Source organism: Escherichia sp. MOD1-EC7011 (genome assembly GCF_002965005.1).
Lineage (GTDB): Bacteria > Pseudomonadota > Gammaproteobacteria > Enterobacterales > Enterobacteriaceae > Escherichia > Escherichia ruysiae.
The window spans coordinates 1-85923 of record NZ_PTRD01000031.1 but is presented as its reverse complement, the minus strand read 5'-3'; the positions used below and the strand labels follow the sequence as shown (position 1 = coordinate 85923).

At 52.1% G+C, this 85923-nt stretch carries 77 protein-coding genes, 6 tRNA genes, 1 rRNA gene and 2 pseudogenes; 22 read left to right on the top strand and 64 right to left on the bottom strand.

The annotated features are described in order from the left end of the window. Positions 1-221 precede the first annotated feature (221 nt). The 4 genes from hemG to pepQ are packed head-to-tail and all read right to left on the bottom strand — an operon-like array spanning position 222 to position 4214. Positions 222-767 carry a menaquinone-dependent protoporphyrinogen IX dehydrogenase gene (gene hemG / locus A7098_RS16485; RefSeq protein ID WP_105281110.1) on the bottom strand — a complete coding sequence of 182 codons (546 nt, stop codon included), beginning with the start codon at positions 765-767 and terminating at the stop codon, positions 222-224. An 11-nt stretch (positions 768-778) separates the two neighbouring features. Continuing rightward, positions 779-2230 (bottom strand): Trk system potassium transporter TrkH, encoded by a 1452-nt coding sequence (gene trkH / locus A7098_RS16480; RefSeq protein ID WP_000545681.1) that lies wholly within the window; start codon positions 2228-2230, stop codon positions 779-781. A 38-nt stretch (positions 2231-2268) separates the two neighbouring features. Then, entirely contained in the window at positions 2269-2883 is a 615-nt protein-coding gene (locus A7098_RS16475) for an IMPACT family protein (protein WP_001353706.1), read from the bottom strand. Further along, entirely contained in the window at positions 2883-4214 is a 1332-nt protein-coding gene (gene pepQ / locus A7098_RS16470) for a Xaa-Pro dipeptidase (RefSeq protein WP_105281109.1), read from the bottom strand. The genes A7098_RS16475 and pepQ overlap by 1 nt, the downstream gene beginning before the upstream one ends. Positions 4215-4403: 189 nt before the next feature. Here pepQ and fadB point away from each other — a divergent pair, with 189 nt between their 5' ends. Both fadB and fadA read left to right on the top strand, forming a co-directional pair. Continuing rightward, entirely contained in the window at positions 4404-6593 is a 2190-nt protein-coding gene (gene fadB / locus A7098_RS16465; RefSeq protein ID WP_105281108.1) for a fatty acid oxidation complex subunit alpha FadB, read from the top strand. A gap of 9 nt (positions 6594-6602) precedes the next feature. Next, positions 6603-7766: an acetyl-CoA C-acyltransferase FadA gene (gene fadA, locus A7098_RS16460; RefSeq protein WP_000438749.1), complete on the top strand. Its 1164-nt coding sequence runs from the start codon at positions 6603-6605 to the stop codon at positions 7764-7766. A gap of 281 nt (positions 7767-8047) precedes the next feature. Here fadA and fre read toward each other — a convergent pair whose 3' ends face one another. Then, entirely contained in the window at positions 8048-8749 is a 702-nt protein-coding gene (gene fre, locus A7098_RS16455; protein WP_105281107.1) for an NAD(P)H-flavin reductase, read from the bottom strand. A 45-nt stretch (positions 8750-8794) separates the two neighbouring features. Beyond that, positions 8795-10288, bottom strand: a complete 1494-nt coding sequence (gene ubiD / locus A7098_RS16450) for a 4-hydroxy-3-polyprenylbenzoate decarboxylase (RefSeq protein ID WP_000339815.1) — start codon at positions 10286-10288, stop codon at positions 8795-8797. A 166-nt stretch (positions 10289-10454) separates the two neighbouring features. Between ubiD and rfaH the strand changes: the two genes are divergently transcribed. Next, entirely contained in the window at positions 10455-10943 is a 489-nt protein-coding gene (gene rfaH / locus A7098_RS16445; protein WP_001192393.1) for a transcription/translation regulatory transformer protein RfaH, read from the top strand. Here rfaH and tatD read toward each other — a convergent pair. The 9 genes from tatD to udp all read right to left on the bottom strand — a co-directional run bounded on the left by tatD (position 10940) and on the right by udp (position 18842). Further along, positions 10940-11722, bottom strand: a complete 783-nt coding sequence (gene tatD, locus A7098_RS16440; protein WP_105281106.1) for a 3'-5' ssDNA/RNA exonuclease TatD — start codon at positions 11720-11722, stop codon at positions 10940-10942. The two genes, rfaH and tatD, sit on opposite strands and share 4 nt — an antisense overlap. A 41-nt stretch (positions 11723-11763) precedes the next feature. Continuing rightward, positions 11764-12534, bottom strand: a complete 771-nt coding sequence (gene tatC / locus A7098_RS16435) for a Sec-independent protein translocase subunit TatC (RefSeq protein ID WP_000109945.1) — start codon at positions 12532-12534, stop codon at positions 11764-11766. A 2-nt stretch (positions 12535-12536) separates the two neighbouring features. Beyond that, positions 12537-13052, bottom strand: a complete 516-nt coding sequence (gene tatB, locus A7098_RS16430) for a Sec-independent protein translocase protein TatB (RefSeq protein WP_000459598.1) — start codon at positions 13050-13052, stop codon at positions 12537-12539. A gap of 3 nt (positions 13053-13055) precedes the next feature. After that, the gene (tatA, locus tag A7098_RS16425) at positions 13056-13325 is read right to left on the bottom strand and encodes a Sec-independent protein translocase subunit TatA (RefSeq protein ID WP_001295260.1); all 270 of its coding nucleotides are present in this window, start codon (positions 13323-13325) and stop codon (positions 13056-13058) included. A gap of 78 nt (positions 13326-13403) precedes the next feature. Then, entirely contained in the window at positions 13404-15044 is a 1641-nt protein-coding gene (ubiB, locus tag A7098_RS16420) for a ubiquinone biosynthesis regulatory protein kinase UbiB (RefSeq protein WP_105281105.1), read from the bottom strand. Beyond that, positions 15044-15649 carry a ubiquinone biosynthesis protein UbiJ gene (ubiJ, locus tag A7098_RS16415; protein WP_001116106.1) on the bottom strand — a complete coding sequence of 202 codons (606 nt, stop codon included), beginning with the start codon at positions 15647-15649 and terminating at the stop codon, positions 15044-15046. The genes ubiB and ubiJ overlap by 1 nt, the downstream gene beginning before the upstream one ends. A 13-nt stretch (positions 15650-15662) precedes the next feature. Then, positions 15663-16418 (bottom strand): bifunctional demethylmenaquinone methyltransferase/2-methoxy-6-polyprenyl-1,4-benzoquinol methylase UbiE, encoded by a 756-nt coding sequence (gene ubiE, locus A7098_RS16410; protein WP_000227958.1) that lies wholly within the window; start codon positions 16416-16418, stop codon positions 15663-15665. 94 nt (positions 16419-16512) lie between these two features. Further along, positions 16513-17940: a DNA recombination protein RmuC gene (gene rmuC / locus A7098_RS16405; protein WP_105281104.1), complete on the bottom strand. Its 1428-nt coding sequence runs from the start codon at positions 17938-17940 to the stop codon at positions 16513-16515. 140 nt (positions 17941-18080) lie between these two features. Beyond that, complete coding sequence (udp, locus tag A7098_RS16400) at positions 18081-18842, bottom strand: uridine phosphorylase (protein WP_000045177.1); 762 nt, start codon at positions 18840-18842, stop codon at positions 18081-18083. 261 nt (positions 18843-19103) lie between these two features. Between udp and A7098_RS16395 the strand changes: the two genes are divergently transcribed. Continuing rightward, positions 19104-19919 (top strand): dienelactone hydrolase family protein, encoded by an 816-nt coding sequence (locus tag A7098_RS16395; protein ID WP_105281103.1) that lies wholly within the window; start codon positions 19104-19106, stop codon positions 19917-19919. Between the two features lie 39 nt (positions 19920-19958). Here A7098_RS16395 and metE read toward each other — a convergent pair whose 3' ends face one another. Next, a complete protein-coding gene (gene metE / locus A7098_RS16390) occupies positions 19959-22220 on the bottom strand; it encodes a 5-methyltetrahydropteroyltriglutamate--homocysteine S-methyltransferase (RefSeq protein WP_032226925.1) in 2262 nt (753 codons plus the stop codon). Between the two features lie 117 nt (positions 22221-22337). Between metE and metR the strand changes: the two genes are divergently transcribed. Then, a complete protein-coding gene (metR, locus tag A7098_RS16385; RefSeq protein WP_000573620.1) occupies positions 22338-23291 on the top strand; it encodes an HTH-type transcriptional regulator MetR in 954 nt (317 codons plus the stop codon). Here the strand turns inward: metR and bioP are convergent. From bioP to pldB, 3 genes are all read right to left on the bottom strand, one after another. Beyond that, positions 23179-24078 (bottom strand): biotin transporter, encoded by a 900-nt coding sequence (gene bioP, locus A7098_RS16380; RefSeq protein ID WP_105281102.1) that lies wholly within the window; start codon positions 24076-24078, stop codon positions 23179-23181. The two genes, metR and bioP, sit on opposite strands and share 113 nt — an antisense overlap. 75 nt (positions 24079-24153) lie before the next feature. After that, a complete protein-coding gene (gene yigL, locus A7098_RS16375; protein ID WP_105281101.1) occupies positions 24154-24954 on the bottom strand; it encodes a sugar/pyridoxal phosphate phosphatase YigL in 801 nt (266 codons plus the stop codon). A gap of 7 nt (positions 24955-24961) precedes the next feature. Then, positions 24962-25981: a lysophospholipase L2 gene (gene pldB, locus A7098_RS16370; protein ID WP_105281100.1), complete on the bottom strand. Its 1020-nt coding sequence runs from the start codon at positions 25979-25981 to the stop codon at positions 24962-24964. A 110-nt stretch (positions 25982-26091) separates the two neighbouring features. On the opposite strand from pldB, the gene rhtB reads away from it, so the two are divergent. Continuing rightward, on the top strand, positions 26092-26712 hold the full coding sequence (gene rhtB, locus A7098_RS16365) for a homoserine/homoserine lactone efflux protein (RefSeq protein WP_000142514.1): 621 nt from the start codon (positions 26092-26094) through the stop codon (positions 26710-26712). A gap of 60 nt (positions 26713-26772) precedes the next feature. On the opposite strand, the gene rhtC is transcribed toward rhtB, so the two are convergent. The 3 genes from rhtC to pldA form a co-directional block, all read right to left on the bottom strand. Next, complete coding sequence (gene rhtC, locus A7098_RS16360) at positions 26773-27393, bottom strand: threonine export protein RhtC (RefSeq protein WP_000928829.1); 621 nt, start codon at positions 27391-27393, stop codon at positions 26773-26775. Positions 27394-27456: 63 nt separating this feature from the next. Then, positions 27457-29286 carry an ATP-dependent DNA helicase RecQ gene (recQ, locus tag A7098_RS16355; protein ID WP_105281112.1) on the bottom strand — a complete coding sequence of 610 codons (1830 nt, stop codon included), beginning with the start codon at positions 29284-29286 and terminating at the stop codon, positions 27457-27459. A gap of 132 nt (positions 29287-29418) precedes the next feature. Next, positions 29419-30288 carry a phospholipase A gene (pldA, locus tag A7098_RS16350; protein WP_001259600.1) on the bottom strand — a complete coding sequence of 290 codons (870 nt, stop codon included), beginning with the start codon at positions 30286-30288 and terminating at the stop codon, positions 29419-29421. Between the two features lie 162 nt (positions 30289-30450). Between pldA and yigI the strand changes: the two genes are divergently transcribed. Together yigI and rarD are read left to right on the top strand one after the other, a co-directional pair. Next, positions 30451-30918 carry an acyl-CoA thioesterase YigI gene (gene yigI / locus A7098_RS16345; protein ID WP_001277144.1) on the top strand — a complete coding sequence of 156 codons (468 nt, stop codon included), beginning with the start codon at positions 30451-30453 and terminating at the stop codon, positions 30916-30918. A gap of 198 nt (positions 30919-31116) precedes the next feature. Continuing rightward, positions 31117-32004 carry an EamA family transporter RarD gene (rarD, locus tag A7098_RS16340; RefSeq protein ID WP_105281099.1) on the top strand — a complete coding sequence of 296 codons (888 nt, stop codon included), beginning with the start codon at positions 31117-31119 and terminating at the stop codon, positions 32002-32004. Between the two features lie 49 nt (positions 32005-32053). Here rarD and A7098_RS24260 read toward each other — a convergent pair. From A7098_RS24260 to ysgD, 3 genes and pseudogenes are all read right to left on the bottom strand, one after another. Next, a pseudogene (locus tag A7098_RS24260) lies at positions 32054-32352 on the bottom strand (hypothetical protein). A gap of 616 nt (positions 32353-32968) precedes the next feature. Further along, a complete protein-coding gene (gene corA / locus A7098_RS16325) occupies positions 32969-33919 on the bottom strand; it encodes a magnesium/cobalt transporter CorA (RefSeq protein WP_000947145.1) in 951 nt (316 codons plus the stop codon). 151 nt (positions 33920-34070) lie between these two features. After that, on the bottom strand, positions 34071-34127 hold the full coding sequence (gene ysgD / locus A7098_RS24255) for a YsgD/CorL family protein (RefSeq protein ID WP_212723238.1): 57 nt from the start codon (positions 34125-34127) through the stop codon (positions 34071-34073). A 161-nt stretch (positions 34128-34288) separates the two neighbouring features. Here ysgD and A7098_RS16320 point away from each other — a divergent pair, with 161 nt between their 5' ends. Beyond that, complete coding sequence (locus tag A7098_RS16320) at positions 34289-35053, top strand: phosphodiester glycosidase family protein (protein WP_105281098.1); 765 nt, start codon at positions 34289-34291, stop codon at positions 35051-35053. Between the two features lie 136 nt (positions 35054-35189). On the opposite strand, the gene uvrD is transcribed toward A7098_RS16320, so the two are convergent. The 6 genes from uvrD to A7098_RS16290 form a co-directional block, all read right to left on the bottom strand. After that, positions 35190-37352: a DNA helicase II gene (gene uvrD, locus A7098_RS16315; protein WP_000383446.1), complete on the bottom strand. Its 2163-nt coding sequence runs from the start codon at positions 37350-37352 to the stop codon at positions 35190-35192. Positions 37353-37435: 83 nt separating this feature from the next. Beyond that, positions 37436-38152, bottom strand: coding sequence for a 5-amino-6-(5-phospho-D-ribitylamino)uracil phosphatase YigB (gene yigB, locus A7098_RS16310; protein ID WP_001213580.1), 717 nt, complete (start codon positions 38150-38152; stop codon positions 37436-37438). Continuing rightward, positions 38152-39048, bottom strand: coding sequence for a tyrosine recombinase XerC (xerC, locus tag A7098_RS16305; RefSeq protein ID WP_032226917.1), 897 nt, complete (start codon positions 39046-39048; stop codon positions 38152-38154). The genes yigB and xerC overlap by 1 nt, the downstream gene beginning before the upstream one ends. Next, positions 39045-39752, bottom strand: coding sequence for a DUF484 domain-containing protein (locus A7098_RS16300; protein ID WP_000812782.1), 708 nt, complete (start codon positions 39750-39752; stop codon positions 39045-39047). The genes xerC and A7098_RS16300 overlap by 4 nt, the downstream gene beginning before the upstream one ends. Then, the gene (gene dapF / locus A7098_RS16295; protein ID WP_001160645.1) at positions 39749-40573 is read right to left on the bottom strand and encodes a diaminopimelate epimerase; all 825 of its coding nucleotides are present in this window, start codon (positions 40571-40573) and stop codon (positions 39749-39751) included. Before dapF ends, A7098_RS16300 begins: the two co-directional genes overlap by 4 nt. A 36-nt stretch (positions 40574-40609) precedes the next feature. After that, a complete protein-coding gene (locus tag A7098_RS16290) occupies positions 40610-40813 on the bottom strand; it encodes a lipoprotein (protein ID WP_000799886.1) in 204 nt (67 codons plus the stop codon). Positions 40814-41010: 197 nt separating this feature from the next. On the opposite strand from A7098_RS16290, the pseudogene A7098_RS23975 reads away from it, so the two are divergent. Both A7098_RS23975 and cyaY read left to right on the top strand, forming a co-directional pair. Continuing rightward, a pseudogene (locus tag A7098_RS23975) lies at positions 41011-41187 on the top strand (DKNYY family protein); the annotation flags it as partial. 47 nt (positions 41188-41234) lie between these two features. Then, the gene (gene cyaY, locus A7098_RS16285; RefSeq protein ID WP_000999935.1) at positions 41235-41555 is read left to right on the top strand and encodes an iron donor protein CyaY; all 321 of its coding nucleotides are present in this window, start codon (positions 41235-41237) and stop codon (positions 41553-41555) included. A 39-nt stretch (positions 41556-41594) separates the two neighbouring features. Here the strand turns inward: cyaY and cyaA are convergent, their stop codons facing one another. Further along, entirely contained in the window at positions 41595-44141 is a 2547-nt protein-coding gene (gene cyaA, locus A7098_RS16280) for a class I adenylate cyclase (protein ID WP_000281706.1), read from the bottom strand. A gap of 385 nt (positions 44142-44526) precedes the next feature. Here cyaA and hemC point away from each other — a divergent pair, with 385 nt between their 5' ends. The 5 genes from hemC to aslA all read left to right on the top strand — a co-directional run bounded on the left by hemC (position 44527) and on the right by aslA (position 50934). After that, entirely contained in the window at positions 44527-45468 is a 942-nt protein-coding gene (hemC, locus tag A7098_RS16270; protein ID WP_105281097.1) for a hydroxymethylbilane synthase, read from the top strand. Beyond that, positions 45465-46205, top strand: a complete 741-nt coding sequence (gene hemD, locus A7098_RS16265) for a uroporphyrinogen-III synthase (RefSeq protein WP_105281096.1) — start codon at positions 45465-45467, stop codon at positions 46203-46205. Before hemC ends, hemD begins: the two co-directional genes overlap by 4 nt. A gap of 21 nt (positions 46206-46226) precedes the next feature. Then, positions 46227-47402: a uroporphyrinogen-III C-methyltransferase gene (hemX, locus tag A7098_RS16260; protein WP_105281095.1), complete on the top strand. Its 1176-nt coding sequence runs from the start codon at positions 46227-46229 to the stop codon at positions 47400-47402. Positions 47403-47404: 2 nt separating this feature from the next. Next, positions 47405-48601 carry a protoheme IX biogenesis protein HemY gene (gene hemY, locus A7098_RS16255; RefSeq protein ID WP_000921807.1) on the top strand — a complete coding sequence of 399 codons (1197 nt, stop codon included), beginning with the start codon at positions 47405-47407 and terminating at the stop codon, positions 48599-48601. A 677-nt stretch (positions 48602-49278) separates the two neighbouring features. Continuing rightward, positions 49279-50934, top strand: coding sequence for an arylsulfatase AslA (gene aslA, locus A7098_RS16250; protein ID WP_105281094.1), 1656 nt, complete (start codon positions 49279-49281; stop codon positions 50932-50934). A 101-nt stretch (positions 50935-51035) separates the two neighbouring features. On the opposite strand, the gene A7098_RS16245 is transcribed toward aslA, so the two are convergent. From A7098_RS16245 to trxA, 19 genes are all read right to left on the bottom strand, one after another. Then, on the bottom strand, positions 51036-52271 hold the full coding sequence (locus A7098_RS16245; RefSeq protein WP_000941566.1) for an anaerobic sulfatase maturase: 1236 nt from the start codon (positions 52269-52271) through the stop codon (positions 51036-51038). Between the two features lie 147 nt (positions 52272-52418). Continuing rightward, positions 52419-52495: transfer RNA gene (locus A7098_RS16240), tRNA-Pro, on the bottom strand. Between the two features lie 42 nt (positions 52496-52537). After that, positions 52538-52624 (bottom strand) — tRNA-Leu (locus tag A7098_RS16235). Between the two features lie 20 nt (positions 52625-52644). Beyond that, positions 52645-52720 (bottom strand) — tRNA-His (locus A7098_RS16230). A 58-nt stretch (positions 52721-52778) separates the two neighbouring features. Beyond that, positions 52779-52855 (bottom strand) — tRNA-Arg (locus A7098_RS16225). A gap of 102 nt (positions 52856-52957) precedes the next feature. Continuing rightward, complete coding sequence (locus A7098_RS16220; protein WP_000774731.1) at positions 52958-54343, bottom strand: amino acid permease; 1386 nt, start codon at positions 54341-54343, stop codon at positions 52958-52960. Between the two features lie 191 nt (positions 54344-54534). Further along, positions 54535-55275, bottom strand: coding sequence for a lipopolysaccharide N-acetylmannosaminouronosyltransferase (gene wecG / locus A7098_RS16210; RefSeq protein WP_001064054.1), 741 nt, complete (start codon positions 55273-55275; stop codon positions 54535-54537). Positions 55276-55277: 2 nt separating this feature from the next. After that, positions 55278-56630 (bottom strand): ECA oligosaccharide polymerase, encoded by a 1353-nt coding sequence (wzyE, locus tag A7098_RS16205; protein WP_085461500.1) that lies wholly within the window; start codon positions 56628-56630, stop codon positions 55278-55280. Then, positions 56627-57706 carry a TDP-N-acetylfucosamine:lipid II N-acetylfucosaminyltransferase gene (gene rffT / locus A7098_RS16200; protein ID WP_105281093.1) on the bottom strand — a complete coding sequence of 360 codons (1080 nt, stop codon included), beginning with the start codon at positions 57704-57706 and terminating at the stop codon, positions 56627-56629. Before rffT ends, wzyE begins: the two co-directional genes overlap by 4 nt. After that, positions 57703-58953: a lipid III flippase WzxE gene (gene wzxE / locus A7098_RS16195; protein WP_000050237.1), complete on the bottom strand. Its 1251-nt coding sequence runs from the start codon at positions 58951-58953 to the stop codon at positions 57703-57705. The genes rffT and wzxE overlap by 4 nt, the downstream gene beginning before the upstream one ends. Position 58954: 1 nt before the next feature. Continuing rightward, positions 58955-60085, bottom strand: coding sequence for a dTDP-4-amino-4,6-dideoxygalactose transaminase (gene rffA / locus A7098_RS16190; RefSeq protein ID WP_105281092.1), 1131 nt, complete (start codon positions 60083-60085; stop codon positions 58955-58957). 4 nt (positions 60086-60089) lie between these two features. Then, positions 60090-60764: a dTDP-4-amino-4,6-dideoxy-D-galactose acyltransferase gene (gene rffC, locus A7098_RS16185; RefSeq protein WP_105281091.1), complete on the bottom strand. Its 675-nt coding sequence runs from the start codon at positions 60762-60764 to the stop codon at positions 60090-60092. A 34-nt stretch (positions 60765-60798) separates the two neighbouring features. Beyond that, positions 60799-62061, bottom strand: coding sequence for a UDP-N-acetyl-D-mannosamine dehydrogenase (gene wecC / locus A7098_RS16180; protein WP_105281090.1), 1263 nt, complete (start codon positions 62059-62061; stop codon positions 60799-60801). Continuing rightward, the gene (wecB, locus tag A7098_RS16175) at positions 62058-63188 is read right to left on the bottom strand and encodes a non-hydrolyzing UDP-N-acetylglucosamine 2-epimerase (protein ID WP_105281089.1); all 1131 of its coding nucleotides are present in this window, start codon (positions 63186-63188) and stop codon (positions 62058-62060) included. The genes wecC and wecB overlap by 4 nt, the downstream gene beginning before the upstream one ends. 55 nt (positions 63189-63243) lie before the next feature. Further along, positions 63244-64290 (bottom strand): ECA polysaccharide chain length modulation protein, encoded by a 1047-nt coding sequence (gene wzzE, locus A7098_RS16170; protein ID WP_032226904.1) that lies wholly within the window; start codon positions 64288-64290, stop codon positions 63244-63246. Between the two features lie 11 nt (positions 64291-64301). Next, positions 64302-65405 carry a UDP-N-acetylglucosamine--undecaprenyl-phosphate N-acetylglucosaminephosphotransferase gene (gene wecA, locus A7098_RS16165; RefSeq protein WP_001050953.1) on the bottom strand — a complete coding sequence of 368 codons (1104 nt, stop codon included), beginning with the start codon at positions 65403-65405 and terminating at the stop codon, positions 64302-64304. Between the two features lie 239 nt (positions 65406-65644). Continuing rightward, positions 65645-66904, bottom strand: coding sequence for a transcription termination factor Rho (gene rho, locus A7098_RS16160; RefSeq protein WP_001517407.1), 1260 nt, complete (start codon positions 66902-66904; stop codon positions 65645-65647). A gap of 84 nt (positions 66905-66988) precedes the next feature. Then, positions 66989-67090, bottom strand: a complete 102-nt coding sequence (gene rhoL / locus A7098_RS16155) for a rho operon leader peptide RhoL (RefSeq protein WP_010345119.1) — start codon at positions 67088-67090, stop codon at positions 66989-66991. Positions 67091-67229: 139 nt separating this feature from the next. Beyond that, positions 67230-67559: a thioredoxin TrxA gene (gene trxA, locus A7098_RS16150; RefSeq protein WP_001280776.1), complete on the bottom strand. Its 330-nt coding sequence runs from the start codon at positions 67557-67559 to the stop codon at positions 67230-67232. Between the two features lie 130 nt (positions 67560-67689). On the opposite strand from trxA, the gene rhlB reads away from it, so the two are divergent. Beyond that, positions 67690-68955: an ATP-dependent RNA helicase RhlB gene (rhlB, locus tag A7098_RS16145; RefSeq protein ID WP_105281088.1), complete on the top strand. Its 1266-nt coding sequence runs from the start codon at positions 67690-67692 to the stop codon at positions 68953-68955. A gap of 135 nt (positions 68956-69090) precedes the next feature. Continuing rightward, a complete protein-coding gene (gene gppA, locus A7098_RS16135) occupies positions 69091-70575 on the top strand; it encodes a guanosine-5'-triphosphate,3'-diphosphate diphosphatase (protein ID WP_000535978.1) in 1485 nt (494 codons plus the stop codon). Between the two features lie 104 nt (positions 70576-70679). Here gppA and rep read toward each other — a convergent pair whose 3' ends face one another. Beyond that, positions 70680-72701 carry a DNA helicase Rep gene (rep, locus tag A7098_RS16130; RefSeq protein ID WP_105281087.1) on the bottom strand — a complete coding sequence of 674 codons (2022 nt, stop codon included), beginning with the start codon at positions 72699-72701 and terminating at the stop codon, positions 70680-70682. An 86-nt stretch (positions 72702-72787) separates the two neighbouring features. On the opposite strand from rep, the gene ppiC reads away from it, so the two are divergent. After that, positions 72788-73069 carry a peptidylprolyl isomerase PpiC gene (gene ppiC / locus A7098_RS16125; RefSeq protein ID WP_001140260.1) on the top strand — a complete coding sequence of 94 codons (282 nt, stop codon included), beginning with the start codon at positions 72788-72790 and terminating at the stop codon, positions 73067-73069. 74 nt (positions 73070-73143) lie between these two features. Here ppiC and ilvC read toward each other — a convergent pair whose 3' ends face one another. Then, positions 73144-74619 carry a ketol-acid reductoisomerase gene (ilvC, locus tag A7098_RS16120; RefSeq protein WP_000024944.1) on the bottom strand — a complete coding sequence of 492 codons (1476 nt, stop codon included), beginning with the start codon at positions 74617-74619 and terminating at the stop codon, positions 73144-73146. A 151-nt stretch (positions 74620-74770) separates the two neighbouring features. Between ilvC and ilvY the strand changes: the two genes are divergently transcribed. Further along, positions 74771-75661 carry an HTH-type transcriptional activator IlvY gene (gene ilvY, locus A7098_RS16115; protein ID WP_000365757.1) on the top strand — a complete coding sequence of 297 codons (891 nt, stop codon included), beginning with the start codon at positions 74771-74773 and terminating at the stop codon, positions 75659-75661. On the opposite strand, the gene ilvA is transcribed toward ilvY, so the two are convergent. The 7 genes from ilvA to ilvL form a co-directional block, all read right to left on the bottom strand. Then, positions 75658-77202, bottom strand: a complete 1545-nt coding sequence (gene ilvA / locus A7098_RS16110) for a threonine ammonia-lyase, biosynthetic (protein ID WP_105281086.1) — start codon at positions 77200-77202, stop codon at positions 75658-75660. The two genes, ilvY and ilvA, sit on opposite strands and share 4 nt — an antisense overlap. Before the next feature lie 2 nt (positions 77203-77204). Beyond that, positions 77205-79055 (bottom strand): dihydroxy-acid dehydratase, encoded by a 1851-nt coding sequence (gene ilvD, locus A7098_RS16105; RefSeq protein ID WP_032226901.1) that lies wholly within the window; start codon positions 79053-79055, stop codon positions 77205-77207. 64 nt (positions 79056-79119) lie between these two features. After that, the gene (gene ilvE, locus A7098_RS16100; protein WP_105281085.1) at positions 79120-80049 is read right to left on the bottom strand and encodes a branched-chain-amino-acid transaminase; all 930 of its coding nucleotides are present in this window, start codon (positions 80047-80049) and stop codon (positions 79120-79122) included. A 19-nt stretch (positions 80050-80068) separates the two neighbouring features. After that, positions 80069-80332, bottom strand: coding sequence for an acetolactate synthase 2 small subunit (gene ilvM / locus A7098_RS16095; RefSeq protein WP_000983255.1), 264 nt, complete (start codon positions 80330-80332; stop codon positions 80069-80071). Beyond that, entirely contained in the window at positions 80329-81975 is a 1647-nt protein-coding gene (gene ilvG, locus A7098_RS16090; RefSeq protein WP_105281084.1) for an acetolactate synthase 2 catalytic subunit, read from the bottom strand. Before ilvG ends, ilvM begins: the two co-directional genes overlap by 4 nt. 2 nt (positions 81976-81977) lie before the next feature. Continuing rightward, positions 81978-82028: a peptide IlvX gene (gene ilvX / locus A7098_RS16085; protein WP_101687388.1), complete on the bottom strand. Its 51-nt coding sequence runs from the start codon at positions 82026-82028 to the stop codon at positions 81978-81980. A gap of 86 nt (positions 82029-82114) precedes the next feature. After that, a complete protein-coding gene (gene ilvL / locus A7098_RS16080; protein ID WP_001311244.1) occupies positions 82115-82213 on the bottom strand; it encodes an ilv operon leader peptide in 99 nt (32 codons plus the stop codon). A 350-nt stretch (positions 82214-82563) separates the two neighbouring features. Between ilvL and A7098_RS16070 the strand changes: the two genes are divergently transcribed. Beyond that, positions 82564-84084 (top strand): YifB family Mg chelatase-like AAA ATPase, encoded by a 1521-nt coding sequence (locus A7098_RS16070; protein WP_000058999.1) that lies wholly within the window; start codon positions 82564-82566, stop codon positions 84082-84084. Between the two features lie 24 nt (positions 84085-84108). Here A7098_RS16070 and maoP read toward each other — a convergent pair whose 3' ends face one another. Further along, positions 84109-84447, bottom strand: a complete 339-nt coding sequence (gene maoP / locus A7098_RS16065) for a macrodomain Ori organization protein MaoP (RefSeq protein WP_000841001.1) — start codon at positions 84445-84447, stop codon at positions 84109-84111. A 118-nt stretch (positions 84448-84565) separates the two neighbouring features. Here maoP and hdfR point away from each other — a divergent pair, with 118 nt between their 5' ends. Further along, on the top strand, positions 84566-85405 hold the full coding sequence (hdfR, locus tag A7098_RS16060; protein WP_105281083.1) for an HTH-type transcriptional regulator HdfR: 840 nt from the start codon (positions 84566-84568) through the stop codon (positions 85403-85405). A gap of 94 nt (positions 85406-85499) precedes the next feature. Here the strand turns inward: hdfR and A7098_RS16055 are convergent. From A7098_RS16055 to rrf, 3 genes are all read right to left on the bottom strand, one after another. Beyond that, positions 85500-85575 (bottom strand) — tRNA-Trp (locus A7098_RS16055). Positions 85576-85583: 8 nt separating this feature from the next. Then, positions 85584-85660: transfer RNA gene (locus A7098_RS16050), tRNA-Asp, on the bottom strand. 54 nt (positions 85661-85714) lie between these two features. Continuing rightward, a 5S ribosomal RNA gene (rrf, locus tag A7098_RS16045) occupies positions 85715-85830 on the bottom strand. Positions 85831-85923 lie beyond the last annotated feature (93 nt).

The following is an 85923-nucleotide window of genomic DNA, read 5'->3' as shown; positions in this document are numbered from 1 at the left end:
CTTTTTCTCAGCGGCGCGGGGTGTGCATAATACGCTTTCCCGCTACAGAGTCAAGCATTTTTTTGCTTTTCTCTGTTGAGATCCTCAGGAGAATCCCGCTGACCCGGCGGCGTGTTTGCCGTTGTTCCGTGTCAGTGGTGGCGCATTATAGGGAGTTATTCTGAGCTGACAAGAGGAAATTTAAAATAATTTTCCGAATGCGCGTTTTTTATTCTTTATGCTTATTTCAGCATCGGTTTGTCGGTTAAATGGGCGATTTCTCGGGCGAAATTCGCCACTTGCTCCCAATCGGTGTAGACAACTTCTTTGCGCGTATCCGTTTCTCCGCCTGACATCTTCATAATCATCTTGATCATAAAGCGGTCATACCAACGATAACGAGGATAACGCAGCGCCCCGGCAATGACTGCACAGCGATCGGGACGCCATTGCGAGTTCATCAGAAACTTCCGCGCGTAGCTATTGGTCTGCACAGTACGCTTCTCCGGTTTGCGCGCCACCAGATTCACGGAGTAAAAGGCGCTCGGCATCGAGTTCAGCTGCGTCGCATGTTTTTTGACAAATTCCTGGAATGCAGAATGGTAGTGACCGTAGCGAATAGAAGCGCCAATAACCACGCGATCGTAGTTTTCCCACTGTGGATCTTCAATGCGGTGCACATTAGCGACATCCGCCTGGATCCCCAGTTCTTTCAATTCCGAAGCCAGGTAGGAGGCAATCTCGCGCGTTTGTCCGTCCCTTGTTGAGAAAAGAATTAATGTTTTCACGTATTACTCCATCATTCACGCCAGAAAGTCGGGGTAAAGAGCACCAGCAATGTAAAGACCTCCAGACGACCAAACAGCATGTTGGCAATCAGGATCCATTTAGCCACCGGGTTCATACTGGTAAAGTTATCAGCAACCACGCCAAGCCCTGGCCCCAGGTTATTCAATGTCGCAACAACCGAGGCAAAGGCAGAAAAGTCATCCACGCCCGTGGCGATAATCGCCAGCATACTGACAATAAACACCAATGCATAGGCGGAGAAAAATCCCCAAACGGCTTCGAGGATACGTTCCGGCAGTGCGCGATTCCCCAGCTTAATGCTGTAGACGGCGTTCGGATGCACCAGTCGTTTCAGCTCACGGTTCCCCTGCTTGAACAGCAGCAGGATGCGGATCACTTTCAGGCCACCGCCCGTTGACCCGGCGCAACCACCGATAAAAGCAGAGCATAACAGCAGTACTGGCAAGAAGAGCGGCCAACGGGCAATGCTGTCTGTCGTAAATCCGGCAGTCGTCGCCATCGACACCACCTGGAAAAATGCCTGGTTAATCGTCATCAGCGCCGAACTGTAGACATTATGAAACCACAGAACGAGTGTACAAATAACCACCAGCGTAAACTGTACGCCGATAAACATGCGAAATTCCGGATCGCGCCAATAAACCTTCAGACTGCGCCCACTTAACAGCGAAAAGTGCAGACCGTAGTTACAGCCGGAGATTAGCAGGAAGATAGCAATGATGGTGTTAATCGTCGGGCTGTCGAAATAACCGACGCTGGCATCATGTGTCGAGAAGCCGCCGATGGCGATAGTCGCAAAGCTATGGCCGATGGCATCAAAGGCATTCATTCCGGCAAACCACAGCGCCAGCGCACAGGCGACGGTCAGCAAGACATAAATCAGCCACAAGGTTTTCGCCGTTTCCGCAATACGCGGGCGCATTTTGTTATCTTTCAGCGGGCCGGGCATTTCCGCGCGATAGAGCTGCATCCCACCAACGCCGAGGATAGGCAGTATCGCTACCGCCAGCACGATGATCCCCATCCCGCCAAACCATTGCAGCATCTGGCGATAAAAAAGAATCGCATGAGGAAGTGAATCCAGCCCCACCAGCGTAGTGGCCCCGGTGGTGGTCAGGCCGGAGAAAGATTCAAAAAACGCATCGGTAATCGTAAGGTTCGGGCTTTCCGAGAAGATAAAAGGGAGCGCACCGACGCTACCCAGCACCGTCCAGAACAGCACCACAATCAGAAACCCTTCGCGGGATTTCAGTTCGCCCTTCTCTTTACGGTTCGGCCACCACAGCATAGAGCCAATGGCGAGGGCGACAAAAAAGGTCTGGGTAAAAGCGCGGCCTGCCCCATCCCGGTAGATGAGTGCTACCAGCCCAGGGATAATCATCGTCCCTGAAAATAAGATGACCAGTAGTCCAACGATTCGGGTAATGGCGCGAAAATGCATCTCTGCCGCTTCCTTAGTTCTGCAAAATGAAGTGGGGATTATTCTTCAATCGCTAACAATTGCAATGAACCACGGCTAAAATCCGCCAGCTTTGCGGAAAATTCAGCCACTTTCGCCGCCGGAAGCGCCACCCGCAGCAGAACGAATGCCTGATAATCACTGTTGATAATTTTGCCGCCACACTGCCCCAGCAACGCTTCAATGCCGGTTAACTGACTATATTCACATTGCAAAGTATATTCGGTTAATGGCGTCTTGCGTTGGGTCGTTAGCTGGCGCAGCGCCTGATTAACGCCGCCGCCATACGCTTTCACTAACCCACCAGTGCCCAGCAAGATGCCGCCGTAGTAGCGCACCACCACAGCGGTAATTTCCCCGACGCCGCTGCCCATTAGTTGGGCGAGCATTGGTTTACCTGCCGTTCCTGCCGGTTCTCCATCATCAGAGAAACCCAGTTGTTGAGAATCATCCGGTGCGCCAGCTACCCACGCCACGCAATGGTGGCGGGCATCGGGGTGCTCTGCCCTTACCGATTCAACAAACGCTTTCGCCGCCTCAACGCCATCGGTATGCGCCAACAGCGTAATGAAGCGGCTCTTTTTGATCTCTTCAACGACCGTGACCGGTGCCGCAGGAATTAACCAGCTTTCCATCACGCCAGTTTCAGATCCCGGGTCATGTTTTCCACGTTGTTTTCGTGGATCACCACGTTGTCTTCGATACGAATGCCGCCGAACGGTTTCAGTGCTTCAATTTTCTGCCAGTTGAAATGTTTGCTGAACTGCCCTTCACGCCACGGCGCCAGCAACGATTCGATGAAGTAGATACCCGGTTCGATGGTTAAAACCATGCCTGGCTGGAGAATACGGGTGCAGCGCAGGTACGGATATTTTGCCGGTGCCGCGAGGTGCGTACCGCTATCATCCTGCATAAAACCGGCTACGTCATGCACCTGCAGACCAAGCGGATGGCCAATACCGTGCGGCATAAACGGTCCGGTGAGATCGTTTTCGACCATCGCTTCTTCACTCATATCGGTGATGATTTGATGTTTACGCAGCAGTTTGGCGATGCGTTGATGGAACTGGATGTGGTAATCCACATAGCTGACGCCCGCTTTCATGGTAGCGATCAGCGCCAGTTGTTCATCATTTACGTCTTTCACCAGCTGTGCATAGTCGTTGTCGCTTTTTGCCGACCAGGTACGGGTCAGGTCAGCCGCATAGCCGTTATATTCTGCCCCGGCATCCAGCAGGAAGCTGCGCATCTCTTCCGGCGCCTGATGATCCAGTTTGGTGTAATGCAGCACCGCAGCATGTTCGTTAAGCGCCACAATGTTGCTGTAAGGCACGTCGGTATCACGATGACCAGTCGCAGTCAGATAGGCAATATTGATATCGAACTCGCTCATGCCAGAACGGAAGGCTTCTTCTGCCGCGCGATGACCGTTGACTGCCATTTTCTGCGCTTCACGCATACAGGCCAGTTCGTACTCGGTTTTGAAGGAGCGGTAGTAATGCAGGTAGTCGATCACCCCTTTCGGGTTGATGTTGCTGGCCTCAATACCCAGTTGCAGCGCACGTTCCGGCACAGAGCCGATATAACCGATATTGCCGCGCGCAGCAGGCAGCTGGCTACCAATGCCATCGGCTTTCGGCAGCGCGATCACTTCCACATCTTCAGTCCAGAAGGAGGTCGGCAGCGGTTCGACGTTGTGCCAGTAATCAACCGGCAGATAAAACCACAGTTTCGGCTTGTTCACGCCATCCACCAGCAGCCAGCAGTTTGGCACCTGAGTTACCGGCACCCACGCTTTGAATTGCGGGTTCACTTTAAACGGATAGGGATGATCGTCGAGAAAAACGTTGAATAGCTCGCCGGAGTGAATAAGTAATGCATCCAGCTTGAAACGCGCCAGCGCATCGCGAGTCCGTTCCTGTAAGGTAGCTATATGATTTTTATAGAGCGAGGCCAGTGATTCCATTTTTTACCCTTCTGTTTTTTTGACCTTAAGTCTCCGCATCTTAGCACAACGTTAATACAGAGCGTGATTTCTGCCGAGCGTGATCGAATCGGCATTTCTTTAATCTTTTGTTTGCATATTTTTAACACAAAATACACACTTCGTTTCATCTGGTACGACCAGATCACCTTGCGGATTCAGGAGACTGACATGCTTTACAAAGGCGACACCCTGTACCTTGACTGGCTGGAAGATGGCATTGCCGAACTGGTATTTGATGCCCCAGGCTCAGTTAATAAACTCGACACTGCGACCGTCGCCAGCCTTGGCGAGGCCATCGGTGTGCTGGAACAGCAATCAGATTTAAAAGGGCTGCTGCTGCGTTCGAACAAAGCAGCCTTTATCGTCGGTGCTGATATCACCGAATTTTTGTCCCTGTTCCTCGTTCCCGAAGAACAGTTAAGCCAGTGGCTGCACTTTGCCAATAGCGTGTTTAATCGCCTGGAAGATCTGCCGGTGCCGACCATTGCTGCCGTCAACGGCTATGCGCTGGGCGGTGGCTGCGAATGCGTGCTGGCGACCGATTATCGTCTGGCGACGCCGGATCTGCGTATCGGTCTGCCGGAAACCAAACTGGGCATCATGCCGGGCTTTGGCGGCTCCGTGCGTATGCCACGTATGCTGGGCGCTGACAGTGCGCTGGAAATCATTGCCGCCGGTAAAGATGTCGGCGCGGATCAGGCGCTGAAAATCGGTCTGGTGGATGGCGTAGTCAAAGCAGAAAAACTACTTGAAGGCGCAATGGCGATTTTACGCCAGGCCATTAACGGCGACCTCGACTGGAAAGCGAAACGTCAACCGAAGCTGGAACCGCTAAAACTGAGCAAGATTGAAGCCACCATGAGCTTCACCATCGCTAAAGGGATGGTCGCGCAAACAGCGGGGAAACATTATCCAGCCCCCATCACCGCAGTAAAAACTATTGAAGCGGCTGCCCGTTTTGGCCGTGAAGAAGCCTTAAACCTGGAAAACAAAAGTTTTGTCCCGCTGGCGCACACCAACGAAGCTCGCGCACTGGTCGGCATTTTCCTTAACGATCAATATGTAAAAGGCAAAGCGAAGAAACTCACCAAAGACGTTGAAACCCCGAAACAGGCCGCCGTGCTGGGCGCAGGCATTATGGGCGGCGGTATCGCTTACCAGTCCGCGTGGAAGGGCGTGCCGGTTGTCATGAAAGATATCAACGACAAGTCGTTAACCCTCGGCATGACCGAAGCCGCGAAACTGCTGAACAAGCAGCTTGAGCGCGGCAAGATCGATGGTCTGAAACTGGCTGGCGTGATCTCCACAATTCACCCAACGCTCGACTACGCCGGGTTTGACCGTGTGGATGTTGTGGTAGAAGCAGTTGTTGAAAACCCGAAAGTGAAAAAAGCCGTGCTGGCAGAAACCGAACAAAAAGTTCGCCCGGATACCGTGCTGGCTTCTAATACTTCAACCATTCCTATCAGCGAACTGGCCAATGCGCTGGAACGCCCGGAAAACTTCTGCGGGATGCACTTCTTTAACCCGGTGCACCGGATGCCGTTGGTGGAAATTATTCGCGGTGAGAAAAGCTCCGACGAAACCATCGCTAAAGTCGTCGCCTGGGCGAGCAAGATGGGCAAGACGCCGATTGTGGTGAACGACTGCCCCGGCTTCTTCGTTAACCGCGTACTGTTTCCCTACTTCGCCGGATTCAGCCAGTTGCTACGCGACGGCGCGGACTTCCGCAAAATCGACAAAGTGATGGAAAAACAGTTCGGCTGGCCAATGGGTCCGGCATACCTGCTGGATGTCGTGGGGGTTGATACCGCGCACCACGCTCAGGCCGTGATGGCAGCAGGCTTCCCGCAGCGGATGCAGAAAGATTATCGCGATGCCATCGACGCGCTGTTTGATGCCAACCGCTTTGGTCAGAAGAACGGCCTCGGTTTCTGGCGTTATAAAGAAGACAGCAAAGGTAAGCCGAAGAAAGAAGAAGACGCCGCCGTTGACGACCTGCTGGCAGAAGTCAGCCATCCGAAGCGCGATTTCAGCGAGGAAGAGATTATCGCCCGCATGATGATCCCGATGGTCAACGAAGTGGTGCGCTGTCTGGAAGAGGGCATTATCGCCACTCCGGCAGAAGCGGATATGGCGCTGGTCTACGGCCTGGGCTTCCCTCCGTTCCACGGCGGCGCGTTCCGCTGGCTGGACACCCTCGGCAGCGCGAAATACCTCGATATGGCACAGCAATATCAGCACCTCGGCCCGCTGTATGAAGTGCCGGAAGGTCTGCGTAATAAAGCACGTCATAACGAACCGTACTATCCCCCGGTTGAGCCAGCCCGTCCGGTTGGCGACCTGAAAACGGCTTAAGGAGTCACAATGGAACAGGTTGTCATTGTCGATGCAATTCGCACCCCGATGGGCCGTTCGAAGGGCGGTGCTTTTCGTAACGTGCGTGCGGAAGATCTCTCCGCTCATTTAATGCGTAGCCTGCTGGCGCGTAATCCGGCGCTGGAAGCGGCTGCTCTCGATGATATTTACTGGGGCTGTGTGCAGCAAACGCTGGAGCAGGGTTTTAATATCGCCCGTAACGCGGCGCTGTTGGCAGAAGTGCCGCACTCTGTCCCGGCGGTTACCGTCAATCGCTTGTGTGGTTCATCCATGCAGGCACTGCATGACGCAGCACGAATGATCATGACCGGCGATGCGCAGGCATGTCTGGTTGGCGGCGTGGAGCATATGGGCCATGTGCCGATGAGTCACGGCGTCGATTTTCACCCCGGCCTGAGCCGCAATGTCGCCAAAGCGGCGGGCATGATGGGCTTAACGGCAGAAATGCTGGCGCGTATGCACGGTATCAGCCGTGAAATGCAGGATGCCTTTGCCGCGCGATCACACGCTCGCGCCTGGGCCGCCACGCAGTCGGGGGCATTTAAAAATGAAATCATCCCGACCGGTGGTCACGATGCCGACGGCGTACTGAAACAGTTTAATTACGACGAAGTGATTCGCCCGGAAACAACCGTGGAAGCCCTCGCCACACTGCGTCCGGCGTTTGATCCAGTCAGCGGTACGGTAACGGCGGGTACATCTTCTGCGCTCTCCGATGGCGCAGCTGCCATGCTGGTAATGAGTGAAAGCCGCGCCCGTGAATTAGGTCTTAAGCCGCGCGCCCGTGTGCGTTCGATGGCAGTCGTCGGTTGTGATCCGTCGATTATGGGTTACGGCCCGGTTCCGGCCTCGAAGCTGGCGCTGAAAAAAGCGGGTCTTTCTGCCAGTGATATCGGCGTGTTTGAAATGAATGAAGCCTTTGCCGCGCAGATCCTGCCGTGTATTAAAGATCTGGGACTGATGGAACAGATTGACGAGAAGATCAACCTCAACGGCGGCGCGATCGCGCTGGGTCATCCGCTGGGTTGTTCCGGTGCGCGTATCAGTACCACGCTGCTGAATCTGATGGAACGCAAAGACGTCCAGTTTGGTCTGGCGACGATGTGTATCGGTCTGGGTCAGGGTATTGCGACGGTGTTTGAGCGGGTTTAAACACTTGCCGGATGCGGCGTGACGCCTTATCCGGTCTACCGTTCCAGCACCAATTGTAGGTCTGATAAGACGCGACAGCGTCGCATCAGGCACTGTTTGCCGGATGCGGCGTGAACGCCTTATCCGGCCTACGGTTCAGGACTATTTGTAGGCACGATAAGACGCGACAGCGTCGCATCAGGCATCGTGCACCAATTGTCGGATGCGACATAGATCTAAATGCCACTGATAAAGTTTTAGTTGCCGTTCTTCCCGCCTGTCAGGGGCGGGTTTTTTATGGCTTAGATAAACGCAAACGCATCTCCAAACAGGCGATCTTCCCGCGCATTACGCTCACTGCAAAACAGGTCACGGGCTATTTTCGCCATCTCAAAACGTCCGGCAATGTAGATATCATGCTCTGCCAGCGTACCGTGATCCTGCAATACCGCCGTTAACACTGTGCCAGTACGCCCACGCCAGCCCGCTTCCGGTTGTTCAACCACCGGCACCACTTGCAAACCTGGATGCTTAAGCGAAAGCGCCTCAAGCTCGGAGAGATCATAAAGATGCTGCTCTTCACGCCCGCCCCAGTAAATGGTGATATCACGATTGGGATTACGCGCCAGCGCCGTCAGCAAAATCGAGCGGGCATAAGAGAACCCGGTGCCGCCCGCAATCAGAATCATTGGACGTTCATCATCATCGCGCAGCCATGCCTCACCGTGCGGAATATCGACCACGATTTGATGATCTTTAAGAATGCGATCCATGACTGCTTTCGCGTAAAGGTTGATTTCAGAAGCGCCAATATGCAGCTCAATGAAACCTTTTTCATCCGGCGTCGAGGCCATTGAGAACGGGCGTTTATCGCGCTCGTCCATCACTACCATCAAATACTGACCAGCACGAAAAGAAAAGGCCGCGTCTGGCACGATTCGGACACGATATACAGTATCCGTGATAGCTTCTACCGAGGTCACTTTACAGCTTAAGGTTGTCATGCGCTTTCTCTGTCGGATCGATAAATAGGGCAATACAAACGCGCCTCAGGCGCTTTTACCGTTGTTAAAAATAGCCAGCTCATCCCAGATTGCGTCAATACGCGCGACAACGTCCGGATCTTTTTTGATAGGACGCCCCCACTCGCGCTGGGTTTCCCCTGGCCATTTATTCGTGGCATCCAGCCCCATTTTTGAACCCAGCCCGGAAACAGGCGAGGCAAAATCCAGATAATCAATGGGCGTGTTTTCAACCAGCACCGTATCCCGCGCTGGGTCCATACGGGTAGTAATCGCCCAAATCACATCGTTCCAGTCGCGTGCGTTGACATCATCATCGCAAACGATCACAAATTTGGTGTACATAAACTGGCGTAAAAACGACCAGACGCCCATCATGACGCGCTTCGCGTGCCCGGCGTATTGCTTTTTGATCGTCACGACCGCCAGACGATAAGAGCAACCTTCCGGCGGAAGGTAGAAATCGACAATTTCCGGGAATTGTTTTTGCAGAATCGGCACGAACACTTCGTTCAACGCCACGCCCAGTACCGCAGGTTCATCCGGCGGGCGACCAGTATAGGTGGAGTGGTAAATCGCATCTTCACGCTGAGTAATATGCGTCACGGTAAATACCGGGAAACTATCGACTTCGTTATAGTAACCGGTGTGGTCGCCATACGGCCCTTCTGGCGCCGTTTCGCCTTGTTCGATATACCCTTCCAGCACAATTTCCGCACTGGCGGGCACTTCAAGGTCATTGGAGATACACTTCACCACTTCGGTTTTGGTGCCACGCAGCAATCCGGCAAAAGCATACTCTGAAAGCGTATCTGGAACGGGCGTGACTGCACCGAGAATAGTAGCGGGATCAGCACCCAGCGCCACAGAAACCGGGAAACGTTCACCCGGATGCGCCGCACACCACTCCTGGAAATCCAGCGCACCGCCGCGATGCGACAACCAGCGCATAATCAGTTTATTTTTACCAATCAACTGTTGACGATAAATACCCAGATTCTGCCGCTCTTTGTGCGGGCCACGCGTTACGGTCAACCCCCAGGTAATCAGCGGCGCGGCATCTTCCGGCCAGCAGGTCATAATGGGGATACGGTTAAGATCGACGTCCTCGCCGGAGACGATTTTTTGCTGACAAGGCGCACCACGTAACCGTTTCGTTGGCATGTTCAACACCTGCTTAAACTGCGGCAGCTTATCAAACAGGTCGCGGAAACCTTTTGGCGGCTCCGGCTCTTTCAGAAACGCCAATAATTTACCGACTTCACGCAGCGCCGAAACATCTTCCTGCCCCATGCCCATCGCTACACGCTTAGGCGTACCGAACAGGTTACACAGCACCGGCATTGAGTACCCTTTAGGGTTTTCGAACAACAGCGCAGGCCCACCGGCGCGCAAAGTGCGGTCAGCAATTTCAGTGATTTCCAGATGCGGATCCACCGGGAGCGTGATACGTTTTAGCTCACCCTGCTGTTCAAGCAGCGTCAAGAAGTCGCGTAAATCGTTATATTTCATGGCGTCCATTGTAGCCTCTTAATCTGCGCCCATTATACGGCGTTCATCTTCGCGATGCTGTAAATTTGTTAAATTAGCGTGAACTCAGGCGCTATAACGCAAACCGGGGAATATAATTAACTTAACGCATCGCTTTTGCTATTCTTGCGCCCCGATTAAACGGATAAGAGTCATTATGCAATCCTGGTATTTACTGTACTGCAAGCGCGGGCAACTTCAACGTGCCCAGGAACACCTCGAAAGACAGGCCGTTAATTGCCTGGCGCCGATGATCACCCTGGAAAAAATCGTGCGTGGCAAACGTACCGCAGTCAGTGAGCCGTTGTTCCCCAACTACCTGTTTGTGGAATTTGATCCAGAAGTGATTCATACCACTACCATCAACGCTACACGTGGCGTCAGCCACTTCGTGCGCTTTGGTGCATCGCCAGCGATAGTCCCATCGGCAGTGATTCATCAGCTGTCGGTGTATAAACCGGAAAACATTGTCGATCCGGCAACACCATACCCAGGTGATAAGGTGATTATTACCGAAGGCGCATTCGAAGGTTTTCAGGCCATTTTCACCGAGCCTGACGGCGAGGCACGCTCCATGCTATTGCTTAATCTTATCAATAAAGAAATTAAGCACAGCGTGAAGAACACCGAGTTCCGCAAACTCTAGAACGCAATCCCAAACAGTGTTTTGACATTCGCATCTGTGGTAGCCGCCAGCCACGCAGCATCCTCCCCTCGCCAGTATGCAATACGTTGCAGAATATGGGGCAGATACGCAGGCTCGTTACGCCGTGACGATGGCTTTGGCGTGAGATCGCGCGGGAGCAAATACGGCGCATCGGTTTCGATCAGCAATTTCTCCGCAGGAATAAGTGGCAACAGATCACGCAATTCCTGCCCTCGTCGTTCATCGCAAACCCAACCTGTAATGCCGATATAAATTCCACGCGCCACGCACGCCTGCATCTCTTCGCGTGTGCCGGTAAAGCAATGAAGAACCGCACCAGGAAGTTTATCCAGCCACGGCTCCAGCAATGTCATAAACCGCTCGTGGGCATCGCGACAGTGCATAAATACCGGCATGTTTAATTCTGCGGCAATACGTAGCTGGGCAACAAAAGCACGTTCCTGCTCTTCCGGCGTAGAAAAGTTGCGGTTAAAGTCGAGCCCACACTCACCAATCGCCACCACTTCTGGCAGCGCGGCCAGCTCAATAATCGCTTCTTCGGTTGCAGCTTGCCACTGGCTGCTGTCATGAGGATGCACGCCCGCCGTTGACCAACAGTGCGGATACTGACGCGCCAGTTTTTGCGCCTGCTGGCTTTCTCGCAGGTTAGTGCCGGTGATAAGTAGCCCATCAACTCCCGCAGCAAAAGCGCGCGCTACAATATCATCACGATCTTTCGCAAATTGTGAACTGGTCAAATTAACGCCGATATCAAACATCCTGCACTCCATATGACAACCGCCCTGACGGGCGGTTGAGTTTATTCTTCAGTTTTTTCGCTTTCAGCGTCGTTTTCTTCTTCCCGGTTTCGGCCTTTACCAACATAAAAGCGTGAGAAGAAGACGCCGATTTCAAACAGGCAGTACATCGGAATCGCCAACAGCGTTTGCGAGAAGACATCCGGCGGCGTCAGCAGCATCCCGACGACGAATGCGCCAACCAGCACATACGGGCGTTTTTTGCGTAAGTCTTCTGGCGAGGTAATCCCCATCCAGCACAGCAGCACTATTGCCACAGGCACTTCAAAGGAGACACCAAACGCCATAAACAACGCCATAACGAAGCTTAAATAACTGGCGATGTCGGTGGATACCTGTACCCCTTCCGGCGCAGTATTGGCGAGGAAGCCAAATGCCAGAGGAAAGACCACGAAGTAAGCGAACGCCATGCCGATATAAAACAGCAGAGAGCTGGAAACCAGCAGCGGCACCACCAGGCGACGTTCGTGCTTATACAACGCCGGGGCGATAAACGCCCACACCTGATAGAGAATCACCGGCGCTGACAGAATCAGCGACACCATAAAAGTCAGCTTGATCGGCGTAAAGAACGGCGAGGCCACATCGGTGGCGATCATCGTTGAACCTTGCGGCAATTGCTTGATCAACGGCGCGGATACCAGGTGATAGATATCATTGGCGAAATAGACCAGGCACAGAAATATCACGATCACCGCGATAATGCAGTTCAGCAGACGCTTACGCAGCTCAATCAGATGCGTGATAAGCGGTTGAGTATCTTCTACAGACATGTTTACGGTTTATCACTCGACGAAGGGGAAGGTGCAGCGGTTTTTGGTTCAGCGTCCGCAGCAGGTTTTACCACCGGCTCTGGCGTGGTTTCTGGCTTCTGTTCCGGCGAACTGGCCTGCGTTTGTGCAGAGGCAGGGGTTACTCCCTCATGCGCAGCTTCATTATCTTTCACCACCGGGTTATGGATGGTGTGCGCTTCATCGCTCGCCTTTTCAGGATCGTTTGCAACATAGGAACGCTTCATCGATTCCGCAGCCTGGCGCAGTTCATCCATTGACGCTTTCAGTTCAGGCGTCAGGTTGGTCAGGCTTGCCTTTTCAACCTTTTTCAGGCTGTCCTGAAACTCCTGGAGTTTTAACTCCTGAGTCAGTTCGTTCTGCACCGTTGTCGCCAGTGAACGCAACGCGCGAATCCAGCCCGCTACCGTTTTTACCGCCACAGGCAGTCGTTGCGGCCCCAGAACGACGAGGCCGATGATGAACACCAATAGCAGTTCGCTAAAACCGATATCAAACACGGATTACACCTGCTCTTTATCGTGGCGCTTTGCGTCTTCTGTTTTAGCCTGTTCCTGATTCGTATCCGCCTGCTTATCGGCGATAGTTTTCGCAGTAAAATCAGCATCCTGACTGGTTTTATCCTGCTTTGGTTCATCATCGCTCATTGCTTTTTTAAAGCCTTTGATCGACGCACCAAGATCGGAACCGATGGAGCCGAGCTTTTTGGTGCCAAAAAGCAGTACAACGATGACGGCAATAATCAATAACTGCCAAATACTGATACCACCCATACATGTTCCTCTGTGGTAGATGATGATTAAACAAGGCCGCATTATACGTTACACGGCCCGCCTTGAGCGATGAAAAAATCAGCGTGTTTTGCGCCAACCGACAAACCAGGCGATCAAACCACCTGCCATTAACCAGCCGGGCATCAGCCCCCATTCAGGTCGGTTGACCAACAAGAATGTGCCGCTTAATACTAACGTCGCGCCAATTCCAAGAAAATAACGCGATTGTCCCTGACGTACATGATTTGACTGAAGCTCGCGGGCAATCTTATCAACACTGTGCTGTAAATACTTGCCCTGGCGCAAACTGTCGTAAACCAGTTCAGGCAGTTCTGGCATTTTTTCGACCCAGAACGGCGCTTTTTCTTTAAATGCTCTCACCAGCGCAGGAATACCGACCTGATCTTTAATCCACGACTCCAGGAAAGGCTTCGCCGTTTTCCATAAATCGAGCTGCGGATAAAGCTGGCGTCCTACCCCTTCGATGTAGAGCAAGGTTTTCTGGAGTAACACCAGTTGCGGCTGTACTTCCATATTGAAGCGACGCGCCGTATTAAACAGATTTAACAGCACATGTCCAAACGAAATTTCGGCCAGGGGTTTCTCAAAGATTGGTTCACAGACAGTACGAATAGCAAATTCGAACTCTTCAACGTTGGTATCTGGCGGCACCCAGCCAGAATCAACGTGCAGCTCTGCCACTTTGCGATAATCGCGGTTAAAGAAGGCGATAAAGTTTTCTGCCAGATAGCGTTTATCTTCTTTGTTTAGCGAGCCAACAATCCCGCAATCAATGCCGATATATTTCGGGTTTTCCGGGTGTTCATAGCTTACGAAGATATTGCCAGGGTGCATATCGGCATGGAAAAAGCTGTCGCGAAAGACCTGAGTGAAGAACACCTGCACGCCGCGTTCTGCCAGCAATTTCATGTTGGTGCCGTTTTTCTCCAGCGTCGCAACATCAGACACCGGAATGCCGTAAATGCGCTCCATCACCATCATCCCTTCACTGCAATAGTCAGGGTAAACCTCCGGGATGTAGAGCATCGGGCTATTTTCGAAATTACGCCGAAGCTGAATGGCGTTGGCAGATTCCCGCAGCAAATTCAGTTCATCAATCAACGTCTTTTCGTACTCGCGCACCACTTCGGTTGGACGCAGACGGCGACCATCCGGCAGTAAACGCGGCACCCAACGCGCCAGACGATAGATGAGTTTCAGATCCGCTTTTATGACCGGCAAAATATCCGGGCGAATGACTTTAATCACCACCTCTTTGCCATTCGATTTCAGCCGCGCAGTATGTACCTGTGCAACGGAAGCCGATGCCAGCGGCTTAATGTCAAAATCATCAAACCACGCTTCCACCGGCAGACCGCCCATCGCCGCTTCAATTTGTGCTTTCGCCAGTTCGCCGTCAAAAGGCGCGACTTTATCCTGCAAGAGCGCCAGTTGGTCAGCAATATGCGGCGGAAAAAGGTCACGGCGGGTCGATAGCATCTGTCCAAACTTGATCCATACCGGACCCAGTTCTTGCAGCGCCAGTCGCAGTCGTTCACCTAATGGTTTGTCTTTATGCCGATTCGGCATCCAGAATAACGAGTATCGCCATAACCGCAACGGCAAAGTGATACGCATTTTAGGGATCAGTTCATCAAGTCCGTAACTTAAAAAAGTGCGAATGATGAAATACAGGCGCCGTACTTCACCTGGCGTCATTAAACTGCCTCCAGTTTTTCCAGCCGTTTGGTTAGCGCATCGACAGCACGTTCAACGGCGGATGTCTCTTCCGCAAACCAGGCCACTTCAAGCGGACCAGGTGCCATACGCCACTCTTCAGTAATGGCTTCAGCCACGTAGCGTTGCTGGCGTTTAATACCGTGATGCAGGAACTTCGCGCCACCACGCAGGGCTTTGCTGATGCCTTCGGCGGCGATATCACCCGTATAAGGTGCCAGCAGTTCAGCAGGGTCGAACTCCGCCAGATCTGCCAGCGCAACAAAGTTTTGCACCACCTGAATATCGCCCTGCACTTCCAGCTCACCACTGCGAATCAGTGCAGCAAGCTGCTGGCGATCGCGAAGTTTCGGCAACACGCTGGCATAAGCGATAACAGTGCAGTCAGCATCGCCTGCCCATTCTCCCAGTACATCGACCTGACGTTCGCTGAACACCAGAATCAACGATGTCGAAAAGCCTTTTACCTCCACGCGCAATACTTTACCCAGCAGACGCGACCGGGCGGTTTTCAGCGCGGGTGAGCGATACAGGAAGGTGTTGAGCAGACTTTCGATTCCTGCCGTCACTAAAGGTTTAAAAGGCATTTCCGGTCTCCTGTCAGAACTTATAACCACGATGCAGCGCCACAACGCCAGCCGTCAGGTTGTAATAATCGACACTTTCGAATCCGGCATCTTGCATCATAGCTTTCAGAGTATCCTGATCGGGATGCATACGGATGGATTCAGCCAGATAACGGTAGCTGTCGGCGTCATTCGCGACCAGCGAGCCAATACGCGGCAGAACATGGAAGGAGTAAGCGTCATAAGCTTTGCTTAATGGTTCGATAATCGGTTTCGAGAACTCAAGCACCAGCAGGCGGCCGCCGGGTTTCAGCACGCGATACATTGAACGCAGTGCTTTATCTTTATCGGTGACGTTACGCAGACCAAACGAAATGGTGATGCAATCAAAGGTGTTATCCGGGAACGGCAGCGCCTCGGCGTTCGCCTGAACATACTCAACGTTGCCAATCACGCCGATATTACGCAGTTTCTCGCGCCCCATTTTGAGCATGGATTCATTGATATCGGCGAGGACTACCTTGCCAGTTTCACCGACCAGGCGGGAGAATTTCGCTGTCAGGTCGCCGGTGCCGCCAGCCAGATCCAGCACAGTCTGCCCACGGCGTACGCCGCTGCAATCGATCGTGAATCGCTTCCACAAACGATGAATACCAAATGACATCAAATCATTCATGACATCGTATTTCGATGCCACGGAATGGAAAACGTGGGCGACCATATCCGCTTTTTGCTCTTTCGCGACGGTCTGAAAACCAAAGTGCGTCGTTTCTTGTGACTTATCCACCATCTCAATGCCTGCTCATCAAAAAATTGTTCCAGAAGTGTAACAGATTGGGCGTCGATGCCCTAGATTTCTACCCGGCGTAACTACCCCCAATGGGCTAGCGCGACTGCTGATTATATTCATCATCGCGTTGATAAGCTTCATCATTCGGCTGCCCCGGAACCGACCGCAGTCGATACTCTTCATCCTGACTCACCGCCTGTTCAGCCAAATCCGGATTAATCTCGCGTTTAATTTCTACCCCTAAACCGCGAAACGCTTCTGCCTGCGCCAGCACATTTCCGCGACCTGAAGAGAGTTTTTTCATTGCCTGACGATAGTTATCCTGCGCTTTGTCCAGACTTTGACCGATCGCTGACATATCATCGACAAACAAACGCATCTTGTCGTACAGCTTGCTGGCGCGATCGGCGATTTGCTGGGCGTTGCGACTTTGATGCTCATAACGCCACAGGTTGGCGATAGTACGCAACGCCACCAGCAGCGTGGTCGGGCTAACCAGCATGATATTGTTTTTCAACGCTTCTGTTATCAGCTCCGGCTGGCGATCAAGCGCCAGTAAAAACGCAGGTTCGACGGGGATAAACATCAGCACGTAATCCAGCGTTCTTAGCCCTGGTAGCTGTTGATAATCTTTACGCCCCAGCAAGCGGATATGGTTACGCACCGACGCGATATGCTCCTGCAATGCGCTTTCGCGAGTGTAGTCGTCTTCTGCATTGAAGTAGCGTTCATAGGCGACCAGCGTCATTTTGGCGTCGATCACCACATCTTTCCCCTGCGGTAGCCGCACGATGACATCCGGCTGCATCCGCGAGCGGGCGTCATTTTCGATGCTGACCTGGGTTTCATATTCATACCCTTCGCGCAGACCGGAAGCCTCCAGCACGCGCGTCAATACCACTTCGCCCCAGTTGCCCTGGGTTTTATTGTCACCTTTCAGCGCACGCGTCAGGTTGATTGCCTCTTGGGCCATTTGCGCGTTGAGCTGCTGGAGATTGCGAATTTCGTGGGTCAGGGTATGGCGTTCTTGTGCTTCTTTACCGAAGCTGTCCTGAACCTGACGGCGGAAACCGTCCAGTTGTTCACGTAGCGGCGACAACAGGCTGTTCAGACTCTGACGGTTTTGCTCATCAACCCGGCGATTGCTGTGCTCAAAAATACGGTTGGCGAGGTTTTCAAATTGCTCGCTCAAACGCTGCTCGCTGTTAATCATCTGGCGAATTTTATCGTCAGCGTGTTGCTGTGCGGCCTCCATCCGCGTGGTCACTTCACGCAGATCAGCCTCCAGAGAGGTGTTAATACTTTGCAGGCTGCGCACTTCGTTATTGAGCAATTCACACTCTGCGCGCCAGTGCTCGCTTTGGGTAATTTGTTGTTTTGCCGCGCTTAACTCCGCGACCATCTCTTCACGTTCAGCTAATTGCTCGGCTTTTTGCTGCGCGTGCTGATAACTGGCAAACAGCCAGCCGATGGTCACACTGACCAGCGCAATAATGGCATAAACAATGATTGAGAAATCCACAAAGCCTCCTGACGCAACAACTTACCCGCACAAAATAGAATTGTGCTGTACAAACGTCCAGTTGGAAAGGCATTTCCTGCGAGGCGCTACGCAAAAATACAAAAGGCCGAACGCGTCGGCCTTCAGACAGGAGAAGAGAATTACAACAGACGGCGCGCCGCTTCCACCACGATTTTCACCGCATGGCTTTCAGTTTGTTTCATCGTCTCAGCATTCGGGATCTCTTGCTGGGTACGGTTAACGATAACGCCCGCCACCATACCAGCACGCAGGCCCTGGCTTGCACACATGGTCAGCAGAGTCGCAGATTCCATTTCATAGTTCATCACGCCCATCGCCTGCCACTCTTCCATAGAACCTTTAAAGTGACGGACTACGCGACCAGAGTAAGTATCGTAACGTTCCTGACCTGGATAGAAGGTATCAGAAGAAGCAGTCACGCCAACGTGAGTCGTCGCGCCAATGGATTTCGCTGCTTCAACCAGCGCAGTCGTACATTCGAAATCAGCGACAGCCGGGAACTCCAGCGGTGCGAAGTGCAGGCTCGCGCCATCCAGACGAACAGACGCCGTGGTAACCAGTACATCACCAACATTAATATGCGGCTGAATAGCGCCAGTTGTACCGATACGCAGGAAGGTGCGAATGCCCAGCTGTGCCAGTTCTTCAACGGCAATAGAAGTAGACGGGCCGCCGATACCGGTAGAGCAGACAATAACAGGTTTACCATCCAGCTCTGCACGCCAGGTGGTGAATTCGCGGTGAGATGCCAGCTTAACCGGCTTATCCATCAGCGCGGCGATCTTTTCCACACGATCCGGGTCGCCAGGGACGATGGCAAGCGTAGCCCCTTGTAAATCGTTTTTAGTGAGGCCGAGATGAAAAACATCAGACTTGGACATATACAACTCCTCTGTGAATCGGTTTAGTCAGAAGAAGCAAAAAGGTACTTTACCGAAGGGATTAAGATTTTTTCGTGATAGTCATCACTATGATGCAAATGTGTTGCATACATTTACTCATCAAAAGTGACTTAAATCACATAATTTACTCTTAAGTCAGTAAGGCCGCTTAAAAGATGAGCCATTTGAGGCAATGTGAATTGTTGCACGCTGACTATAGTTAACATTGCGCAAAATTTTTATAAGGGTACGGAGAATACCATGACAACAACACAACACTCTGGATTTGCACCTGCTGCATCCCCCCTCGCCTCGACCATCGTTCAGACTCCGGACGATGCGATTGTGGCAGGGTCCACCTCTATCCCTTCACAAGGGGATAACATGCCTGCTTATCATGCCCGTCCAAAACAGAGCGATGGCCCACTACCAGTGGTCATTGTAGTGCAGGAAATTTTTGGCGTGCATGAACATATCCGTGACATTTGTCGCCGTCTGGCGCTAGAGGGGTATCTGGCTATCGCACCAGAACTCTACTTCCGCGAAGGTGATCCGAATGATTTCGCCGATATTCCCACGTTGCTAAGCGGTCTGGTAGCAAAAGTGCCTGACTCACAGGTGCTGGCCGATCTCGATCATGTCGCCAGTTGGGCGTCCCGCAACGGCGGCGATGTTCATCGTTTAATGATCACCGGATTCTGCTGGGGTGGACGTATCACCTGGCTGTATGCCGCGCACAATCCACAGCTAAAAGCCGCAGTGGCGTGGTACGGCAAACTGACGGGCGATAAGTCGCTGAATTCACCGAAACAACCTGTTGATATCGCAACCGATCTTAACGCGCCGGTTCTCGGCTTATATGGTGGTCAGGATAACAGCATTCCGCAGGAGAGCGTCGAAACCATGCGTCAGGCGCTGCGGGCAGCAAACGCGAAAGCGGAGATTATCGTGTACCCGGATGCCGGTCATGCGTTTAACGCCGATTATCGCCCGAGCTATCATGCCGAGTCTGCGAAAGACGGTTGGCAGCGTATGCTGGAATGGTTTAAGCAGTACGGTGGGAAGAAGTCGCTGTAATGAGAAAAGACCGGGTGGTATTACCACCCGGTTTGGAGTTTATCCCCGACGCAAATTCTGCGCCGCCTGCACCATGTTCGCCAGTGCCGCGCGGGTTTCTGGCCAGCCGCGCGTTTTCAGGCCACAGTCCGGGTTGACCCACAGGCGCTCTGCCGGAATGCGTTTTGCCGCTTTCTTCAGCAGGGCTTCAATCCATTCCACGCTCGGTACGTTTGGCGAGTGAATGTCATAGACGCCTGGACCGATTTCATTCGGATAATCAAACTCTTCGAATGACTCCAGCAACTCCATGTCGGAACGCGAGGTTTCGATAGTGATGACGTCAGCATCCAGCGCCGCAATCGAATCCATGATGTCGTTGAACTCGCAATAACACATGTGAGTGTGGATCTGCGTTTCATCCTTCGCCACGGCGGCGTTGATACGGAAAGCTTCCACGCCCCACTGGAGATAGGCGTCCCAGTCACTACGACGCAGCGGTAACCCTTCGCGCAGTGCCGGTTCGTCAATCTGAATGATACCAATTCCAGCGGCTTCCAGATCGGCCACTTCATCACGCAGCGCCAGCGCAATCTGTTTGGCGATGGTTTCACGACTGACATCTTCGCGCGGGAACGACCAGCAAAGAATGGTCACCGGGCCGGTCAGCATCCCTTTTACCGGTTTGTCGGTCAGCGATTGCGCATACTTCGCCCACTCCACGGTGATCGGTGCCGGGCGGCTAACGTCACCAATAACAATCGGTGGCTTCACGCAGCGGGAACCGTAGCTCTGTACCCAACCGTTTTGCGTAAAGACAAAACCGTCGAGGTGCTCACCAAAGTATTCCACCATGTCATTACGCTCAGCCTCACCATGCACCAGCACATCCAGACCTAAACGCTCCTGCTCAACAATGGCCTGCTTGATATGTTCCGCAATACCCGTGCGGTAGTTGTTGGCGTCGAGATTACCCTTTTTGAAATCCAGACGCAGGGTACGAATTTCCGTGGTTTGCGGGAAGGAACCAATCGTGGTGGTCGGCCAGGCTGGCAGTTTAAAACGCGCACGCTGGGCTTCAGCACGCACTTCATAAACGTTCGCACGCTGGCTGTCCTGGGCGGTAATCGCCGCCAGACGCTTTTCTACCGCCGGATTATGTACGCGGGTAGAGTGACGACGCGCCTGAATCGGGGCACTCCACTCTGCCAGAGCTGCCGTGTCACCACTGTTCAGCGCATCGCGCAGCAGCGCCAGTTCATGGCATTTTTGCAGAGCGAAGGCAAACCAGCTTTTCACTTCTGCATCAAGACGCGTTTCCACGCTCAGGTCGATAGGGCTATGCAGCAGCGAGCAGGAAGATGCCACCCACAAATCACGTTTGCCGACAATGTCTTTAATTTGTGCATATTTCTCGGTGAGATCGGCGCGCCAGACGTTACGACCATTGACCAGTCCGGCAGACAGCAGCCAGTCAGAAGGCAGGCGCTTGTGCAGTTCTGCTACATCATCTTTGCCATGAACGAGGTCGACATGCAGACCCTGAACAGGCAGCGCCGTAATCGTGTCGAGGTTTGGCGTTACGCCTTCAAAATAGGTGGTCAGCAGCAGTTTCACCTGGCCCTGGAGCGCATCGTAAGCAGGTTTATATGCGTCCAGCCACGCCTGCGGCAGTTCCAGCACCAGCGCCGGTTCGTCAATCTGTACCCACTCAATACCGCGTTTTGCCAGTTCTGCCAGAACCTGCTGATAAACCGGCAGAATATCGTTCAGCAGGCTCAGGCGGTCAAACTGTTCACCTTTCACTTTCCCCAGCCACAGATAGGTAACCGGCCCCAGAAGCACAGGTTTCACCTTGTGACCCAACGCCAGCGCCTCGTCTACTTCATCCAGCAGCTGCGTCCAGGTCAGTTTGAACTGTTGGCCTTTAACGAATTCCGGCACCATGTAGTGATAGTTGGTGTTAAACCATTTGGTCATTTCTGCCGCCGCCGCAGGTTCACCTGTTGGCGCACGACCGCGACCAATACGGAACAGGGTGTCGATATCCACCGAACCGTCTTTATTCTGATGACGCGCCGGAACGTTACCCAGCAGCAGGCTGGTGGTCAGAACATGATCGTACCAGGCAAAATCGCCCACCGGCAGCAGGTCGATACCCGCCTGCTTTTGTTGATCCCAGTGACGAGCACGCAATTCACGCCCTACTGCCAGTAATTCTTCACGCGTGGAGTTCCCCGCCCAATAACTTTCTTGCGCTTTTTTCAGCTCGCGACGCAGGCCAACGCGAGGGAAACCGAGGGTGTGATTAAGAATTGTCATTATATGCCCCTTATGGAATTTTTAGTATTTAGCCGTCCAGATGTTTACACATCCATAATTGGCGGTTACTGTATATTCCTCAAGCGCAAATTATTCATGCCGAAGTGAAGGACTTTCATGATCGAAGTAAAACACCTGAAAACGCTACAAGCGTTGCGGAATTGCGGCTCGCTCGCAGCCGCTGCGGCGACGTTGCATCAGACGCAATCCGCCCTGTCTCACCAGTTTAGCGATCTGGAACAACGCCTTGGCTTCCGGCTATTTGTGCGTAAAAGCCAGCCGCTACGTTTTACGCCGCAGGGAGAAATCCTGTTGCAACTGGCAAACCAGGTACTGCCGCAAATCAGTCAGGCACTGCAAGCCTGCAATGAACCGCAGCAAACGCGCCTGCGTATTGCCATTGAGTGCCATAGCTGTATTCAGTGGCTGACACCCGCGTTAGAAAATTTCCATAAGAACTGGCCGCAGGTCGAGATGGATTTTAAATCAGGCGTAACGTTTGACCCGCAGCCTGCGTTGCAGCAGGGCGAGCTGGATCTGGTGATGACCTCCGATATTCTGCCGCGCAGTGGCCTGCATTATTCGCCGATGTTCGATTATGAGGTGCGTCTGGTGTTAGCACCTGACCACCCACTGGCGGCGAAAACGCGAATCACACCGGAAGATCTCGCCAGCGAAACGCTGCTGATTTATCCGGTGCAGCGCAGCCGACTGGATGTCTGGCGCCATTTTCTTCAGCCGGCAGGCGTCAGCCCGTCACTGAAAAGCGTCGATAACACCTTATTGTTGATTCAGATGGTTGCCGCGCGGATGGGTATTGCCGCTCTGCCGCATTGGGTGGTGGAGAGTTTTGAGCGCCAGGGTCTGGTGGTGACCAAAACCCTGGGCGAAGGCCTGTGGAGCCGACTATACGCCGCCGTGCGCGATGGCGAGCAGCGTCAGCCAGTGACAGAAGCGTTTATTCGCTCGGCACGCAATCACGCCTGCGATCATCTGCCGTTTGTAAAGAGCGCGGAGCGACCCACTTCCGATGCACCCACAGTGAGGCCAGGATCACCAGCGCGCCTGTAATAAACGTTGACCAGTGCGGCTGTTGGTGCCAGATAGCCAGGTTAACCAGCAGCCCTGCCGGAACGTGCATATTGTTCATAATGCCGAGCGTTCCGGCGTCCACCTGCGTCGCGCCGTAGTTCCACATAAAGTAGCCAATCCCTGAAGCCACCACGCCAAGAAATACCAGAATGCTCCATTGCAGCGTTGTTTCCGGCATTTTCTGCGTATTGCCCAGCAAGAACCATGCAATTACCGCCACCAGGAACGCGCCAAGATAGAACCACGCAAAGGCGTTATGCTGCGGCATCGGGCGAGTTTCCATCAGGCGTTTGTAACCCACCATGCCGATGGCAAAAGTGATATTGGAGAGTTGCACCAGCAACAAGCCAGTCCAGAAATGGTCGGTGACCTGATCATAGCGAATAATCCCGGCACCAATCACCGCCAGCAAGGCGCTAAAGGCATAGCCCCAGCGCAGACGACGTCTGCTCATAATGTCATAAATCAGCGTGATGTAGAGCGGCGTCAGCACGGTAAACAGCAGCAGTTCAGAGACCGTCAGGTAGAGATAGGCGCGGAAACTCAGCATATACATAATGCCAAGTTGCATCGCGCCCACCAGCATATACAGGCCAATGGTTTTCAGGCTATTGCCACGGGTACGCAGAAACGGCAGAAAAACGAGTGCCGCCAGACCAACGCGTACCAGCACCGAAAAATAGCTGTCGACGTGCCCCGCAAGGTACTCGCCATAAAAGCTAAAGGAGAAGGCCCACAGAATCGTGGTGATGATAAGTAGCGCCACAATGGAAAACTCTTTGATTAACGAGTATCCATTGTAGCGAAGTATTAGGTTGACAACTGACCAAATAAAGAACGATTACGATAAATAGAGCTTACGCAGATAATGCGGCACCGCGTCTTCGGCGTTAGTGCCAATCACTTCCAGCTCCGGATGCAGATCTTTCAGGCGCTGGTGCGCACTGCCCATAATGCAGCCTTTCCCCGCCATCGACAGCATTTCGGCGTCGTTCATCCCGTCACCAAACGCAATGCAATCCTTCAGACTGTAGCCCAATTTCTTCGCCACCGCTTCCAGCGCATGACCTTTAGAAACGCCGCCAGCCATCACTTCCAGACAAGTCAAAGTAGAGAAACTGACGTTGACGCGATCGCCCCAGCGAGCATTGATTGCTTGCTCCAGCGGTAACAATTTTTCATGGGAGTCGCAGGTGAAGAACACTTTGCTGACGCCTTCCGGCTCCAGCAAACCCGGCTCATACAGCGCATATTGAAATACTGCTTCTTTAAAAAAGCGCATCTCCTCCGGACGGTGGCGATTCATAAACCATTCATCATCACGATAAACATTAGTAATGATGTCCGGGTTGTCGTTGACCACGCCAAACAGGTCGCTGGCAATGTCATGATCCAGGTTATGCGCGAAAATCAGATTACCATCCAGATCGTGCACGCGCGCGCCATTGGAGGTAATCATGTAAGACTTAATCTCCAGATTATCGCGAATTTGCCCCACGTCGACGTGGTGGCGACCCGTCGCAAACACAAAGTTGATGCCACGCGCGGTGAGCAGTTTCAGGGTTTCTTTGGCGTAAGGGGATAACGTATGGTCGGGAGAAAGTAACGTACCATCTAAATCAGACGCAACAACCTGATACATAAGAAATTTAAACCTCTATAGAGCGATTTCCGCTGGGTGAGTTATGCCGGTTGAAAAATTCAACGATGGCGTGGAGCGCGACTGAGCGCATTGCGTCCTTTTCAAAAAGGATCTCATGGTACGCACCTTTAATTACCAGCGGTCGCTCCCCTTCTACAGGATGACCCGCTGCGGCGCGGAGTTCACAAAAACGGTCGTGCATACGGTTATCCACCACGCGTTCCTCTTCAGCCTGCAAGAGAAGCGTTGGCGTGGCGTCATCACCCGCACCGGCTAACACCTGTTCGCCGGCCAGAATACTTTCGCGTACCCAATGGTAGGTCGGCCCACCGACGCGAATCGTTGGGTCATCAGCATAGAAACGTAAATTACGTCGATATCGTTGCCTGCTGTGGGTCAGTACATTGATGGTAAACGGCAGCGCGCGCCAGCGCCCGGTGCCAATCGCATAGCCATCACGAAAACGTGGATGCGCTTCTGCCCAGTTAAGGATCTTCCGCGCCATAAATGATGGCATACGAATCACAATCCCAAACATTGGCGCAGTTAGCGCAATGGCATCGCATACGCCGGGGTGACGTTGCAGAAACAGCGTGGAGATTGCACCGCCCATCGAGTGCGCCAGTATATAGCGTTTACGCCACGGACCAGGCTGAACTTCTTGTTGCCAGAACGCCGCCAGATCATCAACATAATCATTAAAGCGATTAACATGACCAAGATGCGGATCGGCTAACAGCCGACCGGAACGCCCCTGACCGCGATGGTCGATGATTAACACATCAAACCCCAGATGGAACAGGTCGTAGGCCAGCTCCGCATACTTTACATAGCTCTCAATACGCCCCGGACAAATGACGACCACCCGATCATGTTGAGCGCGAAAGCGGACAAAACGCACCGGAATGTCATCCACGCCGATAAACTCTGCTTCGTCCCGCTGACGCCAGAAGTCAGTCAGTGGCCCCATCGTAAAAGCAGCAAACGCTTTTTCTCTTGTTTCCCAGTCTTTTTGCTGCTGAAACATCGGGTAATCTGCCTCTTAAACCACGTAAAATCGTTTTTTTAAGCGTGCCTGACACAACGCTGCGACAGTAGCGTATTGTGGCACAAAAATAGACTATCCGGGAGATTCCCATGACCTTTGAATGGTGGTTCGCCTACTTACTGACATCGATCATTTTAAGCCTCTCGCCAGGCTCTGGCGCAATCAACACCATGACCACTTCGCTCAACCACGGTTATCGCGGCGCGGTGGCGTCTATTGCAGGGCTTCAGACCGGACTGGCGATTCATATTGTGCTGGTTGGCGTAGGTTTGGGGACGCTGTTTTCCCGCTCAGTGATTGCGTTTGAAGTGTTGAAGTGGGCGGGCGCGGCTTATCTGATTTGGCTGGGAATACAGCAGTGGCGCGCCGCTGGTGCAATTGATCTTAAATCGCTGACGCCTACCCAATCGCGCCGCCACCTGTTCCAGCGGTCAGTGTTTGTGAATCTTACTAATCCCAAAAGTATTGTGTTTCTGGCGGCGCTATTTCCGCAATTCATCATGCCGCAACAGCCGCAACTGATGCAGTATATCGTGCTCGGCGTCACCACTATTGTGGTCGATATTATTGTGATGATCGGTTACGCCACCCTCGCCCAACGAATCGCACTCTGGATTAAAGGGCCGAAACAGATGAAGGCGCTGAATAAGATATTCGGCTCGCTGTTTATGCTGGTGGGGGCGCTGTTGGCATCGGCAAGACATGCCTGAAAATAATGTCGGATGCGGCGTAAACGCCTTATCCGACCAACTCTGATGATGCGTCTGGCATCAACGCGAAATAATCAAATGAATGCCAAATCCGGCAAATAACGCTCCGGCAAAACCGTCGATCCACTTCGCCAGACGTTGATAACCCCTGCGCATTTGCGGTAGCGCAAACAGGCTGGCAACAACGGTAAACCACGCCAGCGTTTCGACAATAATCAGCGCGAAAATGCCCCAGCGTTCGGTGGTGCCGACGTTATCGCCGACAAACAGCGAGAACACCGAGCCAAAGTAGATAATCGCTTTCGGATTGGCGAGATTGGTCAGCAAGCCTTTCAGGAAACTGCGTCCGCTTTTCGCCAGTTCCACCTGTGGCGCAGGCGCAGAAACAGCCTCTTTTTTCAGCGCACCGCGCAGCATCTGGTAACCCATCCAGCAAAGATACAGACCACCGCCAACCATAATTAGCGTATGCAGCCAGGCCATTTTTTCGATAATCAGATGCAGGCCAAGCAGCGCGATTCCTGCCCAGACCATTACGCCGCAGGTAATGCCCAGCACGCCCATCATCGCTTCTTTACGGGAACGACTAACGGCGGTCTGAGAGACAAAAAAGAAATCGGGGCCGGGGCTCATAAGCGCCACAATGTGCACCATGGCAACGGTGAGAAATAACATCAACATACATTTGACTCGCGGGGAAAACGTTTACGGAATGTTCATCCTGGCACTTTTTTATGCCGTTGACTACTCTTCGTCATCGCCGTCGACATGAGCGCGGATCAGCGTCATAAACGGTTTACCAAAGCGTTCCAGCTTGCGCATCCCGACACCGTTTACACTCAACATTTCGCTGGCGGTGATCGGCATCTGTTCAGCCATCTCAATCAAGGTAGCGTCGTTAAACACCACGTACGGCGGGACATTGCTTTCATCGGCAATCGATTTACGCAGTTTGCGTAATTTGGCGAACAGTTTGCGATCGTAATTGCCGCCGAAGGATTTCTGCATCGCTTTCGGTTTGAGTGCCACAATACGCGGCACGGCGAGTTGCAAAGAGGATTCGCCACGCAGCACCGGACGCGCGGCCTCTGTCAGTTGTAGCGCAGAATGCTGGGCGATATTTTGCGTCACCAGACCGAGGTGAATCAGTTGGCGGATCACGCTCACCCAGTGTTCATGACTTTTATCACGACCCATGCCGTAAACTTTCAGTTTGTCATGGCCATAGTCGCGGATACGCTGATTATTAGCACCACGGATCACTTCCACCACATAGCCCATACCAAACCGCTGATTCACACGACCAATGGTAGAAAGCGCAATCTGCGCATCGGTTGAACCATCGTATTGTTTCGGCGGATCGAGGCAGATATCGCAGTTCCCACACGGTTCCTGACGCCCTTCGCCAAAGTAGTTCAGCAGTACCAGACGACGACAGGTTTGCGCTTCGGCAAACGCGCCCATCGCATTCAGTTTATGGCGCTCGATATCCTGTAGTTGCCCCTGCGGCTTTTCTTCCAGACAGCGGCGCAACCACGCCATATCTGCCGGATCGTAAAACAGCATCGCTTCCGCTGGCAGGCCGTCACGCCCGGCGCGACCTGTTTCCTGATAGTAGGATTCAATATTGCGCGGAATATCAAAGTGCACCACGAAGCGAACGTTAGGCTTATTGATTCCCATGCCGAAGGCCACGGTAGCCACCACAATTTGCAGGTCATCACGCTGGAATTTTTCCTGCACGTCGGCACGGACATCGTTTTCCAGCCCTGCGTGATACGCCGCTGCGCTAATACCCCGACCTTGCAGGCGCGCAGCGGTGTCTTCTACTTTCGCACGGCTATTGCAGTAAATAATCCCCGACTTACCGCGTTGTTCCTGAACGTAACGCATCAGTTGATCGAGTGGTTTAAATTTCTCCATCAACATGTAGCGAATATTCGGGCGGTCAAAACTACTGATTTGGATCAGCGGATCATTAAGCCCCAGCAGGCGCACGATATCTTGCCGCGTGGTGTCATCGGCAGTAGCGGTTAACGCCATAAACGGCAACGTCGGGAAACGCTGGCGCAACTGGCCGAGCGCGGCATATTCCGGGCGGAAATCGTGACCCCATTGGGAAATACAATGCGCTTCATCAACGGCTAATAAGACAGGATTCCAGTGCGCCAGATGCTCAAGGAAGTTATCCAGCATCAGGCGTTCCGGCGCGATATATAGCAGGCGAATTTGCCCGGTACGGCAGCCTGTCATCACTTCAAGCTGCTGCTCGCGGTTCTGCGTCGAGTTAAGGCACGCCGCCGCCACACCGTTGGCTTGCAGTTGATCCACCTGATCTTTCATCAACGAAATTAGCGGTGAAACAACGACAGTAAGACCGTTCAATAACAACGCAGGGATTTGATAGCACAGGGATTTTCCGCCGCCAGTTGGCATGACGACGAGGCAATCGCGACCGGAAAGTACGGTGTCGATAATTTCTTCCTGACCGGGGCGAAACTGTTGGTAGCCAAAGGTTTCTTGTAAAACCTGTTTAGCTCCGAACTCCAGATTCAACACTTCCGCCTGCGCCACATTCACCCCAATTGCCTGAAATAAAAACAGGCGCTATTTTCAGCGCCTGCGCAAGAAACTGCAATGCTTTTAGTTTCTGAGAGGGTAATACTGGATGCTGGATTCCAGATTTGCCAACCACTCAACCGTTCATCAAAACAAGTCGTTTAGCATAACCCCCACACCGACGCGGGTCTGGTTAAAGTTATAGTCGATGAGCGATTCGCCGTAACCGCTGTAGACTTGGGTATAAAGTCGCACATGTTTGGTAATCGGGTAACTTAAGCCTAACTCCGCACCACCGTAACCGGTGTTCCAGTTGTACTGTCCTTTCGCGCTCAATACGGCATCACCCAGGTGGTAGCCGATTTTAAGCTGGTAGTACCCCATATATTTGGTGATATCCGGGTTATCGTCTGTATTACCCACTACATACCACGGTTTGACTTCCACCAGCCAGTTGCCGTTTTCTGCCATCAGGCGGGTATAGATACGGTTCCAGCTACGGGACGTCGGGTCAGATCGCCCGTTTGAATCGTGGTTGTAGCCCATTTCCACATCGCGCAGTGTCCAGCCAGCAAAGCGGTAATCGGTAGCAAAACCGAGGAATAATTGCGGTTCGTAATTAGTTTCACGAAACGGCGATGACTCTTCGCTATTAGAAAGCTGCCACCAGGATTTCTGGGTGTAAGACGCACCCAGTACAGAGTTTGCTCCCAAAATCCCACGCCAAAGCGGAAACGCCAGACTTAACTGGAACTTTACTTCATCCTTACGCGCGTTTTCTGCCCAGTCGTAACTGGCAATCGCTTCTTTATTCAGATCGCTGGTCTGGGTATAGATGATGTAGTTGGTGTCATAAGGATAAAGGGTGAAAGGATTATCATGTTCCTGCAACATATTGGCGATAATACTACCGCGCACAACAGGCGCATCATGCACCTCTTTCACCGTTGCCTCTTGTGCATGTACCGCCAGCGGCAGCATATATACAGGCAACAACCAGCCCAGAAGAGTCCGCATCGGTCATGTTCTCCGTGACGAATTATTGATTAGATGAATATTTCTGCAGGCTATTCTACATACTTAACTCAATTGCCGTTAGTTATCCCTTCCTAAAGTAGAAACCAACAACAAAGAAGCATAAAATCAACATTTCATTAACTATTGAAGTGTAAGGATGATATGTCTGCCGTACTGACTGCTGAACAAGCCCTGAAATTAGTGGGTGAAATGTTTGTCTATCACATGCCGTTTAACCGGGCATTGGGGATGGAACTGGAGCGTTACGAAAAAGAATTTGCGCAGCTGGCCTTTAATAATCAGCCAATGATGGTCGGTAACTGGGCGCAAAGTATTTTGCACGGCGGGGTGATTGCGTCGGCGCTGGATGTCGCCGCTGGCCTGGTATGTGTAGGCAGCACTTTAACGCGTCACGAAACCATTAATGAAGATGAACTGCGCCAGCGGCTATCGCGGATGGGAACCATAGATCTTCGCGTCGATTATCTGCGTCCAGGCCGGGGTGAGCGTTTTACAGCCACCAGTAGCCTGTTACGTGCGGGTAATAAAGTCGCCGTCGCCCGTGTCGAACTGCACAATGAAGAACAGCTTTATATTGCCAGTGCTACCGCCACCTATATGGTAGGTTGAAAATCTAAAAGCAGGTAAACTGCTTAAACTGATGACAAACGCAAATTGCCTGATGCGCTACGCTTATCTGGTCTACCAGAGAAATGCAATGTATTGAATTTGCATTCTTTTGTAGGTTGGGTAAGGCATGAACAAAGCGCACTTTGTCAGCCATCTGAGCAGGTAAACTGCAATTAACAACAAAAAATGAGTTTTCCAATGGATACAAAACAAACGCGGCAGGGCGTATTACTCGCTCTTGCCGCTTATTTTATTTGGGGTATTGCACCTGCGTACTTCAAACTGATTTATTACGTACCTGCTGATGAGATCCTGACGCATCGTGTAATCTGGTCGTTTTTCTTTATGGTGGTGTTGATGAGCATCAGCCGCCAGTGGTCCTATTTAAAAACCCTGATTCAGACGCCGAAGAAAATATTTATGCTGGCAGTCTCTGCTGTGCTAATTGGTGGCAACTGGTTACTGTTTATCTGGGCAGTGAACAATCACCATATGCTGGAGGCCAGCCTTGGATACTTTATTAATCCACTGGTGAATATATTGCTGGGGATGATTTTCCTCGGCGAGCGATTCCGCCGGATGCAATGGCTGGCAGTGATTCTGGCGATTTGTGGTGTGCTGGTCCAGCTCTGGACTTTTGGTTCGCTGCCAATCATCGCGCTGGGACTGGCATTTAGTTTTGCCTTCTACGGCCTGGTGCGCAAGAAGATTGCGGTAGAAGCACAAACCGGCATGTTAATTGAAACCATGTGGTTGCTGCCCGTGGCGGCGATTTACCTGTTTGCTATTGCCGACAGCTCAACCAGCCATATGGGGCAAAACCCGATGTCGCTAAATTTACTGCTGATCGCCGCCGGTATTGTCACTACCGTACCGCTGTTGTGTTTCACCGCCGCTGCCACGCGCTTGCGTCTCTCAACGTTAGGCTTTTTCCAGTATATTGGCCCGACGCTGATGTTCCTGCTGGCAGTGACGTTTTATGGTGAAACACCGGGGGCAGATAAAATGGTGACCTTCGCCTTTATTTGGGTGGCGCTGGCAATTTTTGTGATGGATGCAATTTATACGCAGCGTCGAAAAAGTTAATAAATTCATTTGGGTAGATCCATTTTAATGGGTCTACCCAGTGGTTTAACTATCTTTTTTTGAGAAACAATAAGATAACAAAAAGAACAACATTTGTTATTGGAAATATACCTAACACCCCCAGAACTTACTCAATCCAAGAGAAGTCGTATATCTTCCTATTATTTGACAAAATCCAAAGCATAACCCTAAGCCTATACTTTTTAAGTTTAATGTCGTTGCCAGACTTAAAATAAATAGAATGAGGAGAGTGATAACCCACCACAATAACCATGCCTTAACAAAATCTGCTTTTGTGCTGTAAGGCTCTTTACCCAAGAACAACTGCCAAAAATTACCATTTCCCATATAGAATCCATTCACTAAAAATATTATTTATATAAACAAATATTATTTAATTAAATATGGTTCCACTCAATAAAAACTTACACACTCTAAATTACTATTGTATAGTTATCAATACAAAGGCTGCCCTATTGCATAGATATAGCAAGCTATATGTTCTAAATAATGTATATACACTTAAACCAATCATATACAAAACAATATAAAAATGTTTAAATCATGTATTAAAAATATATTATACCTATCCAGGCTTGAGCGTTTATCACGTTTGCAGTTCATAATCTACACATTAACATCATGGACAATATTAATAACCTTGAATGATATCAACCTGGCTTTGAGTTTCATTCTGGTCACCACTAATACGTATGTGAATATCAACATCGGAGCTAAAAGAATAAGAGATACAGGATGTAAGGCAATCTACTTCGTATTGATTTCATTGGGTTTGACACTTTTTTCTATTATCTCTGCTGCAATTGAAGGGGTGAGATGTGATTCATTAAGCGCCCAACTCAACGTGGCATGGATATTATTCACTACAATTATGTTATCTGCGATTCCCTCGGCTAAAGTGTCGCTGTCAGCACACTAACTTACTCACAGCGACATCGTATAGTTACAGCCAGTTCTTCCGCTTAAAGTACAGATACGGTGCCAGGCCTGCAAGGATCATAAAGATAATCGCGCCTGGGTAGCCGAAGCTCCACTTCAGTTCCGGCATAAACTCAAAGTTCATCCCGTAGCTGGAAGCGACCAGTGTTGGCGGCAGGAACACGACGGATACCACCGAGAAGATTTTGATGATGCGGTTCTGCTCGATGTTGATAAAGCCCATCGCCGCCTGCATCAGGAAGTTCACCTTCTGGAACAGGGATTCGTTATGCGGCAGCAGGGATTCGATATCTCGCAGAATTTCACGCGCCTGCTCCAGTTGCCCGCCAGGTAAACGCGCCTTGCGCACCAGGAAGTTGAGCGCGCGCTGGGTATCCATCAGACACAGACGAACTTTCCAGCCGATATCTTCCAGTTCCGCCAGCGTGGAGAGCGCCTCGTCGTACTCATCGCCCTGATGCCCCTCCATAATTACCCGGCTCAACTGCTCCAGATCGCTGTAGATGTTTTCAATTTCATCCGCCAGCTGTTCGATTTTGGTTTCGAACAGATCCAGCAGCAGCTCGTAGGCGTTACCGTCAACCATTGACTGGCTACGGGCGCGCATACGATACAGACGGAATGCAGGCAGCTCGCGCTCACGCAGGGTAAACAGGCGACCATCGCGGATAGTAAATGCCACAGTGGAGTTACCGGCGTGATCTTCCGCATCTTCAAAGAAGAAGAAGGAGTGAATATGCAGGCCATCATCGTCTTCAAAGAAACGCGCCGATGCTTCGATGTCTTCCAGTTCCGGGCGAGTTGCCAGGCTCTGACCAAGTTCAGATTGTACGCGCAGTCGCTCGTCGTCATCCGGTTCGACAAGATCAATCCATACTGCATCTACAAGGGGTTGTGACTCTTCGACTTCCAGCCGGGTCAGTCGGTTATTTTCCAGTTGAAATGCGCTCAGCATGACCGGGACTCCCAATGCTTAAAATATCGGACAGTTCGGTGGGCACACAGAAACAAATTGGGTTTCAGACCATTAAACAGCCTGACTCAGCGCGACGGGAAAAATTGAGGTCGCTGACAACCGCTAAGGCTATCAGCAAAAAGGGATAGCCTTAGGAGTTGATCCTGGATGACAGGATAATGAGCCAGTATCTACTGGGTGTGTCCAAGGCGAATGTCCTCTTAGAGTGATCGTGCGCGCATGTTACGCCAGCAAAATTTTGCCGTCAACACGCAACGGAACACCACAGAACAATAGTTGAACTTCGCGCTTTTTGGTACTCGTCAAGGTCGTTAACAGGATAAAAAAATCACACATCCAGGACCTATAATGGCGCATCGGCTACTCATTGGTAAAGGAATGATCACCTTGAATCTCAAACGGATTTTACCCGCCCTCGTCTTACTCCCCTTATTTGCTGTTGCCGCTGATGATTGCGCACTCTCAGATCCGACGCTGACCGTGCAGGCGTATACCGTTAATCCTCAAACCGAACGGGTGAAAATGTACTGGCAAAAAGCCAATGGCGAAGCGTGGGGAACGTTACATTCGCTGCTGGCTGATGTTAATAGTCAGGATCAGGTTCAGATGGTGATGAACGGCGGCATCTATGATGAAAGCTATGCGCCGCTTGGTTTGTACATCGAAAACGGTCAGCAGAAGGTGGCGCTAAATCTCGCCTCAGGGGAAGGGAACTTCTTTATCCGTCCTGGCGGCGTGTTTTATGTCGCGGGAGATAAATTCGGCATCGTTCTTCTGGATGAATTTAAAGCAAGTAAAGAAATTCAGTTTGCGGTGCAGTCAGGGCCAATGTTGTTAGAAAACGGGGTCATAAATACACGTATTCACCCGAATGTTGCCTCGCGCAAAATTCGTAATGGAGTAGGGATTAATAAACAAGGGAACGCCGTGTTTTTACTTAGCCAGCAGGCGACAAATTTTTATGATTTTGCCTGCTATGCCAAAGCGAAACTGGACGTAGAGCAGCTGCTTTATCTTGATGGCACGATTTCACATATGTATATGAAAGGCTGGGCAATTCCGTGGCAACGCTATCCTTTTGTTACCATGATTTCCGTCGAGCGGAAAGGTTAGAATGATAGTTTTGTGTCAGATACTAAATATGGTGCTGATGCCGGATGCGGCGTAAACGCCTTATCCGGCCTACCGGGTGCAATTCTCGTAGGCCGGATAAGGTGCGCAGCACCGCATCCGGCAACGTGATCGTAAATTACACCGTCTCCAGCCGGGCGTAAGCTGCCACCAGCCATTTGATTCCCTGGCCCTGGAATGCCACCTGCAAACGGCTATGTTCGCCACTGCCTTCCATATTGACGATAGTGCCTTCACCAAACTTAGCGTGGCGCACGCGCTGGCCGAGCTTGTAGCCGCTGTCGTTCTCAACCATCGGCGTACCCATGCGCTGATGGCTAACCGGGCGGCTTACCGTGGCGCGCAGGCGCACCTCTTCCACACACTCTTCCGGCAGCTCGCCAATAAATCGCGACGGGCGATGGTAAACTTCTTTGCCATACAGACGGCGGGTTTCCGCGTAGGTCAGCGTCAGTTTCTGCATCGCACGGGTTACACCAACGTAGGCCAGACGGCGTTCTTCTTCCAGACGCCCGCCTTCATCCAGCGACATCTGGCTTGGGAACATGCCCTCTTCCATACCGACAATAAACACCTGCGGGAACTCCAGGCCTTTTGCCGAGTGCAGCGTCATCAGCTGTACCGCATCCTGCCAGGTATCCGCCTGCCCTTCACCTGCTTCGAGCGCCGCATGGGAGAGGAACGCCTGTAGCGGCATTAAATCTTCGTCTTCTTCGTTGTAGCTGAACTGGCGCGTTGCCGTCACCAGTTCCTCTAAGTTTTCGATACGCGTCTGGCCTTTTTCGCCTTTCTCCTGCTCGTACATGGTGCGCAGGCCGGAGTCTTTAATTACCCGGTCAGTCTGTACATGCAGCGGCATATCGGCAGTTTCTTGCGCTAAGGCGTCAATCAGTTCCATAAACCGCTGCAAGGCGCTGGCAGCACGTCCGGCGAGGGCTTTTTCCTGCAACAGTTCACGACACGCCTGCCAGAGAGTTAACTGGCGATCGCGCGATGTCTGGCGCACTACGTCCAGCGTCCGGTCACCAATACCACGCGTTGGCGTATTGACCACGCGCTCAAATGCCGCGTCATCGTTACGGTTGGCGATCAGGCGCAGATACGAGAGCGCATCTTTGATTTCCTGACGTTCGAAGAAGCGCATACCGCCATAAATACGATACGGCATACTGGCCTGCAATAAGGCTTCTTCCAGTACACGCGACTGGGCGTTGCTACGGTAGAGAATGGCGCACTCAGCGAGCGCCCCGCCGTTGTCCTGCCAGGTTTTGATGCGGTTAACGACAAAACGCGCTTCGTCGAGTTCGTTAAAGGCGCAATAGAGGGAAATCGGCTCACCGTCCGCGCCATCAGTCCACAGTTTTTTACCCAGACGCCCGTTGTTGTTTTCAATCAGGGCGTTGGCGGCGCTCAGAATGTTGCTGGTTGAGCGGTAGTTCTGCTCCAGACGAATAGTTTCGGCACCGGGGAAATCATTGAGGAAACGCTGAATATTCTCTACCTGCGCCCCACGCCAGCCGTAGATTGACTGGTCGTCATCACCAACAATCATCACTTTGCCGGTATCGCCCGCCAGCAGACGGATCCACGCGTACTGAATGTTGTTGGTATCCTGGAATTCATCCACCAGAATGTTGGTAAAACGTTCGCGGTAGTGTTGAAGGATATGTGGCTTGTTAAGCCACAGTTCGTGGGCGCGAAGCAATAGTTCGGCGAAGTCCACCAGGCCTGCGCGGTCACACGCTTCCTGATACGCCTGATAAACCTTCTGCCAGGTCTGCTCCACCGGATTACCGTAGCTTTGAATATGATGCGGGCGCAGCCCTTCATCTTTCTGGCTGTTGATGTACCACATTGCCTGACGCGGCGGCCACTGCTTCTCATCGAGGTTCATCGCCTTGATCAAACGCTTAAGCAGACGCAATTGGTCTTCGCTATCGAGGATCTGAAAATCCTGCGGTAGATTGGCGTCCATATGGTGCGCACGTAGCAGGCGGTGCGCCAGCCCGTGGAAAGTACCGACCCACATGCCGCCCTGGCTGGTGCCCATCAGTTGCCCGATACGATGACGCATTTCCGCCGCCGCTTTGTTGGTAAACGTCACCGCCATAATCGAGTACGGCGAGCAGTTTTCCACGCTCATCAGCCAGGCGATACGATGCACCAGTACGCGCGTCTTACCACTGCCCGCGCCCGCCAGCACCAGAAGGTTGCTGCGTGGCGCGGCCACCGCTTCGCGCTGTTTGTCATTAAGGCTTTCGAGCAGGTAAGAAACGTCCATTGGCACCGCCGCGTAAAAATAGGTTGGGCGGAGAAGCGCAACGCCCTCCGCCAAAAAGCTGGGTATATATACAGATTTGCTGATTATATCAGCGAGGTCAGAGATGCCAACCGGGAAATTTCCAGATGCGGCAGTAAACGGCTGTCCCAGGTTTGCATCAGGCAGCCATTTTCCGGCCTGATCCAACAGGCCTGCATTCCGCTGCGGATCGCCCCACCCACGTCGGTGGTAAGATCGTCACCTACATGTAAGATCTCGCCGATCGGCACATTGAGTTTTTCTGCCGCCAGAAAGTACATATCGCTGAACGGTTTCGAGCGCCCGTGCGGGCCAGCGCGCAGCACAAACTCAAAGTAGTCGCCCAGACCAAACAGTTCCGGCTGCGCGTTACCGTTGGTGATCGCTACCAGCGGCCATTTCTTCGCCAGCTGTTTTAAGGTGTCGTGGGTTTGCTGCGGAACATCGATTCGGCTGCGCCATTTGGCAAAGTTGATCATCGCCGCGTGTGCGCCTGCGCTGGCTTCTTCCGCGCTCAGCCCGGCGTCAAGCATCGCTTGTTCAATCGAGCGAAAACGCCAGCGCGTCACGTCGTGATAAATCTCGGGTTCCGCTTCCCGTACCGCCTGGCGCAGACGTTGCAGATCTTCATTCTGGAAGCTGCGCAGCGCCGGATGATAATTTTGCACAAAAGTCAGCGCCTCCCGCTCGGTGCGCAAAATCACCGGACGGTTGTCGTAAAGGGTATCATCCAGGTCAAAGGTGAGCGCCGAGATGCGCCCCAAAGGCCGGTAAAAACGCATTATTTCCCCCGTTTGGCGCGTGGATGCGCCGCATCATACACCGAGGCAAGGTGTTGAAAATCAAGATGAGTATAGATTTGTGTGGTTGAGAGATTGGCATGACCCAACAGCTCTTGCACACCACGCAGATCACCACTCGACTCCAGCATATGCGTGGCGAATGAGTGACGTAATTTATGCGGGTGAACGTGATTATTCAGCCCCTGTTTTATGCCCCATTCGGCAAAGCGTTTCTGCACATTACGCGCGGAGATACGCTTGCCCAGTTTCGACAGGAAAAGCGCGTCGTCTTCGCTACCAAACAGGTCACGCAAATCAAGCCAGTGCTCAATCCACGCTACGGCGTTGCGACCAATCGGCAGGCGGCGCTCTTTGCTGCCTTTCCCCATCACCCACACTTCGCCGGACTCCAGGTCGAGGTGTTTTATATCCAGCCCCACCAGCTCGGAAAGACGCAGCCCCGCGCCGTACATCACTTCCAGCATTGCACGGTCGCGTACAGCAAGGGGATCGTTGATATCAATATCCAGCAGCCGATTCATATCATCGACATCGATATTTTTCGGCAGATGACGCGGCGCTTTCGGTGCCGAAACACCTTTCGCCGGGTTAGCTTTGAGTTCGTTCTGGCTGACCAGCCAGTCAAAAAAGCTACGTAGCGCGGAAAGCCGTAATGCGAGGCTTGCCGCGCCCAGCCCCTTACGGCGACTGCGTACAGCAAAATTGCGCACCATCGTCACATCACATTGCTGCCAGCTTTGCAGGCCGTTTTCACTGGCAAAATCAATGATCGCCTCAAGCTGGCGCTGGTAGTTAACCAGGGTAATTGGGCTAAGCTGACGCTCTACGCCGAGATAACGTAGGTAGCGTTCCACATCGGTATGTAAATCGGTCATACGCGTTCAATCCAACGCTCCAGAAGCTCCGGCATCATCAGCGCAATTTCATGGAGTAACTGCGTTCCCTGCCCTTGTTGATAATGGTTGGCATCGCGACTGGTGAACAGCACCACACCAAGATCAGCATCACTTCCCAGCATCGACATCGCCACCGACCCCACCGCTTTCGCTTCCGGCAGCACCACCAGCAGTTCCGGCCCGTTAAGCGGCCCCAGATAATGCTGTTCCTGCCCCAGACGCTGAATACGCAGCGGTTCGAAAGCCTGACGGCTTAATGCCAGATGGGTATGGTTCGACGGCGCACCTAAACGCCAGCGATCCGGAAACAGGCGCACACTCGCGCCAGCCAGGCCGAGATCGCGAGCCCAGCGGTGAAAGCGCATTAGCATATCGTCGAGGCTGCTGGCGGCAGTAAGAGTGCGCTGCAAATAGAGTAAGCGATAAAACAGGCCTTCGTTAGCGATAGCCTGTTCCATCAACAGCGCCATGTTCTCTTCCAGAACATGAATATGGTTACGCGCGCGAGCCATATGCCATTCGACGAGTGAAACGGTGCCACGTACCGGATGCGGCACACGAATTGACTCTACTGCGTGCGCATTGCGGATAAAAAACTCAGGATTTTTAATCAGATAATCGACAACCGCCCGGTCATCAAGCTCCGTGAGTGTTTCCTGTAGTTCTTCCCCTGGTTGCTTCATAGATGAATAAATCCGTCGTAAACATGTACTGCCGGACCCGTCATATATAACGGATGACCCGGACCTTTCCAGGCAATATCAAGGCGACCGCCAGGGAGTTCCACACGAACTTCTTCGGCCAGCAAACCTTGCTGAATCCCTACCGCTACCGCCGCACACGCGCCGCTGCCGCAGGCCTGGGTTTCTCCTGCACCACGTTCATAGACACGTAAACGAATATGCTCGCGCTTAACCACTTGCATAAAACCGATGTTGGCACGTTCCGGGAAACGTTCGTGGCTTTCCAGAACAGGCCCCAGTGTTTCTACCGCCGCAGTATCGACATCATCGACCTGAATCACGCAGTGCGGATTTCCCATCGACACCACGCCGCACAAGATTGTCTGCTCGGCGGCGCGCATGATATAGGTCTTTTCCGCTTTGTTGGCGCGAAATGGCACGGCGGAAGGTTCGAAATTTGGTTCACCCATATTTACCCGTACCAGATCGTCATCAGTGACGGTCAGTACCATCCGACCATTGGCAGTGCTGACGCGAATATCGCGCTTATTGGTCAGCCCTTTCAGGCGTACAAAGCGGGCAAAGCAGCGTGCACCGTTGCCACACTGCGCCACTTCACTACCGTCAGCATTGAAAATGCGATAGTGGAAATCCAGTTCTGGATCGTACGGCGGCTCGACCACCAGTAGCTGATCAAAACCCACACCCAGGTGCCGATCCGCCAGGCGACGAATCAGATCCGGTGAAAAAAAGACATTCTGCGTTACCGCGTCGACGACCATAAAATCGTTGCCAAGGCCATGCATTTTCGAGAACTGCATCATTTACTCCAATCACGCGGGTACAGAAACTGACTTTTAGTAATTCACCTGAGATGGGCCATCGCCAGTGGCGCGGTCGTTTTTATCCGGCAACGTGGATTGTGTTTGCGTATCTACCGGTTTAGTCGGCGGTGGCGCATTTTTATCTGCGGGCGGGAAATAGAGCGGACCTTTCAAACCGCAGCCCGTCAGGCTGAAAAGAGTAAGTAATACAGTGAGTGCTTTAAACACGTTTTTCATTATGGATTGCCTGTAAAGTTCATCGCTTTCTGCTTTCTATCATCGCAGGAGAAGACGTAAAAGCAAGCGTTTAGCGACTCTTTATGAAGTCTGAAAAGTGAGGAATTGCTGCGAGTATAACGCTTACAAGAGAGGATTTATGTTTTGCTGGTAGTTTCGTGATCGGCACCTCGCGCCAGGATGGCTTTATGCACTATCGCAATGTTTATACCTGGACCGATACAGAGGTAAGGGTTACACCCTCCCCCTGCCCGGCGAAAACACACGTCAGAGAGGAAGATGCGCGTGAAATTCAAAACAGAGACATTATTATTCCGATGACGGAGGAATCATGCCGGAACGCAGCAGCAGACGGGCAAACTTTGATGCCCTGACGCCAGGCCGCTATACTGCCGCCATCACGTAAAAACAGGATACAACAATGAACGACAGTGAATTTCATCGCCTGGCTGACCAACTGTGGCTAACCATTGAAGAACACCTGGACGACTGGGATGGCGACAGCGATATCGACTGCGAAATCAACGGCGGCGTACTGACCATTACCTTTGAAAACGGCAGCAAAATCATTATCAACCGCCAGGAACCGCTGCACCAGGTATGGCTGGCAACCAAACAGGGCGGCTACCACTTTGATCTGAAAGGCGACGAATGGATTTGCGATCGCAGTGGCGAAACCTTCTGGGATTTGCTGGAACAGGCGGCGACGCAGCAGGCGGGAGAGAGGGTGAGCTTCCGTTAAGGTTTCATGCCGGATAAGCCTCGCTTTCCGGCATACTCATCACGAAAAATACTGCTGTAACAGCGGCGTGTCATTATCCTGATTGGCTGGCGGCATGTTGCCGATAGATTTGGTACGGAACGGAATGACCTGTTCGCGACCATCGACCTTCACAATCTGATAGAACTGCGGCAGGTTGAAGTTGATGAAACTGGAGCCGTAAGTGAAACGGTCGTGCGATGACGAGTAGAAACGGCTGACGTCACGCACCAGCTCCTCTTTACTACCTTCGCAGTGGTGATACACCTCAACTCGATTGCTTTCATCGAGAATATAGATATTAAAGCCGTTCTCATCGTGCGTTTCTTCGAAGAAGAACTGGATGATCCCTTCGCTGGCAAAGCCATCCACTACTGCCGGTAATTTGACGTGATTGGTCTCAACCTGCACTGACAAACCATGCAGTTTGTTATGCGAGATCGCGCCATAAAACTCGATAGCATTTTCCAGTTTCTGCACAGACACATTCAGGCGTTCGAAGAACAAGCCCCAGGTTTGACCAGAAACGCGCAGCGCCTTGAAGCGCCCGGTTTCCTGGCGAGTGCTGGAAAGACGCAGTTCGATACACTCAGAAACCAGTTGTTGCACGCGAGTACGGATTAATCCGCGCAGATGCTGACTGTAGCAGAAGACTTCTACGCTATCAGGCGGAGCGGCGTCCTGATGCATTTTGCCAAGAATCGTTTTCAGGGCTTCAATCATCGACTGCTCGCCGTTGAAATGTAGCGTACGCACTTCATTCCACGAGTTGCGATACAACAGATCAACACTACCCACCAGGCATTTTTGTTCTTCGCCAAAGCTGAAGACATCCAGCTTACGGAAATCGAAATGTACTACCTGATTACGAAACGCTGTCGTCGGGTCATATTCCAGGTTGACGATAATCGCCAGATGGCGGATCTCACAAGGACTGTAGAGCGCCTTCGGCGTCGGCGCAGGTAAGCGCAACGGGAAATGGTGCGACACATCAGCCACCATCTCTTGCAACTTAGGCAGATCGACAATGCCGTTGCCTTTAATAAACAAATGCGTTCGTGATGTCAGCAAGCCATTAAACCACGCCCAGGCCACCAGCTTATTCAGATAGCGGTTATATTCCAGCGGCTGATGGCTGATGATCGACTCGATTGTCGGCGCACGATTATACAGATACCAGCCAGAACGATTAGCGCGGCCCGGCGGTACATAAATAAAGGTCAGGTTTGGCTCGGAAAGATCCGGTGAAATCTGCGGGTTTACCAGCGTCACTTTCCCCGGTAATGCTTCAAACGCAGCGTACAGTTTACGCGTCAGCACGCCGATATCCTGCGGGCTGGCGGAAACGCTAAGATTATTGCGACGGGCAAAGCGGATCAGATTACGGTAGCTCTGCATCATTGCATCAAGCAACTCGTTGTGCGCTTCACGCACCTGATCAATCTTCCAGTTGGCGCGATTATCGAGCATCGCCAGACGGGCTTCGTCCCATCCCCACTCTTTTACCAGTTGGCTTAAGACTTCCCGACGCCAGCCTACGCAAGCGCGCTCGCGGCTGAGTTTTTCGCACACTTTTAAATAGAAGCAGCGGCGCACTAAATCCAGACGGGTGAAATCTTCAATTGCCGTCAAATATTCAGTAACGCGTTCCAGCATCATGCAGTACGGATCGAGACCAAATGACACTATCTCGCCGTCGTGCAAACGCTGTTTGATATCTTTCGCCAGCAGGCGTGGGTCTGGATATTCCCAGGAATAAGCTTCCAGCAACAGTGTTTTCAGCACCGCTTTGTACGGAGAATCGATACTTTTGTAGAGTTGCCAAAGGCTGGCACCAAAGTACTCTTCAGCGGAAAGCGAGCTTAAGCCACCGAGATCCAGCCATTCATTTGGCGTTAATACACCCTGCGCGTAGAGCGTCATTACGTAGTCATCGTAATGCTCCTCTTCGTCGCACGGCACCATATTCCACAGAATACGCTTACCGGCGAGACGCACGGCGGTACGATAAAATTCGTCAAGCAGCAGTATATGCTGGGTAGAGCCACAATCTTCCCCCCCCAGACTGCCACTTTCATTATGGCGGAAACGGTTTTCATCAATCAGGAAGAAGCTGACTTCCACGCCCAGCGAGGCGGCCCAGCTTTCCAGCAGACTGCATTTACGTTGTAGTAACTGGCGCTCTTCGCTATCGAGCCAGGATTGATGGCAGACCCAGATATCCAGATCGGAGGAACAGCTTTGCCCTATAGACGAGGTGCTGCCCATGGTGTATACGCCAGTAATCGGAAGCTCGCCTTTTGGCGGGTCCTGTACTGACATTCCACGATACAGTTCCAGTTCGTTCAGGTAGTGGCGTTGGGTTTCATCAGGCGTGTAAAGGCAAATGCCCCTGGGAACATTACCATCAAGGTAACCCGGCATTAGCGGATGGTGATAGTGCAACAATGTCGGCAGCAGACTGTAGACCTGTTGGAATGCAGGCCCCATAGCAGCAAGCGCGCGATCCACGCGCAATTGATTTATGGCATCCAGTCTCTGTTTCAGAGTCTCAATATAGAGGTACAAGACGTATCGCCTGATTTGCTACCCGTCATGTCTGTGATTCCGCCAACATCAACGGAAACACGCGGCATTCGGGATATTTCGTATGTCAAAGGTAACCGTACCACTTTCCGCGCCTGGTTTTTTTAGTTTCACGACGAAAAAATGGTCTAAAACGTGATCAATTTAACACCTTGCCGGTTGACCGTAAAGAAAGATGCGCTACATACAAGTGTAGCACCGTTTATTCTCTGTAAATTCCTTATTACGACGGCTTGAAGCGCCTGTCAGGAACCACCGCCTGGCTACATTTTACGTTTTACACAGGCATCGACGTTTCACCACAACACTGACATCGCTCCGGCAAGGATGTTAGGATGGACCATGGATGATAATGACGGTAACAAGCATGTTAGACAATGTTTTAAGAATTGCCACACGCCAAAGCCCACTTGCACTCTGGCAGGCACATTATGTCAAAGACAAGTTGATGGCGAGCCATCCAGGGCTGGTGGTTGAACTGGTGCCGATGGTGACGCGCGGCGATGTGATTCTTGATACGCCGCTGGCGAAGGTTGGCGGAAAAGGCTTATTTGTGAAAGAGCTGGAGGTCGCGCTCCTGGAAAACCGTGCCGATATCGCCGTGCATTCAATGAAAGATGTGCCGGTTGAATTTCCGCAAGGTCTGGGGCTGGTCACCATTTGCGAGCGCGAAGATCCTCGCGATGCCTTTGTTTCCAATAACTATGAAAGTCTGGATGCGTTACCCGCAGGCAGCATCGTCGGTACTTCCAGCTTACGCCGCCAGTGCCAACTGGCTGAACGCCGTCCGGATCTCATTATCCGTTCTCTGCGCGGCAATGTCGGTACTCGTCTGAGTAAACTGGATAATGGCGAATACGATGCCATTATTCTTGCTGTGGCTGGCTTAAAACGTTTAGGGCTGGAGTCTCGCATTCGTGCTGCGCTGCCGCCTGAAGTTTCTCTTCCAGCAGTAGGACAAGGTGCAGTAGGCATTGAATGCCGCCTGGATGATTCGCGCACCCGCGAGGTACTCGCCGCGCTGAATCACCACGAAACGGCGCTGCGCGTCACCGCCGAACGTGCCATGAATACCCGCCTCGAAGGCGGTTGTCAGGTGCCGATTGGTAGCTATGCCGAACTTATCAATGGCGAAATCTGGCTGCGTGCGCTGGTTGGCGCACCGGACGGTTCGCAGATTATTCGCGGTGAGCGCCGTGGCTCGCCGCAGGCTGCCGAGCAAATGGGCATTTCGCTGGCGGAAGAGCTACTGAATAACGGCGCGCGCGAGATCCTCGCCGAAGTTTACAGCGGAGATGCGCCAGCATGAGTATCCTGGTCACCCGCCCATCTCCCGCAGGAGAAGAGTTAGTGAGCCGTCTGCGCGCACTGGGACAGGTGGCCTGGCATTTTCCGCTGATTGAGTTTTCTCCGGGTCGGCAACTGCCACAACTTGCCGACCAGCTGGCGGCACTGAGCGAAGGAGATCTACTATTTGCCCTTTCGCAACATGCCGTTGCTTTTGCACAGTCGCAACTGCATCAGCAAGGTCTCCAGTGGCCCGCCCTACCCGCTTATTTCGCCATTGGTCGCACTACTGCACTGGCGCTGCATACCGTGAGCAGACACGAAGTTCGTTATCCGCAGGATCGGGAAATCAGCGAAGTCTTGCTACAATTACCTGAATTACAAAATATTGCAGGCAAACGTGCGCTAATTTTACGTGGCAACGGCGGTCGTGAGCTGATCGGGGACACCCTGACGGCACGCGGTGCTGAAGTCATTTTTTGCGAATGTTATCAACGATGCGCCATTCATTACGATGGTGCAGAAGAAGCGATGCGCTGGCAAACTCGCGAAGTGACAACGATCGTTGTTACCAGCGGTGAAATGCTGCAACAGCTCTGGTCGCTGATTCCACGATGGTATCGTGAGCACTGGTTACTACGCTGTCGACTACTGGTCGTCAGCGAGCGTCTGGCGAAACTCGCCCGGGAACTGGGCTGGAAAGATATTAAGGTCGCCGATAACGCAGACAACGATGCGCTTTTACGGGCATTACAATAACTCTCATAACAGGAAGCCATAATGACGGAACAAGAAAAAACCTCCGCCGTGGTTGAAGAGACCAGGGAGGTCGTGGACACCACGCCACAATCTGTCACAGTAGAAAAAAAGAGTAATAACAGTACTGCTCTGATTTTAAGTGCGGTGGCTATCGCTATTGCTCTGGCTGCAGGTGTCGGTTTGTATGGCTGGGGTAAACAACAGGCCGTCAATCAGACGACCACCAGTGATGTTCTGGCTAACCATCTCGCGGCTCTGCAAAAAGCCCAGGAGAGCCAAAAAGCCGAGCTGGAAAGCATCATCAAGCAACAGGCTACACAGCTAGAGCAGGCAAATCGTCAGCAGGAAACGCTGGCCAAACAGCTGGATGAAGTTCAACAAAAGGTCGCCACTATCTCAGGTAGTGATGCCAAGACCTGGCTGCTGGCGCAGGCTGATTTCCTTGTGAAGCTCGCCGGACGTAAGTTGTGGAGCGATCAGGACGTCACTACCGCTGCGGCATTGCTGAAAAGCGCAGACGCCAGCCTGGCGGATATGAATGACCCAAGTCTTATTACCGTTCGCCGGGCAATTACCGATGATATCGCCAGCCTTTCTGCGGTCTCGCAGGTAGATTATGACGGCATCATCCTCAAGCTGAATCAGCTTTCTAATCAGGTTGATAACCTGCGTCTGGCCGATAATGATAGCGACGGTTCGCCGATGGATTCCGATGGTGAAGAGCTTTCCAGCTCCATCAGCGAATGGCGCATCAATCTGCAAAAAAGCTGGCAGAACTTTATGGACAACTTCATTACGATTCGCCGTCGTGATGACACCGCCGTACCGCTGTTAGCACCGAATCAGGATATCTATCTGCGCGAAAATATTCGCTCTCGCCTGCTGGTCGCGGCACAAGCTGTACCACGCCATCAGCAAGAGACTTACCGCCAGGCGCTGGAGAACGTCTCCACCTGGGTACGTGCTTACTACGATACTGACGATGCCACCACCAAAGCGTTCCTCGACGAGGTGGATCAGTTAAGTCAGCAAAATATCTCGATGGATCTCCCGGAAACCCTGCAAAGCCAGGCAATGCTGGAAAAACTGATGCAGACTCGCGTGCGCAATCTGCTGGCGCAACCAGTAACACCAGTAGCGGAGGCTGCACCTGCACCGCAAGCTGATACACCGGCAGCCGCGCCGCAAGGAGAATAACCATGCTAAAAGTGTTATTGCTCTTTGTGTTGCTGATTGCAGGCATCGTCGTTGGCCCAATGATTGCCGGACATCAGGGTTACGTACTGATCCAGACGGATAACTACAATATCGAAACCAGCGTCACGGGACTGGCAATCATTTTGATTCTGGCTATGGTGGTGCTGTTTGCTATCGAATGGTTACTGCGACGGATTTTCCGCACAGGCGCGCACACTCGCGGTTGGTTTGTCGGGCGTAAACGTCGCCGCGCGCGTAAACAGACCGAACAGGCGCTGCTGAAACTGGCGGAAGGTGATTATCAGCAAGTCGAAAAGCTGATGGCGAAAAATGCCGATCATGCTGAGCAACCCGTAGTGAACTATTTGCTGGCTGCCGAAGCCGCGCAACAGCGTGGTGATGAATCGCGCGCCAATCAGCATCTGGAACGCGCGGCGGAACTGGCGGGCAATGATACCATTCCGGTAGAAATCGCCCGCGTTCGCCTGCAACTGGCGCGTAATGAAAACCATGCAGCACGCCACGGCGTGGATAAGTTGTTGGAAGTAACGCCACGCCATCCAGAAGTATTACGTCTGGCTGAACAGGCTTATATCCGCACGGGCGCATGGAGTTCGCTACTGGACATCATCCCATCAATGGCGAAAGCCCACGTTAGCGATGAAGAACACCGCGCCGCACTGGAACAACAGGCATGGATTGGTCTGATGGATCAGGCGCGGGCTGATGACGGTAGTGAAGGCTTGCGTAACTGGTGGAAAAATCAAAGCCGGAAAACGCGTCATCAGGTGGCGTTGCAGGTGGCAATGGCGGAACATCTTATTGAGTGTGATGACCATGACACCGCCCAGCAAATTATCATCGACGGCCTGAAACACCAGTATGACGATCGTTTGCTGCTGCCGATCCCACGCCTGAAAACCAACAATCCAGAACAACTGGAAAAAGTGCTGCGCCAACAGATCAAAAACGTGGGCGATCGCCCGCTGTTATGGAGCACATTGGGTCAGTCGCTGATGAAACATGGCGAATGGCAGGAAGCATCCCTCGCCTTCCGTGCGGCGCTGAAACAACGCCCGGACGCCTATGATTATGCATGGCTTGCCGACGTGCTGGACAGACTGCACAAGCCGGAAGAAGCCGCAGCGATGCGCCGCGACGGTTTAATGCTGACCTTACAGAACAACCCGCCGCAATAGTTCTCTCTCACCCGGAGGCAAGCACCTCCGGGGGCTTTCTGATACATAAAAAAACGCCTGCTCTTATTACGGAGCAGGCGTTAAAACAGGTCTGTATGACAACAAGTGGGTGCTTCACTCAACGTTGTGTCCATGGTGTCTGATGAGGCAAAAGCGACATCTGTCAGTGGACGATAAGCACCGTAAACGGCTCTGCGTCATTCCTAAGTTTATGAGGCACTAAGGCGAACATAAGAGATGGAATGAGCATCTACCCAATTATTATGCCACACTGACCCTGGAAATAACATCCTTTAATACTTGTTATGAGACAATTCTGTACCCTGTTTTCATGCACTTGCAATAATTACATTAGTGAATGTTATCTCAAATCTGGCAACCGCGATTATATATTTCATGAATAATTAAAGTCGTTAAATAGGCAATATAAATATTAATTGAATTCAAAATAAAAACAGCATAAATAATCAATAATATATAATAAACCAGCCTTACATATCCGCCACGCTGGAGGTAGGATTGAAAATGCTCTCCTGATATTCATATACATTCCCACAGTATATAAATAATATATTTCCATAAATTATTTATATAACTATTTTATCAGGGAGAAGGATCTCAATTATCAATGCTTAATTACGTCATCATTTTGATGACATGAAACCGGAGCATTTTGCATGGAATTTTCGTTTTCACCCAAACTTCTTGTTGTTGCTGTCGCCGCCGCTCTTCCTCTCATGGCCAGCGCAGCAGATACCCCGTCAACTGCCACCGCACGCAAAGGCTTTGCCGGATACGATCACCCAAACCAGTATCTGGTTAAACCGGCGACCACTATTGCCGACAACATGATGCCAGTAATGCAGCATCCGGCGCAGGATAAAGAAACCCAGCAGAAACTGGCGGAACTTGAGAAAAAAACCGGCAAGAAACCGAACGTGGTTGTTTTCTTGCTGGACGATGTAGGCTGGATGGACGTTGGCTTTAACGGCGGCGGCGTGGCAGTAGGTAACCCAACGCCAGATATTGACGCCGTTGCCAGCCAGGGGCTGATTTTAACGTCTGCTTATTCACAACCCAGTTCTTCACCAACCCGCGCAACGATTCTCACTGGACAGTATTCCATCCACCACGGCATTTTGATGCCGCCGATGTACGGACAACCTGGCGGTCTGCAAGGGTTAACGACACTACCGCAACTGCTGCATGATCAAGGCTATGTCACCCAGGCCATCGGGAAATGGCACATGGGGGAAAACAAAGAGTCGCAGCCACAGAACGTCGGCTTTGATGATTTCCGTGGCTTCAACTCAGTGTCCGATATGTATACCGAATGGCGTGATGTTCACGTAAACCCGGAAGTCGCCCTGAGCCCGGATCGTTCTGAATACATCAAAAAACTGCCGTTCAGTAAAGATGACGTTCATGCGGTGCGCGGCGGTGAACAGGAAGCCATTGCCGACATTACGCCGAAATATATGGAAGATCTGGATCAGCGTTGGATGGAATATGGCGTTAAGTTCCTCGACAAAATGGCAAAAAGCGACAAACCTTTCTTCCTCTATTACGGTACTCGCGGCTGTCACTTTGATAACTACCCGAACGCAAAATATGCGGGAAGTTCTCCGGCGCGCACCTCTTACGGCGACTGTATGGTTGAGATGAACGATGTGTTCGCCAACCTGTATAAAGCACTGGAGAAAAACGGTCAGCTCGATAACACGCTGATTGTCTTTACCTCCGATAACGGCCCGGAAGCCGAAGTGCCGCCGCACGGTCGCACACCGTTTCGTGGCTCTAAAGGTTCGACCTGGGAAGGCGGCGTTCGCGTACCGACTTTCGTTTACTGGAAAGGGATGATCCAACCGCGTAAATCTGACGGTATTGTCGATCTGGCAGATCTCTTCCCTACCGCGCTGGATCTGGCTGGTCATCCTGGGGCGAAAGTGGCAAATTTAGTGCCGAAAACCACCTTTATCGATGGCGTGGATCAGACATCCTTCTTCCTGGGAACAAATGGTCAGTCTAACCGTAAGGCCGAGCACTACTTCCTCAACGGTAAACTCGCTGCTGTGCGTATGGATGAGTTCAAATATCATGTTCTTATTCAGCAGCCATATGCCTATACCCAGAGCGGATATCAGGGAGGATTCACCGGTACAGTAATGCAAACGGCGGGCTCTGCGGTATTTAATCTCTATACCGATCCGCAGGAAAGCGACTCCATCGGCGTGCGCCATATTCCGATGGGAGTACCGCTACAGACCGAAATGCATGCGTATATGGAGATCCTGAAAAAATATCCGCCACGCGCGCAGATTAAATCTGATTAAGCCGGCGCTATCGCTACATCGGGCCACACTGACCTTGCCGGATGCGGCGTGAACGCCTTATCCGGCAATCAACCGCAGGCGGCCTCCAAATGGCCGCTTTTTTACTTATTCACCACCATCAAATGTGCCTGCATAATGTCGCTGGCCGGGCGACCGTGCGCCAGCAAATCAGCCATTGCTTTAAGATATGGCGGTAGATGGCGGAAATAACGCTGATACCCGGCACACAAATAATTCAGCCCCGGTTTGCCGCTGATATCGAGCATAAAGCGGTGTTTCGGGCAGCCTCCCCAACATGCTTTTAACACGTTACAACTGCGACACTGCGCCGGTAACTGCTTAAATTTATCTTCACCAAACGCCTGCTGCTGCGGGGAATCTACCATTTCTGCGAGGGTCTGCTGAAGCATATTCCCCAGCCGATATTGCGGATAAACAAAGTGATCGCAGGCGTAAACGTCACCGTTGTGCTCAATAATCACCGAACGTCCACAGGTTGGCTGATGATGGCAAACCGCACCCGGCGCACCGACAAAATTGGCAAACGCCCATTCGATATTCATCACGAAAATCTTGCCGACGTCGCGTTTGATCCAGTGGTCGAATATCGCCACCAGAAATTCACCAAATTCATCGGGGCGCACTGACCATTCTGTCAGTTCCCCCTGAATATCACCAGGCGCCTGTAATTTTAGCCCGTCGCTGGCAGATTTTTCATCCGCCAGCCGCTCCACTACAGGAATAAACTGGATGAACTCCACGCCCGCATCACGCAAAAAGTCATAAACCTGCAACGGTTGCAGCGCGCTGGTGCGGTTAACGCACGCCAGCACGTTATAATCAACGTGATATTTTTGCAGTAGTTTAAGTGCGCGCATCACCAGCTTATGCGTTGGTCTGCCACCTTTAGTCACGCGATATTGATTGTGGATCTCAGCCGGGCCATCCAGCGATAACCCAACAAGAAAATGATTTTCTGCCAGAAATGCACACCATTCTTCATCAAGCAGCACACCGTTAGTCTGGAAGCTGTTACTTACCTTCCTGCCAGCACCATATTTCGCCTGTAGCGCCACTGCACGACGGTAAAAATCCAGCCCGAGTAACGTTGGTTCGCCGCCCTGCCAGGTAAATGCCACTTCGTTTTGGGGTTCGCTGGCAGCGATATAGTGACGGACATACGCTTCCAGCATTTCATCGTCCATATGCGTGACAGGTTGTTCGCGGTAAAGGGATTGTTTTTCGAGATAAAAACAGTAGTCACAGTTCAGATTACAATCTGAACCGCTCGGTTTCGCCATTACGTGAAAAGCACGCGTTGGAACCTGTTGCAGCATAGTCGCTCCTTGCCTGAAGTCGTCCTTCGATGAATTTAAGGGCGAAATAATACCGTTTGGCAATGATTAACCACGGGCGTTTATTGCGAAGGGAGAGTGATGGAATGCACAGAAAACAAAAAACCCCGCCGAAGCGGGGTTCAAAATTGGTCGGCGAGAGAGGATTCGAACCTCCGACCCACTGGTCCCAAACCAGTTGCGCTACCAAGCTGCGCTACTCGCCGAAATACTGCTTTTTGAATTTTTAGTTCAATTCTTTAAAGTCGTGGTGCGAGGGGGGGGACTTGAACCCCCACGTCCGTAAGGACACTAACACCTGAAGCTAGCGCGTCTACCAATTCCGCCACCTTCGCATTGTCACAACTTCTAATAATGGGGTGGCTAATGGGATTCGAACCCACGACAACTGGAATCACAATCCAGGGCTCTACCAACTGAGCTATAGCCACCACTACAAATCTTGTTACGCGGTATTACTACCACCGCAGCTCAAGCGCCGGGACTAAATGGCGCGCCCGACAGGATTCGAACCTGAGACCTCTGCCTCCGGAGGGCAGCGCTCTATCCAGCTGAGCTACGGGCGCTTAGCGCCGTTGCGGGGGTGGATAATACGGACTTCGCACCCCTCTGTCTAGTCCCTTTTTAAATAAAATGCGCGTTTGGTTACGGTTTGTGCATTTTGCTGCTTATTCCTCCAGTTTATGCGCTTTACCGTGGCGATTAAGCCCAAAAACTTTATAAATCGCCGTCACCGCCAGCATAAAGATGATGCCAACAAACAGCGACATACGCGTATCTTCATTAAAGTACATGCCGATCAAAACGCAAATCAGGAATGCCATTGTTACGTAGTTGGCCCACGGGAACAGAATGGAGCGGAACGGATGGCTGGCAATCGCCGCTTTGTGCGCACGACGAAAACGCAGTTGGCTTATCAAAATCACAAACCATGGCACCATCCCCGGAAGCACGCTGGCACTGTAGACGTAAACAAACACACGCTGTGGATTGGGGATGATGTAATTCAGGCATGAACCAATCAACAGAATGGCTATTGATACCGCCACACCCGCAACTGGTACGCCGTGACGGGAAACTTTCGCCATCGCCGCCGGTAACTGGCGGTTTTTCGCCAGCGCGTAGAGCATACGTCCGCAACTGTACATGCCGCTGTTACAGCCAGAGAGAGCCGCCGTCAGCACCACAAAGTTGATAATGCCCGCCGCTGCGGTAATGCCGATTTTGGCGAAAGTCAGTACGAATGGGCTGCCGTTGCTGCCTATTTCATTCCACGGGAAGATAGTGACGATAACGAAAATCGCGCCTACGTAGAAAATCAGGATTCGCCATAGCACTTTGCCTACGGCACTGCGCAACGTCACCTGCGGATTCTTCGCTTCACCGGCGGTGATGCCAATCAGCTCCACGCCCTGGTAGGACGCCACCACGATACACAAGGCGGTGAGGAAGCCTTTCCAGCCACCCGCAAAGAAACCGCCATGCTCTGTGAGATTGCTAAAACCAATCGACTGCCCGCCATTGCCAAAACCAAAGAAAATCACGCCCAGGCCAATGACGATCATCACAATGATTGTGGTGACTTTGATCATCGCGAACCAGAACTCGATTTCGCCATACAACCGCACCGCCGCCAGATTTGCCAGCGCCACCAGCGCCACCGCGATCAATGCTGGTATCCATTGTGCCATCTCCGGGAACCAGAACTGGACGTAGACGCCGATGGCGGTGATTTCTGAAATCCCCACAGCCATCCACATAAACCAGTAAGACCAGGCGGTGAGATAGCCAAAGAACGGGCTCATATAACGATGTGCGTAAACGGCGAAAGAACCAGTAACCGGTTCGAGGAACAACATTTCGCCCATTGAACGCATAATGAAAAAGACGAACAGCCCGGCGATGATATAGGCCAACAATACGGATGGCCCAGCCCATTTCAGGGTACTGGCGGCCCCCATAAACAGGCCGACGCCAATGGTGCCCCCCAGGGCGATGAGTTCGATATGTCGAGCTTCCAGCCCACGCTGTAGCTCTGGTTTGTTATCTGCCATAAATCCTCGTGTTGTGTTTGCATGTTTTTCCGGTGTTACCGGTTATCGTTATGGGTACATCGAGTGTTGCGAATGTTTTCGTAATTTAGAAGAAATGGCAAATGAAGCATTAAAAATTTGGATGCTTTGTGTAATAAAACGGCAGACAGGTGACGGAGTGACCACTCCGTCGCTTTACAGAGAGAGGAAAATCAGAGGTTGCCGGTGTAGTGCCAGCGTAAATAGCGCAGTAAACGAAGCTGGCGTTTAATGCGGCTTGGCTGCGAAAGCAGGCGATAGAGCCACTCCAGCCCCAGTTTTTGCCAGATTTTCGGCGCGCGTTTCACATGGCCAGTAAAGACATCATACGTCCCGCCAACGCCCATATACAGCGCATCTGGATGCACCAGACGGCAGTCGCGCATGAAGATCTCCTGCTTTGGCGATCCCATCGCAACGGTGACGATTTGCGCTCCACTGGCATGAATTCGTTCAAACAGCGCCTGACGCTGCTCGGGTTTAAAATAACCATCCTGACTGCCAACGATATTCACATTCCACTGGTTGCGCAGTTTAGCTTCGGTCTGCGCCAGCACTTCAGGTTTACCGCCAACAAGAAATACTGGCGTCCCTTCTTTGCCTGCGCGCGCCATCAGCTCTTCCCAGAGATCGGCCCCGGCAACACGGGAAACCTGCGCCTGTGGGTACTTTTTACGCACTGAACGTACAACGCTGATGCCATCAGCATATTTAAATTCGGCAGCGTTAATTAACTCCCTGACCTCAGCATTATCTTCAATAGTCAGCATTTTTTCGGCATTAATGGCAACCAGCGTTCCCTGCTTAAGCTGCCCTTCAGCGAACAGATAATCGAGGGCGTGCTGCATATCACGCCAACCGATTAACTGTAAGCCACGCAGCGTATAGGTCGGTGCCGTGGTGTTGTTATTCATTGTTATCCTTCAACCTGCGTCCGGAGCGATGATTTTGTGCGTTTATGAATGAGTCCGGCGCTTTCAAAAAGCCAGTACAACAGTTTTGCGATCATCAGACATGCGCCGAAGACCACGATAAAAAAGACCACGCGTGAGACAAACGAATCCAGCCCTTCACGCGCCAGCACGATCATATTGAAGATCGCCCCGAAGCAGAAACTGTGCAATATCGCGGCCTTATAACGATTGGTTTCGCGGTTGCCCAGCTCATACAGCCAGTCGAACCACTTAATGATCAGACCAACCACAATCGCCCCCAGAGGAATAAACAGCGCGCCGCCCATAACAACCAGTGAACCAATAAGCGTAGGCGAGATTGCCAACCCGGAGTGATTGTTCAGCACTTCCCAGGTGAAATAGTTGGCAGAATTCAGCACCATGCTCGGCCGTCCCGGCCACAACCAGGAAGGAATAAAGACATAGAAATCGCGGACAATCGGCGCCAGCCCCTGGAAGTCGATGTTGTCGTAGTTCTGCAACAGCAACGCCAGATTCTCCCACGGCGAGAAGGTGTCGCGAGTGAGATAGAGAAACGTATAGAACGCCTCATCGCCGCTCACGTTCATTCCATAGCGTTTTAGCGCCAGCCAGAACATACCAACAATCCCCAGCACGCCTGCCGCCGCCAGCATCCACAGCGAAATCCAGCCGCGAATAATGCCGATAAACAGAAAGATAGCGAATGCAATGATGATATTGGCGCGAGTACCGCCGACAATCATATAAGTCAGCAAACCAAATGCGACCGTGCTGACGAGGAAAAACAGCCACGCTTTGCTGTCCTGGCGCAGAAAATAGACCACCAGCATCGCCGGGATGAAAAAGTAAAAGAAGCGTTTTAGCGCCACGCCAGAGACTTCACTGGAGAAGATCTGGCTGTAGGAGTTAAGCCGGAACAGCAAAAAACCGTTATGCATGAAGAAGATGCCGACGCTCACCAGCGCGATGCCCATCAGGATCACCCATGTGAGATTGGTCTCCACACGGTTCATGGTAAACAGCGGGCGGCGCGGTACATCGACAACGCGTTTGCGTAGGCGGGTTTTGTAGGTGACGTAGTAAACCGCATAGAAGCAAGCAGCAGAAAGTAGCGCCTGAAGGAGAATGTCTGGCGGCGCAACGCCGACATTAAAGCGAAATACCAGCACGCTGGTCAGCGGAAAGCCAAAGAAAAAAGTGAGCAAAAACAGCAATGAAAAGAAGACATTGAAGTTAAAGCGCACGCGGCGAAACTCAAACCAGGTCAGCGTAGCAATAAACAGTGAGCAAAGCAGCCAGACAACAAACAGGCCGCTAAATTGCAACAGGCTCATGCGTCCTCCCCGCTGGCAATAGCCAACGCCCGCCGCCAGCCTTGCAGATAGTTCGGGCTAAAGAAGGCAATGTTGTTTTTATCCACCGACGCCAGCTGGCGCTGCGCTTCACGCACAATATCCTCGTTGAGATCATCAGTGGTAAACAGCACCGGTAAATGTTGTTCCGTCATATCTTGCCAGAATGGGTTTTCCCGGTTAAGTACGCAGGGAATGCCTGCCTGAATCAACAAGCACAGAGTACCAATGCCCTGCTGGCGGGCAAAAATAAAGTAGCCGAGATCGCACTGGCGAAGTAGCGCCAGATAGGCGTCAAAATCCAGTTTTTCGCTCAAAATTTGCAGATTTTCTTCGCTGAACAATTTCAGCCCCGCCTGACGAACTTCGTTGATATACACATCGTTATTGGGCGGATACCCCATCGGCACCACCACTTTTACCGTATCGCCAAACTGCTGATGAACAGCATTTAAGGCGGCAATGTGTTCATTGCTGCGATCGCCGGAGTTCCCCACCAGAATGGTCATTTTCCCTTCACTTTGCCGATCGTTCGCCATCGTATTGAGAGATGGATCCATCCGCGTCGGGAAGTAAATCAGTTCGCCCCTCACCTTAGGATGCGTTTTAGCAAAAAAGCTCAAATCACCGCGAGTAGCAAATACGCAGCCAACTCGCTTTTGTGCCAGCCGGCGGATAGGGTAAAACAGTTTAAATTTCAGCCCGCTGGAGACCTCATAGAGATCTGCCCCCCAGATATGCCAGTAAAACTGGCTGGGTTTGATACCACCACTCAGCAACGCCAGCCACAGCGTGGTGTTGAACTGACCGTGGAAGAAAAATCGCTGCTGCCGGTTAGCTTTCGCCTTTGCGATGACCGCTTCTGCCAGGGATTTTTTATCAGGGTAAAATTGCACAGAAAGTGCCGGACAGCTGTCACTTAAGCCGTCGTCCTTGCCAGCAACCATAAACTCGCGCGCGTGCTCGCTCGTTGCGGCCAGCGCGTCGTTGAAAAACCGTAAAACGGTTTGGTTATGGTGAGGGATATCCGATCCCAGTACGTGAATCAGTACAGTCATGCCCGCCTACGCCAGAGTAAAAACACGCCACAACAAAGAGAGAAATAGACGATATACGTTGCCATATAAGCCTGCGCCGCGCCCAGCGCGCCATGCGCGGGGATCAACCAGTGGGCAAATACCATCAACAAAGTGAACTGGCTGACTTCCGCCAGGATATAAAACCGCAGCGACGCTTTGGCGATCACCAGGTAACCAAAGACATAAGCACCCACTTTTAACACATCGCCCACCAACTGCCAGGCAAAGAGATCGCGCATAGCGGTAAATTTATTCGATAACAGCAGCCAGATGGCAAAATCGCGCAGCAGCCAGACGGTAAAACTCGCCACCGCCACTGCCGGTAAGACGAATTTCAGCGACTTCACCACTTCCCGGGTGATATCGCGCTTTTCCGTTAGCCGCGACAACGTGGGCAGTAAATACACGCTAAAAGAGGCGGTAATGAATTGCAGGTAGGCATCGGAAATACTGCTCACCCCTTGCCAGATGCCCACTTCATCCCAGCTATACTGCGCCGCCAGCAGTTTACGCATCATGATGTAAGCAACGGGCAAGGTCACCGACGTAATCAACGCCATGAGCGTAAATTTGCTCAACTGCCCTGCCAGACCATTATCCCAGCTGGGTTTCAGATAGCTTAACGGGATTGCACCACGCTTAATTAGCATGATGACGGCAGGAATCACCACCAGCGCAGGAATCAACGCCAGTCCCAGCAACGCCCCTTCATAACCGCCCAAACGGTAACTGACGTAATAGGCAATAACGCCAAGCAAGCTGCCGAGAATAAGCGACAGGGCATTACCGGCGGCATCACGAAAACCTTTCATCAGCGCCAGCAGCAGGTTGCCCCAGGCGATCCCCATCTGTACGAGTGCAACCAATCGCACCAGCCCCTGATAGTCGGTATTACCGAACAATCCCTGGCTGATTGGGGCAGCCGCCAGCACAAAAACCAGCGCCATCAGCGTAGAGAAGGCAAGCACCATCGCTGATGAAGTGCCGACCACGCGGCGTAGCTGCTGCGGATTATCATGGTACTGGGCAACGTATTTCGTTACGCCGTTAAAGATGCCCGCCCCAGCGAGCACGCCGAGCACGGTAATCAACTGGCGGAAATTTGCCGCCAGCCCCAGCCCAGCCGGACCAAATGACACCGCCAGCAACTTACCGACCAGCAACCCGGCACCAATCTTGACCAGCGTACTGGCCGCCGTCCATAAGGACGCTTTTGCCAGCGACATATCAGGAGAAGTAGTTCAACAAGGTCGCAATTACCGTGCGTTGATTGACGGGCGACAAATTGTAGAACAGCGGCAGGCGCAGCAGGCGCTCGCTCTCTTTGGTGGTGTAGCGATCTTCGCCGTGGAACTCACCAAAGCGTTCACCCGCAGGGCTTGCGTGTAGCGGAATATAATGGAACACCGCCATAATTTCCGCTTCTTTCAGGAAGTTAATCAATGCGCTCCGGTCATCATTATCCCGCAGCTTAATGTAGAACATATGCGCGTTCTGCACGCAGCCATCCGGAATCGACGGCAGTTCGATACGCCCGGCTTTCGCCAGAGGTGCTAACGCATCGTAGTAGTTTTGCCACAACGCCAGACGTTGCTGGTTGATACTTTCGGCGGCTTCCAGTTGCGCCCACAGGTACGCAGCTTGCAGATCGGACATCAGATAGCTGGAACCAATATCACGCCAGGTATATTTATCGACCTGACCACGGAAGAACTGGCTGCGGTTAGTGCCTTTTTCGCGGATGATCTCGGCACGTTCAATCAACGCTTTATCGTTAATCAGCGTCGCACCGCCTTCCCCGCCCGCCGTATAGTTTTTGGTTTCATGGAAGCTAAAGCAGCCAATATGACCAATGGTTCCCAGCGCACGCCCTTTGTAAGTGGACATCACGCCCTGAGCGGCATCTTCCACCACAAACAGGTTATGCTTTTTCGCCAGCGCCATAATGGTGTCCATTTCACAGGCCACGCCCGCGTAATGTACCGGCACGATAACACGCGTTTTGTCGGTGATCGCCGATTCAATAAGCGTTTCGTCGATGTTCATGGTGTCCGGGCGGATATCCACAAAGACGATTTTCGCGCCACGCAGCACAAAGGCATTGGCGGTGGAGACAAAGGTGTAGCTCGGCATGATCACTTCATCGCCAGGCTGGATATCGAGCAGCAACGCCGCCATCTCCAGCGAAGCGGTGCAGGACGGCGTCAGCAGCACTTTGGCACTACCAAAACGTTGCTCCAGCCACTGCTGGCAGCGACGGGTAAAACCGCCATCGCCGCACAGTTTGCCGCTACCCATTGCCGACTGCATATAGTCGAGTTCGGTTCCTACCACCGGCGGTGCGTTAAATGGAATCATGTGATCACCTGTATAACCAGTACGCGGTGCTTTCTACATTCGCACCACTTTGTATGTATCGTTTAAGCGCGGCGGTGTTGCCCATCTGGGTCGCCACCCGCAATGTTGTTTTACCGCGAGCATACGCCCAGTTTAGTGCCGCTTGCATCAGCTGTGCACCGGAGCCACGGCCTGCCAGCAAGCCAATGCGCGCGTCAGTGGCATTCAACTCTCGTAGAGAAACATAGCCACAAATATCACCAGACGCCGAACGTAGAATCAGGCATTGATGATCAAAAGTGCCGCGTACGGCGTTTTCAATCCACTGCGCATAAAAGCGCCCACTGGCGTCAAGCGCATACCACGGCGCACGAAAACGGCTTTGCGCAAATGCCTTACTGGCTAACTGGCGTAGCACTGGAATATCTGTCTCTTGTGCCACTTCTGCGTCGCTATCACTTGCACTGTTCACAGGCAGTACCAAATCAACTTCACCCTCAACCAGTAAGAATCCCAGTTGTTGCAAGGCGTCCAGCTCATCGGTATTTGATGCGGCAATTTTGGCCTGCACCCGTGACCACGGCGCTAAGGCGTCTGACGTCAGGAGTGGCGCGTCAGGACTAATACGCACAATGGCGCTGTTGACACCAAAGAAGGTGTTTTCCCAGGTTAGTGGTTCAATTCTGGCGCGAATGGGCATTGTGTGACTCCCTCAAAACAGTCATTCACTGTAATCAGCGCCAGACCCCTTTGGTATCTACGACATACTGCTGTTTAACATGTTCGCCGCTGATGGCTTTGAACTGACTGTGATCGACCAGCATCACCAGTACATCTGCCGTTTCCAGTGCGTCGTCAAGCTGCGCCAGAGTGCAAAGTCCGATCAGTTTTTTCGGCAACTGGTGAATATTCGGTTCAACAACCAGCGTTTCACCGCTGTGCCATTGCGCGATCAGTTCAGCGATTTCCATTGCCGGACTTTCGCGCAGATCATCAATATTCGGTTTAAACGCCAGACCAAAGCAGGCAATTTTCAGCTCGCTGGCGCGTTTATCCGTAGCGGACAGGCAATCGGCCACCACCGCTTTGACCTGATCGATAACCCAGAAAGGTTTGTTGTCGTTCACTTCGCGTGCGGTACGGATAAGCCGCGCCTGCTGCGGGTTCTGCGCCACGATAAACCACGGATCAACAGCGATACAGTGACCGCCCACGCCAGGCCCAGGCTGAAGAATATTGACTCGTGGATGGCGATTCGCCAGGCGAACCAGTTCCCAGACGTTAATCCCCTGATCGGCACAAATTAGCGACAGTTCGTTAGCAAAAGCAATATTCACATCGCGGAAGCTGTTTTCAGTCAGCTTACACATTTCCGCCGTCCGCGAGTTAGTGACGACACACTCTCCTTCGAGGAAAATTTTGTACAGTTCGCTGGCGCGCGCAGAACAAACCGGCGTCATACCGCCAATCACACGGTCATTTTTAATCAACTCGACCATCACCTGCCCCGGCAACACACGTTCAGGGCAGTAGGCAATATTCACGTCAGCCTGCTCGCCCACTTGCTGCGGGAAAGTCAGATCTGGACGCATCTCTGCTAACCATTCTGCCATCTTCTCGGTTGCCCCCACCGGCGAGGTGGACTCAAGGATCACCAGCGCGCCTTTTTTCAGTACTGGCGCAATAGAGCGGGCAGCCGATTCGACGTAAGTCATATCCGGTTCATGATCGCCTTTAAACGGCGTAGGTACAGCAATCAACCAGGCATCCGCCTCAACCGGCGTCGTGCTCGCTCGTAAAAATCCACCTTCTACGGCAGTTTTTACCACGCTCGCCAAATCAGGCTCGACGATATGGATTTCGCCACGATTGATGGTATCAACCGCTTGTTGGTTGATATCGACACCAATCACCTGTTTTTGCCGGGAGGCAAACGCTGCCGCCGTCGGCAGCCCAATGTAACCCAGTCCAATGACAGAAATGGTCGCAAAACTCATAGTGATATCCGATTATTTTTTAACGCTTCCAAAATGCGAGAGCATGCCTGACCATCACCATACGGGTTATGGGCGCGGCTCATAGTTTGATATTCGTTTTCGTCTTTTAAAAGACGCGTCACTTCCTCGACAATTCGCTGCTTATCCGTGCCTACCAGACGCACCGTACCCGCCATCACTGCTTCCGGACGTTCAGTGGTATCGCGCATCACCAGCACCGGTTTACCCAGTGAAGGCGCTTCTTCCTGAATACCGCCAGAGTCAGTCAAAATCAACCAGGCGTGGTTCATCAGCCAGACAAACGGTAAATATTCCTGGGGATCGATCAGAATGACATTTTTCACATGCCCCAGAATGCGGTTTACCGGTTCTCTGACGTTCGGGTTGAGATGTACCGGATAGACAATCTGGATGTCCTGATGAGTGGTGGCGATTTCTGCCAGTGCGTGGCAAATTTCTTCAAAGCCACGACCGAAGCTCTCACGTCTGTGACCGGTCACCAGAATCATCTTCTTATCGGGGTCGATAAACGGGTAATTTGCCGCCAGTTCAGAACGCAGCGTATCGCTGCTCATCACCTGGTCGCGCACCCACAGCAAGGCGTCGATAACGGTATTGCCGGTAATAAAGATTCGGCTGTCAGCAACGTTTTCACGCAGCAGGTTTTGCCGGGAAGTTTCAGTTGGCGAGAAATGGTACATCGCCAGATGACCGGTCAGTGTGCGGTTAGCCTCTTCCGGCCACGGTGAATAGAGATCACCAGTACGCAGTCCAGCCTCTACGTGACCAACAGGAATACGCTGATAAAACGCTGCCAGGCTGGTTGCCAGTGTGGTAGTGGTATCACCGTGAACCAGCACGACGTCAGGTTTAAACTCGGCAAGAATAGGTTTTAGCCCTTCCAGAATCCGACAGGTTATCTCTGTCAGACCCTGCCCTGGCTGCATTATGTTGAGATCGTAGTCAGGTACAATGGAAAAGAGTTTCAGCACCTGATCGAGCATCTCCCGATGCTGCGCAGTGACGCAAACTTTAGCCTCAAAAAAAGGATCTTTTGCCAACGCATGCACCAGCGGTGCCATCTTGATGGCTTCCGGGCGCGTACCAAATACAGTCAGTACTTTCACATCGATTCTCTTTGAATAAGCGGCGAGCGCCTTTGCGCTCACCGCAGCAGTGTTGCTATTTCGAGCAACGGCGGGTTAATGCGACACCAGCCCCGATCAGCCCCCCGACAATGCCCCACATAATCATCAGGAAGGCACGACGTGGGCTATCGCGTTTTACCGGTTCTTCCGGCGTACGCAAATAGCGATAGGTCTGAAAACGCGGATCCAGGGTTGGACCTACATTAAGGGTGTTTAACATGGCCCGATTCTGATCATAGTCAAGATCAAAGGCCGGACCGACGGCCTGTAAATTTTCTAATCGCGCCTGCAGCATAGGGCGCCCCAGCAAAAACATTTCTGAATCAGGCAATTCATCCGCAGGGACATCTGTCGCACTACGGGAAATATTATGTTGCTCGGCGATTTTGAGCGCCTGCTCAATGCTGTTTACCCGGCGGTCGTAGATCGCTTTCGCAACTTCTTCCTGACGCTTCACCTGGGCTTTCATTTGGATAGTGCGTGCTGCCCATGCGCCTTTTAGCTCATCATTCAGATGGCTGGCAGCGCGCTGACTGGCGAATGCGACATATTGACGCAGTAGATTATTGGCATCAGGGGCAGTTTCGGCAATCAATTTAACGTTATCATTGGTCGCACGGGTGAAATCACCGGGAATAAACTGGATGTTGTTGATCATTTCATCCAGCAGAGCCGCATCGGCTTTACTGTTACCGACCATCCGCTGTTTGTAATAATCCGTCTGCAGCCAGAAATCGCGACGGGTGTCCCACGACGCCAGCTGCATAACAAATTCTTTATAGGCTTCGTCCATGACCGATGGTTGGTCGGCAGGAGCCATGTTCGAACGGACGTCCAGGTTACGCAAAAACTGCTGCTGCGAGTAGTATCCCCCCAGCATATTCACCGTTGGACGATCGGTAATCGCCGTCGCACTCCACTCCTGGCGGGCGAAAAATGTATACGCCAGCGCAATTAACGCAAACGCCAGCCCCATGCAAATAATCCACAGCTTCCCAGCCCACAAGGTACGAAACAACCCACGAATATCCAGTTCATTTTCAGCGTCTTCGGCTGGTTTCCCAGGCATTGGTTGCGTCATTACATCCTCGTTTATTTGGTTAAGTTGGGGCTGCCACCACGATTTCTGCGCAGTCGGCGTTTCACACGCTTAATAAAGCGAGCAACCTTCCAGGCGCGCTTAATGCAATAGCCATAGAGGAAGAATGCTAGCAAAAAGAGCACCAGCATGACCCATTCAGGGACAAAATGAGAATATTCTGCCAGCACGCCAATGGAAGCAAGCAGTGCAGCAGCAAGGGTAATCAGCACAAATGCCTGACGAGAAGTAAAGCCAGCGCGCATGATTAAATGATGAATGTGCTGACGGTCAGGCGAGAACGGACTCATGCCTTTACGCAGGCGACGATACATAATAGCCACCATATCCATCAGCGGAATGGCGATTATCCATAATGCAGTCACCGGGCTAATCGGATGCGTTTTACCCTGGGTGGTTTCCAGCAGGATCCAGATTACGGTAAAACCAATCAATGTACTGCCCGCATCGCCCATAAAGACTTTGTAGCGACGCCCCAGAATACCGAGGTTAAGCATGATGTAAGGCAGGATGGCGGCAATCATCGCAAAGCACCAGATAGCGAGGCTGGTTTGCCCGTCGAACCACAAAATCATGCCAATTGCCGCAAATGAGACGCAGGATAACCCGCCCAGCAAACCATCAATGCCATCAACCATATTGAAAGCATTAATTGCCGCCCAGACTGCAAACAACGTCAGGAAATACCCAAACGGTCCAAGTACCATCTCCCAGTCGCCAAAAATATAGCCAAGGCTACTGAGATAAAGTTTGCCGAACACCATCATAATGATGCCAACAGCGGCCTGTATGGTGGCTCGAATTTTTACGCTGATATCAAAACGGTCATCCAGCGCGCCGATGAACACCAGGACGCCAGCGCAAGCCAGGTAGAGAGATGCATGCGGAATGTAATAATCGACAATTCCGAACGTAAAGCAAATCCCTGCATAAACTGAAATACCCCCAACGAGCGGTATCAATCCCTGGTGACGTTTGCGGAAGTTAGGTTTATCCACTAAACCGACTTTTTTTGCCACCTTGCGGGCAAAAAACAGAAACAGTGTCGTGAATAAAAAAATACTGATGAGATCAGTACTCACTGTCAGTAAATTCACAATGCATGCTCTCAGAGAAAATTATTAGCAGAAGTATACCCACGAAGACCTTTATTCAGAAGGGAAACTACTTTCTGAACCAATCAGACTTGTGTAAAAACCAACCACTCGCGACGAAAATCGTATAAAACACCCGCAAAAACCAGGAATTTTCCCACCATCACAGGCACGCTGCTAAGATTACAGATATAAAAGCAAAACGCCACGTAAACACGTGGCGTTTTTAGCATAAGACAAATTTATGAGCGTTTCATCATATCAAAGAAATCGTCATTGGTCTTGGTCATTGCCAGTTTATTAATGAGGAATTCCATTGCGTCGATTTCACCCATCGGGTGAATGATTTTGCGCAGGATCCACATTTTCTGCAGCTCTTCCTGAGTAGTGAGCAGTTCTTCTTTACGTGTACCGGAACGGTTGTAGTCGATAGCCGGGAAGACGCGTTTTTCAGCGATCTTACGAGAGAGGTGCAGTTCCATGTTACCGGTGCCTTTAAACTCTTCGTAGATAACTTCGTCCATTTTGGAACCCGTATCGATCAGCGCCGTCGCGATGATGGTCAGGCTGCCGCCCTCTTCCACGTTACGCGCCGCACCGAAGAAGCGTTTCGGACGATGCAGTGCGTTAGCATCCACACCACCGGTCAACACTTTACCGGAAGCCGGAACGACGGTGTTGTAAGCACGCGCCAGACGAGTAATAGAGTCGAGCAGAATAATAACGTCTTTCTTGTGCTCAACCAGACGTTTCGCCTTCTCGATCACCATTTCCGCAACCTGAACGTGGCGAGATGCCGGTTCATCAAAGGTAGAAGCGACAACTTCCCCTTTAACCAGACGCTGCATCTCGGTTACTTCTTCCGGACGTTCGTCAATCAGCAGAACCATCAGCACACAATCCGGGTGATTGTAAGCAATGCTCTGGGCGATATTCTGCAGCAGCATGGTTTTACCCGCTTTCGGCGGCGCCACAATCAGACCACGTTGACCACGACCGATTGGCGAAGCCAGATCCAGCACGCGAGCGGTCAAATCTTCAGTAGAACCGTTACCACGTTCCATACGCAGACGAGAGTTTGCGTGCAGCGGGGTCAAGTTCTCAAAGAGGATTTTATTGCGGGCGTTTTCAGGTTTATCGAAGTTAACTTCATTAACTTTCAGCAGCGCAAAATAGCGTTCACCTTCTTTCGGCGGGCGAATCTTACCAGAGATGGTATCACCAGTGCGGAGGTTGAAACGGCGGATTTGGCTGGGAGAAACGTAGATGTCATCAGGACCGGCGAGGTAGGAGCTGTCTGCGGAACGGAGGAAACCAAATCCATCCTGCAATATCTCCAGTACGCCATCACCAAAGATATCTTCGCCACTCTTTGCGTGCTGCTTCAGGATGGCAAAAATAATGTCCTGCTTACGCATACGAGCCAGATTTTCCAGCCCCATATTTTCGCCGAGAGTGATCAGCTCAGAAACCGGCGTATTCTTTAATTCGGTAAGATTCATAGTGGTGTGAGTTCTTAAACTTGGGGTAAATCTCGAACTTAATGTTGTGAATGGTATGGCAGGATCATCCATGCCTGTTTACGGTCATCGACTCATGTCTTTTCGCTGTCTGGTCACAGGAAAGTACGCAGAACTGAAACGACAAGACGGATTGAGTGACAAACCAGAAATCTGTTCACTTCGCATTAGATAAAAACGGGAAGCGTTGGATATTACAAGATTCAAACTTAATAAGGTAAGTTTAATACGAAGTCAACATTAAGTTAGCATGGCTCACGCCGGGCGTCCAGTTTTTAGCGACAGGGCACCCGAACATGACGTTCCCTTATGCCAGATTGGCGTCGAGGAACTCTTTCAACTGACCTTTAGACAGCGCGCCGACTTTCGTTGCCGCCACTTCACCATTCTTGAACAGCAGCAGAGTCGGGATACCACGGATGCCATATTTCGGCGCAGTGCCAGGGTTTTGATCGATGTTCAGTTTTGCAACGGTCAGTTTGCCCTGATATTCGTCAGCGATTTCATCCAGAATCGGGGCGATCATTTTGCACGGACCGCACCACTCTGCCCAGAAATCGACGAGGATTGCCCCGTCCGCTTTGAGTACATCCGTGTCAAAACTGTCGTCAGTCAGGTGAATAATTTTATCGCTCATATATAACTCCACAGGAATAAGCCTGGCGTGTTGGTTTCGTTGTTGGTGTAACATTAACCAACTAAAGGTTGACTTTATTTCACCGGATACGCTTTCGTAAAGCAATAGTAAGCTGATATTCTATCACACTATGAGCAAAACACATTTAACAGAACAGAAGTTTTCCGACTTCGCCCTGCATCCGAAAGTTGTAGAAGCCCTTGAAAAAAAAGGGTTTCATAACTGTACGCCCATTCAGGCACTGGCTCTTCCGCTAACGCTGGAAGGTCGTGACGTAGCCGGGCAGGCGCAAACCGGTACCGGGAAAACGATGGCGTTTCTTACGTCTTCGTTTCATTACCTTCTCTCTCATCCCGCAATTGCCGATCGCAAGGTGAATCAACCGCGTGCCTTAATTATGGCACCGACGCGTGAACTTGCCGTGCAGATCCACGCCGACGCGGAACCACTGGCACAAGCTACTGGCCTGAAACTGGGTCTGGCCTACGGTGGCGATGGCTACGACAAACAGTTGAAAGTGCTGGAAAGCGGCGTTGACATTCTGATTGGCACCACGGGTCGTTTAATTGACTACGCCAAACAAAACCATATTAACCTCGGTGCCATTCAGGTGGTGGTGCTGGACGAAGCCGATCGCATGTACGATCTGGGCTTTATTAAAGATATCCGCTGGCTGTTCCGCCGTATGCCGCCTGCGAACCAGCGCCTCAACATGCTGTTCTCCGCCACACTTTCGTACCGGGTACGTGAACTGGCGTTCGAGCAGATGAATAACGCCGAATATATCGAAGTGGAACCGGAACAGAAAACGGGCCACCGTATTAAAGAAGAGCTTTTCTACCCTTCTAACGAAGAAAAGATGCGTTTGTTGCAAACGCTGATCGAAGAAGAGTGGCCAGACAGAGCGATTATTTTCGCCAACACCAAACACCGTTGTGAAGATATCTGGGGTCACCTGGCGGCAGATGGTCATCGTGTTGGTCTGTTGACGGGCGATGTGGCGCAGAAAAAACGCCTGCGTATTCTTGATGAATTTACCCGTGGCGATCTGGATATTCTGGTTGCTACCGACGTTGCTGCTCGTGGTCTGCATATTCCGGCAGTGACGCACGTGTTTAACTACGATTTGCCCGATGACTGTGAAGATTACGTTCACCGTATCGGTCGTACTGGCCGCGCAGGCGCAAGCGGTCACTCTATCAGCCTGGCGTGTGAAGAGTATGCATTGAATTTGCCTGCTATTGAGACCTATATTGGTCACTCAATTCCGGTAAGCAAATACAATCCGGACGCATTGATGACCGATCTGCCAAAACCGCTGCGCCTCACGCGCCCGCGCACAGGCAATGGTTCGCGTCGTACTGGTGCTCCACGTAATCGTCGTCGTTCAGGTTAAATAAATAATGTCATACTCAAAATCATTCAAACTGTATCAAGATGGCAAGAGAATGAATCCCGATGCGCTTACTGTAGTAAGTGATTCGGGTGAAAGAATGCAGCCAACGCAGAGACAGATTGAAGGATGAAGAGTATGGGTTCCACCTCGTCGCTATATGCAGCTATTGATCTCGGTTCAAATAGTTTCCATATGCTGGTAGTGCGCGAGGTGGCTGGAAGTATCCAGACGCTGACGCGAATTAAACGTAAAGTGCGTCTGGCTGCTGGCCTGAACAGCGAAAATGCCCTGTCTAATGAAGCAATGGAGCGCGGCTGGCAATGTTTGCGCCTGTTTGCTGAACGTCTGCAAGATATCCCACCATCGCAAATTCGCGTTGTCGCTACGGCGACGTTACGACTTGCTGTCAATGCCGGTGATTTTATTGCTAAAGCGCAGGAAATCCTCGGTTGTCCAGTGCAAGTCATTAGTGGTGAAGAAGAAGCTCGCCTGATTTATCAGGGTGTTGCTCACACCACCGGCGGAGCCGATCAGCGCCTGGTCGTGGATATTGGCGGCGCGAGTACCGAACTGGTCACTGGCACAGGTGCACAGACCACGTCTTTGTTCAGCCTGTCGATGGGCTGCGTCACCTGGCTGGAACGTTATTTCGTCGATCGTAATCTCGGGCAGGAAAACTTTGTCGCAGCTGAACAAGCCGCACGTGAAGTTTTGCGTCCGGTTGCTGATGAACTGCGATATCACGGCTGGAAAGTGTGCGTTGGCGCTTCCGGCACCGTGCAGGCGTTACAGGAAATAATGATGGCGCAGGGGATGGATGAGCGCATTACCCTCGCGAAGTTGCAGCAACTGAAACAGCGCGCTATTCATTGTGGTCGGCTGGAAGAGCTGGAGATTGAAGGGTTAACGCTGGAACGCGCATTAGTATTCCCGAGTGGTCTGGCGATCCTGATAGCCATTTTTACCGAACTGAATATTCAGTGTATGACCCTGGCGGGCGGTGCTCTACGTGAAGGCCTGGTCTACGGCATGTTACATCTGGCGGTTGAGCAAGATATTCGCAGCCGAACACTGCATAATATTCAGCGCCGCTTTATGATTGATATTGATCAGGCTCAGCGCGTAGCCAGCGTTGCGGCTAACTTCTTCGATCAAGTGGAGAGTGAATGGCATCTTGAAGCGATTAGCCGCGATTTGCTAATTAGCGCCTGTCAACTTCATGAAATTGGTCTGAGCGTTGATTTCAAACAAGCGCCGCAACATGCCGCTTATCTCGTGCGTAATCTGGATCTTCCCGGTTTTACGCCTGCGCAGAAAAAGCTGCTGGCGACGCTATTGCTCAACCAGACGAATCCAGTCGATCTCTCATCGCTGCATCAACAAAATGCCGTACCGCCGCGCGTTGCGGAACAACTCTGTCGTTTACTGCGCCTGGCAATCATTTTTGCCAGCCGTCGCCGTGACGATTTAGTGCCGGAGATGACATTACAGGCCAACCATGAACAGTTGACCCTGACACTGCCGCAAGGTTGGCTGGCTCAGCACCCGCTGGGTAAAGAGATTATCGATCAGGAAATTGAGTGGCAGAGCTATGTCCACTGGCCGCTGGAAGTGCTTTAACGTGTAATGTGCCGGATGCGATGCTCACGCATCTTATCCGGCGATAATTCCGCTTTCCGGTGCCGTGATCATCCAATCCAACCAGCCCCAGACAATACGAATGGCTATTTGCCTCGTTTTGCTGCCATCATCGCTTTCAGATTCGCCAGATGGTTTTGCCCTTTCTGCATCCGTTCTTCGGCGCTGACCACTTTGCGCTCTTGTTCCCAAATCAAGTCATCCTGCGGTAATTCCAGCAGGAAGCGGCTCGGCTCCGGACGTACCAGCTCACCGTACTGACGACGCTCTTTACACAGCGTAAAGGTCAACTCTTTCTGGGCGCGGGTGATGCCGACATAGGCCAGCCGCCGCTCTTCATCGATATTATCCTCGTCGATGCTGCTTTGGTGCGGCAAAAATCCTTCTTCCATACCGACCATGTAGACATAAGGAAACTCCAGCCCTTTTGACGCGTGCAGAGTCATCAGTTGCACCTGATCAAGCTCTTCGTCACTCTCGCCACGTTCCATCATGTCGCGCAGAGTAAAGCGCGTCACCACCTGGGTGAGCGTCATCGGCTCATCCAGTTCGCTACCTTCCAGCATCTCCGTCATCCAGCTAAATAACTGGTTAACGTTCTTCATGCGCATTTCGGCGGCTTTCGGGCTGGGTGACGTTTCGTATAACCAGGATTCATAATCCATCCCGTGGATCAGATCGCGCACTGCGGCGACAGGCTCCCGCTCCGCCAGTCGCTGGATTTCCGCCAGCCAGTGAGTAAATCGGGTCAACGCTTCATAACCACGTCCACTCAGTGTCTGACTCAACCCCATATCAAAGCTGGCGGTAAACATACTTTTATTACGCGTCATCGCCCACTCACCCAGCTTTTTCAGCGTCGCCGGGCCAATCTCTCGCTTCGGCGTGTTAACGATACGCAGAAATGCGCTGTCATCGTCCGGGTTAGTCAGCACGCGCAGATAAGCCAGCAAATCCTTGATTTCAGGACGAGAGAAAAACGACGTACCACCGGATATTTTGTACGGGATGCGGTTTTGCATCAGGAATTTTTCAAACACCCGCGACTGATGGTTACCGCGATAAAGAATAGCGTAATCTTTGTACTGCGTTTTATTGACGAAGTGATGGGCGATCAGCTCGCCAGTAACGCGCTCGGCTTCATGTTCCTCGTTATTCGCGCTTAAAACTTTTAGCTCTGTGCCGTAACCCAGTTCGGAGAACAGACGCTTTTCAAAGACGTGCGGGTTATTGGCGATCAGGATGTTCGCCGCTTTCAAAATACGTCCGGAAGAGCGGTAGTTCTGCTCAAGCTTAATCACCTTCAACGCCGGGAAATCCTGGCTCAGCAGCACCAGGTTTTGCGGACGTGCGCCGCGCCAGGAGTAGATCGACTGGTCATCATCTCCCACCACGGTAAAGCGAGCGCGGCTGCCCACCAGCAGTTTCACCAGCTCATACTGGCTGGTGTTGGTATCCTGATACTCATCCACCAGCAGGTAGCGAATCTTGTTTTGCCAGCGTTCGCGTACTTCCACATTGCGTTGCAACAGCAATGTCGGCAATAAAATCAGATCGTCGAAGTCGAGAACATTGCACGCTTTCAGGTGCGCATCATACAGCCCATAACAATGGGCAAAAATGCGATCCCGCTCGCCTTTTGCCTCTGCCGCCGCCTGCGCAGGAGTTTTGAGATCGTTCTTCCAATTAGAGATGGTTGAAATCAGCTGTTGCAGGAGAACTTTGTCATCTTCAATCAGTCCTTCGGTCAACTCTTTGAGCAAAGCAAGCTGATCGGTATCGTCAAACAGCGAAAAGTTCGCTTTCATCCCTAACGCTGCATACTCGCGTTTGATGATATCCAGCCCCAGCGTGTGGAAGGTGGAGATCATCAGCCCACGAGCCTCTTTGCGCCCCAGCGTCTGCCCGACACGCTCTTTCATCTCGCGCGCTGCTTTATTGGTAAAGGTCACCGCTGCGATATGTCGCGCCTGATAACCGCAGCCACGGATCAGATGGGCGATTTTATTAGTGATCACACGAGTCTTGCCGGAACCCGCGCCCGCCAGCACCAGGCAGGGGCCGGTAACGAATTCGACAGCTTGTTGTTGGCCGGGGTTTAGACGCATAGAAAAATCGCTCAATGAAAGTCGGGAGGGGGAAATAACAGCGTGGTAGTATAGCCAGCCTCATCCTTACCACTCAAGGCACGATCATGGCAAAAACAGCAGCAGCACTGCATATCCTTGTAAAAGAAGAGAAACTGGCTCAGGAACTTCTGGAGCAGATCAAGAACGGCGCCGATTTTGGCAAGCTGGCGAAGAAACATTCCATTTGCCCGTCAGGCAAACGCGGCGGTGATTTAGGGGAATTTCGCCAGGGTCAGATGGTTCCGGCGTTTGATAAAGTGGTGTTCTCTTGTCCGGTGCTGGAGCCAACCGGCCCGCTGCATACCCAGTTCGGGTATCACATCATTAAGGTGCTGTACCGCAACTAACAGCAAGGCCTTCTCCCGGAGAAGGCCTTGAGTGTTTTCTCCCTCTCCCTGTGGGAGAGGGCATCAGCGCACACTTAACCCGCAACAGCAATACGTTTCATATCCGTCATATAGCCACGCAGTTTCTTACCTACCTGCTCAATTGCATGGCTGCGAATCGCATCATTTACATCACGCAGTTGCGCGTTATCTACCGCACCTTCTGGAATAGCTTTACCCAGATCGCCCGGCTGCAGCTCTGCCATAAACGGTTTCAGCAGCGGTACGCAAGCGTAAGAGAACAGATAGTTACCGTATTCTGCGGTATCAGAGATAACCACGTTCATTTCGTACAGACGCTTACGGGCGATGGTGTTGGCAATCAGCGGCAGCTCATGCAGTGATTCATAGTATGCCGACTCTTCAATGATGCCGGAATCAACCATGGTTTCGAACGCCAGCTCAACGCCCGCTTTCACCATCGCGATCATCAGCACGCCTTTATCGAAGTACTCCTGCTCGCCGATTTTACCTTCATACTGCGGTGCGGTTTCGAACGCGGTTTTGCCGGTCTCTTCACGCCAGGTCAGCAGTTTCTTATCATCATTAGCCCAGTCTGCCATCATGCCAGAGGAGAATTCACCGGAGATGATGTCGTCCATATGTTTCTGGAACAGCGGCGCCATGATCTCTTTCAGTTGTTCTGACAGCGCATAAGCACGCAGTTTCGCCGGGTTAGAGAGCCTGTCCATCATCAGGGTGATGCCGCCCTGCTTCAGGGCTTCGGTGATGGTTTCCCAGCCGAACTGAATCAGTTTTTCTGCATATGCCGGGTCGGTGCCCTCTTCCACCAGCTTGTCGAAGCACAGCAGAGAACCAGCCTGCAACATACCGCACAGGATAGTTTGCTCGCCCATCAGGTCTGATTTAACTTCCGCAACGAAAGAGGATTCCAGAACGCCGGCACGATGACCGCCTGTTGCTGCCGCCCAGGCTTTAGCGATCGCCATGCCTTCGCCTTTCGGATCGTTTTCCGGGTGAACGGCAATCAGCGTCGGTACGCCGAATCCACGTTTATACTCTTCACGCACTTCGGTGCCAGGGCATTTCGGCGCAACCATTACTACAGTGATGTCTTTACGGATCTGCTCGCCCACTTCGACGATGTTGAAACCATGCGAGTAACCCAGCGCAGCGCCATCTTTCATCAGCGGTTGAACGGAACGCACTACGTCAGAGTGCTGCTTGTCCGGCGTCAGGTTAACCACCAGATCCGCCTGCGGGATCAGTTCTTCGTAAGTACCTACCTTAAAACCGTTTTCAGTCGCTTTACGCCAGGACGCGCGCTTCTCAGCGATCGCTTCTTTACGCAGGGCGTAGGAGATATCGAGACCAGAATCACGCATGTTCAGGCCCTGGTTCAGACCCTGCGCGCCACAACCGACGATGACCACTTTTTTACCCTGAAGGTAGCTCGCGCCGTCAGCGAACTCGTCGCGCCCCATAAAGCGACATTTGCCCAGTTGTGCCAGCTGCTGGCGCAGATTCAGTGTATTGAAGTAGTTAGCCATGGTGATTCCTCGTGATGTTGTGCTTCTTATTGTTCGGTTCGCTGTTGAGCGAGAATGTCACCACATTACAACAGGAAATTTATTGCGGAAATTGATATATTCACAACGTCATATTGCAATTTCTGCAACGTCATAACCGGGGGTTAAGCCTGTGGATTTACGCGACCTGAAAATGTTTCTGCATCTGGCGGAAAGCCGCCATTTTGGCCGTAGCGCGCGGGCAATGCACGTCAGCCCCTCCACGCTTTCCCGACAGATTCAGCGCCTGGAAGAAGATCTCGGCCAACCGCTGTTTGTGCGCGATAACCGCACGGTAACGCTGACGGAAGCGGGCGAAGAGCTGCGTGTTTTCGCCCAGCAAACGTTGTTACAGTATCAGCAATTGCGCCACACCATCGACCAGCAAGGGCCGTCCCTCTCTGGCGAATTACATATTTTCTGTTCGGTGACTGCCGCTTACAGCCATCTGCCACCGATTCTCGACCGATTCCGCGCGGAGCATCCATCGGTGGAAATTAAGCTCACCACCGGTGATGCGGCGGATGCAATGGAAAAAGTGGTCACTGGAGAAGCAGATTTGGCGATTGCCGGGAAGCCGGAGACTCTGCCAGGCGCGGTGGCGTTTTCGATGCTGGAGAACCTGGCGGTGGTGCTGATCGCGCCCGCGCTGCCCTGCCCGGTGCGTAATCAGGTCTCAGTAGAACAACCGGACTGGTCGACGATTCCCTTCATCATGGCCGATCAGGGACCGGTACGCCGCCGTATTGAACTGTGGTTCCGACGCAATAAAATCAGTAACCCGATGATTTACGCCACGGTTGGCGGGCATGAAGCAATGGTATCGATGGTGGCGCTTGGCTGTGGTGTGGCGCTGCTGCCGGAAGTGGTACTGGATAACAGCCCGGAGCCAGTGCGTAATCGTGTGATGATTTTAGAGCGCAGCGATGAGAAAACGCCGTTTGAGCTGGGCGTTTGTGCGCAAAAAAAGCGGCTACATGAGCCGCTGATTGAGGCGTTCTGGAAGATTTTGCCGAACCATTAACCCGCCAAAAAGAACCTGAACGCCGGGTTATTGGTTTCGTCGTGGCAATCGTAGCCCAGCTCATTCAGCCGGGTTTCGAAATCCGGTTCATGATCGCCCAGCTCGAACGCTGCCAGTACACGCCCGTAGTCGGTGCCATGACTGCGATAGTGGAACAAAGAGATATTCCAGTGCGTCCCCAGCGTGTTGAGGAAGCGCAGCAGCGCGCCCGGTGATTCCGGGAATTCGAAGCTGTAGAGGCGTTCCTGCAACGGATGCGATGGACGCCCGCCAACCATATAGCGCACATGCAACTTCGCCATTTCGTCGTCGGAGAGATCAACCACGCTGTAGCCGCCGTCGCTGAGCATCTGCAAAATTTCTTTGCGCTCTTCAAGGCCGCGACTTAAGCGCACACCGACAAAAATACAGGCATCTTTAGCATCAGCGAAACGGTAGTTGAACTCTGTGACCGAGCGCCCGCCAAGCAACTGGCAGAACTTCAGAAAGCTGCCCTTCTCTTCCGGGATGGTCACCGCCAGCAACGCTTCACGCTGTTCGCCCAGTTCGCAGCGTTCCGAGACGTAGCGCAGACCGTGGAAGTTCACGTTGGCTCCAGAAAGAATATGCGCCAGCCGCTCACCGCGAATGTTGTGCTGAGCGATGTACTTTTTCATCCCCGCCAGCGCCAGCGCGCCAGACGGTTCCGCCACTGCGCGCACATCTTCGAATAAGTCTTTCATCGCTGCGCAGATGGCATCGCTATCGACGGTGATGATGTCGTCGAGATACTCCCGGCACAAACGGAAGGTTTCGTCGCCGATGCGTTTTACCGCAACACCTTCGGCGAATAGCCCCACGCGCGGCAGATCAACCGGATGACCCGCTTCCAGCGCCGCTTTCAGGCAGGCGGAATCTTCCGCTTCTACGGCGATCACTTTGATTTGCGGCATCAGCTGTTTGATCAGCACCGCCACGCCCGCAGCCAGACCACCGCCGCCGACTGGCACAAATACGCGGTCGAGATGAGCATCCTGCTGGAGCAGTTCCAGCGCCAGCGTGCCTTGCCCGGCGATCACCATCGGATGATCGAACGGCGGCACCCAGGTGAAGCCCTGCTGCTGCGACAGTTCGATCGCTTTAGCTTTCGCTTCATCAAAGTTCGCGCCGTGAAGCAGCACCTCACCGCCGAAGCCGCGCACCGCGTCGACTTTGATGTCGGCGGTAGCGGTTGGCATGACGATGAGCGCCTTCACACCTAACCGAGCGGAGGAGAACGCGACACCTTGCGCATGGTTACCCGCCGAGGCGGTGATCACACCGTGCGCTTTCTGTTCTTCCGTCAGACCTGCCATCATGGCATATGCGCCGCGCAGCTTGAAGCTGTGCACTGGCTGGCGGTCTTCGCGCTTCACCAGTATCACGTTATCAAGACGCGACGACAGTTTTTCCATTTTCTGTAGCGGCGTGACCTGTGCCGCTTCATAGACCGGCGCACGTAGCACCGCTCTTAAATATTCGGCACCTTCCGGGGTGCCTGACAGGGGTTGCGAGTCAGCCATTATTAACCCCCCAGTTTCGATTTATCGCGCACCGCACCTTTGTCGGCGCTGGTCGCCAGGCTGGCGTAGGCGCGCAAAGCAAAGGAAACCTGACGTTCACGGTTTTTCGGCGTCCAGGCTTTGTCGCCACGGGCTTCCTGCGCTTCACGACGCGCCGCCAGTTCGGCATCGCTTACCTGCAACTGAATGCCACGGTTCGGAATGTCGATGGCGATCAGGTCACCATCTTCAATCAGGCCAATGCTACCGCCGCTTGCCGCTTCCGGCGAGACGTGGCCGATGGAAAGGCCAGACGTACCGCCGGAGAAACGGCCGTCGGTGATCAGCGCACAGGCTTTGCCAAGCCCCATCGACTTCAGGAAGCTGGTTGGGTAGAGCATTTCCTGCATCCCCGGTCCGCCTTTCGGGCCTTCGTAGCGAATAACAACCACATCGCCAGCGACAACTTTACCGCCAAGAATCGCTTCTACCGCGTCATCCTGGCTTTCGTACACTTTCGCCGGGCCAGTGAATTTGAGGATGCTGTCATCGACGCCTGCCGTTTTAACGATGCAGCCATTTTCCGCGAAGTTACCGTAAAGTACCGCCAGGCCACCGTCTTTACTGTAGGCGTGCTCCAGCGAGCGGATGCAGCCGTTTGCGCGATCGTCATCGAGAGAATCCCAACGGCAATCCTGCGAGAATGCCTGTGTAGTGCGGATTCCAGCCGGGCCAGCGCGGAACATATTTTTCACCGCATCATCCTGAGTCAGCATGACATCGTATTGTTCCAGCGTTTGCGACAAGGTCAGGCCGAGTACGTTTTTCACATTGCGATTCAACAACCCGGCACGATCCAGTTCGCCGAGAATACCGATCACGCCACCAGCACGATGAACATCTTCCATATGGTATTTCTGGGTGCTCGGCGCAACTTTGCACAACTGCGGGACTTTACGCGAAAGTTTGTCGATATCACTCATGGTGAAGTCGATTTCCGCTTCTTGTGCCGCCGCCAGCAGGTGAAGAACCGTATTGGTAGAGCCGCCCATCGCGATATCCAACGTCATGGCGTTTTCAAACGCCGCTTTACTGGCGATATTACGTGGCAGTGCGCTTTCGTCGTTTTGCTCGTAGTAACGTTTGGTCAATTCAACAATGCGTTTACCGGCATTGAGGAACAGCTGCTTACGATCCGCGTGGGTTGCCAGTAGCGAGCCGTTGCCTGGCTGCGACAGACCCAGAGCTTCGGTCAGGCAGTTCATCGAGTTAGCGGTGAACATCCCGGAGCAGGAACCACAGGTTGGACAAGCCGAACGTTCAACCTGATCGCTCTGGGAGTCAGAAACTTTCGGATCTGCCCCCTGGATCATCGCATCAACCAGATCAAGCTTGATTAACTGATCGGATAGTTTGGTTTTCCCGGCCTCCATCGGACCACCGGAAACAAAGATCACCGGAATATTCAGGCGCAGGGAAGCCATCAGCATCCCCGGGGTGATTTTGTCACAGTTAGAGATGCAGACCATCGCGTCGGCGCAGTGGGCGTTGACCATATACTCAACAGAATCAGCGATCAGTTCGCGAGACGGCAGTGAATAAAGCATCCCCCCGTGACCCATGGCGATCCCATCATCCACCGCAATGGTGTTGAATTCTTTGGCAACGCCGCCAGCCGCTTCAATTTGTTCAGCGACCAGTTTACCGAGATCGCGCAGATGGACGTGCCCCGGTACAAATTGAGTGAACGAGTTCACAACAGCGATAATCGGCTTACCGAAATCAGCGTCGGTCATTCCAGTGGCGCGCCACAGCGCACGAGCACCCGCCATATTACGACCATGAGTGGTGGTGGCGGAACGGTACTTAGGCATACTTTATTTACTCCCAGTGTCTGTCTCGTAAATGGGACGGTGCGTGCCGTCCCATTTTTTGTATTTATTGATTAACCTGATCCAACCAGCCCCATTTATCTTCGGTTTCGCCGGTGAAGAGGCCGAAGAAGGCTTGCTGGATGCGTTTGGTGACCGGGCCACAACGGCCTTCGCCCACCTGAATACCGTCGACGCTGCGCACTGGCGTAATTTCAGCCGCTGTACCGGACATAAACACTTCATCTGCCAGATACAGCGATTCACGCGACAGCACCTGCTCACGCACTTCAATTCCCAGTTCTTTCGCCAGTTTGATGATGGCGTCACGGGTAATACCCGGCAGCGCGGATGAGGTAAACGGTGGGGTGAACAGCACGCCGTCTTTCACTTCAAACAGGTTTTCGCCTGCACCTTCAGAGATGTAACCATTCACATCCAGCGCGATACCTTCCTGATAACCGTGGCGGCGCGCTTCGCTGCCAACCAGCAGGGAAGAGAGGTAGTTCCCCCCCGCTTTCGCAGCGGTTGGAATGGTGTTTGGCGCCGCGCGGTTCCAGGAAGAAACCATCGCGTCGATCCCCTGCTCCAGTGCTTCCGCGCCCAGATAAGCTCCCCACGGGAAAGCGGCAATAATCACGTCGGTGGTGTATCCCGCTGGTGGGTTAACGCCCATGCCAACATCACCTACGAAGATCAGCGGACGGATATAGGCGCTGGTGAGATTGTTTTTACGGATCACTTCGCGGCAAGCTTCCATCAGCTCATCAATGCTCTGCAAAACCGGGAAGCGGTAAATTTTGGCAGAGTCATGCAGACGTTGCATATGCTCACGATGACGGAATACAACTGGACCTTTATGCGAGTCGTAGCAACGGATGCCTTCAAAAACCGAGGTGCCATAGTGCAGCGCATGAGACATCACATGCACCTTCGCGTCTTCCCAGCGAACCATCTCCCCATTGAACCAAATGTAATCAGCTTTCTTCGTGGTCATTTTTATATTCCTTTTGCGCTCAGGCGCGGATTTGTTGTGATGTGGTTGTGCTCTGGCAGATAGCAACGTGTGCGACGTCTACCAGTTTATTTAACTGACTAAACAGTAAGTCGACCGAACGCGGGCTGGCAACGGTCAATTCAATATTTATATTTTGTGCATCGCTGGCGGCAGCCATATTCATTGAGCAGACGTGGAAACCACGATGACGCACCACGCGTAAAACACGTTCTAAGGTTTCTGGATTGAAGCGAGCCGATACATTGACCTGATGTTGCATCATGATAATTTCTCCAACATTTCTGAATTACTGGCGCCAGGCGGCACCAGCGGCCAGACGTTCTCAAGTTCGTCGATTGAGACATGAAGCAGGTATGGCCCATCACTGTTCAGCATGGTGTCGAGTGCCGCTTCAACCTGGTCTTTACGGGTGATGTGTTGACCAGGGATGCCGAAGGCGCTGGCTAACATGAGGAAATCTGGGTTATCGGTAAGGGTGGTTTCGCTATATCGTTCCTGGAAAAACAGTTGCTGCCATTGTCGAACCATCCCTAACCGCTGGTTATCGAGTAAGACAATTTTCAACGGTAACTGCTTGCGTTTTACGGTGCCCAGCTCTTGTACATTCATCATGAAAGAACCGTCACCGGAGAGACAAACGACAGTATCGTTCGGTCGCGCGACTTGTGCGCCAACCGCCGCCGGTAAACCGAAGCCCATAGTGCCTAAACCGCTTGAAGTGATAAAATTTTCCGGGCGAGTGTGGGCGATGTGCTGCGCAGCCCACATCTGATGCTGCCCCACATCCGTGGTCACAACGCAATCCGCAGGTTTACGATCCGACAGTTGTTTTAACAACAACGGCGCGTAGATAGCATCTCCAGGATGATCGTAACGCCAGGCATGTTCACTACGCATTTGTGCGCAGTATTGCTGCCATTCATCGATATTTAACGATTGCTGTAACGCAGGCAACAGCATGTTTAAATCGCCTTGTAATGCCACATGCGCCTGACGCAGCTTGTTCATTTCTGCCGGGTCGATATCCATATGGATAACACTGGCGTGTGGTGCGAAGGTGTTAAGTTTGCCGGTAACCCGGTCATCAAAACGTGCTCCAACGGCGATCAGCATATCGCACTCCTGCACCGCGAAGTTCGCCGCTTTGGTGCCGTGCATCCCCAGCATCCCCAGATAGTACGGATAATCCGCATCGACTGCGCCCAGCCCTTTCAGCGTGCAGGTGGCAGGCATTTTTGTGGCAGCGAGAAATTCATGCAGAGCAGGAACCGCCTGCGCCATACCCACGCCGCCGCCAACATACAGCATCGGTTTTTGCGCTTTTGCCAGCATCTGGCGCGCTTGCTCGACTTCGGCATGTGGGAAAGTCACTTCGTTTTCAACGGTGGTGAACCAGGGTTCCAGATCGCCGCAGGCTAACTGGATATCTTTAGGGATATCGACCAGAACCGGACCGGGACGACCTGAGCTGGCGACATCAAACGCTTCGGCCATGATGCGTGGTAATTCTTCCAGCGACTGCACCAGGAAGCTGTGTTTGGTACAGGCTAACGACAATCCCAGGACATCAACCTCCTGAAATGCATCGGTGCCGATGAACGGTGCAGATACCTGACCGGTGATGGCAACGACAGGGATGGAATCTAACAGCGCGTCCGCAAGTCCGGTGATCAGGTTGGTTGCGCCAGGGCCAGAAGTGGCGATGCACACGCCCGTTTTACCGGTAGCACGGGCATAACCGATAGCCGCCATTACCGCGCCCTGTTCATGCCGGCACAGCAAGTGTTCTACGCCACCGTCATACAATGCATCGTAAACAGGCATAATTGCGCCACCCGGATAACCGAAAACGGTGTTCACACCCTGTGCCCGCAAAGCATGTACCACCCACTGTGCGCCATTCATAGTTAGTTCCCCGTCCTGAATGTTGAGAAACAGAATTTTGTGCTGTTATTCATTGCCTGCTCCTCGATTATGTTTTTAAGGTCAAAAAAAACCCCCGAACCTTTCGGTGCGGGGGTCTTAGTTCGTTAAGGCTTGATCTCTAAGCCTTTCCTCGTCCAAGTGCAGCCCCGCACGGTGGGATAATAATCACCACCACGCTAATCACGACCAGGCTAATCACTCGTAGAAGGGCTGTCATTTTGTCTTTTCTTGCATCTTGTTCGAAGGAATGCCTAAAGAGTTACCATAGATTTTGCGAATAGCACAAGATATTTTTTGGCCGCTTTTTATGACTCTCATAATAATTTCTATAAAAACCATTGTTTTTTATATAAAAATTTGTGAGTGAAAAAAATTCAATTTCCGTATAATTCTCGCGCTCTTCGAGTGGCAGTTTTTTGTGCTTTTTATTTTTGCGAGAGTGATTCCATCACTAATACAACTCAAATTACTTTGCACAAATAAACGGGAATCAGCCGCTAAATAACACAATTTCGCAGACTACAGCAGGGATCTCTTATGTTCATAATGGTGACTTAAGGAGGACTTATGTCACTGTCAATTGTTCATACTCGTGCCGCCCTGGGAGTCAATGCTCCCCCGATCACTGTTGAGGTACATATCAGTAAAGGTTTGCCAGGGTTAACAATGGTGGGCTTACCAGAAACAACGGTGAAAGAAGCTCGCGATCGCGTGCGCAGCGCCATTATCAATAGCGGATATGAATATCCGGCGAAAAAAATCACCATCAACCTTGCTCCTGCCGATCTGCCAAAAGAAGGGGGACGATATGATTTACCTATCGCCATTGCGTTGCTGGCGGCCTCAGAACAGCTTACAGCCAATAAGTTAGATGAATATGAATTAGTCGGAGAACTGGCGCTTACAGGCGCTCTGCGTGGCGTTCCAGGCGCAATCTCCAGTGCAACTGAAGCCATTAAGTCGGGCAGAAAAATTATCGTCTCGAAAGACAACGAAGATGAAGTGGGGTTAATTAACGGTGAAGGATGCCTGATAGCCGATCATCTGCAGGCTGTCTGTGCATTTCTGGAAGGTAAACACGCTCTCGAACGCCCGAAACCAACTGATGTAGTATCCCGTGCATTACAACATGATCTCAGTGATGTTGTCGGTCAGGAGCAAGGAAAGCGAGGACTGGAAATTACTGCTGCTGGCGGACACAACCTTTTATTGATTGGACCGCCGGGAACAGGCAAAACGATGCTCGCCAGCCGTATTAATGGCCTGTTGCCAGATTTAAGCAATGAAGAAGCACTGGAGAGTGCCGCAATATTAAGCCTGGTAAATGCCGAATCAGTGCAAAAACAATGGCGGCAGCGCCCGTTCCGCTCACCGCACCACAGTGCGTCGTTAACTGCGATGGTGGGCGGTGGCGCAATTCCCGGGCCTGGTGAAATTTCGCTGGCGCATAACGGCGTACTTTTTCTTGATGAACTACCTGAATTTGAACGGCGTACACTGGATGCCTTGCGGGAACCCATAGAGTCAGGGCAAATCCATCTTTCACGCACACGAGCAAAAATAACCTATCCAGCCCGTTTCCAGCTTGTTGCGGCGATGAATCCCAGCCCAACAGGACATTATCAAGGGAACCATAACCGCTGCACGCCGGAACAAACGCTGCGTTATCTCAACCGACTCTCCGGTCCCTTTCTTGACCGCTTTGACCTCTCACTGGAGATCCCGCTACCGCCACCCGGTATTTTGAGCAAAGCGGTCATTCAGGGGGAAAGCAGCGCCACCGTTAAACAACGCGTAATGGCCGCCAGAGAGCGCCAATTTAAGCGGCAGAATAAACTGAATGCCTGGCTGGATAGTCCGGAAATACGACAATTTTGCAAGCTTGAGAACGAGGACGCACAGTGGCTGGAAGAAACGCTGATCCATCTGGGATTATCTATTCGTGCCTGGCAGCGGTTACTGAAAGTATCAAGAACCATAGCTGATATTGATCAGTCTGACGTCATCACACGTCAGCATTTACAAGAGGCCGTAAGTTATCGGGCTATCGACCGTTTGCTCATCCATTTGCAAAAGCTGCTGACGTAAAAAAAGGGCATTTCGCCCTTTTTATTAATCGTCGGAATCGGTGTAGTCTTCAGCACCTTCGACCTGCGGTTTACCGCCGGAAAGAGTGTGAAAACGTTTTGGACGCTTGATACGCGTCATATACTTGGACCACACGCGTTCTGCTTCTGTCACTGGCTCACGTTCGCCACGGCATACTGCTACGAAGAGTTTCTCTTCCTCGGTAACCGGCTCGCGTTTGCCGAGATCCAGCTCATTGAAGGCATAACCATGACGTTCAAGCAGTTGTGCCTCTTTGATGGTGAAATCACCATGACGAGAGAATCCACGTGGATAATGTTTATTGTCGAAATATCGATTAGTCGTCGTAAAGCTTTCCGCCATCCTGCACGCTCCTAATTCTTTGACCGAGCTAGTTATGGCGCGGAGTATTAGTTACGCTTGACAGAGTGTAAAACAAAACATTTAAATCATAACGACAAATAATTTTGCGGAGAGCACTGTGGATACGGAATTGTTAAAAACTTTCCTGGAAGTTAGCCGAACGCGTCACTTTGGCCGAGCGGCTGAATCGCTCTATCTGACCCAGTCAGCAGTGAGCTTTCGGATCAGACAACTGGAAAATCAACTGGGTGTGAATCTTTTCACCCGTCACAGAAACAATATCCGTTTAACCGCTGCCGGTGAAAAGCTGTTGCCTTATGCAGAAACACTCATGAGCACCTGGCAGACCGCTCGTAAGGAGGTAGCGCATACCTCACGACATAATGAGTTTTCTATCGGTGCCAGCGCCTCGTTGTGGGAGTGTATGCTTAATCAGTGGCTGGGGCGCTTGTATCAAAATCAGGATGCCCATACAGGCTTACAGTTCGAAGCGCGAATTGCCCAGCGCCAATCTCTGGTAAAACAACTGCATGAACGCCAGCTTGATCTTCTTATTACTACTGAAGCGCCCAAAATGGATGAATTTAGTAGTCAGTTACTGGGGCATTTTACTTTAGCACTCTATACCAGTGCCCCTTCTAAGCTAAAAGGTGAGCTTAACTATCTCCGTCTGGAATGGGGGCCGGATTTTCAACAACATGAGGCTGGTTTGATCGGTGCTGATGAAGTTCCAATGCTAACAACCAGTTCTGCTGAACTGGCACAGCAACAGATTGCGATGCTTAATGGTTGCACATGGCTACCGGTGAGCTGGGCGCGTAAGAAAGGCGGGCTGCATACCGTTGTCGACAGCACAACTCTTTCACGTCCTCTTTATGCTATATGGCTGCAAAATAGCGATAAACACGCGTTGATTCGCGAACTATTGAAAATTAACGTGCTGGATGATGTGTATTAATCTGAATGGCTGGCAAGGATGCCGGTAGAAGGATTTACTTCGGAGAGGTTATTTCAGATAAAAAAAATCCTTAGCTTTCGCTAAGGATGATTTCTGGCAGGGGCGGAGAGACTCGAACTCCCAACACCCGGTTTTGGAGACCGGTGCTCTACCAATTGAACTACGCCCCTAATTAGGGTGGCGGAACGGACGGGACTCGAACCCGCGACCCCCTGCGTGACAGGCAGGTATTCTAACCGACTGAACTACCGCTCCACCGAATTCTTTTACAACCACCAGTTTTATGACCGGCTTACTGCTAAATTTGATGCCTGGCAGTTCCCTACTCTCGCATGGGGAGACCCCACACTACCATCGGCGCTACGGCGTTTCACTTCTGAGTTCGGCATGGGGTCAGGTGGGACCACCGCGCTACGGCCGCCAGGCAAATTCTGTTTATCAACACGTCTTATTCCGACCTGTCGATTTAATCTGTATCAGGCTGAAAATCTTCTCTCATCCGCCAAAACAGCTTCGGC

Excerpts from the sequence above, each read along its gene's own strand:
- udp (WP_000045177.1), bottom strand. The coding sequence starts at position 18,842 with ATGTCCAAGTCTGATGTTTTTCATCTCGGCCTCACTAAAAACGATTTA.
- A7098_RS16395 (WP_105281103.1), top strand. The coding sequence starts at position 19,104 with ATGACAACAACACAACACTCTGGATTTGCACCTGCTGCATCCCCCCTC.
- trkH (WP_000545681.1), bottom strand. The coding sequence starts at position 2,230 with ATGCATTTTCGCGCCATTACCCGAATCGTTGGACTACTGGTCATCTTA.
- pldB (WP_105281100.1), bottom strand. The coding sequence starts at position 25,981 with ATGTTTCAGCAGCAAAAAGACTGGGAAACAAGAGAAAAAGCGTTTGCT.
- pldA (WP_001259600.1), bottom strand. The coding sequence starts at position 30,288 with ATGCGGACTCTTCTGGGCTGGTTGTTGCCTGTATATATGCTGCCGCTG.
- hemX (WP_105281095.1), top strand. The coding sequence starts at position 46,227 with ATGACGGAACAAGAAAAAACCTCCGCCGTGGTTGAAGAGACCAGGGAG.
- maoP (WP_000841001.1), bottom strand. The coding sequence starts at position 84,447 with ATGGCGGAAAGCTTTACGACGACTAATCGATATTTCGACAATAAACAT.
- aslA (WP_105281094.1), top strand. The coding sequence starts at position 49,279 with ATGGAATTTTCGTTTTCACCCAAACTTCTTGTTGTTGCTGTCGCCGCC.
- A7098_RS16290 (WP_000799886.1), bottom strand. The coding sequence starts at position 40,813 with ATGAAAAACGTGTTTAAAGCACTCACTGTATTACTTACTCTTTTCAGC.
- ilvC (WP_000024944.1), bottom strand. The coding sequence starts at position 74,619 with ATGGCTAACTACTTCAATACACTGAATCTGCGCCAGCAGCTGGCACAA.
- yigL (WP_105281101.1), bottom strand. The coding sequence starts at position 24,954 with ATGTATCAGGTTGTTGCGTCTGATTTAGATGGTACGTTACTTTCTCCC.
- ilvL (WP_001311244.1), bottom strand. The coding sequence starts at position 82,213 with ATGACAGCCCTTCTACGAGTGATTAGCCTGGTCGTGATTAGCGTGGTG.
- ubiJ (WP_001116106.1), bottom strand. The coding sequence starts at position 15,649 with ATGCCTTTTAAACCTTTAGTGACGGCAGGAATCGAAAGTCTGCTCAAC.
- ilvD (WP_032226901.1), bottom strand. The coding sequence starts at position 79,055 with ATGCCTAAGTACCGTTCCGCCACCACCACTCATGGTCGTAATATGGCG.
- rffC (WP_105281091.1), bottom strand. The coding sequence starts at position 60,764 with ATGCCCATTCGCGCCAGAATTGAACCACTAACCTGGGAAAACACCTTC.
- rhtC (WP_000928829.1), bottom strand. The coding sequence starts at position 27,393 with ATGTTGATGTTATTTCTCACCGTTGCCATGGTGCACATTGTGGCGCTT.
- rfaH (WP_001192393.1), top strand. The coding sequence starts at position 10,455 with ATGCAATCCTGGTATTTACTGTACTGCAAGCGCGGGCAACTTCAACGT.
- rffA (WP_105281092.1), bottom strand. The coding sequence starts at position 60,085 with ATGATTCCATTTAACGCACCGCCGGTGGTAGGAACCGAACTCGACTAT.
- yigB (WP_001213580.1), bottom strand. The coding sequence starts at position 38,152 with ATGCGTTTTTACCGGCCTTTGGGGCGCATCTCGGCGCTCACCTTTGAC.
- hemD (WP_105281096.1), top strand. The coding sequence starts at position 45,465 with ATGAGTATCCTGGTCACCCGCCCATCTCCCGCAGGAGAAGAGTTAGTG.
- rhoL (WP_010345119.1), bottom strand. The coding sequence starts at position 67,090 with ATGCGAAGTGAACAGATTTCTGGTTTGTCACTCAATCCGTCTTGTCGT.
- tatA (WP_001295260.1), bottom strand. The coding sequence starts at position 13,325 with ATGGGTGGTATCAGTATTTGGCAGTTATTGATTATTGCCGTCATCGTT.
- wzzE (WP_032226904.1), bottom strand. The coding sequence starts at position 64,290 with ATGACGCAACCAATGCCTGGGAAACCAGCCGAAGACGCTGAAAATGAA.
- fre (WP_105281107.1), bottom strand. The coding sequence starts at position 8,749 with ATGACAACCTTAAGCTGTAAAGTGACCTCGGTAGAAGCTATCACGGAT.
- tatC (WP_000109945.1), bottom strand. The coding sequence starts at position 12,534 with ATGTCTGTAGAAGATACTCAACCGCTTATCACGCATCTGATTGAGCTG.
- rffT (WP_105281093.1), bottom strand. The coding sequence starts at position 57,706 with ATGACTGTACTGATTCACGTACTGGGATCGGATATCCCTCACCATAAC.
- yigI (WP_001277144.1), top strand. The coding sequence starts at position 30,451 with ATGTCTGCCGTACTGACTGCTGAACAAGCCCTGAAATTAGTGGGTGAA.
- metE (WP_032226925.1), bottom strand. The coding sequence starts at position 22,220 with ATGACAATTCTTAATCACACCCTCGGTTTCCCTCGCGTTGGCCTGCGT.
- rep (WP_105281087.1), bottom strand. The coding sequence starts at position 72,701 with ATGCGTCTAAACCCCGGCCAACAACAAGCTGTCGAATTCGTTACCGGC.
- A7098_RS16245 (WP_000941566.1), bottom strand. The coding sequence starts at position 52,271 with ATGCTGCAACAGGTTCCAACGCGTGCTTTTCACGTAATGGCGAAACCG.
- xerC (WP_032226917.1), bottom strand. The coding sequence starts at position 39,048 with ATGACCGATTTACATACCGATGTGGAACGCTACCTACGTTATCTCGGC.
- wzxE (WP_000050237.1), bottom strand. The coding sequence starts at position 58,953 with ATGTCGCTGGCAAAAGCGTCCTTATGGACGGCGGCCAGTACGCTGGTC.
- ilvG (WP_105281084.1), bottom strand. The coding sequence starts at position 81,975 with ATGAATGGCGCACAGTGGGTGGTACATGCTTTGCGGGCACAGGGTGTG.
- ppiC (WP_001140260.1), top strand. The coding sequence starts at position 72,788 with ATGGCAAAAACAGCAGCAGCACTGCATATCCTTGTAAAAGAAGAGAAA.
- gppA (WP_000535978.1), top strand. The coding sequence starts at position 69,091 with ATGGGTTCCACCTCGTCGCTATATGCAGCTATTGATCTCGGTTCAAAT.
- wecG (WP_001064054.1), bottom strand. The coding sequence starts at position 55,275 with ATGAATAACAACACCACGGCACCGACCTATACGCTGCGTGGCTTACAG.
- ilvE (WP_105281085.1), bottom strand. The coding sequence starts at position 80,049 with ATGACCACGAAGAAAGCTGATTACATTTGGTTCAATGGGGAGATGGTT.
- A7098_RS16300 (WP_000812782.1), bottom strand. The coding sequence starts at position 39,752 with ATGAAGCAACCAGGGGAAGAACTACAGGAAACACTCACGGAGCTTGAT.
- A7098_RS16320 (WP_105281098.1), top strand. The coding sequence starts at position 34,289 with ATGGCGCATCGGCTACTCATTGGTAAAGGAATGATCACCTTGAATCTC.
- rarD (WP_105281099.1), top strand. The coding sequence starts at position 31,117 with ATGGATACAAAACAAACGCGGCAGGGCGTATTACTCGCTCTTGCCGCT.
- fadA (WP_000438749.1), top strand. The coding sequence starts at position 6,603 with ATGGAACAGGTTGTCATTGTCGATGCAATTCGCACCCCGATGGGCCGT.
- ubiD (WP_000339815.1), bottom strand. The coding sequence starts at position 10,288 with ATGGACGCCATGAAATATAACGATTTACGCGACTTCTTGACGCTGCTT.
- wzyE (WP_085461500.1), bottom strand. The coding sequence starts at position 56,630 with ATGAGCCTGTTGCAATTTAGCGGCCTGTTTGTTGTCTGGCTGCTTTGC.
- rhtB (WP_000142514.1), top strand. The coding sequence starts at position 26,092 with ATGACCTTTGAATGGTGGTTCGCCTACTTACTGACATCGATCATTTTA.
- ilvM (WP_000983255.1), bottom strand. The coding sequence starts at position 80,332 with ATGATGCAACATCAGGTCAATGTATCGGCTCGCTTCAATCCAGAAACC.
- ubiE (WP_000227958.1), bottom strand. The coding sequence starts at position 16,418 with ATGGTGGATAAGTCACAAGAAACGACGCACTTTGGTTTTCAGACCGTC.
- rho (WP_001517407.1), bottom strand. The coding sequence starts at position 66,904 with ATGAATCTTACCGAATTAAAGAATACGCCGGTTTCTGAGCTGATCACT.
- ilvA (WP_105281086.1), bottom strand. The coding sequence starts at position 77,202 with ATGGCTGACTCGCAACCCCTGTCAGGCACCCCGGAAGGTGCCGAATAT.
- pepQ (WP_105281109.1), bottom strand. The coding sequence starts at position 4,214 with ATGGAATCACTGGCCTCGCTCTATAAAAATCATATAGCTACCTTACAG.
- hemY (WP_000921807.1), top strand. The coding sequence starts at position 47,405 with ATGCTAAAAGTGTTATTGCTCTTTGTGTTGCTGATTGCAGGCATCGTC.
- cyaY (WP_000999935.1), top strand. The coding sequence starts at position 41,235 with ATGAACGACAGTGAATTTCATCGCCTGGCTGACCAACTGTGGCTAACC.
- hemC (WP_105281097.1), top strand. The coding sequence starts at position 44,527 with ATGTTAGACAATGTTTTAAGAATTGCCACACGCCAAAGCCCACTTGCA.
- A7098_RS16070 (WP_000058999.1), top strand. The coding sequence starts at position 82,564 with ATGTCACTGTCAATTGTTCATACTCGTGCCGCCCTGGGAGTCAATGCT.
- A7098_RS16220 (WP_000774731.1), bottom strand. The coding sequence starts at position 54,343 with ATGGCAGATAACAAACCAGAGCTACAGCGTGGGCTGGAAGCTCGACAT.
- corA (WP_000947145.1), bottom strand. The coding sequence starts at position 33,919 with ATGCTGAGCGCATTTCAACTGGAAAATAACCGACTGACCCGGCTGGAA.
- trxA (WP_001280776.1), bottom strand. The coding sequence starts at position 67,559 with ATGAGCGATAAAATTATTCACCTGACTGACGACAGTTTTGACACGGAT.
- ubiB (WP_105281105.1), bottom strand. The coding sequence starts at position 15,044 with ATGACGCCAGGTGAAGTACGGCGCCTGTATTTCATCATTCGCACTTTT.
- wecC (WP_105281090.1), bottom strand. The coding sequence starts at position 62,061 with ATGAGTTTTGCGACCATTTCTGTCATTGGACTGGGTTACATTGGGCTG.
- metR (WP_000573620.1), top strand. The coding sequence starts at position 22,338 with ATGATCGAAGTAAAACACCTGAAAACGCTACAAGCGTTGCGGAATTGC.
- rhlB (WP_105281088.1), top strand. The coding sequence starts at position 67,690 with ATGAGCAAAACACATTTAACAGAACAGAAGTTTTCCGACTTCGCCCTG.
- dapF (WP_001160645.1), bottom strand. The coding sequence starts at position 40,573 with ATGCAGTTCTCGAAAATGCATGGCCTTGGCAACGATTTTATGGTCGTC.
- fadB (WP_105281108.1), top strand. The coding sequence starts at position 4,404 with ATGCTTTACAAAGGCGACACCCTGTACCTTGACTGGCTGGAAGATGGC.
- tatD (WP_105281106.1), bottom strand. The coding sequence starts at position 11,722 with ATGTTTGATATCGGCGTTAATTTGACCAGTTCACAATTTGCGAAAGAT.
- A7098_RS16475 (WP_001353706.1), bottom strand. The coding sequence starts at position 2,883 with ATGGAAAGCTGGTTAATTCCTGCGGCACCGGTCACGGTCGTTGAAGAG.
- uvrD (WP_000383446.1), bottom strand. The coding sequence starts at position 37,352 with ATGGACGTTTCTTACCTGCTCGAAAGCCTTAATGACAAACAGCGCGAA.